This window comes from Micromonospora sp. NPDC049374, from assembly GCF_040677165.1.
In the GTDB taxonomy this organism is placed as follows: domain Bacteria; phylum Actinomycetota; class Actinomycetes; order Mycobacteriales; family Micromonosporaceae; genus Micromonospora.
In genome coordinates this window covers 1-115063 of sequence record NZ_JBFAQH010000002.1, presented here as the reverse complement: position 1 = coordinate 115063, position 115063 = coordinate 1, and the positions used below count along the sequence as shown (strand labels likewise).

The window sequence follows — 115063 nt, the reverse complement described above, 5'->3', positions numbered from 1 at the left end:
TCTCGACGAAGTCGGAACCGGAGATCGAGTAGAAGGGCACCCCGGCCTCGCCGGCCACCGCTCGGGCGAGCAGCGTCTTACCGGTGCCGGGCGGGCCGAAGAGCAGCACGCCCTTCGGGATCTTCGCACCGAGCGCCTGGTACTTCGCCGGGTTCTGCAGGAAGTCCTTGATCTCGTGCAGCTCCTCGACGGCCTCCTCGGAGCCCGCCACGTCGGCGAACGTCGTCTTCGGCGTGTCCTTGGTGATCATCTTCGCCTTGGACTTGCCGAAGTTGAGCACCCGGGAGCCGCCGCCCTGCATCTGCGACATGAAGAACAGCAGCAGTAGCACGAGCAGCACGATGGGAAGCAGGTTGACCAGCAGGCTGACCCAGATGCTGTCGGACGACACCTCGGTGTCGGCTGGCCCGGTGACCCGATTGTTGGCCTTGGCGTCGAGGACCTGGTTCCAGACCTCGTCGCCGACCTCGTAGGGGAACTGGGCCTCGATCAGCTTCGTGGTGGTGTCGCCGAACTCGGTCTCCTCGGCCAGCTCGAGCTGGATCGTCTGTTCCTTGTCCTGGAAGACGACCTTCTCGATGCCACCCTTGTTGAGCTGGTCGAGCGCGACGGACGTGTCCACCCGGTGGTAACTGGGTCCACCGGTGAACAACTGACTGAGCACGACGGCGCCGAGGATGACCAGGATGACCCAGAACACCGGTCGGCGGAAGAAACGCGTACGTTCCATGCTGTTGTCGAGCGCCGAGACGCCCGCATCCTCCTGATCGACGTCCTGACCGACTGTGGGTGTCGCCGCCTGGGCGGCTGCCGGAGCCGCCGTGCGGGCCGGCCTCGACCCCGGGGCGCGATTGCCGCGCCACGGTCATTCGACGGTACACCGTGCGAGACCGATATGAGCTGGCGAGCCCAGCACTTACGCGCACGGCGAACCGGATGTCAGCCGGCGTGGCCCGGAGTCGGATCTCCGGGTCACCGTGGCAAAGGTAGTCCGATCAGCTGAAAGTCGGCTGAACGTCGGGCGGACGCGCCCACGACCGCAGTCGGGCCGGCGGGGTGCGGACAAGGGCTGGCGGTCCGGGGGGCGCCGTGGCGTGGCGGGAACCCGCACGGTCAGGAGCGGGCGTAGACCTCCGGCTTGAGCACCCCCACGTACGGCAGTTCCCGGTAGCGCTCACCGAAGTCGAGGCCGTACCCGACCACGAACTCGGTCGGGATGTCAAAGCCCACGTACCTGACCGGCACCGTCACCTTGACCGCCTCCGGCTTGCGGAACAGCGCGACCACCTCGACGCTCGCCGCCGACCGCGACTCCAGGTAGCGCAGCAGCCAGGACAGGGTCAGCCCGGAGTCGACGATGTCCTCCACGACGACGACGTGCCGACCGGCGATGTCCCGGTCGAGGTCCTTGAGGATCCGGACCACGCCGGAGGAGGTGGTGCCCTGCCCGTACGAGGAGATGGCCATGAAGTCCAGCTCGGCCGGAGGGCCGTGCCGGCCCAGCGCCCGGGCGAAGTCGGCCATGAACATGACCGCGCCCTTGAGTACGCAGACGAGCAGCAGCCCGTCGGTGACGTGCGCGTAGTCCGCGGAGACCTGCTTGGCCAGCTCCGCGGTCTTCTCGCGGATCTGCGCCTCGGAAATGATCACGTGGTCGATGTCGGCGTCGTACCAGGAGCCGTCAGCCATGACCATAGCCTGCCGTACGCCCCGGGTTCGCCGTCGGCGGGGCCGCCCGTTTCGGGACAACCCCGCCTGGGGATTTTCCGGATGAAGGGAACATTCGGCTCAGCAGCGGCGCGACTGCCACCTGTGGCCCCCGTCGGAGGGCTTCCAGTCCGCGGAGTCACGGCTGTCGGCGGTCAGCCCCAGGGCGGACAGCAGGGCGAGGGACAGGAAGAACAGCAGGAAGAACAGGAAACCCATGGCGGCGCTCGCTTTCTGGCGTCTGCGGTTGTCGTGTCGCCGCCGGTGCGCACCGGACATCTGCCAGTCTGCGTACCCCGCCAACTCTCGGACAGTGGCAGGAATGCCAGTCCTGCTCGATTTACTGCCACTCGTGCGGTTACCCTCGTCACATGCTTCGTTCAGTGGCCGTACTCGTCCTGGACGGTGTCGCTCCGTTCGAACTCGGCGTGCTCGCTGAGGTGTTCGGCACCGACCGCACCGCCGACGGGCTGCCCGGCTACCGCTTCGACGTGTGTGGACCTCGACAGGTCCCGGTACGCACCTCCGCCGGCTTTCACCTGGTGCCGAACGCCGATCTGGATCCGCTGGAGCAGGCGGACCTGGTGGCCGTGCCCGCCCACGACCCGACCACCACCGCACCGGCCGAGGTCCACGAGGCGTTACGCCGGGCCGCCGATCGGGGCGCGTACCTGTTCAGCGTGTGTGCCGGCGCGTACCTGCTGGGCGAGGCAGGACTGCTCGACGGACGGGAGTGCACCACCCACTGGCGGCACGTCGACGAGTTGCAGCGCCGCCACCCGAGCGCCCGGGTGCGCTGCAACTCGCTCTACGTGCAGGACGGCCGCCTGCTCACCAGTGCCGGCACCGCCGCCGGCATCGACGCCTGCCTGCACCTGGTGCGCCAGGCGCACGGCTCGGCCACCGCCACCCGGCTCGCCCGACGGATGGTGGTGCCCCCACATCGCGACGGCGGGCAGGCCCAGTACATCGAGGCACCGATCCCGAAGGCACCGGAGGCGCCCACCCTGGAACCGGTACTGGAATGGCTGATGGGCCATCTGGACCGGCAGACCACCGTCGACGAGTTGGCCGCGCGGGCCGGGATGGCACCCCGGACGTTCGCTCGCCGGTTCCGCGCCGAGACGGGCACCACCCCGCACGACTGGCTGACCAACCAACGCGTACTGCTGGCCCGCCGGCTGTTGGAGGACACCGCAATGACCGTGGAAGCGGTCGCCGATCGGGCCGGCTTCGGCGACGCCGCCGTCCTGCGGCACCACTTCACCCGCCGGGTCGGTGCCACGCCACAGGCGTACCGCACCACGTTCCGCGATCGTGCTCCCACCGGCTGACCGGTCGCCCGGCCGGTCACGCAGGTCAGAAGCCTCCGGCGGCGCCGTCACCCCGGGGCTCCGAACCGACGACGTATCCCCCGTCGGCGCGTCGCCAGATCGCCTGCCCGTAGCCGAAGACGGTGGAATCGGGCGCGACGGCGACCTGGTGGCCCCGGTCCCGCAGGTCGGCGATGAGCGCGGCACCACCGGGCCCGGCGATCAGCTCCTCCTCGACCAGCAGCGAGCGTCCCGCGTGCCAGTACCAGCGCGGGGCACCCAGCGCCGCCTGCGGGTCGAGGTCAGCGTCCACGGTCGCCGAGACCAGTTGAACGTGGCCCTGGGGCTGCATGTGCCCACCCATCACCCCGAACGGCCCCACCGGCGCGCCCTGGCGGGTCAGGAAACCGGGAATGATTGTGTGATACGGCCGCTTGGCCGGGCCGACCACGTTCGGGTGGTCCGCCTCCAGCCGGAAGCCGAGACCACGATTCTGCAGCGCGAAGCCGTACCCGGGCAGCACCACGTGCGAGCCGAAGGCGAGGTAGGTGGACTGGATCAGGCTGACCATCATGCCGCTCTGGTCAGCCGTGCAGAGGTAGACCGTCCCACCGCGCTCCGGGGTGCCGGCCACCGGGTCGGCCGCCGCCTCGGTGACCGCCGCGCGGCGTCGCGCCAGGTGCTCCGGGGTGAGCAGCCCGGATGGGACCGGGGCATGGTCGGGATCGGCGACGTGGGCGTGCGCATCGGCGAAGCCGGCCTTGACCGCCTCGATCTGCCGGTGCAGCCACCGCGACCCGTCGGCCGGATCGAATCCGTCCAGGATGCCCAGGGCGAGCAGGGCGGCCAGTCCCTGCCCGTTCGGCGGCAGCTCCCAGACCTCGTGGTCCCGGTAGCGAACCGACACCGGATCGACCCAGACGCTGGCGTGGGTCTCCAGGTCCGCCGGGGTGAGCAGGCCGCCGGTACGGGCGGCGTGGTCGGTCAGGGCCGCCGCGATCCGCCCCCGGTAGAACTCCTCCGCCCGGCTGTCGGCGATCAGTCGGAGCGTCCGTGCCGCGTCCGGGTTGCGCCACCGCTCGCCCGCGCGGGGAGCCCGCCCGTCCGGTGCGAACACCCGCCCGAACTCCGCGTACTCGGGACCGGTCAGGCCGGCGTGCCCGGCGACCGCGCGGGACCAGGCCGCCGCTGTCGCGGTGGAGACGGGGTGTCCCTGCTCGGCGTAGCCGATGGCGTCGGCGAGCAGGTCCGCGAACGGCAGCGATCCGAACCGCTCGTGCAGGTCGCGCCAGCCCGCCGGCACGCCCGGTACGGTCACCGGCAACCAGCCCCGGGCCGGCATCGCCGGGCCGACCGCCTGAGCCCCACCCAGCGCGTCGGCGGGTTCGGCACCTCGACCGTCGGTCCTCGCGAGCACCAGATCCCGGGTCAGCCCGGCGGGCGACCGGCCGGAGGCGTTCAGGCCGTGCAGCCGCTCGCCGTCCCAGACGATGGCGAAAAGGTCACCGCCGATGTCGTTGGAGGGTGGTTGCACGACGGTGAGGGTGCTGGCGGTGGCCAGCGCGGCGTCCACGGCGTTGCCACCACGACGCAGCACGGCCAGGCCGGCGGCCACGGCCAGCGGCTGGCTGGTGGCCACGGCGCCACGCGGCGCGTACAGCGGTGGCCGGGGATGGGTCATCCTTCGACCACCGCCTCGTCGGGCGCTGCCCCCGCCGCCTGAGGCGCCGGTGCTCGGCCGGCCGGCGAGGCCGGTGGTGACTCCGACACCAGCCGGTCGTCGCGGCGGAGCACCCGCAGCCCGCCCGGCAGGTAGCTGGCTCCTTGGCCGCGCCACGCCGTGACCAACGCGTCGAGCGCGGCGACGTGGCGATGCGACAGTGCGGCCGGGGGCGTGCCCAATTCATGGGCCCAGGCGCGCAGCACCCGACCGCGTACGGCGGGCGCCAGGTCCGCCAGAGTCCGGGTGACCAAGCCACCGTCGGGATGCCGGGCCTGGCTCAGCGCCACCACGGCGAGTTCGTCGAGGACCGCGTTGTCCGCCGCCACCAGCGCGGCGGTACGGGCGAGGTTGTCCAGCACGCCCGGTCCGAGCGCCCGGATCAACACGGGCAGCACGTCGGCCCGGACCCGGGAGCGGGCGTACGCCGGGTCGCTGTTGTGCGGATCGTCCCACGGCACCAGACCGAGGGCCGCGCAGGCGGCACGGGTCTCCGCCCGCCCGATCTCCAACAGCGGTCGTACGAGTGGGGTGCCGGCCAGGTCCCGGCGGGCCGGCATGCCGGCGAGTCCGCGCGGGCCGGCGCCCCGGGCCAGCGCGAGCAGCACCGTCTCCGCCTGGTCGTCCCGGGTGTGGCCGGTGAGCAGCGCCGAAGCGCGGTGCCCGCCGGCAGCCTCGGCCAACGCCTGGTAACGGGCGTCCCGGGCCGCCGCCTCCGGGCCACCGGGCCGGCCGGCGACCTCGACCCGGACCATTTCCACCGGAGCCAGGCCGACCTCGACCGCCCAGCGCGCCACCGCCTCGGCCCGGCGCCGCGAACCGGCCTGCAACCCGTGATCGACGGTGACCAGCCCGGCGGCGCGGCCCGCCCGGGGTGCCACGAACGCGGTGGCCGCGGCCAGCGCCAGCGAATCGGCTCCGCCCGAGCAGGCGACCAGCACCGGACCGTCCGTCGGCAGGTCGGCCAAGGCGCGTCGGACCGCGATCCGGATCGCGGCCACCGGCGGGGCGAGCGCGGCCATCGATGCGGCGACGCGCTCAGCCGGCGGTCGGCACCGGACCGACCGGCCCGTGTACCCGCGCCACCCAGGCGTCCGGTTCGCTCAGCTCGGACAGCCGGGGCAGGGTCAACGGCGACTCGAAGACCCGGTTGAAGCCGGCCATACCGACCCGGTCCACCACGGCGTGCACGAACTTGCGGCCCTCGGCGTACTGCCGCATCTTGACGTCGATGCCGATCAGCCGCCGGATCGCCTTCTCCACCGGGTTGCCGGCCTCGCGCCGCCGGTTGAAGCCGGCCCGGATGCGCTCCACGCTCGGGATCACCTGCGGGCCGACGCCGTCCATCACGAACTCGGCGTGCCCCTCCAGCAGCGTCATCAGGGCAGTCAGCCGGTCCAGCACGGCCCGCTGCCCCGGCGTCTGCACGATGTCCAGCACGCTGGACCGGCTCTGCGGGTCGCGGACCGCGTCGGCGAGGGTGCTCACCCCCCGGCGCAGCCGCTCCAGCAGGTGCTCGCCACCCTGGGCGGCGTCGACGAACGCCTGCACCTCACCGAGGAAGTAGGCCCGCATCCAGGGCACGGAGGTGAACTGCGTCCGGTGGGTCACCTCGTGCAGACAGACCCAGAGCCGGAAGTCGCGCGGATCCGCGCCCAGCTTGCGCTCGACCTCGACGATGTTCGGCGCGACCAGCAGCAGCTGCCCCGGGTCGGCGGAGAAGACCTCGTACTGCCCGAGGACCCGGCCGGAAAGGTAGGCCAGCACGGTGCCGGCCTGCACCCCGGTCACCCGGGAACCGATCGCCTCGGTCAGCGCACCGGGCTGCTTGTCCTGCGCGAGCCGGCCGACCAGCGGGGTGATCACCTCGCGGAGCCCGGCGATGTTCGTCGCCGCCCAGTCACGCCGATCGACCACCCGCACCGGCGGATGGGTGACCTGCGAGGTCAGCCCGGTGTAGTCGGCGACGTGCCCGGCTGCCTCGTCGGTCAACCGGCGCAGCTCGGAAACCACCTCGGTGGCTTCGGCGTACGTCACCCGGGGGCCCGACTTGCCCAGAGCCCCCGCCGTCGCGGTGGCCAGATCCCAGTCCACGAACTGCGCCATGCAACCCACCGTACCCGCGCCGCGACACCCCACCCGGCGGGGCCGACGCAGTGCCGGTCCCGCCACAGGGCGGCGAGGGCCCGCCGCGGGACCAGTTGCAACCCGCTCCACCGGGGCGTGAGCAGCCTTCCGACCAGTGCCCGTCGATCCGCTCAGCGACAGCCGCAGCCGGCCAGGGCGGCGGCGATCCGGTCCAGCGCAGCCCGGGCCGGCTCCATCCCGTCCGGCGGGACGTCGTCGGTGAGCACCGCGAAGGTGAGCAGGCGTCCTTCGGTGGTGGTCACCACTCCCGCGATGGCGTGCACCCGGGTCAACGTGCCGGTCTTGGCCCGGACCACACCGGCACCGGCGGCCGTGCCGGGTGCCGCTTCGTACCGGTCGCGCAGGGTGCCGGACCAGCCCGCGACCGGCAGGCCGCCGAAGATGCCGGCGAGCTCGGGCCGGTCCGGGCTGGCCGCGAGCGCCAACAACTCGGTCAGCAGGACCGGGCTGATCAGATTCTTCCGGGACAGTCCGCTCCCGTCCGCCAGGTCGAGTCCAGTCACCGGCAGGGCCAGCTCGGACACCACCTCGGCCATCGCCGCCGCCGCACCGGCGAACGAGGCCGGCCGGTCGCGGGCCAGGGCGACCTGACGGGCCAGCGCCTCGGCGACGATGTTGTCGCTCTCGCTGATCATGATGTCGACCAGCCGGATCAGCGGCGGCGAGAGCACCACACCGAGTTCGACACCGGGTCCGCCGCCGACCGACTCCGTCGCCCCGGTCGACGCTGGCGGGGCGGTGCCCCGGCGTACGGTGTCGACCGGCGCCCCGAGCAGTTTGGCGAAGGCACGGCCGGCGACCAGGTCCGGTTCAGCGACCCGCTCGGCCCAGCCCTGACCGGCCTTCGGATTCTTGCGCGCTCCGTCCAGCATCAGCGCGGTGATCGCCCCGCCGAAACCGCCGGTGGGGATGTCGTCGTCCCAGCCGGGTTCGTACACCGGACCGGAGTAGCGCGAGGAGTCGACGACAACTCTGGTGGGTGCGACCCCGCCCAGCGCGTCACGGACCTGATCGGCGAGGTCGGTGAGGTTGGCCGCCCCCGGGTAGAAGCCCTTCGCGTCGGCTGCCAGCGTCGGATCCCCGCCACCGACCAGCACCACCTCGCCGGGCTGGGTACCGGCCACCGCCCGGGTCGGGATCCGATGGCCGGGACCTCGGGCGGTCAACACCGTCACGGCGGTCACCAGCTTGGTCACCGAGGCCGGCACGGTCCCCTCGCCGCCACCGCGATCGAAGAGCAGCTCCCCGGTGAGGGCGTCGGCCACCGCCACGTTGACCCGGCCACCCAGCGCGGTGTCGTCGATCAGCGGTTCGAGCGCGGTTCGGAGCCCGTCCGTGCTGGGCGACGGCGCGCCGATGTCGGCGGCGGCCAGCACCGCGACCGGCGCGGGCTCCACCGCCCCGGTGGCCGCCGGTGTCGCGGGCGCCTCGCCCAGCCAGCGGCCCACCGGCCCCGGCCGGACCACGACCAGACCCACCGCGACCAGCACGAGCACCAGCACGGTGGCGAGCACAAGCGGCAGCCGCCGGCGCGGTACCGGCCCGACCGGTGACGGCGCGGCACCGGCCGGCGGATGACCCGGCGCACCGGCCGCCGGCACGCCCGGCGCCGAGCTGACCGGCACGGATGCCGATCCGGTCGGTGGCCCGGCCGGACGCGTCGGGACGGCAGCACCGGACGCAGCGACCGGGCTGGTCGGGACGGCAGTACCGGCAGCCGGGCTCGTGGGGGCAGCGGCACCCGGCCCGGGGGCCGGGCTGGCAGCGCCGGGCGCGACGGCCCGTCCGGAGGCGGTACCCCGGGGCGGTGTGGCCGGCGGCGACGCGTGCGGGGGCGGATTCGCCCCGGATCGGTTCACGGATGTCGGTGTGACGGGCGGCGTCGGAGGTTGTGGCCGGAGGACCTGCGCGTCCGGCACCGGCACCCGCCCGGCGACCGGCTTGGCCGGCGGTCGGTTCGCACCGTCCTCGGCGTCACCGCCTGGACGGTAGTGTGAATCTTCCCTCCCCACGACCCCCTCCTCCCCCACCGGGAACCGGCCTGGGTGACACTACTTCGGTCCGAAGACTATGCGGCGGCCGGAGTCGGCGGGTTGGCAATCGCCTGCCCGGCTCTGCCGCCGGTTCCGTCAAGCCAGCGTGGGCCAACGAGGGAGCGTGCAGATGGATTTCGACGTCACGGTTGAGATCCCCAAGGGTCACCGCAACAAGTACGAGGTGGACCACGTGACCGGGCGGATCCGGCTGGACCGCACCCTCTTCACCTCCACGCAGTACCCGGCCGACTACGGCTTCATCGAGGGCACCCTGGGCGAGGACGGTGACCCGCTGGACGCCCTGGTGCTGGTGCCCGAGCCGACCTTCCCCGGCTGCCTGATCCGATGCCGCACGATCGGCATGTTCCGGATGACGGACGAGAAGGGTGGCGACGACAAGGTCCTCTGCGTCCCCTACGAGGACCCGCGGCAGGAACACCTGCGCGACATCCACCACCTCGGCGAGTTCGACCGGCTGGAGATCCAGCACTTCTTCGAGGTGTACAAGGATCTTGAGCCGGGCAAGTCGGTCGAGGGTGCGACCTGGGTGGGGCGCACCGAGGCCGAGGCCGAGATCCAGGCTTCGTACCGGCGCGCCAGGGAGGCCGAGGCGCGCGGCGAGTCCACCCACTGAGGTGTCCGACGGGTCCGGGGGTCGCTCAGCCGAGCAGTCCCCGGGCCCGCTCGTAGAGGCCGAGCACCGCGCAGGCGACCGGCACCACCGAGACCACCAGCAGAGTGTCGGCCAGGTCAGCGACCCGTCCGAGGTACGGGGAGACCGGCCGGCGGGCGTACGTCGTGCCGCCCGCCACCACCAGCAGCGCGACCAGCAGCCCGCCGGTGACCAGGATCAGCCGGACCGCCGCGTCGGCGGCCCCGGCCAGCACCCCGCCGAGGACCGCGTATCCGGCCAGGCCGGCGAGCACCGGCGCGACCCGGTGCCGGACCGTGGTGAAGAGCCGGGCGCGTAGCAGCAGCACCGTCGCGGTCACCCCGACCAGCAGCCGACCGGCGACGCCACCGGTGCTGACGAGGATCACCGCCGCGCCGACGGCCAGCACGGCCTGGCCGATCAGCAGGCCGGTGAGCATCTCCTCGGTGCGGGCCACGGCTGCGTACACCTGGCCACGGTCCGGCAGGTCACGGGCCTGGTCCGAGTCGGCTGGCCCGTCGGTGGGCAGGGTCGTCGGCGGCAACGGCACCTTGCCCAGCCGGATGGCCAGCAGCGGGACGGCACCGACGGCGAAGGTCAGCGCACCGAGCAGGACGGCGGCCGCGCCGGCCGGGCCGAGCAGCAGGCCGCCGAGGGCGGCTGATCCAGCACCTGCGCCCACCACCGTGCCGGCCACGAAGATCCGTAGTCGGGTGGCCACCCCGACCAGCCCCAGCACCGAAACCAGCAGCAGCGCCACCGACCCGGCGAGCAACTCCGGCGCGCCCACCCAGCGCAGCGGGCCGATCGGTCCGACCGGGTCGCCCGAACTGACGGCGAGGGCACCGGCCAGCGCCGCGTAGGGCAGCGCGTGTCCGCCGAGTACGGCGGCGGCAGTCCCGTCGCCCTGTGCGCGGGACAGCACGGTGCCGGCCAGCACCAGCAGGCCGGCCACCACGGTCGCGGCCGGCCAGCCGGCGGAGTCGCCGGGCCCACCGGCGGCCAGGGCCAGCAGGCCGACGGCGAGCGGAACACCGGCACCGGCCAGGGCCGCCGCCCGGGTGGCACCGGGTGACCAGGCCCCGCCCCGTCGGCGGGCGGCGTCGGCGATGGCCTCCACCACGTCGTCGTACTCGAACTCCGGCCACTCGGTGCGGGCCGGCACCAGGTGCAGCACCTCACCGTCGCGGACGCCCTGGGCACGCAGCGCCTGCCCGCCGGTCAGCACGGTGCCGTCGGCCCGCCGCAGCAGCCAACCGCCGTGCTGCTCCCCGTCGTCGGCGAGCCCGTCGCCGGCGTGACGCAGCACCTCGGGCAGCAACTCGGCCAGGGGCACCTGTTCCGGTAGCGCCACGTCGACCCGCCGTCGGGGCGTGCTGACGGTGAGTCGGGCAAGCCCGACTGTCATCGGCTCACCTCCCATCCCGAGCGGGCCTGCTGCTGCGCGAACGACAGGACTTTACCTACGATGAGCCAGGCTCGGGTTACCGTGCGCAGTCGGGAGGTCGAGTGTCCACTGTCGTCATCCGGCGGCCGGCGCGACGCCCGGCGCCCGAGATACCCGTCGGTGACCTGCCGGTACAGGCGCCCCCGGAGATTCCCGCCGACACCGGCACCCGCTGGCACCAGTTGCTGATGCTGCTGCCGATGCTCGGCGGTACGGTCGCAATGGCGATGATGTTCGGCCGGGGCGGCGGGGCGTACGCGTACGTGGTCGGCGGCATGTTCGGCCTCTCCTCCCTGGCGATGCTGGCGACCTCCTGGGGCAGCGCCTCCGGCAGCCCGAAGAAGTCCGGGATGATGACCGCCCGCCGGGATTACCTGCGGCACCTGGCCACTCTGCGCCGGCAGGTTCGGCAGACCGCGGAGCGGCAACGCGCCGGCCTCTGCTACCGGCACCCCGATCCGTCGCTGCTCTGGTCGACGGTGCACAGCCACCGGGTCTGGGAGCGGCGGCCCACGGACCCGGACTTCGCGGTGATCCGGGTCGCCGTCGGGCCGCAGACCCTGGCCACGCCGTTGGTGCCGCCGGTCACCCGTCCGTTGGAGGAACTGGAGCCGATGACGGCGGGGGCGCTGCGCCGCTTCCTGGACGCGTACTCGGTGGTGCCCGACCTGCCGGTGGCTCTCTCGCTGCGCAGCTTCGCCCGGGTCTTCGTCCGGGCCGCTCCGGTCGGCCCCACCGGGTCGTCGGCCGCGCAGGCGCTGGCCCGGGCCATGCTCACCCAGCTCGCGGTCTTCCACGCCCCGGACGAGCTGCTGGTCGCCATCTGCGCCGGGCCGGAACGACGCGGCCGTTGGGAGTGGGTCAAGTGGTTGCCCCACGCCCAGCACCCCACCCGCACCGACGCCCTCGGTCCGGTGCGGCTGGTGGCCAGTTCCGCGGTGGAGCTGGAACGACTGCTCGACCGGGTGTTGGCCAGCCGGTCGAGGTTCAGCCCGGTCGGACCGGCCACGGACGGACCGCACCTGGTGGTCGTCTTCGACGGCGGCGACCTCACCGGTGCCACCGAACTGGTCGGGGACGGTGGAATCGACGCGATGACCCTGATCGACCTGGACACCCCGCCGCCGCGTCTGCTCGACCGGTTCTCGCTGCTGCTGGAGCTGCGCGACGGCCGGCTGCACTCGCATTCCTCGGACGGGCCGGCCGAGGTGGGCACGGCCGACGCGCTGGAGGTCGCCGAGGCCGAGGCGGTGGCCCGTCGGCTGGCACCGCTGCGGCTGGCTGCCAACCCGGGCGCCGACGCCGCGCCCGGCGTCGAGCCGGGTCTACCGGAGCTGCTCGGCATCGGCGAGCCGGAGGGCTTCACCGTCGAGCAGGGTTGGGTTCCGCGGTCGCCGCGGGACCGGCTGCGGGTGCCGATCGGCGTCGGCGTGGACGGCGGCGCGGTCGAGTTGGACCTGAAGGAGTCGGCGCAGGACGGCATGGGCCCGCACGGGCTGCTGATCGGAGCGACCGGCTCCGGCAAGTCCGAGCTGCTTCGTACGCTGGTGCTCGGGCTGGCCGCCACCCATTCCGCCGAGCAGCTCAATTTCGTCCTCGTCGACTTCAAGGGTGGGGCCACCTTCGCGCCCTTCGACCGGCTGCCGCACACCGCCGCTGTGATCACCAACCTGGCCGACGCGTTACCGCTTGTCGATCGGATGGTCGATGCGATCAACGGGGAGTTGGTCCGCCGGCAGGAGCTGCTGCGCCGCGCCGGCAACTTCGCCAGCCTGCGCGACTACGAGCGGGCCCGGGCGGCCGGCAACCCGCTGCCCCCGCTGCCGTCGCTGCTGCTGATCTGTGACGAGTTCTCCGAACTGCTGTCGGCGAAGCCCGATTTCATCGACCTGTTCGTCCAGATCGGCCGGCTGGGCCGCTCCCTCGGGGTGCACCTGCTGCTGGCGAGCCAGCGGCTGGAGGAAGGACGACTGCGCGGGCTGGACACCCACCTGTCGTACCGGATCGGTCTGCGGACCTTCTCCTCGCTGGAGTCCCGTACCGTGCTCGGGGTGCCGGACGCGCATGAACTGCCCCCGTCGCCGGGGCACGGTTTGCTGCGCTTCGGCACCGAGCCGCTGCTGCGTTTCAAGACCGCGTACGTCTCCGGTCCGGTGCGTCGGCGCGCCCTGGCGACCGACCCGGCCGGACCCGAACGTCCCCGCCTGCTCGCCTTCTCCACCCACGTCACACCAGTGCCGCAGCCGCCCGTCCCACCGGCTGTCGAAGACGAGGCGGACGCCACGGAGACCCTGCTGCGTCTGCTCGTCGACCGGTTGGCCGGGCAGGGCGTGCCGGCCCACCAGGTCTGGCTGCCGCCGCTGGATGCCGCCCCGGCCCTGGACGAGTTGGTCGGTCCGCTCACGGTCGACCCGGTCCGTGGGCTGACCTTCGGCAATCCTGAACTGCACGGTGCCCTCCAGGTGCCGGTGGCCGTCGTCGACCGACCGTTCGAGCAGCGCCGCGGCCTGCTGTGGTTGGCGTTGGACGGCGCCGCCGGTCATGTCGCGGTGGTCGGTGGTACGCAGAGCGGCAAGTCCACCGCACTGCGCACGCTGATCTGTGCCTTGGCCCTCACCCACACGCCGGCCGAGGCTCAGGTCTACTGCCTCGACTTCGGTGGTGGTGGGCTGGCCTCGGTGCGTGACCTGCCGCACGTCGGTGGGGTCACCGGTCGGGCCGACCCCACCGGCGTACGCCGCACCGTCGGCGAGATGTCCACCCTGCTCACCGATCGGGAACGCCGCTTCGCCGAACTGGGCGTCGAGTCGATGACCGCCTGGCGACAGCGACGCGCCAGCAGCGGCGCGGGCGATACCGACGATCACGGCGACGTGTTCCTCGTCGTCGACGGCTGGACGACCCTGCGGACCGAGTACGAAGATCTGGAGCCGCTGATCACCGACCTGGCGACCCGGGGGCTCTCCTACGGCGTGCACGTGGTGGCCACCGCGGTGCGTTGGCTGGATTTCCGGCCGGCCATCCGGGACCTCTTCGGCTCCCGGCTGGAACTGCGCCTCGGTGATCCGTCCGACTCGCTGGTCGCCCGACGGGCAGCGGCGCACGTGCCGGAGCAGACCCCGGGGCGTGGCATCACCTCGGAGAGCCTGCACTTCCTCACCGCGCTGCCGCAGACGACCGGCACGGACACGGCGGGGCTGGTGAAGCAGGCCAACGACGCGTGGTCCGGCCCGGCCGCACCCCGGGTCCGGCTGCTCCCGGCCGTGCTGCCCTACGCCGACCTCGACCTCGACGCCACGACGGGGCTACGGATCCCGGTCGGTGTCGCCGAGGCGGACCTACGGCCGGTGGTTCTCGACTTCGCCACCGAGCCACATCTCGTGGTCTACGGCGACGCCGAGAGCGGCAAGTCGTCGTTCCTGCGCGCCCTGGCCACCTCGATCGTCACCCGGTTCACGCCGGAACAGGCACGGGTGATCCTGGTGGACTATCGCCGCAGCCTGCTCGGCGCCATCTCCACGGAACACCTGATCGGCTACGGCACCGCGGCGGCACCCACCGCCGACCTGATCGAGTCGGCCGCCGGTTACCTGGCGGGCCGCGCACCGGGCCCGCAGGTCAGCCCGACCCAGCTGCGGGAACGGTCGTGGTGGTCCGGGCCGGAGCTGTTCGTGCTGGTCGACGACTACGACCTGGTGGCCAGCGGGCCGGCGAACCCGCTGCGGGCGCTGGAGGAGCACCTGCCGCACGCCCGCGACGTCGGGCTGCACCTGGTGCTGGCGCGCCGCTCCGGCGGTGCCGCCCGCGCCCAGTACGAGCCGCTGGTGCAGCGGCTACGGGAGCTGTCCACCTCGGGCCTGGTGATGTCGGGCAGCCCGGAGGAGGGTGCGCTTGTCGGTCCGGTCCGTCCCGGTCCGTTGCCGCCCGGGCGCGGTCGGCTGTTCACCCGACGCGAGGGCGTACGGCTGGTCCAACTGGCTCACCTTCCGCCACAGTGACGTCGACTCCACGGAACGTCCCTCCAAGCGGGTCGAAACCGGTAATCTCCGATCGTCATGTGTCCCGCGACGAATGGCTGAGGATGTGACGAGGCTGCGGCACAGCGGCCCGGCGAGGGCCGGCCGGTTCGCCAACCGCGCGCTGCTCGCGGCGGTCGCCACCGCGCTGTCGGCCGCCGTCGCGGTCGTGCCCGCCGCCGCCGTGCCGGTCCACGCTCCCGCGTTCGGCACGCCGGTGGCCCACAACCCCGACTCGGCGCGACGCGCCGACCAGGTCCGCGACGAGCAGTGGCAGCTCGACAAGCTGGGCGCGCGGACGGCATGGCGTACCTCGACCGGGCGCGGCGTGGTCGTGGCTGTGATCGACTCCGGGGTGGACGGTTCCCACCCGGACCTGACCGGTCAGGTGCTGCCCGGGCTCGACCTGGTCGCGCCGAACGGGGCGACCGAGGCGGATCCGGTCGGGCACGGCACCACGGTGGCCGGCCTGATCGCGGGGCGCAACGACGACCGCCGTGGGGTGGTGGGGCTCGCGCCGGACGCCCGGATCCTGCCCGTGCGGGTTCTGGACGCGGAGAACCGCTACGACGACGCGCTGATCGTGGCCAAGGGTGTGCGATGGGCGGTCGACAACGGCGCGAAGGTGATCAACCTGTCGCTCGGCGGTAACGGCGACAGCGCGGCGCTGGCAGCGGCGATCGACTACGCCTTCGCCCGGGACGTGGTGGTGGTCGCCTGCACCGGAAATCTCGCCACCTCGCCCGAGGCGAAGGTGTGGTATCCGGCCCGCGAACCTGGCGTCATCGCGGTCTCCGGCCTGGAGCGCAACAGCGACAACCTGTGGAGCGGCGCGATCACCGGCCGCGCCACGGTCCTCACCGCACCCGCCAGCGGACTGGTCGGCGCACGTCCTCCGGGTGGCTACTGGCGGGTGCAGGGCACCAGCTTCGCGGCACCGCTGGTCGCCGCCACCGCCGCCCTGGTGCGGTCGCGCTACCCGCAGATGTCCGCCGGAGACGTGGTGAACCGGCTCCTGGTCACCGCCAGGGACATCGGGCCCACCGGGCGGGACGAGCGGTTCGGGTACGGTCTCGTCGACCCGGTCGCGGCGCTGACCGCGGAGGTGCCGCGGACGTACCAGAACCCGTTGGACGACAACGACCCGCCCGGGGTGACCGGCTTCGGTCCCGCGCCCGGCTCCGCGACCACGGCTGATCCGGATGCCGAGCAGCTCGGGCTGACCGGGTCCCGGCAGGAAACCCAGTGGCGGGCCCGGGCCGCCGGTTCGCAGGACGACGCCGGCTCGGAGCGGCTCTGGATCGGCTCGGCCATTTTCGTCGCGCTGCTCACCGGAGCGGCGCTGATGGTGCGCCGGTTCCGGCAGTCGCACCGCTGACCGACCCCCGGTCGACGTAAGGCGCGGCAAATTCCGCGCAACCTCGCGAGGCGGGCCCGGCCAGCGGGGTACAACCATCGCCGTGGACACCTTCGAACGAGTCGACCCGGCATCGCCCGCCGGCCCGGATGGTGTCGGACGGCGGGACGACCGGCCAGGTGTGCGGCCGGCCCACACCGTTTCCGGCATGTTGCTGGTCGTGCCGTTCGCGCTGCTCGCCACGCTGGTGCTGGGTGACTGGCCGCCGCTGCGTCGGCTCGACCTGGCGATCACCACTCACCTGCACGGGTACGCCCTGGACCACCCGGCCTGGGCCCGGGCGATGAGCTTCTGGACCGACGCTTTCGCGCCGATGCCCCTGCGGGCCGTGGCGCTGGTCCTGGTGATCTGGCTGGCCCGCGACGGTGCGCGGCGGCTCGCCGGCTGGGTCGCCAGCACCATGGTGCTCGGTGGCCTGCTCGGGCCGTTGCTCAAACTGCTCGTCGGCCGGCAGCGACCGGATCTGCCCGACCCGGTGGCGCAGGCGCCTGGTCTGGCCTTTCCGTCGGGCCACGCGCTTAACGCGACGCTCGCCGCCGGGATCCTGCTTGTGGTGTTCCTGCCCCGGACCAGGCACCGTTCGGCGACCCGCGCGGCGGTCTGGCTCGGTGCGCTGACGATCGCCCTGGTGACCGGGTTCAGCCGGGTGGCGCTCGGCGTCCACTGGAGCAGCGACGTGCTGGCCGGGTGGCTGCTCGGGGCGACGGTGGTCGTCGCCACCGCCACCGCGTTCGCCGTCTGGTCCCGACGCCGGTCAGGCTGACCCCTCGTCAGGTGCAGTCGCCGGTGTCGGTGCCCCGGGTGCGTTCGGCACCGGCCAGCGCCACCGGTCGGGCCTCGGCGGCGGTGACCGCGAACCCGGTGTTCGGGTCGTCGGCCGCCGCCGCGAAGATCACCCCGAGCACCAGGCCGTTCGAGGAGACCAGTGGACCGCCCGAGTTGCCGCTGCGGACCAGAGCCCGGATCGTGTAGATCTCCCGGTTCACGTTCCCCGACGAGTAGATGTCCGGCCCGGTGATCCGGTCCACGTCGCGGATCCGCGCCGACTGGGCGTTGTACGGCCCGTCCAGCGGGAAGCCGAGCACGATGGCGTCCGCGCCGGTGGAGGCGTTGCCGGCGGCGAACCGCATCGACGGGCCGGGCAACCCGGGCACGTAGAGCACGGCCAGGTCCCGGTCGGGGTCGTAGACGACCACCTCGCCCTCGTACCGGTCACCGCGCAGTTCCACCGCGACCGAGCGGGTGCCGGCGACCACGTGCGCGTTTGTCATCACCCGGTCGTCGGCGTACACGAAGCCGGACCCCTCGATCCGGCGCGAACAGCTCGGTGCCGACCCGAGCACCTTCACCACCGAGCGCTGACCGCTGCTCACCACCTCGGAGCCGGCGAGCGCCGGATCGGGCGGCTCGACCTGCCGGGCCTGGGTACGTCGCAGCCCGTCGAAGACATCGGGGAAGCCGTTGGTGTCGACGGTGTCGCGTAGTGCGGTGGAGAGCTGCTGGGCCTGGTCGGGCAGCACCCGGTCCACCACGTTGAGCAGCGCGCTGCTCTTCACGGAGGCGGCGAGCCAGGGCAGCGAGGAGGAGCCGAGCGGCACGGCGACCAGCCAGGCGACCAGCAGCACCGCGAAGAGCGAGACGAACGCGCCACCGACGTCGTCGGCCCGCCGTCCCACGTCACTGGCGATGGTGCGGCGCAGGTGCGATCCGAGCCAGCCGGCCAGTGCCTGACCCACCACGGCGAGGCCGAAGATGGCGACCAACGAAATCAGCACCCGGGTGCCGCTGTCCACGAACTGCTGAGCGAACATCGGGCCAACCTGCAGGCCGACCAGGGCACCCAGGAAGAAGCCGGAGAACGAGAGCACCCCGATTACGAACCCCTGTCGGTATCCGCTGATCGCGAACACGAGCATGAGCAACAGCAGGACGAGATCCACGGCCGACACGGCTCAAGCGTACGGGGCGAGGGCTCGCGCGAAGACGATCGCTTGCGGAAGGTGACGGTCAGATCAGCGCAGGGCGCTCTCGTCGACCTCGTCGGTGCCGGCCGACGGGGCGGGCGAGGCACCGACCGGCGGAAGATCGATAACTCGGCTGCGGGGCCACGGGCGGCTCCAGCCACCCATCTCCAGCAGTGCGGCCAGCACCCCGGCCGTGAACCCCCAGACCAGCATCCCGCGTACGGAGAAGGCGGGGCCGACCCAGCCACTCGAATGGCGTACCCGGACCCGGTTGTCCGGGTCGACCAGCTCGGCGATCGGCAGACGGGCCACGTGTGCCACCTCGGCCGGCTCCCGGGAGTCCACCGGATGCGGTGCGTGCCACCAGGCGAGCACCGGGGTCACCACGAAGTCGCTTACCGGTATCCACAGCCTCGGCAGTTGGGCCAGCACGGTGACGCTTGTCGGGTCGAGCCCGACCTCCTCGTTCGCCTCGCGCAGCGCGGTGGCGGCGGCGTCGGCGTCCTCCGGGTCGGCCGCGCCGCCGGGGAACGCCGGTTGGCCGGCGTGGTTGCGCAGCGTCGCGGCCCGCTGGAGGACCAGCACGTCCGGGCCGGTGACGGTGTCCTCGCCGAGCAGCACCAGCACCGCGCTCTCCCGGCCGCCCCGGTCCGGCGTACGCAGCTGGGTGAAGTCCTCCGTACGTGCGGTGCCGAGCCGACCCAGCAGCGGCCCCAGCCAGCCCGGCGGCTGACGATCCGCTGGTTCGTGCACGCTCACGCCGACACCGTGAGGCCGAGGTGCCGACGGACGAGTTCGCCGAGGCGGGCGTCGTCCAGCGCGCCGGAACTGTCGATGTGCCGGATGCGACCCTGAGCGTCCACGAAGACGGTGAGCGGGACGGCGTTGCGACGCAGTGCCCGCTGCACCGCCTCGCCCTGGTCGACAAGCATCGGGAACCGTACGCCGAAGTCCTCGCCGATCGACTGGGCGCCCTCGCGGCTGTCCCGGCTGTTCACCCCGATGACCCGCAGCTGCCCCTCGGTGCGTTCGTGCAGCCGTTGGAAGGCGGGGAGTTCCTTGCGGCAGGGCGGGCACCAGGAGGCCCAGATGTTGACCACGGCCGGTCCGCGGAGGTCCCGCAGGGCGACCGGGGCCCCACCGGTGAAGCAGGTAAGGGTCAACTCGGGCAGCGGGTCGCCAGTCGCCTCGCCGTCGCCCGACCCGGCCGGGCCGCCGGTGAGGGTGGCACAGTCCTCGAACGGGGACGGACGGGCGGCCGCCGTGCCCTGCCCGGCCGGTGCGGGGGCCTCGGAGTCGGTGGTGCAGGCGGTGGCGAGCAACAGCAGCAGGGGCAGGGTCAGCAGCGCGAGCCGGCGGTTCACGGTGCCTCCGCCTGAACCGCCTGCGCCGGCACCAGCGTGGGATCGACACCAGCGGCGGCCGCGAGGTCACCGGCGCGGGGGCCCTTGAGCAGTTTCGCGGCAGCGGCTGGTTCGGTCGGTCCGGTGCCGTACGAGGGGCAGAGCTTCGCCAGCGTGCACGCGCCGCAGGCGGGCTTGCGGGCGTGGCAGACCCGGCGGCCGTGGAAGATGATCCGGTGCGACAGCATGGTCCAGTCGCGCTTCGGGAACATCGCCCCGATCTCGTGCTCGATCTTGACCGGGTCGGTCTCGGTGGTCAGTCCCCAGCGCCGCACCAGCCGTTGAAAGTGGGTGTCGACCGTGATGCCGGGCACGTCGAAGGCGTTGCCGAGGATGACGTTGGCGGTCTTGCGACCGATCCCGGGCAGGGTGACCAGGTCGGCCAGCCGGCGGGGAACCCGGCCGTCGTAGCGCTCGACCAGGGCCTGGCCGAGTTGGATCAGCGAGTTGGTCTTGTTGCGGTAGAAGCCGGTCGGCTTGATCATCTCCTCCATCTCGCCGCGATCGGCCCCTGCGTAGTCCGCGGCGGTCGGGTAGCGGGCGAAGAGTTTCGGAGTGACCTCGTTGACCTTCTTGTCCGTGCACTGGGCCGACAGGATGGTGGCGACGGCCAACTCCAGCGGGCTGCGGTGGTCCAGCTCGCAGTGCGCGTCGGGATGCGTCTCGGTCAGCACGCGGCCGATCCGCCGCGCGCGACGGGTGCGTCCCAGGTCGGTCTCGGTGGCGCTTCTGGTCACGACGGCCAGCCTACGTCGCCGGTCCGACTGGCTCGGACGCCTGTGCCGCCGGAGATCAGTCCGCGTCGGGCGGGCTGATCTTTCCGGAGTCGGTGAACCGGGCTCCGGTCTCGGCGAAGTCGAGCTCGGTGAGGTCCCGGAGCAGCCCGAGACCACGGTCGTCGGGGTCGACGGTCGGCTTGCGGGCCCCGTCCATGTAGGTGGAGGTGAAGGAGCCGCCGGCCCAGGTACCGTCCGCTTCGAGTGACACCTTCAGCACGCCGCCCCAGCCGAGCCGACCGTTGTTGCTTAGCGAGTTGCCGCCGCCGGCGAAGTTGCCCAGGCTGTACGCGATCAGCCTGCCCTTGTAGAACTCCATGCCGCGCAGCACGTGCGGGCCGTGCCCGACGATCAGGTCGGCACCGGCGTCGATCATGGCGCGGGAGAACTTGATCGGGTCGCCCCGGTTCTCACCGAGGAACATCTCGGTGCCGGGCCGCACCCGCGTCATCTCCGACCCTTCGGCCCCCATGTGCACCTGCACCACCACGATGTCCGCCTGGTCGGCGGCCTTCTCGATCACCTTCTTCGCGGCGGGGATGTCGGTGAGACTGTTCGACCAGCGGTACGACGAGAAACCGGCGACGGCGACCTTGACGCCCTTCACCTCGACGACCGTGATCTGGTCGGGTGCGCCGGTGTGCTCCAGCCCGTGTTCCTCAAGCGCCTTCTGGGTGTTCTCGTAGCCCTTCGGCCCGAAGTCGTACCCGTGGTTGTTGGCCTGGTTGAGCAGGTCGAAACCGGCATCGGCGAGATGGGCGGCGTACTCCGGCGGAGCCCGGAACTGGAAGCAGCGGGTGGAGTTGGCACCGCACTTGCCGGTCCCGGTGTCCACCGTCAACGGCTCTTCCAGGTTGCCCATCACCAGGTCGGCGGCGAGCGCCTTCTTCACCGAGTTGAAGAAACCCTTGCCGTTGTTCGGGGGCAGCCGATCGGGTGCCATGGCCATCACGATGTCGCCCGTGGCGGAGAGCGAGATCTTCTTGACCTCGGGGGCGGCCGATTCGACAGGTGCGCCCTCGCCGCCGCCCGTACCGGGCTGCCAGAGCGGCCCTTCGTCGGTGCTGGCGCAGCCGGCGAGGAGGAGGGCGGCAAGCAGCGCCCCCAGTGCGGCCAGGGTGCGGCGGCGGGGTCGGGGCGCGAAGGGGGCGGCAGCGTACATCGTGCGCGACCCTACCGGGCGGGTATCGCGGAAACGACCGCCGATCGGGTGGGGAGATTCAGCCCTGGAGCCGATCCGACCATGGGACGACGGTGTCGCGGCCCACCGCCAGCACGGCGGCGTGCACCGCCCGCGCCAGCGGCGCCCCCCAGGTGGAGCGGGGTCCGCCGTAGGCGTTGACCGGACCGTCCGGTGGGCAGAGCACGGCGACCGCGTCCGTCGGCGTACCGGTGCCGGCCAGCCCCAGGTCCGCGATCGCCTGCGCCTTGGCCTCGGTTGCCGTGGCGACCGCGTTGACGAGTGCCGCGTCGCCGAGCCGCGCCGGAACGTACGCCACGATGTTCACCGTGCCGACCGACTGCGCCGGTGCCGCCACCGTGGGTGCCGCCGCCGGCACCGGAGTGCCCAGACCGACGGTGGCCCAGACCTGCACGCCGGTGTCGGTCCGCCGCACCACCTCGGCCACGTCGACCCCGGTCATCAGGCCCACGCCGGGCCCGTCCAGGCCGAACTCCCGGGCCAGCTCCGCCAGGTGGTCGGCGGGGTCGTCCCGGTCGTACGACATGGGCACCGTCGCGTTCAGCACCCACCGTCGTACGCCGATTCCACCGCCCAGCGGGGCGGAACTGACCGCCCGCAGCGGTCCCCCGGCACGCCAGATGAGCACCGGAATGTCACGTTCGTCCTCGCGCCGGGTGGTCAGCAGGGGCTCGGGCAGCACAGGGTGACCCTACGTCCGGGTGTCCGCCCCGCCGACCCCGGTCTGATCAGGCGCGGGATTCTAAAGGGTGATCACGACGGGCACGTTACGCCCAACGATCAAGATTCCAGGGGTGCACCTCTGATTACTGCTCACGTGCGCCTAGACTGGTCGGCGCGCGAGGGATCAGCGGACGGCGGACCCAGGCCGAGCAGACGGCACGCGCAACCGGAGGTGCGCGATGGACGAGGTACTGGCCCGCAGCGGGATCTTCCAGGGTGTCGACCCGGAGGCGGCCGAGGCGCTCGCCAAGGAGATGGAGACGATCGAGGTCCGCAAGGGCGAGGTCGTCTTCAACGAGGGCGAGCCCGGTGACAGTCTCTACATCCTGCTGTCCGGCAAGATCAAGGTTGGTCGTCGGGCAGCGGACGGACGGCAAAACCTGATCGCCGTGATGGGTCCTTCGGACATGGTCGGTGAGCTATCACTCTTCGACCCGGGTCCGCGTACGGCGACCGCGACCGCGGTCACCGACAGCCGGCTGGCCCGACTGCGCAAGCAGGCGCTGCGACCGTGGCTGAACAACCGCCCGGAGATCGCCGAGCAGTTGCTGCGGGTGCTCGCCCGCCGGCTGCGCCGGACCAACGACGCCCTCGCGGATCTGATCTTCACCGACGTGCCCGGCCGGGTGGCAAAGAACCTGCTCCAGATGGCGGGGCGCTTCGGCACCCGCGACGGCGGCGTGCTGCGGGTGACGCACGACCTGACCCAGGAGGAGATCGCCCAGCTCGTCGGCGCCTCCCGGGAGACGGTCAACAAGGCCCTGGCGGACTTCGCCTCGCGCGGCTGGCTTCGGCTGGACGGCAAGAGCATCATCATCCTCGACCCGGAGCGCCTGGCCCGCCGCGCCCGCGTCTGACCCTGAGTTCATTTCCTGCGCGGTGCCGACGGACCTCGTCGGCACCGCGCAGGCGTTTGCGGCAACCTAAAAAGTCAGTCTTGACTGTTTGTTTCTTGGGCGGCAGGCTGTCCGCATGCCCGTCGCATCGACCCGCGTCCCTCAACAGGAACGCAGCCGAGTCACCCGGGCCCGGTTGCTGGAGGCGACCCTCGACTGCCTGGTCGAGCACGGCTGGTCCGGCACCACCACCACGGTCGTGGCAGCCCGGGCCGGCGTCTCCCGGGGTGCCCAGTTGCACCACTACCCGACCCGCACCGCCCTGGTCACCGCCGCCGTCGGGCACCTCACCGAACGGCGAGCGGCCGAGTTGCGGGCCGAGGCCGATGCCCTGCCGGCCGGTGCCGACCGGCTGGACCGGGTGGTGGACCTGCTCGCCGCCGCCTTCACCGGGCCCCTCTTCGTCGCCGCCCTCGAACTCTGGGTGGCCGCCCGCACCGACGCCGAACTGCGGGCCGCCCTGCTGCCGCTCGAAGCCCGGATCGGCCGGGAGATGCACCGACTGACCGTCGAACTGCTCGGGGTGGACGAGCGGCGCCCCGGCGTACGCGAGGCGGTGCAGGCCACCCTGGACCTGCTGCGCGGACTCGGCGTGGCCAACCTGCTCAGCGACGACTCGACCCGCCGGGCCGCGCTGTTGCAGTCCTGGAAGACCCAGTTGACGGCGCTGCTCACCAGCGCGGAGACGGCATCCTGACCGGCCCAACCCGCCCGGAGGCACCATGGTCGACCTGACCGCCCTGCTCACGGATCTGGCCACCGAGTCCGCGCAGCTCGACACGCTCGTCGCGCCACTGCCGCCGCAGGAGTGGGAGCGACCCACCCCCGCGGCGGGCTGGACGATCGCCCACCAGATCGCCCACCTGGCGTGGACGGATCACGTGGCCCGGCTCGCTGCCACCGACGCCGACGCGTTCTACGCCTCGGTCACCTCCGCACCGGACCTGGCCCGGCTGGTCGACGACGGCGCGATCGCCTTCCTCGCCCCGCCCGACACGCTGCTGGCCCGCTGGCGGGAGGGCCGCTCCGCGCTCGCGGCAGCCCTCGCCGCCGCCCCCGCCGGGGAGAAGCTGCCCTGGTACGGCACCCGCATGTCGCCTGCCTCGATGGCGACGGCCCGGATCATGGAGACCTGGGCGCACGGCGAGGACGTGGCCGAGGCGCTCGGCGTCACCCGGCCCGCCACCGACCGGCTGCGGCACATCGCGTACCTCGGCTTCCGTACCGTCGGGCACAGCTTCGCCGCCCATGGCCGGCCGGTGCCCACGACACCGGTCCGGGTGGAGCTGGCGGCACCCGGCGGGAAAACCTGGGCCTTCGGCCCGGCGGACGCGGCCGACCGGGTGACCGGTCCGGCGCTCGACTTCTGCCTGCTGGTGACCCGGCGTCGGCACCGCTCCGACACCGCGCTGGTCGCCACCGGGCCGGTCGCCGACGGGTGGTTGGACGTGGCCCAGGCCTTCGCCGGCCCACCCGGCACCGGCCGCGCTCCACGAACGGCGATCCCGTGAGCACGCGGAACGCAGCACGGCGGGGCCCCGCAGCCGCGACCCGAAAGGGCTGTCGATGAGCGACGTGCTGCGGGTCGGCAACGCCTCCGGTTTCTACGGCGACCGGTTCTCCGCCTGGCGGGAGATGCTCGACGGCGGCGAACTGGACGTGGTGACCGGTGACTACCTGGCCGAGTTGACCATGCTCATCCTGGGCCGCGACCGGATGCGTGATCCTGATCTGGGCTACGCCAAGACGTTCCTCCGGCAACTGGAGGGCTGCCTCGGCGCCGCGCTCGACCGTCGGGTCACGCTGGTCACCAACGCCGGTGGGCTCAACCCGGCCGGGCTGGCCGCCGCGATCCGCGCCCTCGCCGACCGGCTCGGGCTGCCCGTCCGGATCGGGTACGTCGAGGGCGACGCCCTGGCCCGACCGGATGCGCTGACCGCGAACGCGTACCTCGGCGCGTTCGGCATCGCCGCCTGCCTCGACGCCGGGGCGGACGTGGTGGTGACCGGCCGGGTCACCGACGCCTCGCTGGTCGTGGGCCCGGCCATCGCCCGCTTCGGCTGGGGGCGCGGCGACCTCGACGCGCTGGCCGGGGCCACCGTCGCCGGGCACCTGATCGAATGCGGAGCGCAGGTCACCGGGGGCAACTTCAGCTTCTTCACCGAGCTGCCCGACGGCGGTCACCGGCCGGGATTTCCCGTGGCCGAGCTGCGTACGGACGGCTCGGCGGTGATCACGAAACATCCCGGCACCGGCGGCGCGGTCAGCATCGAGACGGTCACCGCCCAGTTGCTGTACGAGGTGGGCGGGCCGGCGTACCTGGGCCCCGACGTGGTGACCCGGCTCGACTCGGTCCGGCTGAGCCAGGACGGTCCGGACCGGGTGCTCGTCAGCGGTGCCCGCGGCACCCCGCCGCCGGACACGCTCAAGGTGGGCGTCAACAACCTCGGTGGTTTCCGCAACTCGATGACGTTCGTACTCTGCGGTCTCGACATCCGGGCCAAGGCCGCCCTGGTCCGAGAGCAGTTGACGGAGGCGGTCGGCCCGGACGGGCTGGAGTTCACGCTGGCCCGTACCGACCATCCGGACGCCACCGACACCGAGACAGCCAGTGCCCTGCTGCACGTGAACCTGCGCGACGGTGACCGGACGCGGGCCGGGCGGGCGTTCTCGGCGGCGGCGGTCGAGCTGGCCCTGGCCTCCTACCCGGGTTGCACCCTGACCACTCTGCCCGGCGACGCCACCCCGTACGGCGTGTTCACCGCCGACGCCGTGCGGCAGGACGCGGTCGTCCACGTCGCCGTGCTGCCCGACGGCACCCGGGTGCCGATCGACCCGCCGCCGGTGACCGAGGCCGTCGCCACCGAGCCGGCGGCCGAGGTGACCGGCCCGGCGGCGACAGGTCCGACCCGGCGCGGGCCACTGGGTGAGGTGGTGGGCGCGAGGTCCGGCGACAAGGGCGGCGACGCGAACCTGGGGGTCTGGGCGCGTACCGACGCCACCTGGGCCTGGTTGCGTGGCTGGCTCACCGTGGCGCGGCTGGCGGAGTTGCTGCCGGAGACCGCGCCGTTGACCGTCGAACGGTACGAGCTGCCGAACGTGCGTGCCGTCAACTTCGTGATCCGGGGGCTGCTCGGCGCCGGGGTCGCCGCCTCCACCCGGTTCGACCCGCAGGCCAAGGCCCTCGGCGAGCTGCTCCGATCCCGGATCGTCGACCTGCCCGCGGAGCTGCCGGCCGGACCCGCAGCCAGCACCGCGCCAGCGTCGACGACCCGACCGGTGCCGGGTGACGGCGAGGTGCGGTCATGACGATCGTGGACACTCCCGAGCGGCGGCAGTTGCGGGAGCTGACCCGCGCCTTCGTCACCCGGGAGGTGCTGCCGCACCTGGCCGACTGGGAGCGGGCCGGCGAGGTACCCCGCGAGCTGCACGCGACCGCCGCGAAGACCGGCCTGCTCGGCATCGGCTTTCCCGAGGCGGTCGGCGGCAGCGGCGGCGACCTGCTCGACTCGATCATCGTCACCGAGGAGATCATCCGCTCGGGTGGCTCGTCGGGGCTGGTCGCTGCCCTCTTCACGCACGGCATCGCGCTGCCACACATGGTGGCCGCGGCCGGGGCCCGGTCGGGCGGCAAGCTCCCCAGGCCACCCGGTGACACCGTCGAGAGCGTCGACCCGACCGGCAGGGAGTACGACCTGATCGATCGGTACGTCCGGCCGACGCTGGCCGGGTCCATGATCGGCGCACTGGCAATCACCGAACCGGACACCGGCTCGGACGTGGCGGGCATCCGCACCCACGCCCGCCTCGACGGTGACCATTACGTGGTCAACGGCGCGAAGACCTACATCACCAGCGGGGTCCGGGCGGACTTCGTGACGACGGCGGTCTGCACCGGCGTGCCGGGCAGTGGGGCGCTGAGCCTGCTGGTCATCGACAAGGGCACGCCCGGCTTCACCGTGGGGCGGCGGTTGGAGAAGCTCGGCTGGCACTGCTCGGACACCGCCGAACTCTCCTTCGTCGACGTACGCGTGCCGGTGGCGAACCGGATCGGCGAGGAGGACACCGGCTTCCTCGCGATCATGCAGCAGTTCGCGGCCGAACGCCTCTCCCTGGCCACCCAGGCGTACGCCATCGCGCAGCGCTGCGTCGAGCTGGCCACCACCTGGTGCCGCGACCGGTCCACCTTCGGCCGGCCCCTGGCGAGCCGGCAGTTGGTCCGGCATCGGCTGGCCGAGATGCACACCCGGGCCGAGGCCGCCCGGGCCTACGTGCACCAGGTGGCCGCCCGGGTGGCCGCCGGTGAGCCGGTGGTGACCGAGGTGGCGATGGCGAAGAACGTGGCGGTCGAGGCCGCCGACCGGGTCGTCGACCAGGCCCTGCAACTGCACGGCGGCTTCGGCTACCTGCGGGATGCCGAGGTGGAACGGCACTACCGGGACGCCCGGATCCTCGGCATCGGCGGCGGCACCACCGAGATCATGAACGAGATCATCGCGAAGGGCATCGGCCTGTGACCACACTCGACACCGCGATCGACCCGTCCGCGCCGGCCTTCCGCGCGAATCGGGACGCCCTGCTGGAACGCCTCGCCGAGCTGGACGCCGCGCTCGACACCGCGCGCGGCGGCGGTGGCGAGAAGTACGTGGCCCGGCACCACCAGCGCGGCAAGCTGCTCCCCCGCGAACGCATCGAACTGCTGCTGGACCAGGACAGTCCCTTCCTCGAACTGTCACCGGTCGCCGCGTTCGGCACGGACTTCCCGGTAGGGGCCAGCGTGGTGACCGGGATCGGTGTCGTCGAGGGTGTCGAATGCCTGGTCGTCGCCAACGATCCGACGGTACGCGGTGGTGCGGTGAACCCCTGGTCGCTGGCGAAGACCCGGCGGGCCGGCGAGATCGCCCTGGCCAACCGGCTGCCGATGGTGAACCTGGTCGAGTCGGCCGGCGCGGACCTGCCCACCCAGGCGGAGATCTTCATTCCGGGTGGCCGGGTGTTCCGCGACCTGACCCGGCTCTCGGCCGAGCGGATCCCCACGGTCAGCGTGGTCTTCGGCAACGCCACCGCCGGTGGCGCGTACGTGCCCGGAATGTCCGACTACACGATCATGATCCGGGAACGTTCGCAGGTCTACCTGGCCGGGCCACCGCTTGTGAAGATGGCCACCGGCGAGGACGCCGACGACGAGTCGTTGGGCGGCGCGGCCATGCACGCCACGAAATCCGGCCTGGCCGACTTCCTCGCCGCCGACGAGCGCGACGGCATCCGGCTGGCCCGACAGTGCGTACGCCGGCTCAATTGGCGCAAGCGGGGTCCGGCGCCGCGCAACCCGATGCCGCAACCGCCGAAGTACGACCCGGAGGAGCTGCTCGGCATCACCAGCGCCGACCTCAAGGTGCCGTTCGATCCGCGTGAGGTGCTCGCCCGGGTGCTCGACGGCAGCGAGTTCGACGAGTTCAAGCCGGCCTACGGCACCGCGCTGGTCACCGGCTGGGGTGAGCTGCACGGGTACCCGGTCGGCGTGCTGGCCAACGCGCGGGGCGTGCTGTTCAGCGAGGAGGCGCAGAAGGCGACGCAGTTCATCCAGCTCGCCAACGCCGCCGACACCCCGCTGATCTTCCTTCAGAACACCACCGGCTACATGGTCGGCACCGAGTACGAGCAGCGCGGCATCATCAAGCACGGCGCACTGATGATCAATGCGGTGTCGAACTCGACGGTGCCGCACCTGACGGTGAACCTGGGTGCCTCCTACGGCGCCGGCAACTACGGCATGTGTGGCCGGGCGTACGAGCCGAGATTCCTGTTCACCTGGCCGAACGCCAAGTCGGCGGTGATGGGCCCGGCGCAGCTGGCCGGGGTGCTGTCCATCGTGGCCCGGCAGGCCGCCGCCGCGCGGGGCCGCGAGTTCGACGAGGACTCCGACGCGGCGATGCGGATGATGGTCGAGCAGCAGATCGAGTCCCAGTCCGGCGCGCTGTTCCTGTCGGGTCGGCTCTACGACGACGGGGTGATCGACCCCCGGGACACCCCTACCGTCCTCGGCCTGTGTCTGTCGGCCGTCCACAGCGGGCCGGTGCAGGGCGCCGACGCCTTCGGCGTCTTCCGGATGTGAGCGCGAGGAACGCAGCGAAGCGGAGTCCCGCAGTCGCGAACGAAAGGCAGCCACCCGTGAGCGCGAGGAACGCAGCGAAGCGGAGTCCCGCAGTCACGAACGAAAGGGGGTACAGCAGATGATTCGCAAGCTGCTGGTCGCGAACCGGGGGGAGATCGCCCGCCGGGTCTTCGCCACCTGCCGGACGCTCGGCATCGAGACGGTCGCCGTGCACTCCGACGCGGACGCCGATGCGCCCTTCGTCGCCGAGGCCGACCAGGCCGTCCGGCTGCCCGGCAACACCCCTGCGGAGACGTACCTGCGGATCGACCTGATCCTGGATGCGGCCCGCCGCTGCGGTGTGGACGCCGTCCATCCCGGCTACGGTTTCCTCGCCGAGAACGCCGAGTTCGCCACGGCGGTGACCGACGCCGGGCTGACCTGGGTCGGCCCGGCGGCCAAGGCGATCGCCGCGATGGGCGACAAGCTGGCCGCCAAGGCGCTGCTCGCCGAGGCCGGCGTACCGATGCTGCCCACCTGGACCGACCCGGGACCGGTGCCGAGCTTCCCGGTGCTGGTGAAGGCGTCCGCCGGGGGCGGCGGGCGTGGCATGCGGGTGGTCCGGGACGCCGCCGGGCTCGCCGAGGCCGTCGCCGGTGCGCGCCGCGAGGCGGCCTCGGCGTTCGGCGACGACACGGTCTTCATCGAGCGGTACGTCGAACGTGGCCGGCACGTCGAGGTGCAGATCTTCGGCGACAGTTTCGGGACGGTGGTGGCGCTGGGCGTGCGGGACTGCTCGATCCAGCGCCGGCACCAGAAGATCGTCGAGGAGGCACCCGGCGTCCTTTCCGACGAGGTGCGGGAGCGGCTGCACGAGGCGGCGGTGGCTGCCGGACGGGCGGTCGACTATGTCGGGGCCGGCACGGTCGAGTTCCTGCTCGCGCCCGACGGGGAAATCCACTTCCTGGAGATGAACACCCGCCTCCAGGTGGAGCACCCGGTCACCGAGCTGACCACCGGGCTGGACCTGGTCCGACTGCAACTGCTGGTCGCCGAGGGCGCGCCGCTGCCGCTGGCCGCGACACCGCCGGCCACCGGACACGCGATCGAGGTACGCCTCTGCGCCGAGGACCCCGCGCACGGCTACCGGCCCGCCACCGGCACCCTGCACCGGTTCGCCCTGCCCGGCGTGGCGGCCGAGTTCGGGCCGCTGACCGCGCTCGGCCTGCGGCTGGACTCCGGTGTGGTCGACGGGTCGGCGGTGAGTGTCCACTACGACTCGATGCTCGCCAAGGTGATCGCCTGGGCACCCACCCGCGCGGAGGCGGCCCGCGCCCTGGCCGGTGCGCTGGCCAGGGCGGAGTTGCACGGCGTGGCCACCAATCGGGACCTGCTGGTCCGTGTCCTGCGTAGCCCGGAGTTCGCCGCCGTGGACATCGACACCGGTTTCCTGGACCGGCACCCGGGGGTCTTCGCTCCGCTGCTGCCGGCCGAGCAGTTCCCTCTGGTCGCGCTGGCCGCCGCCCTCGCGTCGGCGGCCGACCGCCGCGCCCGGGCTGGCGCGCTCGCCGGGCTGCCTTCGGGCTGGCGCAACGTGCCCGCGTTCCCGCAGGTCACCCGTTTCAGCAGCCCGGACGGCAGGGAGATCGAGGTCCGCTACCGCCTGGACCGCTCAGGTGGCCTCGTCGAGTGGTCGATGTCGCCGGTCCCTGGCGCCTCCGGCAGCGCGCCGACCGGTACGGGCGAGGCAGCCGACGCAGCGCCGATCCTCACCCCGGTCGAGGTGGCCCCGGAGCGGGTCGTGCTCGACGTTGACGGGGTGCGGTGGGTGTACCGCGTACACCGGGTGGGCTCGGAGGTCTTCGTGGACGGCCCGAACGGGGCGACGGGCCTGGCCGAGTTGCCGCGTTTCCCGCTGCCCACCGCCGCGCTGGCCTCCGGATCGCTGCTCGCGCCGCTGCCCGGCGCGGTGGCCCGGGTGCACGTCGAGGTCGGTCAGCGGGTCGCCGCCGGTGACCTGCTGCTGACCCTGGAAGCGATGAAGCTGGAACACCCCGTGCTCGCCCCCACCGATGGTCTGGTCACCGAGCTGCCGGTACCGGCCGGCGGTCAGGTGGACACCGACGCCGTGCTGGCCGTGGTCACCCCCGATGAGGAGTCGCCGTCATGAACTTCGACCTCACCCCCGAGCAGGACCAGCTCCGCGACGCCGTGCGGGCGCTGGGCAGGCGGTACGGCCACCGGTATTTCGTGGCGAAGGCGAAGGCCGGCGAGCACACCACCGAGCTGTGGCAGGAAGCCGGTCGGCTCGGCTACCTGGGCGTCAACATCCCCACCGAGTACGGCGGTGGGGGCGGCGGCATCACCGACCTGGCCATCGTCTGTGAGGAACTGGCCGCCACCGGCTGCCCGCTGTTGCTGCTCGTGGTCTCCCCCGCCATCGCAGCCACCGTCATCAACCGACACGGCACCGAGGAACAGCGCAAACGCCACCTGCCGGGCCTGGCCGACGGCTCTCAGAAGATCGTCTTCGCGATCACCGAGCCGGACGCCGGCTCGAACTTCCACCGCCTCGCCACGGTGGCCCGCCGCGACGGTGAGGACTGGCTGCTGTCCGGCCGCAAGTGCTACATCTCCGGCGTCGACGAGGCTCAGTTCGTCCTGGTGGTGGCCCGGACCGAGGATTCCTCGACGGGGAAGTTGAAGCCGGCGCTGTTCCTCGTGCCGACCGACGCGGCCGGGCTGACCTCGTCCAAGCTGGACATGGAGATCGTGTCCCCGGAGAACCAGTTCCTGCTCTACCTGGACGACGTGCGGCTGCCCGGTGACGCGCTGGTCGGCGGGTCGCTCGAAGCCGGGCTGCCGGCGCTCTTCGCCGGGCTCAACCCGGAGCGGATCACGGTCGCCGCGATGGGTGCCGGCACCGGCCGGTACGCCGTCGAACGCGCCTCCGAGTACACCGCGACCCGTTCGGTGTGGGGCGGCCGGACGATCGGCTCCCACCAGGGAGTCGCACATCCCCTCGCCCACGCGGCCGTACAGGTGGAACTGGCCCGGCTGATGATCCAGAAGGCGGCGGCACTCTACGACGCCGGCCGTGACCTGGAAGCAGCCGTCTCCGCAAACATGGCGAAGTACGCGGCCGGTGACGCCGCCGCACTCGCCGTCGACACGGCCGTGCAGGCACTCGGCGGTGCCGGCATGACCACGGAATACGGGGTGGCTACCCTGCTCGGCGCGGTACGGGCCGGCCGGATCGCCCCGGTCAGCCGGGAGATGATCCTCAACTTCGTCGCCCAACACGTCCTCAGCCAGGACAAGTCGTACTGAACCTGGTGGTCAGCATCGAAGCTGACGCAATGGCGCGGAGCACCTGGTGGGCCACCGACCTGCCGCACCGGCGGGGCGTCAGCGTTCCCGCCGATCGCGTCGATGCCGGTCGCGCATCGCGCGGACCGCCTCCCGATCGCCCAGGGTCTCCAGTGTGTCGGCATCGATGCCGGACGGCTCGATCCCCGGCACCACGGACGGCTGCCCGCGATCCGGTCGAGCATCCGCGTCGCGTTGCCGGGCAGCGGTTACGGCCACCCCCGCGACGGTGGCGAGCAGCACGCAGAGCAGCGCTCCCGCGACGCCGAGCAGATCCTGCCGGCGCCCCACCACCAGCACTGCGAGCAGCCAGAACGCCGCCAGGGCCGTGGCCACCGCCACGGTCCGCGCGTCGGATGCTGGGAACCGTCTCACCCGTCCAGAATGTCGGAGATTGTCGATCTGTCAACAGCAGGCAGCTTCACCACGCGGAACAGCTGACAAACAACAGCTTGCCGAATGGCGGGGGCCTGCGACAGTGCGCTGGCCGCCTGCGGGTGGCTGGCGAAGGGCAGCGCCGGCAGCGGGTCAGCCGGCACCGAGACGTCGGGTGCCGGGCAGGTGGGCGGTGCCCCAGGTGGCGATGCTGTCCAGCACCGGCGCGAGGTCCCGGCCGCGTTCGGTCAGTTGGTACTCGTACCGCCGGGGCCGCTCGCGGTAGGGGCGGCGCACCAGAATCCCGCACTCCTCCAGTCGGCGTAGCCGGTCGGTGAGCGTGTTGGTCGGCATTGCCTCGGTCGAGGCCGCCAGGTCCGCGAATCTGAGGTCGCCACGGAACAGCAGGTCACGCACGATGAGCAGGGACCATCTGTCGCCGATGAGATCCAACGTGCCCGCGATCGCACAGTCCGAGCGGGGAGCCGCCTTCCGGGCTGATGGCATCAGTACCTCCGAGTCACTTGCGTCATACAAGCTACCTTCATAGAGTCACTTGCAAAACACAAGTGACTGGAGGGGGCTGTGACCGTGCCCGCACGTACCCGGTCTTCCTGGTTCCTGACCCCACCCGCGCTCGCCGTCGGCTGGTTCTGCGCCGCGCTCGCGGCGAGCGCCCTGGGTGCCTTCCACACGACACCGGGTGACCCGCCGGTGGCTCTCGCGCTCGCCGCCGGTGTCCCGCCGCTCACGGTGCTCGTCCTCGCCGTGCGCTCGTCGCGATTCCGCGCCTGGGCCCGCCGACTCGATCTGCGGTTCCTCACCCTGTTGCAGACCTGGCGGGTCGCGGGGCTGGCATTCCTGGCGCTCGCCACCGTCGACGCGCTGCCGGCCGGGTTCGCGCTGCCGGCCGGCATCGGCGATGTGGCCATCGGGCTGAGCGCGCCGCTGGTGGCCGCCTTCGTGGTCGACCGCGCCAACCGACTCTTCGTCTTCTGGACAGCCCTGGGCATCGCCGATCTGATCCTCGCCGTCACCCTCGGCGTCCTCTACTCGGCCAGCCCGGCCGGTCTCCTGCTCACCGACATCGACACCGGACTCATGTCCACCCTGCCGATGAGCCTCGTCCCCGCCTTCGGCGTCCCCGTCACACTTGTCGCCCACCTGCTGTCGCTGATCAACCTCTCCGGCCGCTGAGCCCACGTCGGAACCGACAGCCGGATGGTGGCGCCTCGACACGGACGACTACTTTCAGTGCCACACGAAACTCGAAACGTAGCGAGGTGGCCATGGCTGCAAGCCTCTCCAGCTCCCGGTGGCGGGCGGCGGCGACCACTGCGGCGGTCGCCCTGACGCTGCTGCTCGGCGCGGCGGCCGGCTGCGACAGCCGGCAGGAGCCGGAACTGCCGTCCGTGCAGGCGAAGCTCCGCGAGTCGCACGTCTGGGGTCAGCCCGTCCTGCGGATCGGGGTGGCCGACGACGAACCGCTGATGGGCGAGATACGCGACGGGAACCACATCGGGTTCGACGTCGAGATCGCCCGGTACATCGCCGCCTCCCTCGGCTACGAGGGCGAGCACCGGCTGGAATTCGTGGCGGTGTCCACGGAGGACCGGATTCCGGCCCTTCAGGGCGGAGTGGTGGACCTGGTGGTCTCCAGCTTCTCGATCACGGAGGAACGCAAGAAGCTCGTCAGCTTCGCCGGGCCGTACTTCGTGACCACGCAGGAGGTGCTGGTTCCGACCCGCCACAAGGACACCATCCGCACCATCGAGGACCTGCGGAACCCGAAGTACCGGATCTGCACCAGCGGCGGCTCCACCACCGAGGCGGAATTGGAGAAGAACCAGGTCCGCACGCTGGTGGTCAAGGACGTGTGGGACTGCGTCAAGGGCATCCGCGCCGGCAAGTACGACGCGGTCAGCTCCGACGAGACGATCCTCGCCGGCTTCCTGGCCCGCTACCCGACCGAGTTCGAGATCGTCGACATGCCCTTCGGCACCAGCGAACTGCTCGGCGTCGGCGTGCCGATCGGTGACCCGGCGCTGCGCGACCTGGTCGCCTACTTCCTCGACAAGAGCTACCAGCAGGGGCGCAGCGGGGAGGCCAGCCCGTGGCTGACCGCGTACAACCGCACGTTGGGGCCGTGGCTGCGGGGCGAGAAGCGGCAGCCGCAACCGCTCGAGGTGCCGAGACTTGTCGACTTCGACGACAAGGCACCACAACGATGAGTGCGGCACCCGCCACCGCCTCCGACGAACCAGGGGCCGGCGGCCCACCGCCACCCGCACCGCGGGCTCCCGCGCCGCCGTCCGCCACGCCGCCTTCGGCACCGCCGACGATGTCGGCGAGCACGGCGGGTGGGGTCGAGCCGGCCGCCGCACCGACGGCGGCCGGCGGCTGGGATCCGGCCGAGCGCCGGGCGCGGGCCAGCCAGTCGTTCTGGACGGCGGTGGTCGGCGTACCGGCGATCTTCTCGGTGCTGCGGCTCGGCATCGAGGCCGGCGGCGAGTTGCAGACCACGTTGCTGCTGGTGGCCAATGTGGGACCGGTCAACCTGCTCGCCGGCTTCCTCACCACGGCGGCCCGGCTGCTCTCCACCGTGCTGGTCGCGGTGTTCGCGCTCGGCGGTGTCCTCGCCGCCAGCGGGCACCGGCTGACCCGCCGGCCGATCTTCGCCCGGTGGATGGAGATCACGCCGGGCTGGTTCGTCGCGGCGAGCTTCCTGATGGCCCTGGTGACCTGGCCGCTGCTGTACCTCCCGCTGCTGTTGCCCACCGTCGCGGCGGCCTTCCAGCTCCGGCCGGAACGCCTGCACGAGCGCCCCGCCGTCCGTGCCCTGATCGTCGTAGCGGCGTACGCCGGCTACCTCTGGCTGCTCGTGCCGACGCTGCGCGACGCCTGGCGGCAGGGCGAGCCGCTGCCGATCGTGCTACTGGTCGTACCGCCGCTGCTGGCTCTCTTCGTCGCCGGGCCGCTGCCCCGGGTGGTCATCCAGCCACTCGCCCCGGTGACCCAACTCGCCGTGCTGGTGGTGCTGGTCTGGGCGGCGCTGCCGGTGATCAGCACGCCGGTACTGCCGCTGACGGTGACCACGGTGGGCGAACCGGGCGCGACCTCTGCCGATGCCACCGAGGAGATCCGTGGGCACGTGGTGACCACCGACGACGTCAACATGGTGATACTTCAGGAACGCGGCGGGGTGCGCTACGTGCCGGTCGACCAGGTACGCGGTCAGGTGCTCTGCCCCTCGGAGGAGGAACTGCCCCGGTACCGGCTGCGCATCCACGACTTCCACGTCGAGGACTCGCTGCTGGAAGGGCTGGGCCGCCGCGTACGTCCGGTCCACCGAGTCGACGCCGCCTGCCGCTGAACCCGCCGCCGCTTGTGAATCTGCCGAGCTCAGTCCGGTCGTAGACCCTGCTCGCGCAGCCAGCCGCGGAGCGTCTCGGCCTGCTGGCGTGCCCTGCTGATCTCCTTGACGGTCGCCGGGTCGGTGACGTGCGCGGCGGTGCCGTCGAGGACGGCGAGCGGCTCGTCCCCGGTCAGCCAGCGCTGAAAGGTCGCTCGGCCGTCGTCGGGGATGGACGAGAAGACGCACCAGTCCAGGATGTCGGCCAGGTGGCGGGTAGCGGCGACCCCGCCGACCTCGGTGAACGCGGCAAGGTAGGGCGCGAGGTCCACGTCGCACTCGATGACGGCGTCAAGCAGATGCCAGGCGTCGTCGTCGCGGTCGAAGGTGTGCAGCATGCGTCGCCACCAGGCCGCCAACAGACCCGTCACCGCGTCCCGCTCCGCTGCGGACCAGTCGCGCCACTGGGAGGCGATCCGGCTCGTCACCGTGGCCGGTCTACTCCAACCGACCATCTCGTTCCTGGCGTACAGTTCCAACAGCCTGGGCAGCAGGTGCGGGAACTCCGTGTGGTCGCCGAAGGTGCCGGGGTTGAGCAGGTAGACACCGAGCTGATCCGGGGTGAGCTGGCGCAGCGGCGTACGCCGGAAGAGATCCAACTCCTCCGGGCTCACGCAGTGGTCGCAGGCATCCAGGTCGGCCGGCAGGTGGCGGTGGGCGAAGGCGACGTACCCGGTCTCTATCGCGTCGTCCAGAGCCTGACCGATGGCCACGGTGTTGTCCACGACGCGAGTATGCGCGCATGAGCCGATGAGGGCGATCGAGAAGCCGAGACGGCGCCCAGCCGGGCCGCTATCTGGCCGCCGGCCCTCCCGCGAAGGGTCAGCCGCTGGTGAGCGTGGGCGAGGCAAGGCCGTCAAGGCCCCGCCCGGCCAGGCAACGGTAGGTGAGGTTGGTGTCCGCGTCAGCCGGCGGTAGCACCTCAAGATTCCATCCCGCCGCCTGACGCAGCCCGCTGACCAGGCGGAACGTCTCGTCGTTGCAGACCTGGCGGACTCGGGGATCCGCGACGATCTCGTCGTGGCCGGCATCGGCGAGTGCAACCGGCAACTGCCCCTGGGCGTAGCTCTCCCAGGTGTGCCGGGCGTCGCAGGGCATTCGGCTGGCCTCGGCCCGCTGGCCACGCACCTGCACCGGCCCGAAACACTCCAACTCCGTCGCGCACTGCGCACCGGCGGGAAGCGCATCCTGGTGGGTGGCGCAGCCCGGGCGAAGCAGCCCGGTTGCCGCCGGACGGGCCGGAATGCTGGGCTGTGGCGACGGCCCACCACCGGCCGCCCAGGCACCTACCCCCGCCGAGGCGACGAGCGCGACCACCCCTGCGGCACCGAGGAACCAGCGTCGGCGACGACTGCGCTCGGTGGAACCGCCCCCGGTCGGCGGGACGGGACGGCCGGCATCGTGGACACTGGCGGCAGCCCCGCCGGTCGGTGCCGCCGGAGCGTTCGACCCGCCGCCCGCCACGGTCGAGCCGTCCAGCGTCAGGTTTGTGAGCATGTCGCGCAGTTCCGCGGCGGACGGCCGGTCGCCGGGATCGTTGGCCATGCCGGCACGCAGCACGTCGACCAGGTCCTCCGGGATGCCGGGCAGACCGGGAATCGGCTGGTGGAACATCTCCAGCACGGTGACCAGGCTCGGGTTGCGCTCGCTCTGCCAGCGCGGTGGCCGGCCGTGCATGACCGCGTAGAGGGTGGCGCAGAGCGCGTACACGTCGACGGCCGGCGAGGGCGGACTGTGACTGAACATCTCCGGCGGCGCGTACGCCGGGGTGAGCACCTCCAGCGCGACGGAGGCGTCCCGCATCTCGGCGACCACGGCGAGCCCGAAGTCGGCAAGCACCGCCGGGTTGAAGTGCGAGTGGAGGATGTTGGCCGGCTTGACGTCGCGGTGCAGCACGCCGGCGGCGTGTGAGTGGGCGATGGCATCCGCGATCTTGACGCCGAGATCGCGGGCCTCGACGGCACCCAGCGGCGAATTGCGCATCCGCTCGGCGTACGAACCGTCGCAGAGCTCCATGATCAGGTAGGGGTGCTGGTCGATGGTGACCCCGACGTCGAACAGGTCGACCACGTGCGGGTGGGACGACATCCGACCGGCGGCACGCGCCTCGCGCAGGAAACGGGCCTGGTCCCGGTCGCTGGCCAGGGTCCGGTTCTCCACCTTGACGGCGACCTCGCGACCCACCGAGATCTGCGTCGCCCGGTAGACCGTGGCGTAGCCACCCCGGGCAAATACCCGCAAGTCAGTCAGACCGGGCACAATGGGCGTCGGCAGGGCGCCGGGCGGGGTGTCGGTCACAACCTCGAAAATACCGAACTCTGCCGGCCCCTCAGTGAACCGCATCGGTGGCCGGCCCCACACCCGATGTTCCGGCACGGCGCCGGTCGTCGTCCTGCTCCGGTTCGTCGGGAGTCGATCCGCTCCCGCCCGCCGGGGCGGTCACCCCGGGCGGGCCAGTCGTGCCCGCGGACCGGCGCGCGTCCCACCAGAGGCCGACGGCGGTGGCCACCGCACCCAGGCCCTCCCAGGCCGCCACCCCGAAGAACCGGCCCGGTGCGATGCCGGCCAGCACCACGAGGGTGAAGACCGTGAACGTGACCAGCCGGAACACCACCGTGAAGCGGTAGAAGGCGCGCCACTCGGTGGCCGTGGCGAGCAGGTAGTAGACCCCCATGTTGAACGAGGCCATCGAGGAGGCCGTCACGAAGACACCCGTGTAGTCCCCGGGTGCTCGGCTCTGCGGGATCTCGAAGCCGAGCATCCGCAGCAGCGCCTCCGGCCAGAGCAGGCCGACCGCCCCCATCACCAGCGCCAGCACGCCGAACACCGCGATCGTCCACCCCGCGACCGAACGCGGCAGCCTCATCTTCGCCCCCCTCGACGGCACGACCGACGACATCGACGGTCGCATGCACCAGTCACGCTAGCGGCCGGCCCCGACCGGCCACATCCCCGAAACCGTCAGATCCGCACCGGTCACCGACCGACCGGACGAATCGGGCCGACGGCTCGGCCCGACCTGACGACGTGTCCGGACACCGGACCAGAGCGCGGGCACACCGGTGGTCCCGCCGGGCGGGGCCCGTGGAGGTCGCGGGCGGCTGCGGTCAGCCGGGGGTACGCAGCCGGTTCAGCAGCGCTTCCGCGGCGGCCCGCTCACTGCGCTGCTCGGTGGCGTACGCCAGCCGGACCGCCTCCTCGGCGCTGGCCTTCGCCTCCGCCGGCCGCCCGCACGCGGCCAGCGCCTCGGCCAGTACGCTCGCCGCGATCACCTGGCTGCGGACGTCCTCGGCCTGCACCCGCACCGCCCGGCGGGCCCAGTCCAACGCCTGCTCGCGCTGGCCGTGGGCGAGCAGGGCCGAGGCGTAACGCGCCATCGACTGCCGGCGGGAGAAGAGCAGGGACGGGGTGGTGGCCGCCATCGTGGCGACCGGGGCGAGCAGGCCGACGGCGGTACCGGAGTCACCGGCCGCCAACCGGGCGGTGGCCAACAGCACCCGGGGAGCGACCTGGGCCGGTGCCTGCGGATTGTGCGGTTCCACTGTGGTGAGCACCGCGCGGGCGTGTCGCTCGGCACCGGCCACGTCACCCATTTCGAGCGCGACGAAGCCACGCAGCGTGCCGGCCATCCCGGTGAGCAGTGGGTGAGCGGTCCGGTGGCCGTACGCGAGCGCGTCGGTGAGCAGGTCCGCGGCATGCTCCGGCTCGCCCAGCCCTCGGGCGACCACGCCCCGGACCACAAGCGCGAAGCCCTGCCCCCAGTCGTCGGAGGCCGCGGCGAAGTCCCGGTACGCCCGCCGGGCCTCCCGGTCGGCGTCGACCAGCTCACCCAGCTCGGCGTTGGCGTACGCGTCGACCGCCCGCAGGGTGCCCACCGCCCACGCCTCGCCGACCCGTTCACCGAACGGCAGGAAGACCCGGGCCAGCCGACGCGCCTCCCGCAACCGACCGGCGAGCAGCCGGGCGAAGGCGGTGGTGCCGCGCAACCACGCCCGTCCGTACGGATCCTTCAGTTCGGCGAAGAGCCGGGCGGCCCGGCCGAGCACCGCGTCCGTGCCGGCGAAGTCGCCCCGGGTGGTGGTCACCCAGGCGAGGTTCTGCAACGACCACGCCTGTCCCCGGCGGTCCCCCGCACTCAGGCTCACCTGGTACGCCGCCGCCAGTCGGCTGCTGGCCTGGCCCAGCCGGCCGACCAGGAAGTCGGTCATGCCCAGGCGGCGCATCGCCGACGCGCGCAGGGTGGGCAGGTCGGCGTCGCCGGCCACCTGAAGCGCCTCCCGCCAGCAGGACTCGGCCCGCCGTAGGTCACCCATCACCTGCTGGGCCTGCCCGGCGAGCAGCAGGGCGCTGGCCCGCGTCGCCGGATCCCCCGCGTTCGCGGCGATCTTCTCGGCGGAGGCCAGGGCGTCGGTGGCCCGACCCACCTGGAGCAGTGCCCGGGCGTGCGCCACCCGGTCGACCGCGGGAATTCCGTCGCGGGCCAGTTCGGCGGCGCGTTCGGCGTACTCGACGGCCAGCGCCGGCTCTCCCGCGTGCAGGGCCCGGCGGGTGGCCCGACCGAGCGCCGCCACGCCCAGCGGCGCGACCGCCCGGGCCGGCGCGTCCGGACGTAGCGTGACCGCGTCGGCCAGCGCGGTGGCCCGCTCGACGTGCTCGGCCACGAAGTCGTCCCGGGCCGCCTCCAGGAAACCACCCGGTCCGGTCCCGACGCCGCTCGGGCCGGCGGCCTCGGTCCCCGGAGCCGCCCAGCGAGCCAGCGCGGCGTGCCGTTCCGCCAGCTCCGCCTTGCTGATCCCGGAGTACACGGCCTCCCGCATCAGCGGGGTGGCGAAGGCGTACCCGCTGCGGGTGCGGTGCAGCATCCGGCGTTGCAGCAACTCCTCCACGGCCCGTTCCAGCTCGACGGCGGCGACGGCGGCCGGACGGCCGTCACCACCGGTGCGCTGCTCGCGCAGCGCCTCCAGCGCACCGTCGGGCACGGTGTCGCCGACCACCGCGGCGTCCCGCAGTACCGAGCGGGCCTCGGCGGGCAGGGCGTCGATCCGGGCGGCGAGCACCGCCGCGAGGTCCCGGGAGAGCAGTCGGCTGCCCAGCGAGCCCGGTGCCAGCCGCCAGGCGTTGCGGGCCCCGGCGGTGAGCGCGCCGCGCTCCATCAGCAGGGTCACCAGTTCCGCCAGGTAGAAGGGATTGCCCTGGGCGGTGGCGAGCAGCCGGTCGGCGTCGGCCTGGGGCAGCCGTCCACCGCCGAGGTAGCTGGTCAGCAGCCGGGCCGCGTCGGCACCGCGTAGCGGCGGCAGGGGTTGCACCTCGGCGTCGGACACCCGGGCCAGGGTGCCGGCGGTTCGGACCAGTTCGGGCCGGCCGAGCAACAGCACCAGCACCGGGCCGGTGAGCCGGGACAGCGTGACCTCCAACGCGCCGATGGTCTCCGCGGTGGCGTCGTGCAGGTCGTCCACGATCACCACCAGCGGCGCCTCCTCGGCGAGCGCGCTGAGCAGGTCGGCCACCGCGTTGGGCACCGCGTCGACGTCGGCCGGAGCCTGGGCGGTGCTCCACTCGCCCTGATCCGCCGGGCCACCGGCGGGTAGTTCCGCGTACCCGAGCAGCGCCAGCAGTTGGTCGGTGGCGACCGGGGCCGGCTCCGTCCGGGTACGGCTGAGCCGTTGCCCGAGCCGGCGCAGCCGCTCCTCCACCGCGGCCCGGGTGACCGCGGTCGCGGCGTCGTTCGGCAACCCGGTCGCGGCGCGCACCAGGTCCGCGAGGGGAGCCAGTCGGCGCCGCTCGCCGAACGCCGCGCAGCGCACCGAGAGAACCCGGGCACCGGTGTGCGCGGCGTACCGGCCGGCGCCGACGTCGTAGCCGGCGGCGAGGCGTTCCACCTCGGCGGCGAACCGGGACTTGCCGATGCCCGCCTCGGCCGTCATCAGCAGCACCCGGGGCTCGGTACGGTCGATCACCTCGGCGAGCCGGCCGGCCACCCGACCGATCTCCGTCTCCCGGCCCACGAACGGTGCCTCGTCGCCCAGACCGGAACGGGTGCCGGGCGCGTCCAGCAGGCCGAGCAGCTCGTACGCCTCGACCGGCTCGCGCTTGCCCTTGAGCCGCAGCGGCCGCAGCGCCCGCCAGCTCGCGACGTGCCGGGTCGCCGCGGCGGTACGCCCACCGGCGTAGACCGCGCCGACGGCGGCGGCGTCAGCCAGCCGGGCTGCGGTGTTCACCGTGTCGCCGATGACCGTGTACTCGATGGCGGCCTGGATGCCGGCGATCACGTCACCCGTGTTGAGCCCGACCCGCAGTCCCAGCGGCGCGCCGCCGCCCCGCTCGTCGTCGAGCACTCGGCGCACCGCCCGCTGCATGGACAACGCGGCGCGTACCGCCCGCTCGGCGTCGTCCTCGTGCGCCACGGGGGCACCGAAGACCGCCATGATCCCGTCACCGGTCAGTTTGTCGACGTGCCCACCGAAGGTCTTGACCGCCCCGGCCAGCGCGGCCAGCACCCGGTCGGTGACCGCGCCGACGCGTTCCGGGTCGAGATCCTCCGACCAGGAGGTGAAGTCGGACAGGTCGCCGAAGAGCACGGTCACCACCCGGCGCTCGGCGGCGGGCAGGGTCGCGGCGGCCGGCAGCGCGGCGCCGCAGTTGTGGCAGAACCGGGCGCCGGGCACGGCTACGGTTCCGCACACCGGGCAGGTCACGCTGGATCCAACCTCGCGTCGCCGCCGTCGGATTCCCGGCCCAGGTATTCGAGTTGGGCGCGCACCGACCATTCCGCCGCCCACCACAGCGACCGGTCGACGTCGGCGTAGACCGCGGCGACCACCTCGGCCGCGGTCCGCGCCCCCGCGTCCAGCGCCGTCCGGACCTGGTCCAGGCGGGCGCGGCGATGGGCGAGGTAGAAGTCGGCGGCGGCGCCGCAGTCGGCCAGCGCCGGGCCGTGCCCGGGCAACGCCGGGGTTCCCCGGTATGTCGAGAGCAGCTCCAGGCTGGCCAGGTAGTCGCCGAGGTGCCCGGCCGGGTGCGCCACGACGGTGGTGCCTCGGCCGAGGATCGTGTCACCGGTGAGGACCACCCGCTGGCCGGCCCGCTCGGCCAAAAAGCAGACCGAGTCGGCGGTGTGCCCGGGGGTGGCGAGCAGGCGGATCTCCAGGCCGAACCCGCTCAGGTCCTGCCCCGGCCCGGTCAGCGGCTCACCGCCGATGGTGTGCGCCGGGTCGGCGGCGAGGACGGCGGCTCCATCGAGCAGGTCGTGCAGGCGCGCCGAGCCCTCGGTGTGGTCCGGGTGGCCGTGGGTGATCAGCACCAGCCCGACCGGCCCCTGCGCGACGATCGCCGCGAGGTGCGCCTCGTCCGCCGGTCCCGGGTCGACCACCACGGCCGGCTCGCCGGGCCCGGCCCGCAGCAGCCAGGTGTTGGTGCCGTCCAACGTCATCGGCCCCGGATTGGGTGCCCGCAGCAGCGCCGCCCAGTCCGGCAGTTCGCTGGCGAGGGCGGTCACCGCCCCCGTCACATGCCCTCCCATGGCTGCGATCGTACGACTCCGCGAACGCACCCCCGCGATCTTGCAGTTCCGGTCCCCGATTCGTCCTCGTTAGAGGTCTTCGTCCGGGCAGGAACTGCAAGATCGCGACAAGTCAGGAGACCTCGACGATGACCTCGACCTCGACCGGGGCGTCCAGGGGGAGTTCCGCGACTCCGACGGCCGAGCGGGCGTGCCGGCCGGCCTCACCGAAGACGGTGCCGAAGAGGTCCGAGGCGCCGTTTATGACGCCGGGCTGCCCGGTGAAGCCGGATGCGCTGGCGACGAAGCCGGTCAGCTTCACGACCTTGACCACGTTCTCCAGACCGACAAGCGAGTCGATCGCGGCGAGCGCGTTCAGTGCGCAGCGTTGGGCCAACTGCTTGGCCTGCTCGGCGGAGACGCCGGCACCGACCTTGCCGGTGGCCAGGAGCTTGCCCTCGGCCATCGGCAGTTGCCCGGAGACGTACACGTGCTGCCCGGACTGCACCGCCGGCAGGTAGCTCGCCACCGGCGGCACCACCTCCGGCAGCTCCAAGCCGAGTTCCGCCAGCCTGGCGTGAGGTCCGTTGGCCACGACACTCATGCCTTCGGGCGCTTCAGGTAGGCGACCAGTTGCTCCGGATTCGGCCCGGGAACGACGGAGACGAGTTCCCAGCCGTCCTCACCCCAGTTGTCGAGGATCTGCTTGGTCGCGTGGACCAGCAGCGGGACGGTGGCGTATTCCCACTTCTGCATCGGTGGAGGGCTCCCTCGGTGGCGTGGACACTTCGGGACACAGCCTACGGTCCGCCGGCCGGCCGGGACGCGGGACGCTGTTCAGCATCGGGCCACTGCTCGGTACCGGTTCGTTGCTCGGGCGCGGGCGACAGTTCGCCGCAGGGGCCGGCATGGTCGTAGGGCTGGGGACAGCGCGTGCGATCCGGCAGCAGCAGGTCGCAGAAGACCCGGTGCCGGTTGTTCTGGTCGTCGGCGGTCGACACCTCGGTCTCACCGGCGTCGAGTTCGAGCAGGAAGTTCAGCGAGGTGGCCAGCCGACCGGCCAGCGCGGTGGCGGCGGCCAGATCGGTCACCCGGATGGGCAGGTGGATGACGTACCCGGGGCCGTCCTCTTCCCGCCCGCCGGCCGGCTCGGCACTCGTGACCGGGTCGCCGGGACGCCGGTACGACCGCTCGTTGACCGGCAGCCGGCCGGAGGAGTCTCCGCCAGCCGTCCGGCTACCCCGCCGCAGCCCGGCGGGGAACTGGGCTCGGGGGGTGTTGTCCGTGTCGCGCATGCACTGCCTCCGGGCGTCGTACCTGGTCACGGCACCGCCCACCGATCCGGGACCCATCCGTCCGGCCCGAGCCGGAGCGTGCCGGAGCGACCGTAGAACCGGGGCACCGGTCCCATCAACAGGACGCGCGCGCCCGATCGCGTTCGGTCACATTTGCGACACCGGACCAGCGGAAAGTTGATCGCGATCGCCGTACCGGACACACCGGGCCCTCCGCAGCGGGACCGCGGACCGCTACCCTTCCCGTCTGGACGGGCGCCCGGCCCGGCCACCCGATCCCACGCGCACCGCCTCGACGCGGTGCTGCGCCGCACCCGGGGGGACCGATGACCCAGCCACCCGCCGGCGGCCCGACCGGCCCGACCGACCTCCCGCCGGCCGGTTCACCGGCCCAGCCCTCGCCGCCGGCCATCGGCCATGGTGCGCCGCCCGCACCGCCGGAGGGCGGGTATCGGCCGCAGCACTCGCCGGCCGGACCGCCGCGCAAGCGGGGGCCGCTGCTGGCCTCGCTCACGCTGGTCGTGGTGCTGCTGCTCTGCGCCGGAGGCGGGGTGGCCGCCTTCCTCACCCTGCGCAACACCGAGTCGGGTGAGGGCGCACCGGACCCGTCGGTGGCGGTCGACGACTTCCTGACCGCGATCTACCAGGACCGGGACGTCGCCAAGGCGGCGGGTCTGGTCTGCACCGCCGCGCGTGACCAGGACAAGATCCGGGCCAAGGTCGCCGAGGTCGAGGAGTACGTCTCGACCTACCGGAACCCCCGGTTCCGCTGGGACACCCCGACCGTGGACAACGAGACCGGCGACCGGGCGACGGTCACCACCACGGTGACCGTCACCACCGCCGATGAGAAGATCGCCGATCAGGATCTGCGCTTCACGGTGGTCCGTAAGACCGGCTGGTGGGTCTGCGAGGTCGCCTGAGCACGCCGGATGGATAGGCTCGACGGGTGGGAGCAGCGCAGCGACCGACTGAGCGGGCCGGCATCGACTGGCCCGCCCGCCTGCACGTGGTGACCGGCAAGGGCGGTACGGGCAAGACCAGCGTGGCCGCCGCGCTGGCCCTGGGCCTGGCCGCCGGTGGTCGACGCACCCTGCTGGTGGAGGTGGAGGGGCGACAGGGCATCGCCCAACTCTTCGGCACCGATCCGCTGCCGTACGCCGAGCGACACCTGGCCGACGCCCCCGGTGGCGGCGAGGTGTCGGCGCTCGCGGTGGACGCCGAGGAGGCGTTGCTCGAATACCTCGACATGTTCTACAAGCTCGGCGCGGCCGGCCGGGCGCTGCGCAAGTTCGGTGCGATCGACTTCGCCACCACGATCGCTCCGGGTCTGCGCGACGTGCTGCTCACCGGCAAGGTCAAGGAGGCCACCACCCGCACCGTCGACCAGCGGCGGGTGTACGACGCGGTGGTGCTGGACGCGCCACCCACCGGCCGGATCGGGCGCTTCCTGAACGTCACCGCCGAGACCGCCCGGCTGGCCAAGATGGGGCCGATCAAGACGCAGAGCGAGGGAGTCTCCGCGCTGCTGCGCTCACCGATGACCGCCGTGCACGTGGTGACCCTGCTGGAGGAGATGCCGGTACAGGAGACGGTCGACGCGATCGCCGACCTGACCTCGCTCGGCTTCGGTGTGGGGCGGGTGATCGTCAACGGGACCCGGGCACCGCTGCCGACCGGGCGGTTGGTCACCGAGGCGGAGTTGACCCAGGGACTGCGCGCGGCGGGGCTGTCGGCCAGCGAGGGGATCGTCACCGGTCTGCACGACGAGGCGCGGGACCTGATGATCCGCCGGGAGTTGGAGGATTCGCTCCGCACCGATCTGGTGGACCTCGGCGTGCCCCTGGTCGAACTGCCGCTGCTGCCCGACGGGGTGAACCGCGCCGGCCTGGAGGTGCTCGCCGCCGCGCTCGTCCAAGGCGATTGACTCACACCTCAGCTCGGCCTGGCGCGCGGAGCCGGTCAGCCCGATACGCTCGATTGGTGCCTTCCGACAACGCCGCGCCGCCGCTTGACGTCGACCGGATCCTGGCTGATCCGGGAGTCCGGATCGTGGTCTGCTGCGGTGCGGGCGGGGTGGGCAAGACGACCACTGCCGCCGCGCTAGCGCTGCGCGCCGCCGAACAGCACGGCCGCCGCACGGTGGTGCTCACCATCGACCCGGCGCGGCGACTGGCCCAGTCCCTCGGCCTGACCGAGCTGGACAACACTCCCCGGCAGGTCAAGGGGATCGACGTCGAGGACAGCGGCGGCGAACTGCACGCCATGATGCTCGACATGAAGCGCACCTTCGACGACGTGGTGCTGGCGCACACCGATCCGGCGAAGGCCGCGGAGATCTTCGCCAACCCCTTCTACCAGGCCATGAGTTCCACCTTCGCCGGCACTCAGGAGTACATGGCGATGGAGAAGCTCGGCCAGTTGCACGCGCGGGGCGAGTGGGACCTGATCGTGGTGGACACTCCCCCGTCGCGCTCGGCACTGGACTTCCTCGACGCGCCGGCCCGGCTGTCGCGGTTTCTCGACGGGCGGATGCTGCGGCTGCTGCTCGCTCCGGCACGCACCGGCGGTCGCAGCATGTTCAGCCTGGTCACCGCCTCCTTCGGGATGTTCTCCCGGGTGGTGCAGAAGGTGATCGGCACCCAGTTGCTGACGGACCTGTCCGGCTTCGTCGCCGCGCTCGACTCGATGTTCGGCGGTTTCCGGCAGCGCGCCGAGCAGACGTACCGCATCCTGCAGGCGCGGGAGACGGCGTTCCTGCTGGTCGCGGCGCCGGAGCCGGACGCGGTCCGGGAGGCCGCCTACTTCGCCGGTCGGCTGCGCGCGGAGCAGATGCCGCTCGCCGGCCTGGTACTCAACCGGGTTCACCAGCCGACGGTGGCCGAGTTGGGCGCGGCGGAGAGCCGCGCCGCCGCTGACCGGCTGGCTGCGGCCGGTGGCCATGAGGGCACCGTCGAGGTGTTGCGGGCGCACGCCGCCCTGGCCGAGCAGGCGGTACGTGAGCAGCAGGTGGCGGCGCGGTTCACCGAGGCGTTTCCACAGGTGCCGGCCGTGTCGGTGACGGCGCAGCCCGCCGACGTGCATGACGTCGACGGGCTACGGACGATCGCGGCGGCGATCAGCCAACCCTGACCGACGGTTCGGTACGGCGGGGAGCCGCAGCCGACCGCGCCGGTTGTTCAGTTGCCGGCCGCAGCCAGGATCTTGTCCTTGCCGGCCTGGTCCTTGGCGTTCTTCTTCATCGCCGCCTCGAACATCTTGCGCCAGCTGGTGACCTGGGGGTGGCGACGCAGCAACGCGCGACGTTCCCGTTCGGTCATGCCACCCCACACGCCGAACTCGATCCGGTTGTCCAGCGCGTCGGCCAGGCACTCGTACCGCACTGGGCAGCTCCGGCAGATCCGCTTGGCCACGTTCTGTTCGGCGCCCTGTACGAACAACGCGTCCGGGTCCCCGTTCTGACACGCCGCCAACGACGGCCAGTCAGTGATCATGCCCATCTGTACACGTCCCCCCTTGCTGTACTACCGACGCCGTCGCGGGCCAGCCGGCAATCCCCCCGGGTCGTCCGGCGCGCCTTACCCCAAGGCGGCACAGACGACATGTGGCGCTGTCGCCGCCTACATCATGCTCTGTAGTCGCACGATTACGCAACGTTGTCGGCGAAATCCATCATTCCGGACACTCCCGGCTTCTCGGGCCTGGGACCGCCGCTTACCCCACCGAGGTCGGCGAAAACGCTGCGAGCCACCTCCATGAGGAGGAAACTCGGCTCGAATCCACGCAACCGGACACCCGGTGCCACGCGTCTAGCACAACGAGGACGGCGCGCGCAGGAAATGGGGAAAAGACGCCCCAGCGCCCCTCGTTACCTGTTCGCGTACCCTGTCGAGGTGACCTGGATGCGGAAACGTGACCACAACGTACTGACCAACGCCGCATCGCTGCTTATCTGTGGGCTACTGGCCGGCGTGGTGGTCGCCGCTGCGGCTTTCCCCGCGGTGGCGATGTCCGGCCTGGCCGCGAAGGCCGGCGCGGAGACCTTCGGTGCGCTACCGAAGGAACTCACCGTGGCCCGCGCACCACAGATCAGCTATCTGCTTGCCTCCGACGGCAAGACACCGCTGGCCACCATGTACGACGAGAACCGGCGGGACGTGAAGCTCGGCGACATCTCGGAGAACATGCGCAACGCGATCATCGCCGCCGAGGACCACGACTTCTACAAACACAACGGGGTCGACCTCAACGGCGTGGCCCGGGCCTTCGTCAACAACAGCCAGGCCGGCGCCGACCGGCAGGGCGCCTCGACGTTGACCATGCAGTACGTCCGGATGGGGATCGCGTACTCGGCCACCCACCCGGCCGACGTGATCGCCGCGACCGAGGACACCAGCGCCCGGAAGCTGCGCGAGATGCGGTACGCCCTCCAGCTCGACAAGGAGATGTCGAAGGACGAGATCCTGGAGCGCTACCTCAACCTCGCCGCCTTCGGCAACGGCGCGTACGGCGTCTACGCCGCCAGCCAGGTCTACTTCAACAAGCCACCGAAGGACCTGAAGATCGAAGAGGCGGCCATGCTGGCCGGCCTGGTGAAGGCCCCCACCTCGTTCGATCCGACCACCAAGGACGGTTACCCGCACGCGGTCGACCGGCGCAACTACGTGATCGACAACATGGTCAAGACCGGGGCGATCACCCAGCAGCAGGCCGACGAGGCCAAGGCCGTCAAGCTGGTGGTCAAGGGCAAGCGCGCCCCGAACGGCTGCGTCGCCACCAACAAGAACGCCTGGGGCTTCTTCTGCGACTACTTCTACCGCTGGTGGATGTCGCAGGAGACGTTCGGGTCGACCTCGTACGACCGGGAGCGGCGGCTCAAGAGCGGCGGCTACACCATCATCACGACGCTGGACAAGCAGGCCCAGACCGGTGCCGACAAGGCGGTGCGCAAGGCGAAGCCGGTGACCGCCAAGGAGGCCGCCATGGTCGCGGTGGTCGAGCCCGGCACCGGGCGGGTCCGGGCGCTGTCGGTGAACCGGAACTTCAAGCTCGACAACCCCGACAAGCCCAAGAACAAGCCGCACAGCGACCCGAAGCAGCGCGAGAAGGGCAAGCGGGGCAACTATCCGAACACGGTCAACCCGCTGCTCACTGGCGGTGACGGCATCACCGGCTACCAGGGCGGCTCGACCTTCAAGATCTTCACCATCGTGGCCGCGTTGGAGAAGGGCATCCCGCTCAGCTACACCATGAACGCGCCGCAGCAGTTCAAGTCCGAATACATCATCGACAGCAGCAGTCCCGCCGCCTGTCCCGGCACCAACCTCTACTGCCCGACCAACTCCGGCAAGAAGGCCGGCGGCGTACAGAACATGTGGAGCGCCTTCTCCGCCTCGATCAACACGTACTTCGTCCCGTTGCAGCAGCAGGTCGGCGCGGAGAACGTGGTGGACGCGGCCAAGCGCCTCGGCATCCAGTTCCGGCAGAGCAAGGACGCGGAGTTCGCCAACACCAAGGAGGCCGCGCACCAGTGGGGCGCGTTCACCCTGGGCGTCTCGCAGGTCACCCCGCTGGACCTGGCCAACGCGTACGCCACCCTGGCCGCCGACGGCAAGTACTGCGAGCCGATCCCGGTGCAGGAGATCCGGGACCTGGACGGCAACAAGCTGGACGTGGCCAACCCGCGCTGCGAAAAGCGGATCAGCACCGAGGTGGCCCGCGCGGCGGTGGACGCGGCCCGGTGCCCGGTCGGCGACAACTCCTCCACCAGCAAGTGTGGCGGCAGCCGGACCGCGGCCCAGACCAAGTACATCGTCGACGCCCCGGTGGCCGGCAAGTCCGGCACCACCGACTCCGAGAAGAGCGCCGCCCTGGTCGCGATGACCAAGCAGTACGCGGTGGCCGGCATCATGGCCGACCCGGACTGGCCGCAGACCAACGTCAAGATGAAGCACAACCGGCCGGACGGCATCAACCCGCCGGTGTGGGAGACGCTGCGCGACGCCATGAAGGGCAAGAAGCGGATCAACTTCGATGCGCCCGGTAAGAAGATCTCCCTCGGTGACCAGCGCACCATCCCGGGCGTCGGATGCCTGGACCTCGATCGGGCCAAGTCCCGCCTCTCCGGCGCCGGCTTCGAGCCGATCGTCTCCAGCAGCCGGATCGCCTCCGACTGCCCCGCCGGCACGGCCGCCGGTACCAGCCCCAGCGGACGCACCATCAAGGGCGGCATCGTGACGATCATGGTCAGTGCCGGTAAGCCCAGCAACGACAACGGCGGCGGTAACGGCCGGCCGGGCAACGACTCGCCCTCCAGCCCGCCCAGCAACCCCGGCCGTCCGCCGGACCGGCCCGGCGGCTGACCGGCCTCAGCAACGCTCGAACGGGCGGGCACCCCGAACCAGGGGTACCCGCCCGTTCGTGTTCCGGTCAACACCGCAGCAGGGCGTACGCGGCCGGTGCGCGGCAGGACGATTCAGAGGCCCAGTTGGCGGCGTACCTCGGCGGCCACCCGACCTCCCTCGGCCTGGCCGGCCACCGCGGCCTGAGCCGCCTTCATCGCCGGGCCCATCTGGGCCTTGCCGGTGAAGCCGCCCGCGGTGAGCGCCTGCGTGACCAGCTCGGTCAGCTCGGCGTCGGATAGCTGCTTCGGCAGGTAGCGGTCCAACACCTCACCCTCGGCGCTCTCCCGCGCGGCCTGCTCGGTGCGGCCCGCGTCGGCGAAGGCGGTGGCGGCCTCGCGGCGCTTCTTGGCCTCCTTGGTCAGCACGGCCACCACCTCGTCGTCGCTGAGCTCCCGCTTGGCCTTGCCGGAGACCTCGGCAGTGCCCACGGCGGCCAGGGCCATTCGCAGGGTGGAGGTGGTCAGCTCGTCGCGGGCCTTCAGGGCGGCGCGCATGTCGGCGGTGAGGCGGTCCTTCAGCGTGCTCATGGACGGTCAAACTACCCTGATCGGCATGCGAAAGCGCACACTATTCCGGCTCGCGACCGCAACCGTCGCGACGGGTGCCGCCGCCCTGGCGTACGCCTCCCTTGTCGAGCGCAACATGTTCACCCTCCGCCGCTTCGACGTGCCGGTGCTGCCGACCGGCACTGAGCCGCTGCGCGTGCTGCACCTGTCGGACCTGCACATGACCCCCAACCAGGTACGCAAGCAGCAGTGGGTAGCCTCGCTGGCCGCCCTCGACCCCGACCTGGTGGTGGTGACCGGAGACAACATGGCGCACCCGGGCGCGGTGCCGGGGGTGCTGCGGGCACTGCAACCCCTGCTCGACTACCCGGGTGCGTTCGTGTTCGGCTCGAACGACTACACCGGGCCGGTCTGGAAGACTCCGTTCACCTACTTCCTGCCCGACCGGGAGTACACCGAGGGCGTCGAGCTGCCCTCCGAGGAACTGCGTGACGTGCTCGTCGGGGCCGGCTGGGTCGACCTGAACAACCGGCGGAGCACGGTCAAGGCCGGCGGCCGGGCGATCGACATGGCCGGGGTGGACGACCCCCACGTCGAACGGGACGACTACCCCTCGGTCGCCGGGCCGGTCTCCCCCACCGCCGACCTCTCCATCGCGCTCACCCACTCCCCCGAGCCGGCGTTGCTCGACGACATGGCCGCCGACGGCTTCGGGCTGCTGCTCGCCGGGCACACCCACGGTGGCCAGGTGTGCGTACCGGGGGTAGGAGCGTTGGTGACCAACTGCGGACTGCCCCGGTCGATGGCGAAGGGCCTGCACCGCTGGCCCGGATCGGATTCCTGGCTGCACGTCTCCGCTGGGCTCGGCACCCACCCGACCGCCCCCGTCCGGTTCGCCTGCCCCCCGGAGGCCAGCCTGCTCACGCTGATCCCGCGCTGACCGCCCGCGCCCCGGGTACCGAGTTTGAGCCTCGGGACGGGTGGGCTACTATTTGTCGGCACGCCTCGGGGTGTGGCGCAGCTTGGTAGCGCGCTTCGTTCGGGACGAAGAGGTCGTCGGTTCGAATCCGGCCACCCCGACCAGGTGAGGGGCACATCCAGTCGCTGGATGTGCCCCTCTTTTCGTGCTGTGGCAACGCCTTCGCCGGCCAGCGCATCGGGCGCGGTGAGTTTCCCGGGGGCCAGGTTTGGCCGGTGGGTCGGCGGGGATGCCCGATCATGCGCATCGACGTGGACGAGCCGGACGCCCGCGAACGGTTCTGGGAGGGCATGCGGGAGGTTGCCAATGCCGCCGCACGCCACCAGGATCAAGCCCTCTACCAGGCGATCGTCAAGATCGGCAAAGCAGCTCTGGCGCAGGGCATCGAGGTGGTGCCGTCGGGCGGGCTCTTTCTTCAATGCCCGATCTGCGCCGCCCTGCCCGGTCAACGCTGCATCAACGTGGCCGGTCACCCGCTCGAAGATCGCGCCTGCCACCCGGAGCGGGTGGAGTTGGCCGCGAAGGCGCTCAGCGGAGAGGTGCCCTTTCCCCCTCCACTGCAGTGACGTCCTGGTTCGGCCTGCCGACGCCGAAGCTCGCCCGCCTCAGCCGACCCGGCGGCGATGCTCGCGGCGCAGCCGAGCCATCTGTACGGCGGCGATGCCGAGGAGGATCAGGAGCACCGGGCCACCGCCGAGAACGACGAGGCCGGCACCGATGTTCGCACCGATCGCTCCGGCGGTCACGATCCGCCAGGCGAGCCCGATCAACACACCGGCGACGATCAGCGGTACGAGCGCGAACCACAAGCGCGGATCGAGTTTGCGGGTGACTGTGGCGCGAATCAGCAGCGCCAGCGACACCAGCATGAGCGCGCTGGCCACGACCACCAGGACCCGGTCGCCGGTCGCGCCCAGGCTGACCGGCTCCACCGCGTAGTCGAGCGACTCGCCCTCGGCCGCGAGCCGCCGGGCCGCCTCACCGGTCAGGTCGCCGACGAGCCAGGCGGTCACCACCGGAGTGCTCAACAGCAGGGCCACCACCAGCACCGCAAGACCACGCCTCATCCCGACACCCCTCCGTCCCGCTGGGCCGTCGAGCCGGACGGCCCGGAGCAACCACCGGCAACCTCAGCGAACCACGATAGTGATCCACGTCGTTCTCCGCCCCGGTGCACAGTTCAGAAGCCGCAGGTCATGCCGGCGGTGTGGCTCACCTGGACGGTGTGCGTGACGCAGCCCGCCCCGGACACCACGTGCAACAGCAGGGCGGTGGGCTCGGCGACCCACCCGATCCGCTCATCGTCGCTCATGGTGAGCGTCGACTGCCGCCAGGTGCTCGGTGCGACCGACAGCACCGTGCCGGCGAAGGTGGCGGTCACCGGACGGTGCAGGTGGCCTGCGGCGACGCGCACCACATGGGGGTGTCGGCGCAGCACCTCGGCGAGCTCGGCACCGTCGGCGAGCCGGATCGAGTCGGCGATCGGGATGCCGACCTCGATCGGTGGGTGGTGCAGGCAGACCACGGCCGGCACGTCGGGGCGTGCGGCCAGCACCCCGTCCAGCCAGGCGAGTTGCTCCTCGCCGAGCCGCCCGCCGTCCGAGCCGGGGACCAGGGAGTCGAGCACGACCACGGTCGCCGCAGGGTGGTCGACCTGGTAGTGCGCGGAGAAGCCGCCGCCGAGCCAGGGCGTGCCGCCGAAGGCGTCGAGCAGCGACTCCCGGTCATCGTGGTTGCCGGTGACCAGGTGCACCGGCAGCGGGAACCGCCCGAGCACCTCGCGCAGCACGGCGTACTCGTCGGGACGGCCGTGGTCGGCCAGGTCGCCGGTGATGACCACGCAGTCGGGCCGGGGGTTCAGCGCCAGCACCCGGCCGAGCGCCCGGTGCAGGCCGGCAGCCGGCTCGGCACCGAGGACGCCGGTGGTCAGGTGCGGATCGCTGAGGTGGGCGATGAGCATCGGGCCTCCACTCGACCGGAGATCCCCACGCTATCGCCGCCGCGCCCTGCGCGTGGCCCCACCGGCCCTGTCCACATCCTGTGGATAGCACATGTGTACGACCACAACCGGCTCTCAGTCCCGCGTGAGTACGCTTGATCCGCGACCCGGCGCCACCGGGAACCGATCCGACCTGGAACGACGTGCGAGTGGATCACCAGCGAGTCATCCGTGACGTCACGGTCCGCCTGCCCATGGCGTCGACCGTCACCGAGGTCTGCGAAGCGGCCGTGGACGCTCTCGCCCGGCACACCCCTGCCACGATCGCCGTCCTGCTGCACGTGCACGGCCGGCTCCGCTGCGTCGCCGCCACCGGTTCCTGGCAGGTCTTCGCCACCGTCGCGCCGGACGCCGGCATCGTCGGGCGGGTCTACACCGGTGGGCGTTCCACAGTCGTCCCGGACGTCGCCGCCGACGCCGCGCACATCCCGGTACGCCCGGACGTCACCGCCGAGGTGTGCGTACCGGTCCTGAATCCGGCGGGCCGGACCATCGGCGTACTCGACCTGCAGTGGACCGGGCCGGCCGACCTCGCCTCCTGGCGGGTGGTCGCCGAACGGGTCGCGGGCCGCCTCGGCGCCCGAATCTCGGCACTCGGTGGGCCGGCGGAGAGCCGCAGCGAGAAGTTGCTCCGGCACGTCTCGGCGATGACCGCCGCCAGCACCGAGTGGGACCTCATGACGGCCGCGATCGCTGCGGCCCGGGACGTGTCGACCCTCGCCGCGGCCGTCCTGCTGCTCGGTGGCCGGGGCGGCCCGCGACTGGGTGCCCCGACCGTCGCCCCGGGCGAGTTGGAGACCCGGATGCGTACCGAACTGGCCGAGCTGGATGCCTCGGCGATCGGGCGCATCATCGACCGGGCCCACCGCTACGGGGCGGGCTACACCCTCGGTGAGGCCGGTCATCCACCCACCGACGAACATCAGCCGCTGGTCCGGGTCGGCGTCAGCACGTTGGTGGCGGTGCCGTTCGGGCCGCCGGAGCGGGGTGGGGTGCTGCTGGTCGCCGACGAGCGGCTGCTGCGGCCGGACCCGACCACCGTCAACCTGTTGGAGCTGCTGGCCGGGCAGGCGTGGAGCTGCCTGGACCGGCTACGCACCCTGGAACGGCTGCGCGAGCAGGCCAGTTCCGACCCGCTGACCGGGCTGCGGCACACCGGCCCGTTCGGGCAGCGGATCGCCACCGTGACGCCGGGTCGCACCGCCCTGCTGGCGATCGACGTGGACGGCTTCAAGGCCGTCAACGACACGTACGGCCACCAGGTGGGCGACCGGGTGCTGATCGGGCTCGCCCGGGCGTTGGAGGATGCGCTGCGCCAGGGCGATGAGTTGTACCGGATCGGCGGGGACGAGTTCGTCGCGGTGATCGAGGTGAGCCGCCCCGAGGAGGCGGTCCGCGTCGCCGAACGGCTCACCGAGGCGGCTCGCCGGGTGGGTCGCACGATCAGCATCGGAGTGGCGCTCCCCCGCCCCGGCGAGTCGCCCGAACTCGCCCTGCGCCGCGCCGACCAGGCCCTCTACGCGGTAAAACGACAGGGCCGCGACGGCGTCCACCTCTCCGCCGCCTAACCCCACCCCCTGCACCCCCTGCACCCCCTGCACCCCCTGCACCCCACCCCCGCCCACTCCCCACCTCGCCCCACCTGTTGATCATGAGGTTATTGCTCCGGAGAGCGCTCTCGGCCGACAACAACTTCATGGTCAACACAAGCGGGGTGGGGTGGGGCCGAGCGGGGAGGGGCTGGCGGGGTGGGGGGTGTCAGGGGTGGGTGAGGTCTTTGGCGAGGTGTTCGGCGATCTGGGCGGTGTTGAGGGCGGCACCCTTGCGGAGGTTGTCGCCGGTGACGAAGAAGTCCAGCGCCCTCGGGTCGTCGACGGCGCGGCGGATCCGACCGACCCAGGAGGGGTCGGTGCCCACCGCGTCGATCGGCATCGGGAACTCGCCGGCCGCCGGATCGTCGACCACGATCACGCCGGGCGCGTTGCGCAACACGCCGCGGGCACCCTCGGCGTCGATCTCGGTGGCGAAGACGGCGTGCACCGCGACCGAGTGGCCGGTCACCACGGGTACCCGTACGCAGGTGGCGGAGACCTTGAGGTCACGCAACCCGAGGATCTTGCGCGACTCGTTGCGCATCTTCATCTCCTCGGACGACCAGCCGCCATCGGCCAGCGAGCCGGCCCAGGGGACCACGTTGAGCGCCAGCGGTGCCGGGAACGGGCCGAGCTCGTCGCCGACCGCCTGCCGCACGTCGCCGGTACGCGAACCGAGCAGCCGGTCACCGGCCACCTTGGTCAACTGGTCGTGCAGTGCGTCCGCGCCGCCCTGACCGGCTCCGGAGACCGCCTGGTACGAGGCGAGCACCAGCTCCCGCAGGCCGTACTCGCGGTGCAGCGGGGCGACCGCGACGATCATCGCGAGGGTGGTGCAGTTCGCGTTGGCGACGATGCCCCGGGGCCGGTTACGCAACTGCTCCGGATTGATCTCGGGCACCACCAACGGAACGTCGGGATCCATCCGGAAGGCACCTGAGTTGTCCACCACGATGGCACCGCGACCGACCGCGATCGGTGCCCAGTGCGCGGCGACCTCGTCCGGTACGTCGAACATCGCCACGTCGACGCCGTCGAGCGCCTCCTCGGTGAGGACCTGGACGGTCAGTTCCTCGCCCCGACAGCGGACCTTCCGACCGGCGGACCGTTCGGAGGCCAGCAGCCGGATCTCGCCCCAGACGTTGCGCCGCCCGGTGAGCAGCTCACACATCACCGTGCCGACGGCCCCCGTCGCCCCGACCACGGCCAGGGTGGGCAGCCCGGCCACCCGCGCTACCGCCCCGTCCCCGCGTACACCACGGCTTCGGTGTCGCCGCCAAGGTCGAAGGCCTCATGGATGGCACGGACCGCCGCGTCGAGGTCGGTGTCCCGGCAGACCACCGAGACGCGGATCTCCGAAGTGGAGATCATCTCGATGTTCACTCCGGCCTGGCCCAGCGCGGCGAAGAAGCCGGCGGCCACCCCGGGGTGCGACCGCATCCCCGCACCGATCAGGGAGACCTTGCCGACGTGGTCGTCGTAGAGCAGGCCCTTGAAGTTCACCGTCTCCTGGATCTTGCTCAGGGCGGCCATCGCGGTCGGGCCGTCGGTCTTCGGCAGCGTGAAGGAGATGTCCGTACGGCCGGTGCCCTCGGTGGAGACGTTCTGCACGATCATGTCGATGTTGATCTCAGCGCCCGCGACGGTGTCGAAGATGCTCGCGGCGGCGCCGGGCTCGTCGGGCACCCCGACGATAGTGATCTTGGCTTCGCTACGGTCGTGGGCGACCCCGGTGATCAGTGCCTGCTCCACAGAGAGCTCCTCCATCGATCCGGTGACCATGGTGCCGGTGTTTGTCGAGTATGACGAACGGACATGGATCGGCAGCCCGGCCCGCCGGGCGTACTCCACGCTACGCAGGTGCAGCACCTTGGCACCGCAGGCGGCCAGCTCCAGCATCTCCTCGTAGGTGATCTGCCTGATGTGCCGGGCGTTGGGCACGATCCGCGGATCGGCGGTGAACACCCCGTCGACATCGGTGTAGATCTCGCAGACGTCCGCGCGCAGCGCCGCGGCCAGCGCCACGGCGGTGGTGTCGGAACCGCCCCGCCCGAGGGTGGTGACGTCCTTGGTGTCCTGCGACACGCCCTGGAATCCGGCGACGATGACCACTGCACCCTCGTCCAGTGCGCCCTTCAGGCGACCCGGGGTGACGTCGATGATCCGCGCCCGGCCGTGCACCGACGTGGTGATCACTCCGGCCTGGGAACCGGTGAACGAGCGGGCTTCATACCCCAGGTTGTGGATCGCCATGGCGAGCAGCGCCATGGAGATCCGTTCGCCGGCGGTGAGGAGCATGTCCAGCTCCCGGCCGGGCGGCAACGGGCTCACCTGGTTGGCCAGGTCGAGCAGCTCGTCGGTGGTGTCACCCATCGCGGAGACCACCACGACCACGTCGTCGCCGACCTTGCGGGCCGCGACGATACGCTCGGCCACCCGCTTGATCCGCTCGGCGTTGGCGACGGAGGACCCGCCGTACTTCTGCACCACGAGTGCCACGACGGTGCACTCCCTCCCGGTTGCCCTGAGCGTGCCGACGCCGCCGGCACCGGGGCCGGCGGCGCGGGTCGGACGACCTCAGGGTATCGGGCGTCTCTGACCGCCAGGTCAGGTGATCCCACCATCCGGCCCCGGGGCACGGCGGAAGTGGCCGGCGACACGCCGGAAACGCCAGCCTTTCCGGGGCTGTCCCGAGCCCTGCCCAACGCCCAGAATGACCGGGTGCCCGCCGCCCATCATCCGAACCGTCAGCTGACCGTCGCGCTCGCGCTCGCCGTGCCCGCACTCCTCGCCGCCTGCTCGCCCGACCCGCCCACCGACCCCGCACCGCCGCCGACCGCCGCGCCGCGTCCGGCCGGTCCGGATGCGGCGCGGGACGAGTTGGCCGCCCTGGCGGCGGCCGCGCAGGACCGGCACCTGGTCGCCCGGTACACCTTTCGGGCCGACGGGGCCGCCGACCGTCTGGTCGTCTTCACCAGCGCGAACGACGGCAGTTGGCGGGTGGACGTGCCGGGCGGGGCGCTCGGCGGCACCGCCGACATCACGCTGGCCGCGATCGCGGACGGGTTGTTCCAGTGTGGGCTGCCGTCGGCCGCCCGACCGGAGCCGGCGAGCTGCGTACGCCTCGGTGAGCGGGACGACACGCTGCCGCGCCGGCTGGATCCCCGCGTGCAGCACCCGTTCACCGACTGGCTCGACGTGCTGACCGACCGCCGCGCCCCGCTGGCGGTGTCGCCGGCCATGGCACCCGCCGACGCGACCGGCAGCTGCTACTCGGTGGAGACCACCGCGGCATCGATCAACCCGCCACTGGACGTCGGCATCTACTGTTTCGACGCCGACGGCACACCGACTGCGGTACGGGCGGCGTTCGGCACGCTGACGCTGGCCGCCCCACCCGAGCCGGCCCCGGGCACGGTGCAACTGCCCGGTCCGGTGGTCGAGGGCGAGCCGCTGGGCATGGCCGCGCCGGTGGACCCGGCCACGCCCCTCGGCACGGAACCGACCGCCACGGACCCGACCGGTACGGACGAGCACGCGGGAACGCCCTGACGACTCATCCCGTTACGGGTGTCATTGCCCACATTCGCACCCCCCTACCAGTGTGACCAAAACGCCCATACGGGACACTTTTCCCATGACCGACCTCACTCCACTGCTCGCCTTCCGCTGGAGTCCCCGCTCCTTCGACCCGATCGCGGAGTTGACGCCGGCCGAAGTGACGACCCTGCTGGAGGCGGCGCGGTGGGCGCCCTCGGTCGACAACCGGCAACCCTGGCGGTTCGCCGTCGGGCACCGCGAGGACGAGACCTTCAAGCGGATCCTGGTCAACCTGCCGGCGGGCGAACAGCGGTGGGCCGGGCGGGCCAGCGTGCTGCTGCTCGCCGCGTACCACTCCACCGGCAACCCGTTCGCGGCGTACGACCTGGGGCAGGCGGTGGCCCACCTGACCGTGCAGGCCACCGCGCTGGGGCTGCACGTTCGCCAGGTGACCGAGCTCGACCGGCCCGGTCTGGTCGCCGACCTCGATCTGCCCTCCGAGGTGCGACCGTACGTGGTGACGGCGGTCGGGCAACTCGGTGATCCGTTCAGCCTCCCGGCCGATCTGCTGGTCCGCGAGACGTCGCTACGCCACCGCCAGCCATTGGCCGAACTGCTCCTGAGCTGCTCGAACATCTCGCGTTGAGGATGCCTTTGCGAATCTCGTCCCAAATTCCGGACGAGCCTTCCCAGACCTGACGTCCATCACGTAGTGTCACTCTGTCATGTGGCAGGCGCACCTTCTCCTTGGTCGCCGCGACGAGGCCTGACGGCCGGCACCTCGTCGCGGAGTTGAACCGCGCCGCCAGCATTTCCCGGATCCTTCTCGGCCTCGCTGCCGACCTCCACCGCTGACGTCACATGACCACGGGAGAACTCCGCCATGGCTCACCCAGCCGGCACCACCGACATCGACTCCGATCCGATCGCGCGGCAGCGCCCGAGCCGGATGCCGTACACCCGTTACCAGCCGTACCGGGAGCAGTTCCGGATCGACCTGCCCGAGCGCACCTGGCCGACCCGGCACGTCGACGCCGCCCCGCGCTGGTGTGCGGTCGACCTGCGGGACGGCAACCAGGCCCTGATCGACCCGATGTCACCCGAGCGCAAGCGGCGGATGTTCCAGCTGCTGGTGCAGATGGGCTACAAGGAGATCGAGGTCGGCTTCCCCTCGGCCAGCCAGACCGACTACGACTTCGTCCGCCAGCTGATCGAGCAGGACCTGATCCCCGAGGACGTCACCATCCAGGTGCTGACCCAGTGCCGGGAGCACCTGATCGACCGCACCTTCGAGTCGCTGCGCGGGGCCCGCCGGGCGATCGTGCACTTCTACAACTCGACCTCGACCCTGCAACGTCGGGTGGTGTTCGGGCTGGACCGGGACGGCATCACCGACATCGCGACCAGCGGCGCCCGGCTCTGCCAGAAGTACGCGGAGATCCACACCCCGGACACCGAGATCTTCTACGAGTACTCGCCGGAGTCCTACACCGGCACCGAGCTGGAGTACGCGCTGGAGGTCTGCGCGAAGGTCATCGACGTGATCGACCCCACCCCGGACCGCAAACTGATCATCAACCTGCCGGCCACCGTCGAGATGGCCACGCCGAACGTGTACGCCGACTCGATCGAGTGGATGCACCGGCGCCTGCCCCGACGCGACAGCCTGGTACTCAGCCTGCACCCGCACAACGACCGGGGCACCGGGGTGGCCGCCGCCGAGCTGGGCCTGCTGGCCGGCGCCGACCGGATCGAGGGCTGCCTGTTCGGCAACGGCGAGCGCACCGGCAACGTCGACCTGGTGACGCTGGGGCTGAACCTGTTCTCCCAGGGCATCGATCCGATGATCGACTTCTCGGACATCGACGAGATCAAGCGGGCCGTCGAGTACTGCAACCAACTGCCCGTGCACGAGCGCCACCCGTACGCCGGCGACCTGGTCTACACCGCCTTCTCCGGCTCCCACCAGGACGCCATCAACAAGGGGTTCACCGCGCTGGAGGCCGACGCGGCGGCGGCCGGGGTACCGGTCGACGGGTTCACCTGGGCAGTGCCGTACCTGCCGATCGACCCGAAGGACCTGGGCCGCAGCTACGAGGCGGTGATCCGGGTCAACTCGCAGTCCGGCAAGGGCGGCGTCGCGTACGTCATGAAGACCGAGCACCAGCTCGATCTGCCCCGCCGGCTCCAGATCGAGTTCTCCGGCGTGGTGCAGCAGGTGACCGATCACGACGGCGGTGAGGTCGACCCGGCCACCATGTGGCAGATCTTCGCCGGGCAGTACCTGCTCGACCACCAGCGCGAGCCTGCGGTGGCGCTGTCCGAGTACGCGATCGGTACCGCCGACGGAAAGGTCGAGATCACCGCCCAGATCCACACCGGGGGACGGGACCGCTCCATCACCGCGATCGGCAACGGCCCGATCGACGCGTACGTCAACGCGCTGGGCTCGGCCGGTGTGAGCGTCCGCGTGCTCGACTACCACGAGCACGCGCTCTCCTCCGGTGGGGACGCGCAGGCCGCCGCGTACGTCGAGTGCGAGGTGCAGGGGAACACCGTCTGGGGTGTCGGGATGGACGCCAACATCGTCACCGCCTCCATCAAGGCGGTCACCAGCGCCGTCAACCGCGCCCGAGGCTGAGACGACACGCGGGGCCCCGCATTGAATGCGGGGCCCCGCGTCATCTCGGTGTGGAGACCGGCAACGAGTGGCAGGGCTGGGCTGGTGGCGGGCGACGGGCCGGCCGGTGCACCAGCAGGGCGGCGATGAGGGCACCGGCCAGCAGCAGGCCGGCACACCAGAGCAACGCGCCACGGTAGGCGGCGGTGAGTTCCGCGGGTTGTTCGTACCCGGTGCCGGTCAGCCCGACCAGCAACGGCAGGGCCGCCACCGCGAGCAGCCCACCGACCCGCGAGGCGGCGTTGTTGAAGCCGCTGGCCACTCCCGCGAAGCGGTCGTTCACGGCGGCCAGCACCGAGGCGGTCAGCGGCGCCACGACCAGGGTCAGCCCGACTCCGAAGATCGCCACCCCGGGCAGCACCTGCCGCCAGTACGACGCACCCGGCTCGATCTCGCGCAGCATCAGCAGCCCGACGGCGGCCAGCAGCGGCCCGACGGTCAGCGGCAACCGGGGTCCGATCCTCGTCGACAGCGCACCGGTGACCGGCGAGCCCACCAGCAGCAGCAGGGTCATCGGCAGCAACGCGAGGCCGGTGAGCAGGGCTGACCAGCCGATCACGTTCTGTAGGTACACGGCGATGAAGAAGGTGAACCCGCCGAGAGCGGCGTAGACCAGCACGGTGAAGAAGTTCAGCACCGAGAACAACCGGCTGCGGAACAGGCCGGTGGGCAGCATCGCGGTCTCCCCACGGCGCCGCTCCAGGACCACGAACGCCACCGCGGCGACCACCCCGGCCAGGGCTGCCACCACCACCGCCGGCGAGTCCAGACCCCGGTCGGGGGCGTCGACCAGGGCGTACGTGACACCCGCGAGGGCGAGTGCGCCGAGCAGAGCGCCGGCCACATCGAACTGGCGGGTGCCCCGCTTCCGGGACGCGTTCTCGTCCCGGCTCTCCGGAACCCAGCGGAGCGTCGCCAGCACGACGAGCACCGCCAACGGCACGTTCAGGAAGAAGATCCACCGCCAGGAGAGGGCGTCGATCAGCCAACCGCCGATGAACGGCCCGAGCGCGGTGGAGACACCGGAGAGCCCCGACCACGCTCCGATCGCCTTCGCCCGGTCGTCGGGATGGAAGCTGGCCTGAAGCAGCGCCAGCGAACCCGGGGTGAGCAGGGCACCCCCGGCACCCTGGAGGAACCGCGCGGCCACCAGCCAGTCGGTGCGCAGCGCGAACCCGCAGAGTATGGAGGCGACGGTGAACCAGACCACGCCGAGCAGGAACACCCGCCGACGCCCGAAGCGGTCGCCCAGCGCCCCACCGAGCAGGACGAACGCGGCGAGGGTCAGCAGGTAGCCGTTGATGGTCCACTGAAGACCTGCCACCGATGCGCCGAGATCGGCACCGAGGTGGGGCAGCGCCACGTTGACCACGGTGCTGTCCAGGAAGACCATGCCGGAGGCCAGCACGGCGGCGGCCAGGGTGCCCCGGCCGGCGCTGCTGCGCAGGCGGAGGGCGGACGAGGGTTCGGGCATGGTTACCAATCTGCCGTGCACCATCCGCCAGACACCACGAAACGCCGAAACCCTGGCCGGGTACTGTGCGGGATCGCCGGAAGCCCGCAAGCTGGAAAGGTGTCGTCTGTGCGTACCAGATCAGGACCCCGCGCCCCGGGGGCGCTCGCGCTCGTCGCGGCGCTGACCCTCGGCGCCGCCGGCTGCGTCCCGCTTGAGGAGGAGCCGGTCACGCCGCCGAGCGGCAGCGGCAACATCAACCAGATGCTCGCGGAACTGACCGTCGCCGAGGCGGGCTCGATGCGCGGCTACAGCCGCAACCGCTTCCCGCACTGGCGCAAGACCGGCCAGAACTGCGACGTCCGCGACACCGTGCTGGAGCGCGACGGCAAGGCCATCGAGCACTCCGGCTGCAACGTGGTCGGCGGGCGGTGGGAGAGCGTCTACGACGGACGCACCTTCACCGACCCCTCCGACGTGGACATCGACCACATGGTCCCGCTGGCCAACGCCTGGCGCTCCGGCGCCGACGAATGGGACGACTCGAAGCGCGGCGACTTCGCCAACGACCTCGACCGGCCGCAGCTCTTCGCGGTTTCCGCATCCTCCAACCGGGCAAAGGGTGACCAGGACCCGTCCCAGTGGAAGCCATCAAACCGGTCATACTGGTGTCAATATGCCGGGGACTGGGTGGCGGTGAAGCACCACTGGCAGCTGACGGTGACCAGTGCCGAGCAGGCCGAACTGGCCGACATGTTGGAGGGCTGCACATGGGAGAGCAAGCCGTAACCGGCGCCGACGGCGCACCGGCACCCGAGCGCATGCCGGATCCGGGCGGTGAGGACGCGGCGGCGGCCACCGGCAGCCCGCCACCCGGCCCGGCCACGGCCGGCATGACCGCCGACGGTGCCGCCGCGGGTGAGGTGGAGGTGCCGGGCGCCGGGATGACCGCCGACGCCGGCGGTGCCACCGGCCCGCAGAGCCGCAGCGCCGACATCGTGCCGGGACCGGGCGGCGTGATGACCGACGAGGTCGGCGTGGTGACCGGTGAGCTGACCCTGCGCACCGACTTCGCCGACGGGCGGGTCAGTCTGCACGTCCAGTACAAGGACGCCGACGAGTGGTACGCGGTCACCGGCGCCAGCACGCCGCTGGCCGACGTCGCCGGGCTGGACGCGGTACACAACATCGCCATCGGCCTGCTGCACCGCCCGGAAGGCTGATCGCCGCCGGGACGTCGGCAATATCCGGGCAAGGGCCCCTTCCGGCAGCTCAGGCGTCAGGAAGGGACCCGTTGCTCCGGAACTACACGAAGGAGCCCGGCTCGGTAGGAGCGGAGACGACCGAGGGCTCCTCGCCCTCACCCGCCGGCCGGGTGATCTCCACGCTGACCTTGTGCCGACGCAGTTCCCCGCTGGCGATCTGCTCTGCCCAGTGGCAGGCGACCCGACTGCCGCCGATCTCCCGCAGCCCCGGCCGCTCGTCGGCGCAGCGGGTCGGCTGCGCCCACGGGCACCGGGTGTGGAAGCGGCAGCCCGACGGCGGATTGGCCGGCGAGGGCAGATCACCGGCGATGAGGATGCGCTCCCGGCGATCCTCCACGTCCGGGTCGGGCACCGGCACCGCCGACATCAGTGCCCGGGTGTACGGGTGCAGCGGTTCGGTGTAGAGCCGGTCGCTCGGCGCCTCCTCGACAAGTGCACCCAAATACATCACGCCGACGGTGTCGGAGATGTGCCGGACCACCGCCAGGTCGTGCGCGATCACCAGGTAGGTCAGACCGAGATTGTCCTGAAGTTCGTCGAGGAGGTTGACCACCTGGGCCTGAATCGACACGTCGAGCGCGGACACCGGCTCGTCCGCGACGATGAGTTCCGGCCCCAGCACCAGCGCCCGGGCGATACCGATGCGCTGCCGCTGGCCGCCGGAGAACTCGTGCGGGTAGCGAGACAGCGCCCAACGCGGCAGCCCGACCTGGTCCAACGTCTCGGCGATGATCTTGCGACGACCGTCCCGGTCACCACCGATACCGTGCGCCTGTAGGCCCTCGGTGAGGATGGACTCGACGTTCTGCCGTGGATCGAGGCTGGACATCGGGTCCTGGAAGATCATCTGCATCCGGCGGCGCATCGTGCGCAGCTTGTTCGGTGCAAGCGTGGTCAGCTCGACCCCGTCGAAGCTGACCTCGCCCGAGGTCGGCGGGGTGAGCTGGAGCAACGCCCGCCCGAGCGTGGACTTTCCGCAGCCCGACTCGCCGACCAGGCCGTACGTCTGGCCGCGCGTGATGCGCAGGTCGACGCCGTCGACCGCCTTGACGTGGCCGACCGTACGGTCGAACAGCACCCCCCGCTTGATCGGGAAGTGCACCTTCAGGTCCCGTACCTCGACGAGGGTGTCCTCTCCGCTCATGACGGCACTCCGCTTCGCTGCGTGCCGTTATGAGGCACCACCACACTGAGCCGATTGATTCGCTCGCTGCGCTCGCTCACGGCGTCTCCTCCTCGCTGGGGGCGGCGGCCAGGCCCGGCACGGCCGGCGGGTCGTCCGGCACCGCCTGCGCGGGCACCGAGCCCGGCGTGGCCTGTCCCGGTTGCGCCTCCCGGACCTCCTCGCCGCGGGTCAGGCCCGGCACCGGCGCCGGGTTGACGCACCGGTAGCTGCGACCGTCGTGGGTCAGCACCAGGTCCGGCGGCTCGCCGACGCAGGCGTCCACCCGTCGGTCGCAGCGCGGGGCGAAGGCGCAGCCGTCCGGCCAGGGCAGCAGGTCACGCACCGAGCCCGGAATCGGGTTCAGCCGCTCACCGCGTCCCGCGTCCAGTCGCGGCACCGAGCCGAGCAACCCCACGGTGTACGGATGCCGGGGCTGGCGGAACAGCGGACGCCGCCGTGCGGTCTCCACCACCCGACCGCCATAGAGCACGTTGATGGTGTCGCACATGCCGGCCACCACGCCCAGGTCGTGCGTGATCATCACCAACGCGGTGCCGGAGTCCCGGACCAGATCCTTCAACAGTTCCAGGATCTGCGCCTGAATGGTGACGTCCAGCGCGGTCGTCGGCTCATCGGCGATGAGCAGCCGGGGTTGGCAGGCCACCGCCATGGCGATCAGGGCACGCTGGCGCATCCCACCAGAGAGCTGGTGGGGGTACTCCTTGAGCCGCCGCCTCGGGTCGGGAATGCCGACCCGGTCCAGCAACTGCGCAGCCTCCTTCGCCGCCGCCTCCCCCCGCATCCCACGGTGCCGGGTCAGCACCTCGGTCACCTGGAGCCCGATCGGCACGACCGGGTTCAGCGACGACAGCGGATCCTGGAAGATCATCGCGACGTCCCGACCCCGGATGTCCCGCCGCGACCGGTCGTCGAGCTGAAGCAGATCGGTGCCGTCGAAGACGGCCTTGCCGGCCACCTGAAGGCCGGGCTGCTTGGGCAGCAGGCCCATGATCGCCAGTGAGGTCACCGACTTGCCGCAGCCGGACTCGCCGACCAGGCCGACGACCTCGCCGGCCTCCACGGAGAAGGAAACTCCGTCCACGGCCCGCACGGTCCGCTGACCGCGCCGGGCAAAGGTCACCGAAAGATCTTCGACATCAAGCAGTGCCATGTCGCACCGCCCTTTCGTTCACAGCCACGGAAGTCAAATGCGCGCTTCTCATGCTCGGCATGCCTACTTCCGCAGCTTCGGGTCGAGGGCCTCACGCATCGACTCACCGAGCAGGGTGAAACCCAGCGCGGTGATGATGATGGCGACCGCCGGGTAGATGGCCAGCTCGGGCCGGATGCCCAGGTACTGCTGCGCGTCGGCGAGCATGACGCCCCACTCGGGGGTTGCCGAGTCGGGGTTGCCGAGCCCGAGGAAGGACAGTGCTGCCGCTTCGATGATCGCTGTGGCCAGGGTCAGCGTCGCCTGGACAATGACCGGGGCGAGCGAGTTGGGCAGCACGTGGGCCAGGGCGATCTTCGACTTGCGTACACCGAGCGAGGTGGCGGCCAAAACGTAGTCGCTGTTGGACTGGGCGATCATCGAGCCACGCAGCAGCCGGGCGAAGACCGGCACCGAGACCATCCCGACCGCAATCATGACCGTGGTCAGGCTCGGTCCGAGCAGCGCGGCGATGCTGACCGCCAGCAGCAGGCTCGGCAGCGCCAGCAGCATGTCGATGAACCGCATCAGGGTGCTGTCGACCCATCGGCCCCAGCGCCCGCCGAGGCCGGCGGCGGCACCCGCGACACCGCCGATCAACACGCCGACGGCGAGACCGATCAGGGTCGCCACCACGCCGACCAGCAGGGTCTGCCGGGCCCCGACGATCATGCGGCTGAAGACGTCCCGACCCTGGTGGTCGTAACCGAACCAGTGCTCGCTGGAAGATCCGGGGATGAGCCCCGGTTTGATGACGCCCTCCCGGATGCCCATCGTGTCCGTCGGCCCGTACGGCACCAGGAACGGGCCGATCAGCGCGACCAGGACGAAGACGGTGAGGATGACCGCGCCGATGATGGCGGCCGGGTTGCGCCGCAGCCGACGGAAGGCGTCCTGCCAGAGGCTCACCCCCCGCTCCTCGTCGCGGGCGGCCAGTTCGGCGAGTCGGTCGATCTTCTCTCGCTTCTTGCCACCGATGGTCGTCATCGGACCCTCACCCTCGGGTCGATCAGGCTGTAGGAGAGGTCCACTATCAGGTTCACCAGCACGTAGACCACGGCGATGATCATGATGAAGCCCATCAGCACCGGATAATCGCGCTGGTTGATGGAGTCGGCGAGAAAGGCGCCGATCCCGCTGAAGGCGAAGACCGTCTCGGTCAGCACCGCGCCGGAGAGCAGGCCACCGGTGAGCAGACCGATCGAGGTCACCACCGGGAGCATGGCGTTGCGCAGCACGTGCCGGCGGCGCACGACGTTCTCGGTCAGGCCCTTGGCCTCGGCGGTACGCACGAAGTCCTCGTTGAGCACCTCGAGCACACTGGCCCGGGTGATCCGGACGATGATCGCCAAGGGGATGCTGGCCAAGGCGAGCGCCGGCAGCACGAGATGCATGAGCGCGTCGGCTGCGGCGTCCCACTCCCGGGTCATCAGTCCGTCGAGGACGAAGAAGTTGGTGATCCGGGTGGCGCCGATGGTCGGGTCCTGCCGGCCGCTGGAGGGGAACCAGCCGAGGTTCTCCGAGAAGATCGCCTTGAGGATGTACGCGAGGAAGAAGACCGGGATGCAGATGCCGATCAGCGACCCGCCGACGGAGGCGTGATCGAGGAAGCGGCCACGACGACGGGCGGCCAGGTAGCCCAGCGGAATGCCGATGCCGACCGCGATCACCATCGCGGTGATGGTCAGCTCGACGGTGCCGGGGAATCGTTGCAGGAACTCCGTCGTCACCTCGCGCTTCGTCGAGATGGACGTACCCAGGTCGAGGCGGATCATCCGACGGACGAACCGGCCGTACTGGATCAGGATCGGCTCGTCGAGACCGAGATTGCGGCGGATCGCGGCACGCATCTCGGGTGTGCCCCGCTCGCCGAGAATGGCGGTCTCGGGGCCTCCGGGCAGTCGCCGGAGCCAGATGAACAACAGGATGGAGAGCCCGAACAGCGTGGGTATCAACTGAAGCAGGCGTCTGACGATGAACCGGAACACGGCGGCCTCGGAAGGGGGCAAGGGATCACGGGCGGGCGCTGTGGGTCACAGCGCCCGCCCGTGGTCGGTGCGTCAGATCAGGACTTGAACTCCGCGGTGGCGAACCGCTCGTCGGTGAGCGGGCTCGCCTTGACCCCGGTCACGTCCTTGCCGAACACGATGGCCGGCGGCGAGTGCGAGATCGGCACACCGGGCAGGAAGTTCATGATGTCGGCGTTCAACTCCTTGTAGAGCGCCACCTTGGCCGCCTGGTCCGCAGTGGTGTCGGCCTGCCGGAACTTGTCGAACAGGGCCTTGTTGTTGAAGCCCCACTCGTCCTTCTGCCGGTCGAAGAACGTGCCGATGAAGTTGTAGCCGTCACCGTAATCGCCGGTCCACCCGAGGAAGTGCAGGTCGTGCGCGGTGCCCGAGGTGGTGGCGTTGAGGTAGTCCGGGCTCCACTTCAGCGGGATCGGCTCGATCTTGATGCCGGCCGCCTGGAGGTCCGCCGAGACCAGCTCGAACAGGTCCTTCGGGTTCGGCATGTAGGGCCGGGTGACCTCGGTCGGGTAGTGGAACCGCAGGGTCAGGTCCGACGCGCCGGCCTCGGCCAGCAGCGACTTCGCCTTCTCCACGTCGTACTCGTACTTGGTGACGTCGCCGTTCCAGCCCTCGACCGTGTCGGGGAAGAAGTTCACCGCGACCTGAGCACCCGGGGGCAGCTTCGAGTCGACAAGGGCCTGCCGGTTGACGGCGTGGGCGAGCGCCTGCCGGACCTTCAGGTCCGCCAGCTTCGGGTTCCCCTTCTGGTTGATGGCCAGGTAGAGGATGTTGAAGGCCGGGCGGGTCAGGAGGTTGAAGCCCTCGTCCTTGAGCGGCTGGACGTCGGCCGGGCCGACCAGGTCGTAGCCCTGGATGTCGCCGGAGCGCAGCGCCTGCTTACGGGCGTTCTCGTCCGAGATGGTCTTGAAGATCAGGCTCTTGAGCTTGGCCTTGTCGCCCCAGTAGTCCTCGTTCCGCTCCAGGGTCAGCGTCTTGTTCGCGATGTCCCAGGTCTTGAACTTGAACGGGCCGGTACCGGTGGGGTGCTCGGTGGCGTAGGCCGGGTACTTGATGTCGTCCGCGCTGCCCGAGACGTTGCTGGCGTCGTACTCCTGGAGCGCCTTCGGGCTGTGCATGGAGAAGGACGGCAGCATCAGGGCGGCCGGGATCTTGCTGGAGACCCGGCTGAAGGTCAGGGCGACCGTGGTGGGGTCGGTGGCGGAGCAGGACTTGAAGAGGCTCTCGCCGAGGGTGTCGTCCTCGTTGGCGGCGAAGCCACCCATGACGTCCTGCCAGTACGCGGTCACGTCCGGGCTCTGCATCAGGCCCTTGGCGTTGTACCAGCGGTCGAAGTTGACGCAGACGGCCTCGGCGTTGAAGTCGGTGCCGTCGTGGAACTTCACGCCGGAGCGCAGCTTGAACGTCCACGTGGTGCCCGCGGCGTCCGGCTCCCAGGACTCGGCGAGGCCGGGGCTGACCTTGGTGCCACCCTCCTCCGGGCGGACCAGCGTCTCGAACACCTGGCGGGCCACGCGCAGCGACTCACCGTCGCTGGCGAAGCTGGGGTCGAGCACCTTCGGGTCTCCGGCGACGCCGAAGACCAGGGTGTCCTTGCTACTACCGCCGGAACCTTCACGGTCGCTCTCGGCACAGCCTGCAACCGCGAGGGCCGCGGCCGCCACGGCCGCGATAGCGACCTTCGGCCTGGATGCACGCATGGTGCTTCACCTCGTCCTTAGGGGTACGGACAACGTGGTGACAGGGTCACCGATGGCCGTGACCTTAGCTCCCGTTCGGACCGGCGGGAAATGGCTGTCGAAGCGGTTGGTACCGGATCGTGTCTTAATCGCTGGGACGGCAGCGAAAGGCCAGCACAGACGACCGACAAAGAGACTTTTTGTCCGGTTTGGGTGATGCGGATTTGTTACATCGACTGTCGACCAGCCGGCCCACATGTTAGAAACCACAGTGGACGCGGAACCCCGTCCTCAGACGGCGCGGCGACCCTCGAAGGCCCGACCCAGGGTGATCTCGTCGGCGTACTCCAGGTCGCCGCCGACCGGCAGCCCGCTGGCCAGCCGGGTCACCGCGATCCCCATCGGCTTCACCATCAGCGCGAGGTAGGTCGCGGTCGCCTCGCCCTCGGTGTTCGGGTCGGTGGCCAGGATCAGTTCGCGGATCGCACCACCGCCGAGACGGGTCATCAACTCGCGGATGCGCAGATTGTCCGGCCCGATGCCCTCCAGCGGATTGATCGCCCCGCCGAGCACGTGGTACCGACCCCGGAACTCACCGGTCCGCTCGATCGCCACCACGTCCTTCGGCTCCTCGACCACGCAGATCACCTCGTCGGTGCGGCGCGGGTCGCGGCAGATCCGGCACTGGTCGGACTCGGCGACGTTGTAGCAACTGGTGCAGAACCGCACCAGCTCCTTGACCTTGCGCAGTGCGCCGGCCAGCCGGTTGACATCGGCCGGGTCGGCGGACAGCACGTGGAAGGCGATCCGCTGGGCACTCTTGGGCCCCACGCCCGGCAGCCGCCCCAGCTCGTCGATCAGATCCTGGATGGCGCCCTCGTACATCTGCGGCTCAGAACCCGGGCAGGCCGAGGCCGCCCATCCCGCCCGCGACCGGGCCCATCTTCTGCTCGGTCAGCTCGCGGGCCGCCTCGGTGGCGTTGTGCAGCGCGGCGACGACGAGATCCTCCAGGGTCTCCACGTCGTCCGGGTCGACAGCCTTCGGGTCGATCTTGATGCTCTTGACCTCGCCGGAACCGGCGACGACAGCGGTCACCAGCCCACCGCCGGCAGTGCCGGTCACCTCGGCCTCGGCCAACTCGGCCTGCGCCTTGGCGATCTGCTGCTGCATCTTCTGCGCCTGCTTCAGCATCTGCTGCATGTTCGGCTGTCCACCAGGCCGCACGATGACTCCCTCAACTCGCCTTTGCTGCCGCCGCCCACCCTAACGCCCCCCACCGAACCACCCCCGCACGCCGCACCCCACCCCACCCCCTCCCCACCCATGCCTCCCCCCTCGGCGTCGATCTTGCACTTCCGGTCGCCCAAATGTCAGGTTCGATGACATTTGGGCGGGCAAGAAGTGCAAGATCGACGCCGAGGTTGGGTGGGAGGGGGGTGGGGTGGGGTGGGGTGGGGCTTAGTCGCTTAGTTTTTCTACGCTGCCGAAGGTCTCGCGGAGCAGGCGTACGGCCTGTTCCTCGCTCGACTCGCGGGCGGTCTTCTCGTCGATGATCTCGTCGAGTGGCTCGTCGCCCGGGTCGAAGCCCTCGTAGGTGGGAGTGGCGGCCGGTCGAGCACCGCCGGGACGTTCCGCGCCACCGCGCAGCGGGCCGTCGAAATCCGGGTCGTACGGCGGCTCGCCGGCGAACTCCGCGTCCGCGGTCTGCCGGGTCGCCTTGGCGGTACGCGCGCCCCGCCCGGCCGCTGCCGCCCGAGCCGCCGCGATCGCGCTGCTCACCGGGGCACCACCGGAGCCGCCGTTGCCGTTGGGTGCCGCTGCCTGGCGCGGCGCGGCACTTGACACACGACCGCCCGAGCCGACATTCGTCCGAGCCCCGCCCGACCCGGCAGTTGTCGTCGCTCCGCCCGAGCCGACGGGCATCCGCGCCCCGTCCTGTCCGACGGCCGTTCCGCTTCCACCCGGCCCGCCGCTCGATCCGCTTCCACCCGGTCCGCTTCCACCCGGCCCGGCGCTCGCCCCGCTCGCATCCGGCCCGCTCGCACCCGGCTCGCCACTCGCCCCGCTCGCACTCGGCCTGACGCTCGCCGCCACCCGGCCCGACGCCGCATGCGTCCCCGCGCCGTCGGTACCGGCGACCGGTGAGCCATCACCCGCGCCACGGCTCGACGGGCCCGGCACAATCGGGTCCGCCGAGGTGTGCGAGGCAGCCGCTCGAAGGTCGTCCGACGGGTCCGCCGTCGCATCGGCGGACCCGCTCCCGGGGCGGGCCGCCTCCGGCCAGTCGTCGGCGGCCGAGGCGCTGCCACCTGGGCGGGCTGGCTCGGGCCAGTCGTCGTCGCTGTTCTCAGCCGTGGTGGCGGCCGGGTCACCCGACCGATGAGCGCCGGAGGCACCGCCGGAGCGGCCTCGATCGGCCCGCCCTGCGGGCACTTGCGAACTGGCGGCGACCGGAGCAGGGGCCGGGCCGGGAGCGGCTGGGCTGCGGTGCGGACCAGGCGACGCCCCGCCCCGTTCGCCGGCCACCTCGCAGCGAATCTGCCAGCGTCCGCCCAACTCCTCGTAGAGCGCGTCGGTGAGCACCTGCGCGTGGTCGGACATCATCCGGGCCAGCACCGCCGACTTCACGGTCAGCACGAGAGTGTCCCCGTCGAGGTCACGGACGACCGCGTCGCGCATCAGCGCGGCGATCCGCTTGTTGCTCCGGTTGACCTTGCCGACCACCTCCGGCCAGACCCGGCGCACCGCGACCGCGTCCAGCGCGCCGGGGGTCGTCGCACCGGGGCGAGGAGGCTCCGGGGTCGCCGGATCAGGCATGATCGCCGACGCCGGCACGGGTCGCCGGGACGTGGCGGCACCGTTGGCCGCATCGCTCTGGGTGCCATCCGGTCGCCCCGAACCGCCCCCACCGGGTCCGCCGGCCGGACCAGTGCCGGCCCCGGTCATGCCGGCCCCGTTCCCGGCGGCGCCATGACCCGCGTCGGCCCGACCATCCGCTGCGGTACCGCCCGTCCCCGGACCGGCGGTCGAGGTCGCTCCCGCACGACCGGCGTTCTCGGCACCGCCGTCAGGACCGCCCGGGATCGCGCCGCCACGGCCGGCCTGCTGAGTCGTGCCGTCCGGACCGGCCGACGACACCCCGTCACGACCGGCGGCCTGGGTCGCGCTGTCCGGACCAGCCGACGACCCGTCGCCACGAGCGGAGTACGAACGGCCGCTGCCGCGCTCGGCCGACGAGGTTGCGCTGTCGCGGCCGATCACCGAGGTGGCGCTGTCCCGGCCGGTCGGGGAGGTGGCGGTAGCCGGCGCGGCAGCGTCGGTCCCGGCCCTATTCGCGGCGGCAGCCGCGGGCGCGGCGGGAGGCTGGGTGCGTACCGCCGGGGGGTTGGTGGCGGGCGCGGAGCCGGCGGTGGCCGGCGGCGCGTCGGTGCCGGCGAGGGTGAGCCGGCGCTCCATGCGTTCGAGGCGCTGGAGCAGACCGCCGGTGGCGTCGTCGACGCCCGGCAGCAGCATCCGGGCGCAGATCAGTTCGAGCAGCAGCCGGGGCGCGGTGGTGCCGCGCATCTCGACCAGGCCGTCGTGCACGATGTCGGCGCAGCGGGACAGGGTGCCCGGGCCGAGTTGCTGGGCCTGGGCGGCCATCCGCTCGAGCTGGTCGTCCGGTCCGTCGATGAGGCCCTTGGCCGCCGCGTCGGGTACCTGCTGGAGCACGATCAGGTCGCGGAGACGTTCCAGCAGGTCGGAGGCGAACCGGCGGGGGTCGTGCCCGGCCTCGGCGACCCGGTCGACGGTGGCGTACGCGGCGGCGCCGTCCCCGGCGGCGAGGGCGTCGCACATCTCGTCGATCAGCGCCGCGTCGGTCACCCCGAGCAGCGCGGCGGCCCGGGCGTAGCTGACCCCTTCGGGGCCGGCACCGGCGATGAGCTGGTCGAGTACGGAAAGGCTGTCCCGGGCGCTGCCGCCACCGGCGCGCACCACCAGGGGGAACACCGCCGGTTCGACAGGTACCCCCTCGGCCTGGGTGAGCTGCTCAAGATAGGGCCGGAGCACCTTCGGCGGGATCAGCCGGAACGGGTAGTGGTGGGTCCGCGACTTGATGGTGCCGAGGACCTTCTCCGGCTCGGTGGTGGCGAAGATGAACTTGACGTACTCCGGTGGCTCCTCGACCAGCTTGAGCAGGGCGTTGAAGCCGGCCGACGAGACCATGTGCGCCTCGTCGATGACGTAGATCTTGAAGCGGCTGTTGGCCGGCGCGAAGAACGCCTTCTCCCGCAGCTCGCGGGCGTCGTCCACACCACCGTGGCTGGCCGCGTCGATCTCGATGACGTCGATCGAGCCGGCCCCGTCACCGGCCAGCGAGCGACAGGAGTCGCAGGTGCCGCAGGGCTCCGGGGTCGGGCCGTGCTCGCAGTTGAGCGAGCGGGCCAGGATGCGGGCGCTGGAGGTCTTGCCGCAGCCGCGCGGGCCGGAGAAGAGGTACGCGTGGTTGAGCCGCCCGCTACGCAGCGCCTGCGACAACGGCTCGGTGACGTGCTCCTGCCCGATGACCTCGGCGAAGGTACGCGGCCGGTACTTGCGGTAGAGCGCCAGTGCCACGGCGTCCCGCCTCCTCTCGACCGAGCCATTCTGCGCCGACCTCGTCCGCCTGACCACCCACCCCGCCGGGCCGCCCTGGGTGGCCCGCCCGGGTTGCGGGATGTCGCGCCGCGGCAGGTCGTGGTGCCGGGATGATCCACTCCGGTTGCGGCATCTTGCGGTCTCCACCGGCCGGGAAACCCCCAGATGCCGCAACTGAAGAGCCCAGCGAGCGCCGGAGCACGCAGGGGAGCGCCGGAGACAGAAAGGCCCCCCGTGCACCCGGCAGAGCTCGCTTATCCTTGCTGCCTTCCGGCCCTGGGGAGGTTCACGAGATACCGCCGCACGGGAGGTGCCCCCAGCCTACCCGACCGACGGTGGATCTTCAGGGGGTGGTGGGGTGGGAAGCCCGGCGCGGACCTGTATCCTGGCTCGCGGAGGATTCGCCTAGAGGCCTAGGGCGCACGCTTGGAAAGCGTGTTGGGTTAACACCCTCACGAGTTCGAATCTCGTATCCTCCGCTCATTTGAGCAGGACGAAGGGTCGGCCCCGTCGGGCCGGCCCTTCGTCGTCTCCACACCCCGACCGAGCTCAACCCGGGACGCACCTGTCGATCGATCATGAAGTTGTTGTCGCGCCACGCCGGCACCGACGACAACAAGTTCATGATCGACGCGGCGGTCGGTGGACGGCCGGAGCGGGAGCGCGAGGCGGCCCGCATGAACGGTTGACGGTATATATCGTCAGACGTACTATCGCCTTCATGCAGGAACCCACATTTCTGATCCTCACCGCGCTGGCGGCGCAGCCGTTGCACGGCTACGGCGTCATCCGGGCGGTCGACGAGCTGTCGGCGGGCGAGGTCAAGCTGCGGCCGGGCACCCTCTACGGTGCGCTGGACCGGCTGGCCGAGCAGGGCCTGGTCACCGTCGACCGGGAGGAGGCCGTCGAGGGCCGGCTGCGCCGCTACTACCGGCTCAGCGACGCCGGTGCCGCCGCGTTGCAGGCACAGGTCGAGCGGCTGCGCCGGCACGCCACCGCCGCCGAGATCCAGTTGGGCAGGCGCCTGGGCGATGCGCTGACCTTGGGCGCGGCCAATGCTCGCACCTTCGGCACGGTGACCGGATGACCGCGGCCTGGCCGATCGCCGATGACCGGCTGGAGCGTGGCTACCGCAGGCTGCTGCTCGCCTACCCGCGTCGACACCGGCGGCGGCACGGTACCGAGGTGGTGACCACTCTGCTGGAGATGGCTGAACCGGGCCAGCGCCGCCCCCGGGCCAGTGAGGCTCTCCACCTGATCGTCAGCGGCCTGCGGCTGCGGTTCCGGCTGCCCGCCGGTCGTCCGTTCATGGCGATCGCGGCGCTGCTCACCGCTCTGAACATGGGTGGTTTCGGTGCCGCCGCCGGCTCGTGGCTCGGTGCCCAGACCTTCGCCGACCTGCCCGACGAGGCCGGCATGGTCAGACTCACCCAGCAGGCCGGCGCAGGGGGTGCAGAAAACCGCTTCTACTCGACCTCACCGTGGACCGCCGCGAGGGCCTTCGCGAGCGGACCGGTGGATGGCATCTGGGACGCCGAGCAGATCCGGCAGCGGTTCGTCGCCGATGGCTGGTCGGTTTCCGGCCTTTCCCCGAGCAGCGGCGGGCAGGGCATTTTCCACGATGACGGATCGATCACTTATGTTCCTTTACACGGCGCACGGTTCACCGCCAAGTCGAACGGACTGGTCCTCCATATCGACGGCTCAACCCCCACGGACCCCGATTTCGTCGCGACAAGCCTCGGCCACGTCGACGTCAATGTGCGGCCGGAGCGCACTGCGGCGTTCCTGCCGCTTGTCGTCGTCGGCACCGCCGCCGGGCTGCTCGCCGGTTGGCTGGTCGCGGCGGCCTTCGCGTACCGGATGGCGGCAGCGCCGCCCGGACGCCGCCACGCCGCCGCGCTCTGGGGCGCGGCCCTGGTGGCGCTGGCCCTGCCGGCTGTCGCTCTCTACGGCAACGTCATGCGGGTGTTTCGGGACAGCAGCGTCCACGAGGGATCTCCGCTGACCGTTCACAGTGCCTTCACGCCCGGCGAGTACTACCCGTTCGGGCCGCAGTGGCTGGTGCTCGGGCTCACCGTCGCCGGGCTCGTGGTCGTCGTCGCCGCGATCCTCACCGCCCGTCCGGGCGACCAACCACCACAGCCCAGCGTCGTACCGGGCTGACGCGCGACAACGGGGGCAGGGGCCGCTCCGACCGGGAGCGGCCCCTGGGCATGCGCCGGGCCCGTCCCGATCCGGCACCCGCGACGGTACGCGGACAGCCTCCTAACCTCGCACACGCGCCCAGGACACGAAGCGGTCGAACAGCCCGACCGTCGACGTCGGGTCACCGAGTTCCGCGCTGGCCTGCGCGTACAGCGTCGCGAGGTGCACAAGCAACGCGGCCCGGTCCTCCCGGTACTCGCCGAGCAGCCGGAGCTTTGCCGCGCTGCACGGCCACCTGACGCCGCAGTTCCGGCAACGCCACGTCGGGCGCGACGGCGCGTGTTCCGGGCGACGGCGACTCATCGGCGGACCGCGCCAGCGGAGCGGCCTGACCAGGCGCGAGACGCCGAAGGAGCGCTGGCCGACGCCGGATGCGGCAAGTTGGGCCGCTCGCCCGGCCGGATCAGGCCGGCCGGCATCAGGAACAGCTCGCGGCGCTCGGCAGCGTCGCCTCGGGCGTCGAGCTGGTAGCACTCGATCCAGGTCCACCCGTCGTAGGTGACCCGGTCGGTGCGGTGCCGGATGACCCGGACCGTGATCGGGCGAACGAACTGCGGGGACGCCGCGCTGCTCAGCAGAAAGAGTTCGCCCGGAGTGATCGAGCCAGCGCATACGCATGGGCCGGGTCGGCGGCACGGATGCGGCCCGACGGCATCCCGACCGACCACGCCCCGACCGACGGCATCCCGACCGAGGACGTCGCGGCCGGGGAGGTGCCCAACCCGACGACCATGCGATCGCGGGCTTGCGGTGTGGTGCGGCACTGGTCACCTCGCTCCGTCCGGCGGTCGAGCGGGCCGGCACAGGCCGCCCGGTCCCGCGTCCGCCAGCGGGCTTGAATCGTCTGTGCGCTCAGCTCGACAGCGCGTCGAGTAGTGGATGGGGGCCGCCGTGGTTGCTCGCCCGGCGGCGGCCCCCGATGTCACGACCGCCGGGTCAAGGGGGATGAACCTCCACCGGCCGCGCCATCGATACCCCAACTTGCCGCAGGTAGCGGGACAACTACATGGCGTGTGGGTATGGTCGGCGGATATTCGAGACGTCCGATGGGAGGCGGCCATGAACGACGCGCTGCGGGTGGCGCTGCGGGATACCGGGCACACGATCGAGTCGCTCGCGGAACGCGTCGGCGTCGACCCGAAGACGGTGAGCCGGTGGTTGCTCGAAGATCGGATCCCGCATGCCCGGCACCGGCTCACGGCGGCAGATGCGCTCCAGAAGAATGTCTCGGACATTTGGCCGGACATTTCGAGACGTCGTGCGCTTATCTGGTTCCGCCCCTGGCAGGAGATCGAGCGCGAGGCGACCACGCTGCGCTGGTTCGAGCCAAACGTCCTACCCGGCCTGCTCCAGACCGAGGCGTACGCCCGCGCGGTGCTCACTGGCGGTGGCCTGATCCCCCGCAGCGAGGTGGCGCGGCTTGTCGACCACCGGATGTCCCGCCAGTTGATTCTGCACCGGGAGGAGCCGCCGCTGCTCACCGCCGTGCTGGACGAGGCGGTGCTGCGCCGGCCGGTCGGAGGCCCGACCGTCATGCGCGAGCAGCTGCTGGCGCTCGCCGAGGCGTCCACCCGGCCGCACATCCGGATACATGTGGTGCCGTCCACAGTGGGCGAATACGCTGGACTGAACGGCCCGTTCATCATCGCCACCGCGTCCGATCACCGCCTCGCCGGCTACCTCGACAACCAGTTGCAGGGGCAGGTGGTGAGCGAGCAGGCCGAGATCGCGGCGATACTTGCCGCGTGGGAGAACGTGCGCGGCGAGACACTCTCGCACTGGCAGTCGGTTGACCTGATCAGGGAGGTGGCGCAGTCATGGCAGTGAACGACATCCCGGCACTGGCCGGCGCCCGGTGGCACAAGAGCAGCCGCAGCAGCGGCAACGGCGGCGCCTGCGTCGAGGTCGCCCGGAACCTGCCCGACGTGGTGGGCGTACGCGACTCGAAGGACCCGACCGGCCCGGCGCTGATGTTCAGCCCGGCCGCCTGGCGTGCCTTTGTCGTCACCGTCGACAAGACCTGACCACCGTCGTACACATGTTCTATCCACAGGTTGTGGACGCCGGGTGAGTTACCAGCTCAGTGCGGTCGTCGCGGACGCCGAGCTGCTGCGCGAGGAGACTCGCGAGCTGGATCATGCCGTGCTCGGCGGGCTGCGGCAGGACTTCGCGTTGCTGCCGGTCACCCCGCAGCTCGTGGTGGAGCTGACCGGTGCCCCGCCCGACTACCTCGCCGACGACCCCGACCGGGAGCGCCCGTTCACACTGATCCTCTCCCCCGCGCTGATCGAGGTCCTGGCCCGTTGGTCGCTGCGCGGCCCGCTGGCGTACGTCGAGGCGGAGTTCGCCGGTGGGGCCGGGCACCAGGCCGCGGCGGTCTGGCTCGACGGCGCCCTCGCCTGGGGGCCGCGCTTCGACGCGGCGCTCGACGGGCCGCGCCCGGACTGGCCGATCAACGCGGCGCTGATCGAGCTGGGCGTGGAGCCGGGCCGGTGGATCGACCCCTTCGCTGAGCTGGGGTTACACGTCGAACGGAGCACCGAAGGGTGGCTCGCACACGGGCGGCGAGGGCTCAGCGCCGACTACTGGGACGAATTGGCCGACGAATGGGAAGCTCGGCAATAACCTCGTCGCCCCCGTCACGTTGGGGACTGGGGGATTCTGATGAAATTGCGACAATTCGGCTTCATCGCCGCACTGCTTCTGGCTGCCTCGGCATCGGGCAGCGGAGTCATGCCACCGGACACCATCGCCGTCCGCGAGCCCGTCGCGTCGGTAAGCGTCGTCGATCTCGACGGAGTGGCCGATGTGGACTTCGGCGACTCGGAGAGCGAGCTGACCCGGCGCGGCATTCTGCGTACCGACGTCGACGCCTGCGGCCCGACGCTGGCCGGACACGACGAGATCAGCCCGATCTTCATCGACGATCGGCTGGTGCTGCTCTGGGCCGGCGACCCGGTCCGCACCCCGGAAGGGATCGCGGCCGGCTCACCCGTCGCCGAGGTCCGGGCGAGCTATCCGACGGTACGCGAACTGCAAGCTCCACAGGGGACGTACCGCTTCGACGGCCTGCTCGCCCGCGACGGCGACCGCGCATACCTGTTCCTGCATGACGGCCGGACGGTACAAAAGATCATCGCCGGGTACGCCGACTGGGCCCACCGCCTCTTCGTCGAGGGCCACGCCCCCTGCTGAGCCACGTCCCCTGCGCCACGTCACCACCTGACCGGCAGCTCCGCGGGGCCGAGGATGGCGTGCCCCTGCTTCCACCGCACCTCGTCCGGTGCCACGGCCAGCCGCAGCGTCGGCAGTTCCCGCAGCAGCAGTGCCAACGCGACCCGGACCTCCAGCGCGCCCAGGTGCGCGCCGATGCAGTAGTGCGGGCCGTAACCGAAGGAGAGGTGCGGGTACGGGTCCCGCCCGAAGTCCATCCGCTCCGGGTCAGCGAAAACCCGCGGATCCCGATTCGCGGCGTCATGTGACGGGATCACGATGTCGCCCTCAACCAGCCGCGCACCGCTGGGCAGCGTCACATCCGCCATCACCCGCCGGGGCATCTCGTCTCCGTTGGAGGTCGAGTGCAGCCGCTCCAACTCGGTGACCGCCCCGTCGACCTGCTCCGGATGCTCCAGCAGGTAGTCCCACGCGAAGTCGTGCCCGGCGTACGGGCGGGTGCGCAACAGGTACACGAACGTCGAGAGGGAACTGGCCGTGGTCTCCCATCCGCCGACGATCAACGAGAGGGGAAGTTTGACCTGGACGTCCACCGGCTGGTCCGCCGCCGCCGTGGCGATCCGGGTCATCAGGTCATCGCGTGGACAGCCCCGCCGCCCGTCCAACTGCTGCCACAGATAGCCACCCATCTCCTCGGCGGACCGGGCGGCCTCGGCCCGGGTGAGGTCGGCGGTACCCATGAACATGTCGCCCCAGCGGCGGAACTGCGCCCGGTCCGGCTCGGGCAGGCCGAGCAGATCGGAGATCACGTTCAGGGCGAACGGTACGGCGAAGTCACCCACCAGATCCGCCGAGCCGCCCTTGGCGGCCAGCACCGCGAGCTGAGCCTCGGCAGCCGCGCGCACCGTCTCGCGTAGCCCGGACACGGCGGGCTTGGTGAAGCTGTCCTTCACCGTTCCCCGGACCGCGGCGTGCTCCGCCCCGTCCATGCCGAGCATCGTCCCGGACACATCGACCTGGTCAGCGTGGGCGGCGGCAGCCCGGGAGAACAGATCCTGGCGGCGGAGCACCTCCCGGACGTCGTCGTACCGGCAGATCAGCAGCGCCGGCAGCCACTCCCCGCCAACCTGCCGGACCACCGGCAGGACACCGGATTCCGAGGCGGCGAGCTGCGCGTAGTAGGGGTGCTTGTCCGGGCCGCGCGTCCGGTCGATGCCATCCGCGTCGACGTTCAACGGGTGCCGTACCGAACCATCCTCGACCGCCACCATGCAATTACCATGGCACGACTTCCCAACGAAGGCAATCGATCACTTTGAGTAACCCACGCCCCAGGTATCCCCTCGAGGTCAGAGGCCACCGCGCTGAGCTGCGGCGAGCTCGCGGCCGTACCACTTGGGCCAGACGAAGTCGGTACGCAGCTCAGGCCGCGGTAAGCGGGTGGCGGCGGCGATGCTGGGCCTTCGCGGCATGGTGTTCTGAGGAGGGCTGATGTCGCTGGACGGCTGGCTGGCGTGCACCGAGTGCCGGATGTGCCTCGCCCTGGGCAAGCCGATCCGGCCCGATGGCGACAACATCCGCTACTTCCAGGTGGGATACATGGCGAACTCCGCCCAGTCCGACCTGACCCGAGCGCTCTGGAAATTCCTCGCCGACCACGCCGGCCACCCACTCCGGGTGCTCGTCACAGGCCAGCCTGGCTACGACGACCTTGAACACTTCATCGAGATCGGCGGTGACGCCGCGCCGGACATCCCGTTCGAGGAGTACCTGCAGGATTTTCCGGGCTGACTCCGGGCGGGCCGCAGACCGCCTCCTGAGCACCGGCTGAGACCGATTGCGCAGCGCCCGGCCGGTCCTCGCGGACCTGCCGGGCGTTCTCACGAGCGGCGGCGGCGGAACTTGAACCCTCAGAGGGCGTAGACCCTCACACGTTTGGGGTGCTCGCGGGCCCATCGGGTGTGCAGGCGATGGTTTTCGGCGCCGTGGACTGTCTCGTCACTCCCCGAGATCGATCCGCAGCCGTTGGGCGAGCTCGCGGTGGGCGTATGCGATCGCGTCGATGAACAGGGCCAGCGCCTCGTCCGCCCGGATCGGTTCGGCTAGCCGGATCTCGTAGCACTCCCGATCCGGGTGCTGCGCCCAGACGACGCTGGGTCGGGCTTCGAGTGCGGTGACCATTAGATCCTCGTCGACCACGTCCGGCCCGGTGTCGATGACTGGCTTGATTTCGTCGTCGATGCCCAGTTCCCAGGTCAACCCGTCACCGGTCGAGATCCCCATGTACTCCAGCAACTGCTCCTGCGTCAGCGCCAGCTCCGGACTCCCGGGCTCATGAACGAGGTCGGCGAACCGCTGCGGCGCCCGGGCCAGCGCGGCGGCCACGACGGGCCGACCGGTGAGGGTCGATGGGCGGTAGCCGTCCCAGCTTCCCCCCGAACCGCTCGGCGGAACGCCGGGCACGGAGTATCGCCAACGTCGCCACCATGACACCGCCCTACTGTCGGGAATCCGGACCGCAAGAGCAAGCCTGTCAAGCCCGCGTTCGGGTCTGCTGCACCGATAGGCAGCAGTCGACCAGCCGGTCGAGGTGACGCGCGAGGAGTGAGCAAGGCTCGCACGATCTTTCCTCGGGTAGACGCTCCGGAGCGGCAACCGAGACCACAACTGAGACCACAAGCGGAACGCCCGGCTGATCCTCACGGATCTGCCGGGCGTTCGCGCTGCTCACGAGCGGTGGCGGAGGGATTTGAACCCTCGGAGGGCGTAAACCCTCACACGCTTTCGAGGCGTGCTCCTTAGGCCGCTCGGACACGCCACCGCCGACGAGGGTACAGGACCACAGGTTCCGACGCCGAACCGGTCCCGGCCAGGCCGGCCTGGCAGGATCAACGCCATGAGTACGCACATCGGCGCGAAGCCGGGCGAGATCGCCGAGCGGGTCCTGATGCCGGGCGACCCCCTGCGGGCCAAGTGGATCGCGGAGACCTACCTCGAGGGCGCGAACTGCTACTCGACGGTCCGGGGCATGCTGGGCTTCACCGGCCGCTGGAACGGCGTAGCGGTTTCCGTGCAGGGCTCCGGCATGGGCATGCCCTCGGCTTCGATCTATGCCCACGAGCTGGTCAACGAGTACGGCGTGAAGTCGCTGATCCGGGTCGGCTCGTGCGGCGCGCTCACCGAGGACCTTCAGCTGCGCGACGTGATCGCGGCGATCGGGTCGTCCACCGACTCGAACATGAACCGGATGCGTTTCGACGGGCTGATCGACTACGCCCCGGTCGCCGACTTCGGGCTGCTGCGTACCTCGGTGGAGGTGGCCGAGCGGCGCGGCATCGCGATGCGGGTCGGGCCGATCCTGGCTGCGGACGCCTTCTACACCGACCGGCCGGACCTCTACGACAGTCTCGCGGAGTACGGCGTGCTGGCGGTGGAGATGGAGTCGGCGGCGCTGTACACGATCGCGGCCCGGTTCAAGGCCCGTGCCCTGACCCTGCTGACGGTGAGCGACCACATCAAAACCGGCGAGAAGACCACCTCCCAGGAGCGGGAGCAGACCTTCAGCCAGATGGTCGAGATCGCCCTGGACACCATCACCGCCTGAGCCGAGCGAGCCGACGTCCCGCCACCCCCCGTGCGGTGGCGGGACGCGCCGTTTCGGCTCCGGTGTGACGGCCTCCACTCCATAAATGTATACGACCGGTCGTTCTTATTTAGTAGTCTCGCCGCATGAACGTCGACGGTCGGCTCGCCCGGGGGCAGCGCACCCGCACCGCCGTGCTGGACGCCGCCGTCAGCCTGGCCTCCGCCAACGGTCTCGACGGACTCTCCCTCGGGCATCTCGCCGAGTCGCTCGGGGTCAGCAAATCCGGCCTCTTCGCGCACTGGCGCTCGAAGGAAGAGTTGCAGCTGTCCACCATCGACCGGGCCGTCGCCCAGTGGCAGGAACAGATCATCGGTCCGGCGCTGCGCACCCCCCGGGGCGTACGCCGGATCCACGCGCTGCACGAGGCCCGGATCGACTTCTACGCCGGTCGGGTGCTGCCCGGCGGCTGCTTCTTCGCCACCACGGAATTCGAGTTCAATGCCCGGCCCGGTGCCGTCCGCGACCGCCTCGCCGAGGTCTTCGCCGCCTGGACGAGTTTCCTGGAACGGCTCGTCACCGAGGCGGTCGAGCTGGGCGAGTTGCCCGCCGGCACGGATGTCGCGCTGCTGGCGTACGAGATCGACGCGTACGGCATCGCCGCCGCCATGCGCTCCCGCCTGCTCGACCCGGAGGTCACCTACCGGCACGCCCGCCTGGGCGTGCTGGGGCGCCTGCGGGCGCTCTGCCCCGATCCCGCTCTGCTACCGGAAGGCCCGTCATGAGTCACGCAGTCGCCGAACAGCCCGCCGTCGAGTACGGCCACGTCGAGCACACAATGGTTCACTTCGACGATCTCGACGCCCTCGGCATCCTGCACAACGCCCGGTACGCGCTGCTGCTGGAACGGGCGCTCACCGCGTACTGGTCCGACCGTGGCGTCGCCTACCAGGCCGGACGGGCCAGCACGCCCGACGTGTTCCACGCCGTACGCGAGTTCACCATCAGCTACGTAGCGCCCGTCACCGGCACCGGCCCGATCGCCGTGCACTTCTGGCTGGAGCAACTCGGCACCAGCAGCGCCCGGTACGCCTTCCGCTTCCACTCGCTGGACGGCACCACGACGTACGCGGAAGGACACCGCGCGGTCGTCCGGCTCGACCCGGCGACCCTGCGGCCGGCCCCCTGGACCGACACCGCCCGGGCGGTCGCCACCACCCTGCTGCGCTCCTGACCCCTCGACGTCAGCGGAAGAAGGCGCGCAGAACGGCGGCGTTCTCGGCTTCCAGGATGCCGCCGTACACCTCGGGTCGGTGGTTGAGCCGGCGGTCGCGCAGCACATCCCAGAGCGAACCGGCGGCGCCCGTCTTGGGTTCCCAGGCACCGAAGACCACTGTCGAGACCCGGGCCAGCACCAGCGCCCCGGCGCACATCGTGCAGGGTTCGAGGGTCACCACCAGGGTGCAGCCGTCCAGCCGCCAGCGGCCCAGCCGCTGGGCCGCTCGGCGTAGCGCGAGCACCTCGGCGTGCGCGGTCGGGTCGCCGGTCAGCTCGCGTTCGTTGCGACCGATCGCCAGCTCACTGCCGTCCGGCCCGTAGAGCACCGCGCCCACCGGCACGTCGCCGGACTGGCCGGGCTCACCCCTGACGGCGTCACCGCCCGCCGAGCCGGCCACACCACCGCCCGGGCCGGAACCGGCCACACCGCCGCCCGGGGCCGAACCGGCACCGCCTTCCGGGGACGCAACACCCCCGGTCACCGCGACTTCGAGGGCGCGGCGCATCCAGAGTTCGTGCCGCTGTCGCCGGCCGGCGCCGGTCGGGTCGGCCAAGCCCTCGTCCGCCCCCGGCCCGCGCCGGTCGACCGAACCGGGCGTGGGTTGCCCCGGCCGGACCGTCTCCAGCGCCGGATCGGTCACGTCGTAGGGCTCAGACCTCACGCAGTTCCTCGACGTCGTCGACGCAGCCGAGCACCTGGCAGATCTCGGCGGTGACGTCGGCCGGCATCATCCCCTCGTGGGCGCAGAGGGCGAGCAGCCGTTGCGCGGGGATGCCCAGGTCGGTCAGGAGATCCGCCTCGCCCACCGGGTCCGCCTCCGGATCGACGGCCGGCTGGTCGCCGTCTTCGCCGTCGCCGGTCGTGGTCGGACGCGCCTCCTCGGTGTCGTCGAGCCCGGTGACCGACGTCTTCAGGTCACCGACCAGCAGGGCACCCAGCCGGGACTCCTCCGCGTACGCCGAGTCGGAGCCGAAGACCCGCAGGTCCTCGCCCTCGTCGAGGCGCAGGATGACCAGGTAGGTGTCGTCCGCCTCAACGAACAGCAGCGACAGGTCCGCGTCCGGGCCGACATCGCGGAGCCGCTCGGCGACCTCGTCGACGTCGGCGGCACCCCGCAGACTCAGCTCGGCGGCTGTCCAGCCGCCCTTCTCGCGCACGACGGCCGCAGCGAAGTACGACACGTTTCCCCCAAGTTGCCTCGGCACAGCACTCGCCGATCCGTTACGCGTGCACGTTAGCCGGTCGGGTCGGCAGGCGACCGGTCAACGCCCCGAAGGGCCGGTCATTCCTGAGGAAGGATCTCTCTCAGCCGGCGAGGCGTCGGCGAGTGGCGATCAGCTGGCGGAGCTGTGCGGTGCGGGCGCGCTGTGGCCGTTCGCGTTCCCGTACCGCGCGCGCGTCCGCCAACTGCGCCAGAAGCTGAAGGCGTCGGCGACTGCGATCGGGGTCCAGCCGCGGAGTGGTCCAGGCCATACCGGGAGAGTGCCGAGTTACGGCCATCCAGTCAAGACGGGTTTCGGTGTCTGCCCGACGACGCACCGCAGTCGCCGCCGACGTGGCTCACCAGAGCGGCCAGTCACCGCTGGTCGTCCAGCGGGTGAGGACCGCAGCAGTGGCGATGCTCCACCCTCCGGCGGTGACGATCGCGATGCCGGCCGCCACTCCCCGGTCGCCGTACCTGACCAACGTCAGGGCCGCGAGCCAGGCCAGCGCACCGGCGAGCAGCGTCCACCAGACGTACCCGACGAGGCTGCCACCGAGCAGGCCGAAGATGACCAGCCAGGCGAGGGTTCCGACCGCCCCCGCCGCGACACCGGCACCGCCGACCGGGTTCGGCTCACGGTAGGTGGGGCGCGGTGGCCGCCCGGAGGGAAAGAGGCCCGACGGGTTGTACGGCAACACCGGTACCCACTCCTCCACACGCACGGACGCTGTGCTCACCACCGTATCGAGTCTGCCAGGATGGCCGGATGGTTCCGCTGACGATCGGACGCCGGCGCGCGTACGCCCTGTTGTTGCTCGTGCCGGTGCTCGCGGCGAGCGGCTGCGGTACGCCCGGCGCGCCGACGGACGCCGGCCCGACCGCCGTGACCAGCCCGACGGCCGCGGACAACCCGACGGCCGTGACCAGCCCGACGGCCGCGGACAACCCGACCGCTGCGGCCACCACCGGCGAACCCACCGCGACCAGCGCGGCGCCCGATCTCACGGACCAGCCGGCGGCGACACCGCGCAAGGGCCTGCCGCACGTCTTTCCGGTACGCGCCAGGAAGGTGTCGTACCACCCGACCCACTCGGCGTACCCGGGGACGGACATCTTCGCCGACTGCGGTGAGCCGGTCGTCGCGGTCACCGACGGCACGATCGGTGAGGTCAGCCGACGTGACCGGTACAGGAAGAGTGGTCCGCAGGGGCCGTACAACGGCGGCCTGTCCGTGTCGGTCATCGGTGACGACGGGGTGCGCTACTACGGCTCGCACCTGACCGAGATCGCCGAGGACATCGAGGCGGGGGTGCGGGTACACGCCGGTCAACGGCTCGGCACCGTGGGCCGGACGGGCAACGCGAACAACGTCTGCCATCTGCACTTCGGCATCTCTCCGCCGTGCCTGGGTGAGGACGGCTGGTGGATCCGCCGGGGTGTGGTCTGGCCCGCTCCGTACCTCGACTCGTGGCGCAAGGGCGGCAACCGGGAGCCGGCGGCCAAGGTGGCCGCGTGGCATCGCGAGCACGGCTGCCCGAGGAAACCGCCCGCGCGCTGATAGGTGTCATCCGCGTTTCATCAGTCCGAAACATTGACGCAGGTCTCGCCGGTGAACTACCGTCCGGCATAGCAAGAGAGCGCTCTCTCAGGTAACTAAATTCACAATACCGACGAAGCGTGCGCCGACCGGCGCGGCCGGGCCGGCACGCGTTGGAGGAAAGATGAGACCTCCCGTCCCACGCCGCTCCCACCACCGGATCCTGGCCGCCACCGCCGCCGCGACCCTCGTCCTCGGCGGGCTGGCCGTCATCGCCGGCTCCGCAGCACAGGCCGCGCCGGTCGGCGCCGGCAGCTACACCACTACTCCCGTCGGCCCGCTCCCCGGCGGCTGCGGAAACCTGACCACCAACCCCCGGCAGTTCGCCACCAACGCCGCCCCACCGGGGCCGGTACCCACGAACGACTGGTGGTCGTCGCTGCTGTGGAAGCGCCTGAACTGCGCCTTCAGTGAGCCGTTGCACGCGCATCCGGTGTCCTACCAACCCGTCACCGACGGGCTCGGCCTCTCCGCCACCTCGACCCCCGCCATCTCCGGCACCGCCACCGGGGTGGGCGAGTTCAAGTACCCCTACGTCGAGGACATCCGGGTCGGTGTGGCCGGGCTGTCCGCCCCCAACGTGCTGGTGGACGACTGGACGGACTGGACGGTCACCCCGTACTGGAGCGACGGTGCGCGGACGATGCGCGCCACCGTCGGCCACGGGCTGCCGCTGGCGTACTTCCGCACCAGCGGCGGCGACGCGGTGATCAACGCGACCGGCGGTAGCCCCACGGTCTGGTCCAACAACGGAAGCAGCATCGGCTTCACCGTCCGTGGCCACGACTACGTGGCGTACGCGCCGAGCGGCGCGACCTGGACCGTCAGCGGCAGCCGGATCAGCTCCAGTCTCGCCGGACGGGGCTACTTCAGCGTGGCGCTGCTCCCGGCCACCGGCGGCGGCACCGCCCGCACCCAGCTCGCCGGCACCTACGGTCAGTACGCGCACGCCCACGTCACCGGCACCCGGGTCAGCTACACCTACAACGCGTCGACCAGCCGGGTGGAGACCCAGTACACCTTCACCACCACGCCCCGCGAGGGCACCGAAACCCGGACCGTGGTCAGCCTCTACCCGCACCAGTGGCGAGCGCTGTCCGGTGCCACCCCGATCACGCCGACCTACCCGTCCGCACGGGGACGGATGAAGGTGGTCACCGGCGTCGGCGAGTTCCGAACCTCGATGCGGTTCAACGGCGTACTGCCGGAGCTGCCCGCCGTCGCCACCGGGGCCGGCGTCGACCTGACCACACTGCGGCAGCACCTGGCCGCGGTGCGGAGCAACCCGATGGACCAGCGCGGTGGCGACACCTACTGGACCGGCAAGGGGCTCGGCCGGGCGGCCCGCATCGCCGAGATGGCCGACCTGGTCGGCGACACCGAGACCCGCACCTCGGCACTGAACGCCATCCGCTCCACCCTCAACGACTGGCTCACCGCCTCGTCCGGGGAGACCGAGCGCCTGTTCTACTACGACCAGCGGTGGGGCACGCTTATCGGCTACCCGGCGTCGTACGGCTCCGACCAGGAACTCAACGACCACCACTTCCACTACGGCTACTACATCGCCGCCGCCGCGACGCTTGCCAAGTTCGACCCGGCCTGGGCCCGGGACGACCAGTACGGCGGCATGATCGACCTGCTCATCCGGGACGCCAACAACTACGACCGGTCGGACACCCGCTTCCCGTACCTACGCGACTTCGACATCTACGCCGGACACGACTGGGCCTCCGGGCACGGCGCGTTCGCCAGCGGCAACAACCAGGAGTCGTCGTCGGAGGGGATGAACTTCGCCAACGCCCTCATCCAGTGGGGGCAGGCCACCGGTGACACCGCGGTACGCGACGCCGGCATCTACCTGTACACCACCCAGGCCGCCGCGATCCACGAGTACTGGTTCGACGTCACCGGCGAGAACTTCCCCACCGAGTTCGGGCACTCCAACGTGGGCATGGTCTGGGGCGACGGCGGCGCGTACGCCACCTGGTTCAGCGCGGAGCCCGAGATGATCCAGGGCATCAACCTGCTGCCGATCACCGGTGGGCACCTCTACCTGGGCCAGCACCCGGACTACAACTCGGTGAAGTACGCCGAACTGGTCCGCAACAACGGCGGCGAGCCGACCGTGTGGCAGGACATCCACTGGCAGTTCCTCGCCCTCGGTGACGCCGACGCGGCCCTGGCCAAGCTGCGGGCCAATCCGGGCTACACCCCGGAGGAGGGCGAGAGCCGGGCGCACACCTTCCACTGGGTCCGTAACCTGGCCGCCCTCGGCCGGGTCGACACCGGGATCACCGCCGACCACCCGCTGGCCGCGGTGTTCAACCGCAACGGCGCCCGGACGTACGTGGCCAGCAACATCTCCGGCTCACCGCTTACCGTACGGTTCTCCGACGGCACGCAGCTGACCGTGGCGGCCGGACGCACCACCACCAGTGGGGCGCACACCTGGAGCGGGGGCAGCGCCGGTGGGGGTACGCCCCCGAGCCCGACGCCGACGCCAACGCCGACGTCCACGCCGACGCCCACTCCCACGCCGACGCCGACCGACCCGCCGTCCAGCTCACCTGTGCGCTACCTGCTGTCCGGGGGCGGTCTGGGTGCCTCCGGCACCGCCGGCACCACCACCGTGACCAGCGCCGGTGGCGCGAACCACGACGGCACGCCGCGTAACCCGGTGGTCTTCACCGCGACCGGGCTCAACCTCAACCACAACGGCGGGCAGACCGCGTTCGACCTCTTCCTGGACGCCGGCACGGCGGTCGGCAACGGGGTGCAGGCCCGGGTTTCGTACGACCTGACCGGTGACGGCAGCTGGGAGCGGGTGGAGACGTACCGCTACTTCGCCACCGACCCGGTGCCGGGCTGGGAGCACTACACCCAGGCCGCCGGGCTGCACTCCAGCAGCGGCTCCCTCGGCAACCTGCGTGGCGGCACCGTCCGGGTGGAGGTGTGGTCCGCCATCGGCAACAACCCCTCCACGATCGGTGTCGGTGACCGCTCCCTAGTGCGACTGCCGTACGCCTGATCCGGCAACCCTGATCCGCCCCGCGCCGCCGGTCGTACCCCGACCGGCGGCGCGGACGCGTACGTTTGCCATCATGCGGGACCCCATCGCTGATCTACGTCGGATCGCCTTCCTGCTGGAGCGGGCGAACGAGGCCACCTATCGGGTACGCGCCTTCCGTTCGGCGGCCAAGGCGTTGGCCGCGCTGCCCGTCGAGGAGGTGGCCGAGCGGGCCCGCGCCGGCAAGCTCACCGAGCTGGCCGGGGTCGGCGACGTCACCGCCCGCTGCGTGGCCGAGTCGCTGGCCGGGGAGGAGCCGGTCTACCTGCGCCGGCTGGTCGCCACCGAGGGCACCGACCTGGACGCCGAGGCCACCGCCCTGCGTACCGCCCTGCGCGGCGACTGCCACACCCACTCGGACTGGTCCGACGGTGGGTCACCGATCGAGGAGATGGCGCTGGCCGCCGTCGAGCTGGGCCACGAGTACCTGGTGCTCACCGACCACTCGCCCCGACTGAAGGTGGCCCGGGGACTGACCGCCGACCGGTTGCGTAGCCAGCTCGACCACGTGGCCCGGCTCAACGAGGCGCTACCGGAGGGGTTCCGCATCCTCACCGGCATCGAGGTGGACATCCTCGCCGACGGTTCGCTCGACCAGGACGAGGAGTTGCTGGCCCGGCTGGACGTGGTGGTCGGGTCGGTGCATAGCGGCCTGAACGACGACCGGGCGAAGATGACCCGCCGGATGCTGGCCGCCGTCGCGAACCCGCACCTGGACATCCTCGGCCACTGCACGGGTCGGATGGTTTCGTCGCGGCCGGCGGGGGTGACCGGGCCGGGCGACCGGGGGCACCGCGCCCGGACCCGGGCCGAGAGTGACTTCGACGCCGACGCCGTCTTCGCCGCCTGCGTGGCACACGACACCGCCGTGGAGATCAATTCACGCCCGGAGCGGCAGGACCCGCCGAAGCGGTTGATCCGGCGGGCGCTGGAGGCCGGTTGCCGGTTCGCCATCAGCACCGACGCGCACGCCCCGGGCCAGTTGGACTGGCAGCGCTTCGGCTGCGAGCGGGCCGCCCTGTGCGGAGTCCCCGCCGATCGCGTGATCAACACGTGGACGGCTGACGAACTGGTGGCCTGGGCACGCAACTAGCGCGTGCCCAACCGCCCGGCCCCGCCCGCCTTCGGTCAGCGGGTGGCGGGCTCGACGACGGGTGCCGCCGGAGTGCCCACGCCCGGTGCCACCCGGCGACGCCGTCGGCCGAGCAGACCCTGGGACACGGCGACACCGAGCAGCACGATCAACGCGCCGACCGGCTGGTGCCAGGTGAGTCGCTCGCCGAGCACCACGGCACCGATCAGCACCGCGAACACCGGAATCAGGTACGTCACGGTGGAGGCGGTGGTCGCGCCGACGATCCGGATGTTCCGAAGGTGGATCACGAAGGCGAGCCCGGTGCCGAGCGCACCCAACGCCAGCACGGCCGCGAGCACCCGCGGCGACAGCGCGGTCGGCAGCGGCGGCGCGCCGGCCACCACCGGCGCCACGATCGCGAGCTGGACCGTCGCGACGATCAGCTGCGCCGCCGACAGCGACAGCCCGGACAGGGTGCTGCCGGCGATGAACTTCTTCTGGTAGGGGATGGCCAGGCCGTAGCAGGCGGCGGCACCGAAGCACATCAACTGGCCGACGAAGTGCGCACCGCCGACGCCCTGCCAGACGCCGAGCACCACCATCACCCCGGTGAAACCGAGCGCCAGCCCGACCGCACCGCGTGCGGTCAGCCGTTCGGTGCGGAACACAAGCACCGCCAGCGGCAGCACGACAAGCGGAGTGGTCGCGTTCCAGATGCCGGCGAGCATCGACTCGACCCGCTGCTCGCCGTAGCCGAACAGGGTGAACGGCAGCGCCACCCCGAACGCGGCGATCACCGTCAGGTGACCCCAGACCCGCGGGTCGCGGGGCAACCGGTCACGCAGCACGGCGAGCACCACGAGCAGGGTCAGCGCGCCGGAGCCGACCCGGTAGAGGGTGAGGTGCAGCGGGTGCAGCTCGGCCACCCCGACCTTGATGAAGAGAAAGCTGGAGCCCCAGATCGCGGCGAGGGCGATGAAGCCGGGCAGCCAGCTCCGCAGCGCCGGCCGGTCAGGGGTGAAGTCGCCTGTCACCCCTGACACTCTGCCCCCGGGGTCCGACATTGTCCTGCGGTTTTCGGCCGTCGTGTCGCGCGCCACAGAAACCACATACATTTGTAGAGCGTTGACCGACCGAGGAGGTGTAACACCATGGCGATGCCGATCCGCTTCGACCCGCTCGTCGATCTCGACGGCATGTGGACGACCCAGTTCGCCGACCGCTACCTCCCGTTGCCTGAGCTACCCGATGCGCGGTACGAGTGCATCGACGGAAGGTTGGTCAGAACGCCCGCTGAGGTCGGCACTAACAGCTACGGCGAGATCGAACTCGCCCATCTACTGAAAGCCGCCGCCAGAGCTCACGGCTTCTACGTCTTCGGTCAGGTGAACCTGACCTTCTCCGCGCAGCGGTGGATCCAGCCGGACATCACAGTGCTGCACGCGTTGCCGAAGACGGACGAGGAGGATCGCTGGATCCCCGCCCACCTCTGCACCATGGCCGTGGAGTTCGTCTCCCCCGGCAGCCGCCGGCAGGACTTCGTCGACAAGCCGAGGCGCTGCGCCGAGGGGCGGGTGCCCTACTTCATGCGGGTGGAGATCTCGCGCCGGCTACGGCACGTCGCGGTGGAGCTGTTCGCCCTCGGCAAGCTCGGCGGGTACGACACGCTCGCCAAGGCGGTCAGCGGTGACCGGCTCCGCGCCGACGAGCCGTTCCCGATCGACTTCGACCCGGCCGACCTGCTGCCCTGACCGGTTTGGCGACACCCTCTCGGCGTGCGCCTCGCGTAGGGTGCGCAGCGTGGGAAGAATCGACGATCTCGCGGACCGCTACGTCGCCGACTGGGCCGCGCTGAGCCCGACCGGCGCCACCTACGTCGGCATCGCCGGCTACGACGACAAGTTCGACGACCTGTCCCCGGACGGGTACGCGGCACGCGCCGAACTGACCCGACGCACCCTGGCCGAGCTCGACACCATCGAGCCGGCGACGGAATCCGAGCGCACCGCGCGGGAGGCGATGCAGGAACGCCTGGGCCTCGAACTGGACCGGTACGACGCCGGGGAGACCGCCAGCGAGGTGAGCGTCATCACCAGCGGGCTGCACGAGATCCGGATGGTCTTCGACCTGATGCCCACCGACGGGGAGCAGGCCCGAGCCAACCTGGCCGCCCGGCTGAACCTCTTCGCGAGCACGTTGGAGGAGTACAAGACCACGTTGCGCGAGGCGGCGGCCGCCGGACGGGTCAGCTCGCGCGCACAGCTGATCGAAGTGGCCAAGCAGTGCGACACATGGGTCGATCCGGACGGTGACAACGTCTTCCACGGGCTGGTCGAGCGGCTGGGCGAGGAGAGCGCCCTCGGCTCCGAGTTGCGTCGGGGTGCGGCGGCGGCCACGGCGGCGACCGCCGAGTTCGGGCAGTTCCTGCGTACCGAGCTGGCCCCACACGGGCGGGACAAGCAGGCTGCCGGCCGCGAGCGCTACGAGCTGGCCTCCCAGTACTTCCTCGGGGCCCGGATCGACCTCGACGAGACGTACGCCTGGGGGTTCACGGAGTTGGCCCGGCTGGAGGCCGACATGCGGACGGTGGCCGCCCAGATAGCCGGTCCGAGCGCCACCATCGACGAGGCCGTGGCGGCGTTGGACGCCGACCCGGCCCGCACCATCCGGGGCCGGGACGCGTTCCGCGACTGGATGCAGGAGTTGGCCGACCAGGCGATCAGCGACCTCAACGGCACCCACTTCGACATCCCCGAGCAGGTCCGCCGCATCGAGTGCATGATCGCGCCGACAAGTGACGGCTCCATCTACTACACCGGCCCGAGCGAGGACTTCGCCCGACCGGGTCGGATGTGGTGGGCGGTACCGCAGGGCCTCACGGACTTCTCCACCTGGCGGGAGGTGACCACCGTCTACCACGAGGGGGTCCCCGGGCATCACCTCCAGATCGGCCAGACCGCCGTCCGGGCCGAGTTGCTCAACCGCTGGCAGCGGCTGCTCTGCTGGGTCTCCGGGCACGGCGAGGGCTGGGCGTTGTACGCAGAGCGGCTGATGGAGGAGTTGGGTTACCTGGACGACCCGGGAAACCGGCTCGGGATGCTGGACGGCCAGGCGCTGCGGGCGGCCCGCGTGATCGTGGACATCGGCATGCATCTGGAGCTGGAGATTCCCAAGGACAACCCGTTCGACTTCCACCCGGGTGAGCGCTGGACCCCGGAGCTGGGCTGGGAGTTCCTGCGGGCGCACTGCCGGGTGCCGGACGAGATGCTGCGCTTCGAGCTCAACCGCTACCTGGGCTGGCCGGGGCAGGCGCCGTCGTACAAGGTGGGCGAGCGGATCTGGCTTCAGGCGCGGGAGGACGCGAAGGCCCGCAAGGGCGCCGACTTCGACCTGCGGGAGTTCCACCGCCAGGCGCTCGACCTCGGCGGGCTCGGTCTCGACCCGCTCCGCCGGGCGCTGGCCCGGCTCTGACACCCTGATCGGCTGATTCGCGGTTCGCGGCTGACGTTTGCGGGGGCGGGCCGACGGCCCGCCCCCGCAACGTCACATCTGGTGCTACTGCTTCTCCGACTCGCCCTGCGCCGACCGCTGGCTCGGCACCGTGGACTCCTCGGACTTCCAGTTGGTGGAGGCCGGCGGGATCTCGTCGGTCAACGGCCCGCCCTCCCGCGCGTCGTCCCGTACCGGCGGCTGGTCGACCCGGGTCGGCGCCGGGTCCGCGGCGGCGTGCCGGGCCACGGTGGCCGGGGTACGGCTGCGGGAGACCAGCAGCCCGACGAGGATCAGCACCAGGCCCAGTACGGCGAGCCCGAGCGGTGCGAACACTCCGAGGATGTTGAGCTGGTTCCGGCTCTCCTTGGCCCGGTCCACCGAGGACGCCACGGTCTCCTCGTTGTAGGCGAAGTCGGCGTCCAGCAGTGTCACCGGGGTGCCCGTGTTCGGCACGAGCACCTTCTTCTGCTGCTCCCGGACCTTCAGGTAGGAGCCGGTGACCGGGTCCACCCAGACCGTACGGGTGTTGCTGTAGACGACGTCACCCGACGTCGAGCCGGGGGCGAGCGCACCGAGCAGCAGTGCCACCCGGTCGGTGGCCAGCGGCAGCTTCTCGTCGGTGATGACCTGCTCGTACCGGTACGCCTCGATGCCGTTGATGTCCTCGGTGCCCTTGAACTCGGCCATCCGGGTCTGCCGCAGATCCCGGTCGAAGACCTCGTAGTTGCCCTTCGCCGAGTTGAACGGGAACTTGTAGACCTGGCCGGCGAAGGTGACCTTCTCCGGCGTGCCGCTCTCGTCGAGGAACTGCTCGTTCCAGTCGACGGCCGCCGCGGAGACCCGGTCCAGGGCCAGCTCGGCACCGTACGCGCTGACCAGTTCCTTGGAGTCGGTCCGCTCGACGGTCTGGCCGACCCGCCAGACCACCGCGTCACCGGCGAGGTCGCCGCTGAGCGCCGCGGTCTTGGCACGCTCCGGGGTGACCTGGACGGTCGACCTCAGGTCCGTCTGATCGACGATGTCGACCGCGCCGTTGGTGATCTGCAGGAACGTCGCCGCCCTGGCCTCGGCCACCGACGTCGACGACTCCAGGTCGTAGGGCAGTTTGGTCATCGCGGGCTTGACGACGAACACCAACCCGGCGGCCAGCGCCAGGAGCAGGACGCCGCCGCCGAACAGCACGGCACCCACGGCGCGGTGCTTCATGTTTCCTCCCTGAGGAGCTCAATATCGTCGATGTCAATCAGTGGGATGGCCGCGAGGTTACTACCAAGTCACATAGCCACGCGACCCCCGGTCAGCTCTGATTTCTCCACCGCACCGGGCTGCCGTTCGCCGGCCCTGCGCAGTACGAGCACGAAGTTCCACGCGGCCACCTCCCGAACGCCGGGCACCCGGATCACCCACCGCGCCCACCAGGGGTGATAGCGCGGCAACGCGTCCAGCACCTCGACGTCACCGTTGCCCCGCGCCCAACGCAGCGTGTCCGCGATCGAGACCGGGAACAGCGTCTCCCGGTAGCGGTTCTTGGGCGGCCGTCCCATCCGCCGTTCGTAGCGACGGCGGGCCCGGTTGCCGCCGAGGTAGTGCCAGGGCGCGGTCTCGTGGCCGCCCCACGGCGACAGCCAGGGGGTGTACGACACGAAGATGAGCCCGCCGGGCCGGGTCACCCGTACCATCTCGTCGAGCATCCGGGGCGGCTCGGCGACGTGTTCGACGACGTTGGACGAGAACGCCACGTCCACGCTGCCGCTGCGGATCGGCAACGCCGTCCCGCTGCCCCGCAACATCCCCGCCACCGACTCACCGGCCGCGGAGAAATCCCCGACGTCCGGATCCAGCCCGAGGTAGCGGGCGCCGGCCGCGCGGAAGGCGGCCGCGAAGTAACCCGGGCCGCCGCCCACGTCGAGCAGCGTCCGGCCGGCCAGCTCGGTGTAGCCGGACACCTGACGCACCGAGTCGGCGGCCAGCAGGCCGTAGAAGTGGTCGGGGTCGGTCTGCTCCACGAGGAACGCCCGGAACAGGGCCACCGACCGGCGCAGCGAGGCGAAGCGGCGCCGCTCCGCCCGCCGCGTACGGTCGTCCGCTGCCGTCACCGCGCCACCGTCCCGTCCTCGTCCTCACCCCGGCCGGCGGCCACGTCCGGCGGCCCACCGGACGTGCCCGGCGTCACATCATGCGGGATGGTCGGACCGGGGCGTACACCGGGGACCGGAACGACCGCGGCGACCACCGCGCCGATCGCGACAAGCATCGCCGCCTGCACCCACGACCGGTACGCCCAGTCCTGCCCGTGGCCCTGCAACCGACCGGCCACGGCGGTCACGGTGGCCACGGTCAGCCCGCCGAGCACCACCACCGGCAGGGCACGTACCGCCAACTGCCGCAACAGCATCGCGGCCAGCACGATGGCCACCGGAAGCACCCCGCCCAACACGGCGAGCAGCATCACCAGCAGCACACCGATCGCCCAGGCCGGCGCCTCGGCGGCAATGGCGTCCGCGGCGTCCCCACCGGTCACCACCCGGCGGCGCACCGGCCAGGCGGCCAGCACCAGCACGCCGACCACCGCCACCGCGCCGGCCGCCAGACCGCCCCGGTACGCCCGGTCGGGGGCGAAGACGAGCCGGACCTCGCCGCCGGAGCCGGCCGGCAGCACCCATGCCTGCTGCCACCCGTCCACCCGGGAACTCGCCAGCGTCTCTCCGTCGAGAGTGGCCGTCCAGCCGGCGTTGGCGTTCTCCGGCACCACGAGCAACGCCTGCTCACCGGCGGCAACCCGGACGGTACGGTCGGTCGCCGCCCAGTCGAGCACGGTCACCTCCCGATGCCGGGGCCCGGGGCGCGCGTCGTCCTCGGGCCGCAGGGTCGCGTCCTGGACGACGAACCCCGTCGACGGCGAGGTGGCCAGGCGGTGCCCGCCCGCCGGCAGGTCCAGCACCGCGCCGTCCTCCCCGCAGATGCGGACCGGCACCGGCCGTCCGGCCAGCACGTCAGCCAGGCTGGCGGAGACCGAGGTGTCGTATCGGAAGCCGCCCAGTTCGACGGTTGGTCCGGTCCCGCAGCGCTCCACCACCCGGATGTCGGTGTCGACGGGGCCGAGCAGGCTCGCCAGTGCCGGGATCTCCACCTCCGCGATGCCGGCCGTGGCGGGCCAGCCGTTCCCCCGCAGATCCGCCAACCGGTGCTCGGTCTCCCGCACCACGATGTCGAGCCGGTCGGTACGCACCGCCGGGAAGCTGACCGTCCCGTCGGCCTCGACCGGCACCTGCACCTCGCGACCGGGCGTGTGGATTTCCACCTGCTGTGGAAGCGATCCGATCGGCAACTGGCTGCCCCGCAGCCGCAACCGGTCGATGCGACGCGCACCGGACCAGCTCAGCTTCAGGGTGGGACGTAGGTCCCCGGTGCCGGCCAGCCAGGCCGTTGCCGGGTCACCGTCGATTGCCGCGTACGCGGCGACCGCCGGGTCACCGCTCAGTCGGGACGACGAAGCCGCCCGCACCTTCGTACCGGAGAGCGTCAGCTCACCACCCGGACGCGGCACCGCCGACAGCTCCATCCGATACGTGCCGGCGGCCGGGTTGCGGAACAACCGGTCCAGGCCCAGTGGCTCTTCACCGACCCGGGCCAGGAAGCGGTCGCACCGGATCACCGTGCCGTCCGGCCGGGTGGACGCCCCGCCGGAGCCGCCAGCGGGCACCGGCTCCGGGCCGGTCTGCTGCGCCGGATAGCACGCCGGCCGGTCCGCCGGTCCACGGCTGAACGCCCAGCTGGCCGGCGTCGACAGACTGTCCGGCAGATCTGCCGGAGCCCGCAGCGCCCGGCGCGGTTCGGTGTCCGGGATGGTCAGCTCCTGGATGCCGACGGCACCGTCGAGGCGGCCACCGGCCACCGCCAGCACCGTCACCCGGATCCGGCTGGTGGGGCCGGGCAACGTGTAGTACGAGTGACCGCCCAGCGTGGGCGCCACCTCGTGATCGACCGAACCCCGATCCGTGGTGAGCCGGAACCGCTCCACCGGCCAGCCCACCGCCAGATCGCTGACGAAGGCGAGTCGCACGCTGTCGACCTGGCGAGGGGTGTCCAGATCCACCTGAAGCCACTGTTCGACCGGTCCGACGAGCGGCGCCGAGTGCCAGGCCGTGTCGGGCACCCCGTCGATGGCGGCGAACGGCAGGTGCGAGGTGTCGGCCGGGCCGAAGCTGTCCACGAAGCTCGCGGCCGAGGACGCCGTCACCTCGCGGATGCCCTGGTAGGTCGCGGTCGTCTGGTGCTGCTCGCCGGGGAAGGGAAGCACGTCGAGGGCGACCCGGCGTTGCCGCCCCGCTTCGTTCGCGGTCAACGTCTGGGAGAGGTTGTCCCGGACCCGGCCGATGTCGCGCTCCCGGCGACGCAGGCCGTCCGTGACGATCCACCGGTCGCCGACGGCGTCGTCCGGGGACGCGTCCCGGTCACCGGCGAGCACCACCGGCCGGTCCCGTTCCACCACCCCCTGTTCCAGCAGGGGCAGCAGCGACTCCGGACCACCGGTGACCGTCGGCACGTCGGCGGTCAGCACCGCCGAGGCGGTCGGCACCGTCCGCTGCACCTCGTACACCTCGATCGCGGGTGGGGAACCGGCACCGTCGTCCACCGGGCTGCCGAGTGTCCGGGACAGTGCCTCGGTGGTGCCGAAGGTGGCCACCCGGGCGATGCCGGGCGAGTCGGCCAGCGCCCGGCGCAGCACCGTCACCGGCGGCGCGTCCACCTGGGTCCGGTCGATGTCGTTGCGCAGCAGCAGGTGCCGGAAGCCGGAGCGGGCGAGCAGGTCGGCCAGGCCGGCCGAGCCCCGGCCGCTGGCCAGTACCTCCTCGACGGTGTCCATCATCCGGGTGTTGCCCGCCGAACCCAGCGGGATCTGGCTGCGGACCGCCCACGGCGCCTCGGCCAGCGCCTGCAACGGCTCGTCGACCGTGCGTCCCCAGTCGTACTGCCCGAAGCCGGAGCCGGGTATCACAAGCGTGCGGGCCAGCGCGTCGCGGTCGGCCAGCCAGGTCGCCGCCGATCGCCAGTGCGGCGGCAGGTCGGACCAGCCCGGACCGGGGCGCAACAGGCCCAGCCACGCCGGTGCGGCGGCACCCAGCACGAGCAGCAGCACCGGTACGAAGACCAGCGGACGCAGCCGGATCCCGGGCCTACGGCGGGCCAGCGCGTGATGCATCCGGGTGGCCACCGCGTCGACGCCGTGCGCGAACCCGAGCATCAACGGCAGCCGCAGCACCGGGTCGAGCTTGTGCACGTTGCGGAACGGCGCCAACGGGCCGTCCAGCAGATCGCGGACCAGCTCGGAGACCGGGCTGTCCACCGCCCCGACGTAGCCGATGGTGAGCAGGGTCAGCCCGGTGAGGAACCCGGTCACCAGGAAACGCCGCTGGGGCAGCAGGTTGCCGGCCAGCCCGGCCAGCCCGATCAGCGCCACCACCGCGGTCAGCGCCATCAGCACCGGGTGGTCGATCAGCAGCCAGCCCGCCGGCCACCACGGCTCGCCCTGCACGATGTACGCGACCCATTGGTTGGTGCCGCGTACCGCCTGGAACAGGGAGGCCACCGCAGTGGTCGTGGTGGACGACTCGATGTAGTCGAGGAAGGGGAGGCTGTACTGACCGAGCAGCAGCAGCGGCACGATCCACCACAGGCAGACCGCGACGACGCTGGCGCACCACCAGGCGACCAGACGTACGTGCTGCGCGTCCCACCGTCGGGTGAGCAGCCAGACGCCGGGCAGCAGCAGCGCCATCAGCACCACCGCCGCGTTGATCCCGCCCATGCCGAGCACCGCCAGGGCGGAGAGCGCGGCGGCCCGGCGCGGCGAACCGATTCGGCGTACGGTCACCAGCGGCAGCAGCACCCAGGGCAGCATCGAGGCGGCAAGCGTCTCCGAGGAGAGCGCACCGACCTCGGTGAGGATCCGCGGGGCCAGCGCGTAGCCGAGCGCCGCCGCGTACCGGGTCGGTTCGGTGCCGATGTGCAGCGCCCGGGCCAGCCGCAGCAGCCCGTAGAAGGCGGCGGCCAGCAGCAGTGCCGTCCACAGCCGCTGCGTGATCCACGGCGGTACCGCCAGCCACTGCCCGGCGGCGAAGAACGGTCCCATCGGGAACAGGTAGCCGTACGCCTGGTTCTGCAACTCCCCCGAGGTGGCTTCCGGGTTCCACAGGTGCAGCGCCCGGGCCATGAAGTGGATCGGGTTCGCGGCCAGGTCGAGTTTGGTGTCGAAGGTGACCTGACCGGGCCGCTGGCCGAAGGCGATCGCGGTGAGCAGCAACAGCGACAGCAGCGTGCCGGGCGAGCGGCGCAGCCGCGCCGGCATTCCCCTCATCGTCGGCACTCCGGTGGCAGGCAGCTCAGGTCGGCCAACGCCGAGAAGAAGATGCGCCGCATCCCGCCCGGCTGCTCGGTGACGAAGACCCGCCCGCCGGTGACCTTCGTGATGGCCTTCAGCTCCTCCGGGTCGATGTCCGCGCCGAGACCGATGAAGATGATCGGCAGGGGGCGGCGTGGTTCCTGCAACCGCTTGAGTTCGGCCAGGAAGGCGGCCCGCCCGACGGTGTCGTCGTCCTCGTTGCGCCCGTCGGTCATCACGAGCACCAGGTTGATCCGGCCCGGTGTCCAGTTGCGGCGCGCGTCGCGGTACGCCGCCAGCGTGCTGTCGTACAGCCCGGTGCCACCCTGCGGCTTGACCCGGATCTCAGCCAACGCCTCGGTCAACCGTTTGCGCTGGCCACCCAGCGGGCGCACCGGCAGGACCTCGCGGTAGTCCCGCTCGCCGTCGACCTTGGTGGAGAAGGCCCAGATGCCGAGTTCACTGTTGTCCAGCAGCAGCGCCGCCCCCTCCCGAGCGGCCCGCACCGTGGCGTCGAGTCGGGTGCCACCGGCCGGTACCGGCGCGGCCATCGAACCGGAGATGTCCAGCAGGGTGAGGATCCGGGCGCTGCGCTGTACGCCGCTCCAACCGGTCAACACGTCGCTGACCGTCTCCTCGGCGGGTAGCGGCACCGGACGGCGTTCCTCGGCCCGCAGGCGGTCGTCCTCCGGCATGGCCGGCGGAAAACCGGCTGCGGTCCGGAAACCGTAACCGGCGAACACTTCCCGGGCCTCGCCGGTCAGCAGCGTGTCGAGGAACGCGCCGGCGGCGTCGCGGGCCCGGCCCTGCGCGGCCGGCAGCACCACGTACGGCAGGTCCAGCCACGGCACGTCGACCTCCGGGTACGCCGCGACCAGCTTGCCGGTGGCCGCCAGCGCGTTGTGTTCCAGCACCGCCTGTTCGCTGGCGGCGACGACGCTCACCCGGCCGGGCAGGTCCTGATTCGGGGTCAACGAGCTGGCTTCCTCGGCCGGGCTGAAGGTCCGCTCGGCGAGACGACGCAACGTGGCCGCCACGGTCGCGGCCGAGTCCCGGTTGTCGTCGGCCAGTGCACGGGCGCCGAGCAGGGCGCCGACCCCGGCCGGGTCGGCTGCCGGATCGGGCAGCCCCACCTGGACCGTTCTCGCCCGGGTACCCAGGAGCGACGCCCAGTTCAGCGGCTTGTCGGGCCAACCGGATCGACGCGCGACCCGCTCGGTGACGGCCAGCACCACCGGGGTGCTCGCCACCGGCGTGCCCTGCCCGGGCACCTCGAAAGCACCGGCGGCACGGGCCCGGCGCAGCCAGAACGTCGACTCCGGCAGCCACGCGTCGGCGACGTCGCCGTCGTTGGCGAGTTCCCGGGCGACGGCCGCCGACGGACGGGCCTGCACCTCGACGGAGACGCACGGTTGATTTCCGGCGTTGGCTCGGGCCACCCGGTCGACTGCCGGGGCGATCACCGGCGCGGCCACCACTCGGAGTCGAACCTGTTCGACGCAGGTCGGGGTGCCCCGATCGGCCCGGATGTACGCCACCGCCGCCCAGCCGGCAAGCAGCAGCACCAGGGCGGCACTGAGCAGCACCACCGGTGAACGGTGGGACAGGACGCGCGCCGGCGCGGGACGGTCGGCAACCACCGCCGCCTCACCTCCTCGTCACGCCTGCGGACGATGTCCCACCGCAGGTCACAACACCTGCCGCAGCGAGATCGGCCACCAGACACCGGGCATCGCACGCGGTTGCGCTGCACACCCTGCCAAGGTTTCCGCCCGTCGGCAAACCCCCCGTCCACGACCCGTTACCGGATCGTCGCCCGCCGGATCTGCCCATTGCGCAGCCGGGCCGGACCGCCCTAGGGTGGCGCGATCGTGCTCACTTACTCACCAGTAGGAGCAGCGTGGACAACACCGACACCCCCTCCCGCCACGTCCTGTTCCTCAACTGGCGAGACACCACCAACCCCGAGGGCGGCGGCTCGGAGGTCTACATCGAGCGGATCGCCGCCGAGCTGGTCACCTTCGGTCACCGAGTGACTCTGCTCTGTGCCGCCCACGAAAACGCCGGACCGACCGGAACCACCGAATCCGGCGTACGCGTGCTGCGTCGCGGCTCCCGGATGACCGTGTACCTCCGGGCGGCGCTGATCTGCCTCGCCGGCCGGTTCGGGTTGGGCGCGCTGAGCCGGCGCGGTCTCGGCCGTCCGGACCTGATCGTCGACGTCTGCAACGGTGTGCCGTTCTTCGCCCCGCTCTACGCCGGGCGGCCGGTCATCGCGCTTGTCCACCACGTGCACCGGGAGCAGTGGCCGGTGGTGTTCGGGCCGTGGATGTGCCGGCTCGGCTGGTGGATCGAATCCTGGCTCGCGGTACGCATCTACCGACGGTGCCGCTACGTCACGGTCTCCGAAGCGACTCGCGCCGAGCTGGCGGCCCTCGGCGTCGACGCCGAACGCATCGACGTGGTGCCCAACGGGACCCCTCCGGTGACCGGCCCGCCGCTGCCCCGCACCCCCAACCCGTCACTGCTGGTACTCGGCCGCCTGGTTCCGCACAAACGGGTCGAGATCGCCCTGCGTACCGTCGCCGAGCTGGCCCCGGAGCTGCCCGAGTTGGAGCTGGTGGTGGCCGGGCAGGGGTGGTGGGATGAGCCGCTGCGCGAGCGGTGCGCCGCCCTCGGGATCACCGACCGGGTACGGTTCACCGGCTTTGTCAGCGAGGAGAAGAAGCACGCCCTGCTCTGCTCCGCCTGGCTCGCGCTCACCCCGTCGCTCAAGGAGGGCTGGGGTCTGACCATCGTGGAGGCCGCCGCACGCAGCACCCCGACCGTGGCCTTCAGGTATGCGGGCGGGGTCGCCGAGGCGATGGTCGACACGGAGACCGGCCTGCTGGTCGACGACGAGCAGGAGTTCACGGCGGCCGTTCGGGAACTGCTCGCCGACGATGTCCGGCGCAAGGCGATGGGCGAGGCGGCCCTGTCCCACGCGGCCCGTTACACCTGGACTGCGACCGGTGCGCGTTTCGCACAGCTGGTCGCGGCGGCAACCGCCCGCACCGGCTGACCGGCCGACCAAGCCGGCTGATCAGACCCGCTGATCCGGCCGGCTTGATCGGCCGCGCTCAAGCCGTCGACCCCGGACACGACGAAAGGCGCCCGCATACCGCGGGCGCCTTTTCGCCGTTCGAGGTCAGCGCGTGCCGTACAGCGGGGCCTCGGTCTGCTCACTCACCTTGGTGTTGGCGGCCTCATTGGCGGACGGGCTGAGCACGTTCGCCAGACCGACGCTGCCGAGCATGCCGAGCACGACACCGAGTACCCCGACGGCGACGAACGCGGGCAGGTTCCTCATCCACCTTCTCCTTCCGCGGGACTCGCGTGCCGGGACGCTACCACGCGGTAGCACCATCGCGCAGTGCCCGAAAAAACGAGTGCCAGCACCACCGTTCCGGCCAACAGATGCGCCAGGCCCACCGGGCCGGGGTGGCTCGGCCGCGCTGCCGGCCGCCACGCCGGATTCTCGTACAACGTCAGCTCGTTACCGCCGTACACCTGTCGCAGTCCGGCCAACGTCGCCGGGTCCGGGGTCGGGCCGGCGGCGCGCTGCACCAGCACCCAGCGTGGACCCGCCGCCGCCACCGGCTCGCCGGCCGCGAGCAGCTCACGCAGCCGGGCGGCGCGAGGGTCCTCCCCGGCGACCGCCGTGCCGTCCACCCGCAGCGTGTCGTCGATCAGGACCGGCACGCCGAGGTAACGAGGCGCCGGGTCGATCACCACCCGGCCACCGTTCCACGCGTAGCTCTGATACTCCTGGAACGGCAGCGACACCACCTCGCCCGGCCGCTCGTCGACGAGCCGCGCCACCGTCTCCCAATCCGCCGGCCACGCCACCGGCCACAGCCGTCCCGCCGCGCCGACGGCAAGATCGGGCAGCACCGCCAGCGGCAGCAACGCCGCACCGGCCACCAGCACCCGGCCGGTGGCCAGGTCGAACCGGGCCGCGAGGCGTCCGGCCAGTCGCTCCGCTCCGAGCGCCCCGACTACCGCCAGCAGCAGCACGTACGGCACCAGCAGTTTCTGCCCGTCGCGGAGCAACCCGGCACCGGGCACGGCGGTGACCAACCAGCCCAGCAGACCGGCCCCGCCGGGCAGCGCCCCGAGCGCAGCGCCCAGCCACGCAGCGACCGCCAACAACCCGAGCCGACCGGCGACCGGCCGCGACCAGCGGCGCCACAGCACCGGCACGCCGTACCCGGCGACCGCCAGCACCAGCAGCGTCGCCAGGGGTATCAGCCATCCGCTGCGGGAGGCCGGGGTGGCCTGCCCGTTCCAGATACCGCCGGTGCCGGCCAATGCCACAAGCGGCCCCGCCCAGTTCTCCGATCGGGCGGCGAAGACCGCCACTCCGGCCGGATCGGACCGGCCGGTCCCCGCGCTGACGAACCCGGCCACCAGCCACGGCGCGTTCAACAGCACCGTCGTACCCACCCCGGTCAGCGCCGTCCGGGCCGCCCCCGGGTACCGCCCGACCAGCAGCACGGTGACCACGACCAGGGCGAGCAGCCCGCCGGTCGGGGTGATCGCGGACGCCGCCGCCGCCAGCAACAGCCGGCGCAGGGCACCCCGCTCGCCATCACGCACCCCGATCGCGGCCCGCACCAGCCAGGGCAACGCGGCGTACGCGACCAGCAGCCCCCACTGCCCGATCAGCAACCGCTCGGCCAGGTACGGCGTCCACGCGTACCCGAGTGCGGCCACCACCCGCACCCCGACCCGCTCGGTCGGCACCAGCCGCGCGGCACCCAGCGCGGCCAGGTAGACAATCGCCACCAGCACCAGTCGTTGCAGCAACCATCCTGGGAACAACTGCGAGGCCAGCGCCACCACGGCGTCCTGCGGGACGGCCCGGGGCAGGGCCGTGGCCGGGGCGATCACCTCCCAGCTCAACGCCGGCCGGGGCACGAAGACCATGTCGTAGCGCAGCACGTACCCGGGCAGGGCCAGCGGTGCGAGCACCACCGTCGTCACGGCGGTGGCCACCGCGTGCGGCACCAGCCGTTCCCGCATCCGTCGACCTCACCAATGCCGGTGCGCGGCGATCGGCCACGCTGGTGGCGGCCACTGTACGCGGCCGTCATCGGCCCGATGACCATCGAACCATCCGTTGACCTGATGCAAGGCGCGACGGTCGGTGTGGCAGTGTTCCCGCCATGGCATCGAACCCTTCTCCACCTCCCCTTACGGTCGACCGGGCCGCTGGGCCGGACGCGCCGCGTCCGGGCCGGGTTGGTGAGGGTTCGTCGATGGCCGCGGACGGTACGTCCGTGGCGGACCGCACCGGCGGTTGGCTGGGTACGGACCGGATCCGAACGGTGGCGCTCGCCATCGTCGCGCTAAGCGTGTTGTGGCGTGCCCAGGTGGCCTCGCGAGGCTTCCTGGCGGCCGACGACTACGTGATGATCACCCAGGCGGCGGAGTCCGACCTGACCGTCGAGCACCTGCTCACCCTCTACAACAACCACCTCATGCCGGCTGGCCGGCTGCTCACCTGGCTGATCACCGAACACGTCGGGATGGTGTACTGGCCGTACGTGCTGCTGATGGCGCTCGGCCAGGCGATCCTCGGCATCACCTTCTTCCGGTTGCTGCGTCGGCTGCTGCGACCGTCCTGGCTGCTACTCCTCCCGCTCGGCGCCCTGATGTTCAGCCCGCTGACCCTGGAGGCCACGTCGTGGTGGGCCGTCGGGGTCAACATGCTGCCGATGCAGATCGCCATGGTGCTCGCGGTGAGCGCGCAGGTCGGTTATGTGCAGACCGGGCGCAAACGGCATCTGGTGACGCTGGCCCTGTCCGTGCTACTCGGCCTCCTCTTCTTCGAGAAGGCGATCCTGGTCGTGGCGCTGGTCTTCCTGCTCACCGCCGCCCTCTACGCCGACGGCGGCTTCTTCCGCACCATCTGGACCACGATCCGCCGCTGGTGGCCGTCCTGGTTGCTGCTGACCGCGCTGTCGCTCGGTTTCCTCGCCGCCTACCTGAGCAACTCGGAGTCCTCACTGCGGCGGCCGACGTCGGTCGACGAGGTGTTCACGTTCCTCACCCAGATGCTCGGGTCCACCGTGATGCCCGGCCTGGTCGGCGGGCCGTGGCGCTGGTTGGGGGCCGGCGATGGCGCACCGGTCGCGGCACCGCCGGAACTCGGCAGATGGGTGGCCTGGACGCTGGTCGTGGCCCTGATCGTGGCGACCGTACGCCGTCGTCGTCGCGCCGGCCGCGCCTGGCTGCTGCTCGGGTCGTACCTGGTGCTGGTGGCGGGCATGCTGGCCGCGACCCGGCTCGGCTCGACCTTCAGCGGGGTCGCCGGCGGCGTTCCCCGCTACGTCAGTGACGTCGTCGTGGTGGCCGCCATCTGTCTCGGCGTCGCCGTGGTCGGGCTGGCCCGGCCGTCCCGGGTCTCCGGCGGGACCGAACCGGCCAACCCCGACACACCACCAGCGAGATCGGGGGCCCACCCGGAACCAGCGGAGGTGACGCCTCCGGAGCACGCCGGCCCCCGGCCCGTGGCCGCACCGGACGCCGGCTCGGCCGCACCGGACGCCGGCTCGGCCGCACCGGACGCCGGCTCGGCCACACCGGTGCTCGCCGAGTCGGTCCGGACCGGAGCGCCGAAGCAGGTGGTGGCCAGGCTCGGCGTCATCCACGCCGAGGCGCCCGTCGATCCCGAGCCGGAGCCAGCAGCAGCAGCAGCAGCCGAGCCTGCCGAGAATGTGCCGTCTCCACGGGCCGCCGACCCGGTGCCGGACGACGAAACCGGACGGGTCGCCCCCCCGAGTCCGGTCGCCAGCCAGCACCCGGCCGGTGGGCCGGATCCGGACGGCGCCACGGCTCCAACGCCGTCCCCGCGCCGGGCCGTCGAGCAACCGGCCGAGCCGGAACGGCGACCGCCGGCCGCCGACTCGCCTCCTCCTCCCGGGCCGCTCGGTCCGCTGCCCGAGCGTTACCGGGAGGCGGTGCACGTGGTGCTGGCCCTGGTGCTCGTCGCCGTCTGCGTGGGCACCGTGTGGACCACATCCCGGTACAGCGACGAGTGGGCGGCCAAGTCCGGCAGGTCGTACGTCGACACCGTCCGGATCGAGATGGCCAGCGCACCGCCTGGCACGGTGTTCTTCGACGGCCCGGTTCCAAACGAGATCGTTCCCGACCTGTCCTGGCCGTACAACCTGCAGTCCCGGTTCTTCCGCGCCTTCGGCACCCGTCCAACGTTCGTGGACGAGGCCGACAACCTGTCGGTGCTGGACTCCCTCGGTCGGATCCAGGTGGCCACGGTCGTCGGTAGCACCGCCCAGCCGGGGCCGCAGGAAGGCTGCGGCTACCTGGTCTCCGGCGGGCAGAGCGTACGAATGCCGCTGAACGAACCCCGCCAGGACTGGCACTGGGTGGTCCGGATCGGCTATCTCAGCTCGGCTTCCGGCACGGCGACGCTGCGGCTCGGCACCGGCACCGCCGAGTTCCCGGTCAAGAAGGGCCTCAACCAGCGATTCTTCCGCATCGTCGGCGGCGGGGACTCGGTCGAGTTGACCGTACACGGGACCGACATCTCGTTCTGCACCAACGAGATCGCGATCGGCAACCCGGCGCCGAAGCCCGAGTAGGTCCGAGTCGGCATGGCCCAGACCACGAGCAGGGAGGTCGCACGGTTGCGACTTGGCGCAGCCGGTGCCGCGGTCACCGTCGCGACCGTGGTGACCAACGCGCTGGCGTACGTCGTCCCGATGCTCGGTGCGCGCCGGCTCAGCGCCGCCGATCTGGGCGCGTTGGCTACGGTGCTCGCGCTGGCCGCGATCGCGGCGGTACCCGGTTTCGGTCTGCAGATCGCGGTGGCCGCCCACCGGGCCCGTAGCGGCACCGGCGACACCGCCCGTCTCGGGTTGCGAACCGCGGCCCTCGCGGCTGGGGTGACAGTCGCCGCGGCACCGGCGTTGACCGTCGCCCTGCGGCTGCCGTTGGCACTCACGTTGCTGCTCGCGACCACCACGTTCGCCACCGTGCTCAGCGGCCGGTGGCTCGGAGAACTCCAGGGCGACCAGCGTTTCCTGCGGCTCGCCGCGGCGATGGTCGCGGTGGCCGTCGGCCGCTACGGCGGGCTGGTAGCCGGGCTGCTGCTCGGCCGGGGACCGGAAATGTGCCTGTTCCTGGCGACCCTGACCGGTCTGCTCGCGCTGCCACTCCTGGCCCGTCTCGCCAGTTCACCCGAGTACCCGCGACCGCCTGAACCGGCCGCGTCCGGACGGCCTGACGTCGACGCGACCGGGACGTCCGCTGCCCCGAGCACCGCTGCGCAGCGGCTGGGGGCGCGGCAGGTGATGACGGCGTGCGGAGCGACGCTGGCGATGCTCACCATCTCGTACGCGGATCTGATCCTGGCCCGCCAACTCCTACCGGTGGCCGCCTCCGGTGCGTACGCCGTCGGCGCGGTACTCACCAAGGGTGCGCTCTGGGCTCCTCAGGTGGTCACGCTGCTGGTGCTGCCCCGGTTGGCCCAGGGCGATCGGCGGGCCCGACTGGTGGCGCTGGCGCTGATCCTGGCGTGCGGCGCGGTCCTGGTGGTCAGCTCAGCGGTCGCCGGTGAGCTGGCCTTCCGGCTCGTCGGCGGCACCGATTACCTGCACCTGGCCGGAACGGCTCCGATGTTCGCGGCCGTCGGGGCGCTCTACGCGGTGGTGTTCATGCTGGTGAACGATCGGGTGGCGACCGCCGCCCGATGGCCCGCCGCACCGCTGTGGCTGGCGACGGCCGGGTTGGCGGCGGGAGCCGCATTGATCGCGCCACGCACGGTGACGGGGGTGTTGACCTGCTCACTGACAGTCGCCGCCCTGGCTGCCCTGGTGATGGCCTGGCTGGTGTTCGGCCGCAGGCGACGCTGACGCGCGGGACATCCGACCGTCACCAGGAGTGAAAATTCGGGACGCACGCCACGCCGAACGGGCGCGACTGGCGATCCATGTCGACTCGGGCTGCCGGGCGGTGGTCTGGTTGGCTACCGTAGTTCTCTTCCGGAGTAGGATCCCCGGCTCCGCATGCGGTATGTCGCTAAGAGGTAGTTGTGACGCTGTACGGCGAAGAACGTCCCCCGCCGGCCGATGACCGGCCCACGGTGCAGGTGACTGCGGTCAACTGGCCGATCGAGGAGCCGGCACGCCCGGCACCCGTCCCGCCGGGCGGTGACCGGCCCCGGTCTCGCCGGTTCCGGCTGCTGCTCGCCTCCGGCGTGGCCACCGCCGTGCTCGGCTCGGTGGGTGCGGTGGCCGTCTGGGCGTACGCGGGCGACGTGCCACGTGGCACCAGCGTGCTCGGCACCGAACTCGGTGGGCGCAGCCGGACGGACGCGGCGCGGGAGCTGCGGGCGCAACTTGACCGCCGGGCGGCCGAACTCCAGGCCCCCATCCAGGTACGCGTCGGCGAGCGGACAGCTGAGATCAACCCCGCCGAGGTGGGGCTCACTGTCGACGTGGACGCCACCGTGGCCGCCGCCGCCGCGACGAACGCCCACGCCGTGGACCGCCTGGTCGGGTCGCGGGAGGTCGAGCCGGTTGTCTCGGTCGACGTGCCGAAGCTGGAGACCGCCCTGACGAAGCTCGTGGGCGACCAGGGCCGGAAGATGACCATGCCGGCGATCACGTTCTCCGGCACCAAGCCGAAGGTGCGCTACCCGAAGCCCGCCCTCACCATCGACCCGGAGCACTCCGCCGAGGCCGTAAAGGAAGGCTGGTTGAGCGGGCAGCCGGTGATCGTCCCGCTGGTCGAGAACCATCCGGCCACCACCGCGGAGGAGGTCGACCGGCTGGTCGCCGAGCTGGCCAAACCGGCGGTGGCGGCACCGGTCAAGCTGACCACCGATCGTGGTTCGGTCACCATCCCGCCGGAGGTCATCGCGAAGGGCCTCCGTTTCAAGGCTGACAAGACCGGCAAGCTCACGCCCAGCGTGGACGTCAAGAAACTGCGGGCCGCGCTCGGAGACAAGCTCGGCACCGTCGAGGTGGCCCCGAAGGATGCCACGATGACCATCTCCGGCGGAAAGCCGAAGGTGGTCGACGGGCGGGCGGGCAAGCAGGTCGACACCGGCAATCTCGGCCCCGACCTGCTCGCCGTGCTACCCCGCGACGAGGGTCGTACGGTCTCCGTCGAGCTCAAGCCGGCCGAGCCGAAGCTCACCGCGGCGAAGCTCCGTGGCCTGGGGATCAAGGAGAAGGTTTCGTCCTTCACCACCAACTTCACCGGCGGGCTCTCTTCGCCGCGCAGCCAGAACATCGTGACGATCGCCAACGATGTGAAGGGCACGGTGGTGCTGCCCGGCGAGACGTTCTCGCTGAACGGTCACACCGGCGAACGCGGCTACGCACAGGGCTACCGTGACGCGCCGGTGATCCTCGACGGCAAGCTGGTTCCGGGGGTCGGCGGGGGCACCTCGCAGTTCACGACGACCCTCTTCAACGCCACGTACTACGCCGGCCTGGAGGACGTCGAGCACAAGCCGCATTCGTACTACTTCAGCCGCTACCCGGCGGTCATCGAGTCGACCATCTTCTGGCCCAACCTCGATTTCAAGTTCCGCAACAACACCGACTACGGCGTTCTGATCGACACCTCCTACACCGGCAGTTCGGTGACGGTGTCGATCTGGAGCACGAAGATCTGGGACAGCGTGAAGACCCAGTACGGCCCCCGGCGGAACATCACCTCGCCGAAGACCGTCTACCTCGAACCAGGACCGAGCTGCATTCCCGCCAACGGCAGCCAGGGCTTCACGCAGGACGCGTTCCGGGTCATCAAGAAGGACGGCAAGGTCGTCAAGCGGGAGAAGTTCAGCTGGACCTACAGCGCGGAACCGCGCTTCATCTGCGCCAAGGAACCTGCCTGACGCCCGCCGGGCACCAGCTTCGTCACGGCCCCGCCAGCTTCGCGCCGGCGGGGCCGTTCCCTGCGGTAAGCCCCAAGGCTGACGCCGCCGCCGACTTCGGTGTCGTCTCCGGAGGATCCGCGCCTCCACGCTCCTACCCTGCGGTGTCGCGGAGAGGCAGGTTTCCGGCTGCCGGACCAAGGCCCGGGCGTGCCACATACCCGGCCGGCGTGTTCGTCGAGATGCGCCTTGCCGTCATCGTAAGGGCGATTGTGCGGTGCCCGCGTATGCGGCTGGCCCGCTTTCCCGGTCCCACCGGCCCCGAGGGCGCTCGCCACACCGCGGCGTGTCGTAACGCGGAGATCGCGGGCCGGGGACCCGGTGCCCTGGAACGCGTTTAGGGCCACCCTGTGGGTGGCCCTAAACGGGAAGAATGTCCGGCGGTGTCCTACTCTCCCACACCCTCCCGGGTGCAGTACCATCGGCGCTGGAGGGCTTAGCTTCCGGGTTCGGAATGAGACCGGGCGTT

Annotated in this window: 99 protein-coding genes, 3 tRNA genes, 1 rRNA gene, 1 other RNA gene and 1 pseudogene (1 of these 105 cut by a window edge); 49 read left to right on the top strand and 56 right to left on the bottom strand. The window is 71.5% G+C overall.

The annotated features are described in order from the left end of the window. The 3 genes from ftsH to AB0J93_RS03885 form a co-directional block, all read right to left on the bottom strand. Positions 1 to 730: the 5' portion of an ATP-dependent zinc metalloprotease FtsH gene (ftsH, locus tag AB0J93_RS03895; protein ID WP_093409891.1), read on the bottom strand. It extends 1289 nt beyond the left edge of the window; 730 of the gene's 2019 nt are visible here — the first part of the coding sequence; the start codon lies at positions 728 to 730; its stop codon lies beyond the left edge, outside the window. 383 nt (positions 731 to 1113) lie between these two features. Then, positions 1114 to 1689, bottom strand: a complete 576-nt coding sequence (hpt, locus tag AB0J93_RS03890; RefSeq protein ID WP_363917904.1) for a hypoxanthine phosphoribosyltransferase — start codon at positions 1687 to 1689, stop codon at positions 1114 to 1116. 99 nt (positions 1690 to 1788) lie between these two features. Continuing rightward, the gene (locus tag AB0J93_RS03885; RefSeq protein ID WP_363918586.1) at positions 1789 to 2010 is read right to left on the bottom strand and encodes a hypothetical protein; all 222 of its coding nucleotides are present in this window, start codon (positions 2008 to 2010) and stop codon (positions 1789 to 1791) included. A gap of 68 nt (positions 2011 to 2078) precedes the next feature. Here AB0J93_RS03885 and AB0J93_RS03880 point away from each other — a divergent pair, with 68 nt between their 5' ends. After that, the gene (locus AB0J93_RS03880) at positions 2079 to 3041 is read left to right on the top strand and encodes a helix-turn-helix domain-containing protein (protein ID WP_363917902.1); all 963 of its coding nucleotides are present in this window, start codon (positions 2079 to 2081) and stop codon (positions 3039 to 3041) included. 25 nt (positions 3042 to 3066) lie between these two features. Here the strand turns inward: AB0J93_RS03880 and AB0J93_RS03875 are convergent, their stop codons facing one another. The 4 genes and pseudogenes from AB0J93_RS03875 to dacB form a co-directional block, all read right to left on the bottom strand. Beyond that, positions 3067 to 4701 (bottom strand): gamma-glutamyltransferase family protein, encoded by a 1635-nt coding sequence (locus AB0J93_RS03875; protein ID WP_363917900.1) that lies wholly within the window; start codon positions 4699 to 4701, stop codon positions 3067 to 3069. Between the two features lie 86 nt (positions 4702 to 4787). Next, positions 4788 to 5762 (bottom strand): annotated as a pseudogene (gene tilS / locus AB0J93_RS03870) (tRNA lysidine(34) synthetase TilS); the annotation flags it as partial. 16 nt (positions 5763 to 5778) lie between these two features. Then, positions 5779 to 6846 (bottom strand): zinc-dependent metalloprotease, encoded by a 1068-nt coding sequence (locus AB0J93_RS03865; RefSeq protein WP_363917898.1) that lies wholly within the window; start codon positions 6844 to 6846, stop codon positions 5779 to 5781. A 152-nt stretch (positions 6847 to 6998) separates the two neighbouring features. Further along, positions 6999 to 8411: a D-alanyl-D-alanine carboxypeptidase/D-alanyl-D-alanine-endopeptidase gene (dacB, locus tag AB0J93_RS03860; protein WP_363918528.1), complete on the bottom strand. Its 1413-nt coding sequence runs from the start codon at positions 8409 to 8411 to the stop codon at positions 6999 to 7001. A 640-nt stretch (positions 8412 to 9051) separates the two neighbouring features. Between dacB and AB0J93_RS03855 the strand changes: the two genes are divergently transcribed. Next, positions 9052 to 9558 carry an inorganic diphosphatase gene (locus tag AB0J93_RS03855; RefSeq protein WP_281582445.1) on the top strand — a complete coding sequence of 169 codons (507 nt, stop codon included), beginning with the start codon at positions 9052 to 9054 and terminating at the stop codon, positions 9556 to 9558. A gap of 25 nt (positions 9559 to 9583) precedes the next feature. Here AB0J93_RS03855 and eccD read toward each other — a convergent pair whose 3' ends face one another. Continuing rightward, complete coding sequence (gene eccD / locus AB0J93_RS03850; RefSeq protein WP_363917896.1) at positions 9584 to 10984, bottom strand: type VII secretion integral membrane protein EccD; 1401 nt, start codon at positions 10982 to 10984, stop codon at positions 9584 to 9586. 101 nt (positions 10985 to 11085) lie between these two features. Between eccD and eccCa the strand changes: the two genes are divergently transcribed. From eccCa to AB0J93_RS03835, 3 genes are all read left to right on the top strand, one after another. Further along, complete coding sequence (gene eccCa / locus AB0J93_RS03845) at positions 11086 to 15021, top strand: type VII secretion protein EccCa (protein WP_363917894.1); 3936 nt, start codon at positions 11086 to 11088, stop codon at positions 15019 to 15021. Positions 15022 to 15094: 73 nt separating this feature from the next. Further along, a complete protein-coding gene (gene mycP / locus AB0J93_RS03840; protein WP_363917892.1) occupies positions 15095 to 16417 on the top strand; it encodes a type VII secretion-associated serine protease mycosin in 1323 nt (440 codons plus the stop codon). Positions 16418 to 16604: 187 nt separating this feature from the next. Beyond that, complete coding sequence (locus AB0J93_RS03835; RefSeq protein WP_363917890.1) at positions 16605 to 17219, top strand: phosphatase PAP2 family protein; 615 nt, start codon at positions 16605 to 16607, stop codon at positions 17217 to 17219. A 7-nt stretch (positions 17220 to 17226) separates the two neighbouring features. Here AB0J93_RS03835 and AB0J93_RS03830 read toward each other — a convergent pair whose 3' ends face one another. From AB0J93_RS03830 to AB0J93_RS03805, 6 genes are all read right to left on the bottom strand, one after another. Beyond that, positions 17227 to 18405, bottom strand: coding sequence for a MarP family serine protease (locus AB0J93_RS03830; protein WP_363917888.1), 1179 nt, complete (start codon positions 18403 to 18405; stop codon positions 17227 to 17229). Positions 18406 to 18468: 63 nt separating this feature from the next. After that, positions 18469 to 19173, bottom strand: coding sequence for a CoA pyrophosphatase (locus AB0J93_RS03825; protein ID WP_363918526.1), 705 nt, complete (start codon positions 19171 to 19173; stop codon positions 18469 to 18471). A 2-nt stretch (positions 19174 to 19175) separates the two neighbouring features. Then, positions 19176 to 19784, bottom strand: a complete 609-nt coding sequence (locus AB0J93_RS03820; protein ID WP_363917886.1) for a TlpA disulfide reductase family protein — start codon at positions 19782 to 19784, stop codon at positions 19176 to 19178. Continuing rightward, complete coding sequence (gene nth, locus AB0J93_RS03815) at positions 19781 to 20560, bottom strand: endonuclease III (RefSeq protein ID WP_363917884.1); 780 nt, start codon at positions 20558 to 20560, stop codon at positions 19781 to 19783. The genes AB0J93_RS03820 and nth overlap by 4 nt, the downstream gene beginning before the upstream one ends. A gap of 55 nt (positions 20561 to 20615) precedes the next feature. Further along, positions 20616 to 21761 (bottom strand): CapA family protein, encoded by a 1146-nt coding sequence (locus tag AB0J93_RS03810; RefSeq protein WP_363917882.1) that lies wholly within the window; start codon positions 21759 to 21761, stop codon positions 20616 to 20618. A gap of 58 nt (positions 21762 to 21819) precedes the next feature. Beyond that, the gene (locus AB0J93_RS03805) at positions 21820 to 22482 is read right to left on the bottom strand and encodes an adenosylcobinamide amidohydrolase (RefSeq protein ID WP_363917880.1); all 663 of its coding nucleotides are present in this window, start codon (positions 22480 to 22482) and stop codon (positions 21820 to 21822) included. A 220-nt stretch (positions 22483 to 22702) separates the two neighbouring features. Between AB0J93_RS03805 and AB0J93_RS03800 the strand changes: the two genes are divergently transcribed. The 8 genes from AB0J93_RS03800 (at position 22703) to AB0J93_RS03765 (ending at position 32843) form a co-directional block, all read left to right on the top strand. Further along, complete coding sequence (locus AB0J93_RS03800; protein WP_013736306.1) at positions 22703 to 23380, top strand: Crp/Fnr family transcriptional regulator; 678 nt, start codon at positions 22703 to 22705, stop codon at positions 23378 to 23380. Positions 23381 to 23495: 115 nt separating this feature from the next. Next, entirely contained in the window at positions 23496 to 24116 is a 621-nt protein-coding gene (locus AB0J93_RS03795) for a TetR/AcrR family transcriptional regulator (RefSeq protein WP_363917878.1), read from the top strand. A gap of 25 nt (positions 24117 to 24141) precedes the next feature. Next, the gene (locus AB0J93_RS03790) at positions 24142 to 24930 is read left to right on the top strand and encodes a TIGR03084 family metal-binding protein (RefSeq protein WP_363917876.1); all 789 of its coding nucleotides are present in this window, start codon (positions 24142 to 24144) and stop codon (positions 24928 to 24930) included. Positions 24931 to 24985: 55 nt separating this feature from the next. Beyond that, on the top strand, positions 24986 to 26728 hold the full coding sequence (locus AB0J93_RS03785; RefSeq protein ID WP_363917874.1) for an acyclic terpene utilization AtuA family protein: 1743 nt from the start codon (positions 24986 to 24988) through the stop codon (positions 26726 to 26728). After that, positions 26725 to 27936, top strand: a complete 1212-nt coding sequence (locus tag AB0J93_RS03780; RefSeq protein WP_363917872.1) for an acyl-CoA dehydrogenase family protein — start codon at positions 26725 to 26727, stop codon at positions 27934 to 27936. The genes AB0J93_RS03785 and AB0J93_RS03780 overlap by 4 nt, the downstream gene beginning before the upstream one ends. Continuing rightward, positions 27933 to 29534: a carboxyl transferase domain-containing protein gene (locus AB0J93_RS03775; protein WP_363917870.1), complete on the top strand. Its 1602-nt coding sequence runs from the start codon at positions 27933 to 27935 to the stop codon at positions 29532 to 29534. Before AB0J93_RS03780 ends, AB0J93_RS03775 begins: the two co-directional genes overlap by 4 nt. A gap of 118 nt (positions 29535 to 29652) precedes the next feature. Then, positions 29653 to 31683, top strand: a complete 2031-nt coding sequence (locus tag AB0J93_RS03770) for a biotin carboxylase N-terminal domain-containing protein (RefSeq protein WP_363917868.1) — start codon at positions 29653 to 29655, stop codon at positions 31681 to 31683. Next, positions 31680 to 32843, top strand: a complete 1164-nt coding sequence (locus tag AB0J93_RS03765; RefSeq protein ID WP_363917866.1) for an acyl-CoA dehydrogenase — start codon at positions 31680 to 31682, stop codon at positions 32841 to 32843. Before AB0J93_RS03770 ends, AB0J93_RS03765 begins: the two co-directional genes overlap by 4 nt. 78 nt (positions 32844 to 32921) lie before the next feature. On the opposite strand, the gene AB0J93_RS03760 is transcribed toward AB0J93_RS03765, so the two are convergent. Both AB0J93_RS03760 and AB0J93_RS03755 read right to left on the bottom strand, forming a co-directional pair. Next, positions 32922 to 33257, bottom strand: coding sequence for a hypothetical protein (locus AB0J93_RS03760; RefSeq protein ID WP_363917864.1), 336 nt, complete (start codon positions 33255 to 33257; stop codon positions 32922 to 32924). Positions 33258 to 33410: 153 nt separating this feature from the next. Continuing rightward, complete coding sequence (locus AB0J93_RS03755; RefSeq protein WP_363917862.1) at positions 33411 to 33764, bottom strand: helix-turn-helix domain-containing protein; 354 nt, start codon at positions 33762 to 33764, stop codon at positions 33411 to 33413. 78 nt (positions 33765 to 33842) lie between these two features. Between AB0J93_RS03755 and AB0J93_RS03750 the strand changes: the two genes are divergently transcribed. The 3 genes from AB0J93_RS03750 (at position 33843) to AB0J93_RS03740 (ending at position 36630) form a co-directional block, all read left to right on the top strand. Continuing rightward, positions 33843 to 34454 (top strand): hypothetical protein, encoded by a 612-nt coding sequence (locus tag AB0J93_RS03750; RefSeq protein ID WP_363917860.1) that lies wholly within the window; start codon positions 33843 to 33845, stop codon positions 34452 to 34454. 92 nt (positions 34455 to 34546) lie between these two features. After that, entirely contained in the window at positions 34547 to 35488 is a 942-nt protein-coding gene (locus tag AB0J93_RS03745; protein WP_363917858.1) for a transporter substrate-binding domain-containing protein, read from the top strand. Continuing rightward, entirely contained in the window at positions 35485 to 36630 is a 1146-nt protein-coding gene (locus AB0J93_RS03740; protein WP_363917856.1) for a hypothetical protein, read from the top strand. Before AB0J93_RS03745 ends, AB0J93_RS03740 begins: the two co-directional genes overlap by 4 nt. Positions 36631 to 36659: 29 nt before the next feature. Here the strand turns inward: AB0J93_RS03740 and AB0J93_RS03735 are convergent, their stop codons facing one another. The 8 genes from AB0J93_RS03735 to AB0J93_RS03700 form a co-directional block, all read right to left on the bottom strand. Then, the gene (locus tag AB0J93_RS03735) at positions 36660 to 37394 is read right to left on the bottom strand and encodes a hypothetical protein (RefSeq protein WP_363917854.1); all 735 of its coding nucleotides are present in this window, start codon (positions 37392 to 37394) and stop codon (positions 36660 to 36662) included. A 97-nt stretch (positions 37395 to 37491) separates the two neighbouring features. Continuing rightward, positions 37492 to 38967: a serine/threonine-protein kinase gene (locus AB0J93_RS03730; RefSeq protein WP_363917852.1), complete on the bottom strand. Its 1476-nt coding sequence runs from the start codon at positions 38965 to 38967 to the stop codon at positions 37492 to 37494. A gap of 31 nt (positions 38968 to 38998) precedes the next feature. Then, positions 38999 to 39535 (bottom strand): hypothetical protein, encoded by a 537-nt coding sequence (locus AB0J93_RS03725; protein ID WP_363917850.1) that lies wholly within the window; start codon positions 39533 to 39535, stop codon positions 38999 to 39001. A gap of 241 nt (positions 39536 to 39776) precedes the next feature. Further along, a complete protein-coding gene (locus tag AB0J93_RS03720) occupies positions 39777 to 43364 on the bottom strand; it encodes an adenylate/guanylate cyclase domain-containing protein (RefSeq protein ID WP_363917848.1) in 3588 nt (1195 codons plus the stop codon). After that, positions 43361 to 44188 carry an MBL fold metallo-hydrolase gene (locus tag AB0J93_RS03715; RefSeq protein ID WP_363917846.1) on the bottom strand — a complete coding sequence of 276 codons (828 nt, stop codon included), beginning with the start codon at positions 44186 to 44188 and terminating at the stop codon, positions 43361 to 43363. The genes AB0J93_RS03720 and AB0J93_RS03715 overlap by 4 nt, the downstream gene beginning before the upstream one ends. A 112-nt stretch (positions 44189 to 44300) precedes the next feature. Next, complete coding sequence (locus tag AB0J93_RS03710; RefSeq protein WP_363917844.1) at positions 44301 to 44771, bottom strand: RidA family protein; 471 nt, start codon at positions 44769 to 44771, stop codon at positions 44301 to 44303. After that, on the bottom strand, positions 44768 to 44923 hold the full coding sequence (locus tag AB0J93_RS03705) for a DUF4177 domain-containing protein (RefSeq protein WP_013736319.1): 156 nt from the start codon (positions 44921 to 44923) through the stop codon (positions 44768 to 44770). The genes AB0J93_RS03710 and AB0J93_RS03705 overlap by 4 nt, the downstream gene beginning before the upstream one ends. A gap of 44 nt (positions 44924 to 44967) precedes the next feature. Next, positions 44968 to 45462 (bottom strand): hypothetical protein, encoded by a 495-nt coding sequence (locus tag AB0J93_RS03700; RefSeq protein ID WP_363917842.1) that lies wholly within the window; start codon positions 45460 to 45462, stop codon positions 44968 to 44970. Positions 45463 to 45788: 326 nt separating this feature from the next. Here AB0J93_RS03700 and AB0J93_RS03695 point away from each other — a divergent pair, with 326 nt between their 5' ends. From AB0J93_RS03695 to AB0J93_RS03685, 3 genes are read left to right on the top strand one after another with little or no spacing between them, the layout of a single operon-like run. Beyond that, complete coding sequence (locus tag AB0J93_RS03695; RefSeq protein ID WP_363917840.1) at positions 45789 to 46385, top strand: hypothetical protein; 597 nt, start codon at positions 45789 to 45791, stop codon at positions 46383 to 46385. Between the two features lie 26 nt (positions 46386 to 46411). Then, the gene (locus tag AB0J93_RS03690; protein ID WP_363917838.1) at positions 46412 to 47389 is read left to right on the top strand and encodes an ArsA-related P-loop ATPase; all 978 of its coding nucleotides are present in this window, start codon (positions 46412 to 46414) and stop codon (positions 47387 to 47389) included. A 53-nt stretch (positions 47390 to 47442) separates the two neighbouring features. Continuing rightward, the gene (locus AB0J93_RS03685) at positions 47443 to 48594 is read left to right on the top strand and encodes an ArsA-related P-loop ATPase (protein WP_363917836.1); all 1152 of its coding nucleotides are present in this window, start codon (positions 47443 to 47445) and stop codon (positions 48592 to 48594) included. 47 nt (positions 48595 to 48641) lie between these two features. Here the strand turns inward: AB0J93_RS03685 and AB0J93_RS03680 are convergent, their stop codons facing one another. Beyond that, the gene (locus tag AB0J93_RS03680) at positions 48642 to 48962 is read right to left on the bottom strand and encodes a WhiB family transcriptional regulator (protein WP_363917834.1); all 321 of its coding nucleotides are present in this window, start codon (positions 48960 to 48962) and stop codon (positions 48642 to 48644) included. Positions 48963 to 49364: 402 nt separating this feature from the next. Here AB0J93_RS03680 and AB0J93_RS03675 point away from each other — a divergent pair, with 402 nt between their 5' ends. Beyond that, on the top strand, positions 49365 to 51824 hold the full coding sequence (locus AB0J93_RS03675; RefSeq protein ID WP_363917832.1) for a transglycosylase domain-containing protein: 2460 nt from the start codon (positions 49365 to 49367) through the stop codon (positions 51822 to 51824). 113 nt (positions 51825 to 51937) lie between these two features. Here AB0J93_RS03675 and AB0J93_RS03670 read toward each other — a convergent pair whose 3' ends face one another. Further along, positions 51938 to 52393, bottom strand: a complete 456-nt coding sequence (locus tag AB0J93_RS03670; protein WP_363917830.1) for a GatB/YqeY domain-containing protein — start codon at positions 52391 to 52393, stop codon at positions 51938 to 51940. A gap of 25 nt (positions 52394 to 52418) precedes the next feature. Between AB0J93_RS03670 and AB0J93_RS03665 the strand changes: the two genes are divergently transcribed. The 3 genes from AB0J93_RS03665 (at position 52419) to AB0J93_RS03655 (ending at position 53917) form a co-directional block, all read left to right on the top strand. After that, positions 52419 to 53312, top strand: coding sequence for a metallophosphoesterase (locus tag AB0J93_RS03665; RefSeq protein WP_363917828.1), 894 nt, complete (start codon positions 52419 to 52421; stop codon positions 53310 to 53312). 66 nt (positions 53313 to 53378) lie between these two features. Next, positions 53379 to 53455, top strand: a tRNA-Pro gene (locus tag AB0J93_RS03660). Positions 53456 to 53590: 135 nt separating this feature from the next. Further along, on the top strand, positions 53591 to 53917 hold the full coding sequence (locus AB0J93_RS03655) for a hypothetical protein (protein ID WP_363917826.1): 327 nt from the start codon (positions 53591 to 53593) through the stop codon (positions 53915 to 53917). 39 nt (positions 53918 to 53956) lie between these two features. Here AB0J93_RS03655 and AB0J93_RS03650 read toward each other — a convergent pair whose 3' ends face one another. Then, positions 53957 to 54418: a hypothetical protein gene (locus AB0J93_RS03650; protein WP_363917824.1), complete on the bottom strand. Its 462-nt coding sequence runs from the start codon at positions 54416 to 54418 to the stop codon at positions 53957 to 53959. A gap of 113 nt (positions 54419 to 54531) precedes the next feature. Further along, complete coding sequence (locus AB0J93_RS03645) at positions 54532 to 55311, bottom strand: phosphodiesterase (RefSeq protein ID WP_363917822.1); 780 nt, start codon at positions 55309 to 55311, stop codon at positions 54532 to 54534. 188 nt (positions 55312 to 55499) lie between these two features. On the opposite strand from AB0J93_RS03645, the gene AB0J93_RS03640 reads away from it, so the two are divergent. Then, positions 55500 to 56918 (top strand): sensor domain-containing diguanylate cyclase, encoded by a 1419-nt coding sequence (locus AB0J93_RS03640; protein ID WP_363917820.1) that lies wholly within the window; start codon positions 55500 to 55502, stop codon positions 56916 to 56918. A gap of 190 nt (positions 56919 to 57108) precedes the next feature. Here AB0J93_RS03640 and AB0J93_RS03635 read toward each other — a convergent pair whose 3' ends face one another. Together AB0J93_RS03635 and AB0J93_RS03630 are read right to left on the bottom strand one after the other, a co-directional pair. After that, positions 57109 to 58170, bottom strand: a complete 1062-nt coding sequence (locus AB0J93_RS03635) for an aspartate-semialdehyde dehydrogenase (RefSeq protein ID WP_363917818.1) — start codon at positions 58168 to 58170, stop codon at positions 57109 to 57111. A 5-nt stretch (positions 58171 to 58175) separates the two neighbouring features. Further along, a complete protein-coding gene (locus tag AB0J93_RS03630) occupies positions 58176 to 59441 on the bottom strand; it encodes an aspartate kinase (RefSeq protein WP_363917816.1) in 1266 nt (421 codons plus the stop codon). A 222-nt stretch (positions 59442 to 59663) separates the two neighbouring features. Here AB0J93_RS03630 and AB0J93_RS03625 point away from each other — a divergent pair, with 222 nt between their 5' ends. From AB0J93_RS03625 to leuA, 3 genes are all read left to right on the top strand, one after another. Continuing rightward, a complete protein-coding gene (locus AB0J93_RS03625; protein WP_363917814.1) occupies positions 59664 to 60494 on the top strand; it encodes a hypothetical protein in 831 nt (276 codons plus the stop codon). An 85-nt stretch (positions 60495 to 60579) separates the two neighbouring features. Beyond that, positions 60580 to 61128 (top strand): nitroreductase family protein, encoded by a 549-nt coding sequence (locus AB0J93_RS03620; RefSeq protein ID WP_363917812.1) that lies wholly within the window; start codon positions 60580 to 60582, stop codon positions 61126 to 61128. Between the two features lie 237 nt (positions 61129 to 61365). Then, positions 61366 to 63123, top strand: a complete 1758-nt coding sequence (leuA, locus tag AB0J93_RS03615; protein ID WP_363917810.1) for a 2-isopropylmalate synthase — start codon at positions 61366 to 61368, stop codon at positions 63121 to 63123. A gap of 40 nt (positions 63124 to 63163) precedes the next feature. On the opposite strand, the gene AB0J93_RS03610 is transcribed toward leuA, so the two are convergent. Beyond that, positions 63164 to 64636, bottom strand: a complete 1473-nt coding sequence (locus AB0J93_RS03610) for an MFS transporter (RefSeq protein WP_363917808.1) — start codon at positions 64634 to 64636, stop codon at positions 63164 to 63166. Between the two features lie 108 nt (positions 64637 to 64744). Between AB0J93_RS03610 and AB0J93_RS03605 the strand changes: the two genes are divergently transcribed. Together AB0J93_RS03605 and AB0J93_RS03600 are read left to right on the top strand one after the other, a co-directional pair. Continuing rightward, positions 64745 to 65404 carry an HNH endonuclease family protein gene (locus tag AB0J93_RS03605; RefSeq protein WP_363917806.1) on the top strand — a complete coding sequence of 220 codons (660 nt, stop codon included), beginning with the start codon at positions 64745 to 64747 and terminating at the stop codon, positions 65402 to 65404. Beyond that, positions 65386 to 65838: a hypothetical protein gene (locus tag AB0J93_RS03600; RefSeq protein ID WP_363917804.1), complete on the top strand. Its 453-nt coding sequence runs from the start codon at positions 65386 to 65388 to the stop codon at positions 65836 to 65838. Before AB0J93_RS03605 ends, AB0J93_RS03600 begins: the two co-directional genes overlap by 19 nt. 82 nt (positions 65839 to 65920) lie before the next feature. On the opposite strand, the gene AB0J93_RS03595 is transcribed toward AB0J93_RS03600, so the two are convergent. The 9 genes from AB0J93_RS03595 to ffs form a co-directional block, all read right to left on the bottom strand. Further along, positions 65921 to 67024 carry an oligopeptide/dipeptide ABC transporter ATP-binding protein gene (locus tag AB0J93_RS03595; RefSeq protein WP_363917802.1) on the bottom strand — a complete coding sequence of 368 codons (1104 nt, stop codon included), beginning with the start codon at positions 67022 to 67024 and terminating at the stop codon, positions 65921 to 65923. 76 nt (positions 67025 to 67100) lie between these two features. Further along, on the bottom strand, positions 67101 to 68216 hold the full coding sequence (locus tag AB0J93_RS03590) for an ABC transporter ATP-binding protein (protein ID WP_363917800.1): 1116 nt from the start codon (positions 68214 to 68216) through the stop codon (positions 67101 to 67103). A gap of 63 nt (positions 68217 to 68279) precedes the next feature. Further along, complete coding sequence (locus AB0J93_RS03585) at positions 68280 to 69242, bottom strand: ABC transporter permease (RefSeq protein ID WP_164450034.1); 963 nt, start codon at positions 69240 to 69242, stop codon at positions 68280 to 68282. Continuing rightward, the gene (locus AB0J93_RS03580) at positions 69239 to 70243 is read right to left on the bottom strand and encodes an ABC transporter permease (protein ID WP_093410022.1); all 1005 of its coding nucleotides are present in this window, start codon (positions 70241 to 70243) and stop codon (positions 69239 to 69241) included. Before AB0J93_RS03580 ends, AB0J93_RS03585 begins: the two co-directional genes overlap by 4 nt. Before the next feature lie 77 nt (positions 70244 to 70320). Further along, positions 70321 to 71982 (bottom strand): ABC transporter substrate-binding protein, encoded by a 1662-nt coding sequence (locus AB0J93_RS03575; protein ID WP_363917798.1) that lies wholly within the window; start codon positions 71980 to 71982, stop codon positions 70321 to 70323. Between the two features lie 270 nt (positions 71983 to 72252). Then, positions 72253 to 72846 (bottom strand): recombination mediator RecR, encoded by a 594-nt coding sequence (gene recR / locus AB0J93_RS03570; RefSeq protein WP_363917796.1) that lies wholly within the window; start codon positions 72844 to 72846, stop codon positions 72253 to 72255. A gap of 7 nt (positions 72847 to 72853) precedes the next feature. After that, positions 72854 to 73162 carry a YbaB/EbfC family nucleoid-associated protein gene (locus AB0J93_RS03565; RefSeq protein WP_239093270.1) on the bottom strand — a complete coding sequence of 103 codons (309 nt, stop codon included), beginning with the start codon at positions 73160 to 73162 and terminating at the stop codon, positions 72854 to 72856. A 258-nt stretch (positions 73163 to 73420) separates the two neighbouring features. Further along, positions 73421 to 76558 (bottom strand): DNA polymerase III subunit gamma and tau, encoded by a 3138-nt coding sequence (locus AB0J93_RS03560; RefSeq protein ID WP_363917794.1) that lies wholly within the window; start codon positions 76556 to 76558, stop codon positions 73421 to 73423. Between the two features lie 244 nt (positions 76559 to 76802). Next, positions 76803 to 76892, bottom strand: an RNA gene (gene ffs, locus AB0J93_RS03555) — signal recognition particle sRNA small type. An 81-nt stretch (positions 76893 to 76973) separates the two neighbouring features. Here ffs and AB0J93_RS03550 point away from each other — a divergent pair. From AB0J93_RS03550 to AB0J93_RS03540, 3 genes are all read left to right on the top strand, one after another. Continuing rightward, positions 76974 to 77058 (top strand) — tRNA-Ser (locus AB0J93_RS03550). A gap of 242 nt (positions 77059 to 77300) precedes the next feature. Beyond that, positions 77301 to 77666: a PadR family transcriptional regulator gene (locus AB0J93_RS03545; RefSeq protein ID WP_363917792.1), complete on the top strand. Its 366-nt coding sequence runs from the start codon at positions 77301 to 77303 to the stop codon at positions 77664 to 77666. Continuing rightward, entirely contained in the window at positions 77663 to 78745 is a 1083-nt protein-coding gene (locus tag AB0J93_RS03540) for a hypothetical protein (RefSeq protein WP_363917790.1), read from the top strand. The genes AB0J93_RS03545 and AB0J93_RS03540 overlap by 4 nt, the downstream gene beginning before the upstream one ends. Positions 78746 to 78847: 102 nt before the next feature. Here AB0J93_RS03540 and AB0J93_RS03535 read toward each other — a convergent pair whose 3' ends face one another. Beyond that, positions 78848 to 79090 carry a flavin reductase gene (locus AB0J93_RS03535; RefSeq protein WP_363917788.1) on the bottom strand — a complete coding sequence of 81 codons (243 nt, stop codon included), beginning with the start codon at positions 79088 to 79090 and terminating at the stop codon, positions 78848 to 78850. Between the two features lie 756 nt (positions 79091 to 79846). On the opposite strand from AB0J93_RS03535, the gene AB0J93_RS03530 reads away from it, so the two are divergent. Genes AB0J93_RS03530 through AB0J93_RS03515 form a run of 4 tightly spaced genes read left to right on the top strand, consistent with a single transcriptional unit; the run spans position 79847 to position 81982 of the window. After that, positions 79847 to 80614 (top strand): helix-turn-helix transcriptional regulator, encoded by a 768-nt coding sequence (locus AB0J93_RS03530; protein WP_363917786.1) that lies wholly within the window; start codon positions 79847 to 79849, stop codon positions 80612 to 80614. Then, positions 80605 to 80811: a DUF397 domain-containing protein gene (locus AB0J93_RS03525; RefSeq protein WP_363917784.1), complete on the top strand. Its 207-nt coding sequence runs from the start codon at positions 80605 to 80607 to the stop codon at positions 80809 to 80811. Before AB0J93_RS03530 ends, AB0J93_RS03525 begins: the two co-directional genes overlap by 10 nt. Before the next feature lie 43 nt (positions 80812 to 80854). Continuing rightward, on the top strand, positions 80855 to 81412 hold the full coding sequence (locus AB0J93_RS03520) for a hypothetical protein (protein ID WP_363917782.1): 558 nt from the start codon (positions 80855 to 80857) through the stop codon (positions 81410 to 81412). Between the two features lie 39 nt (positions 81413 to 81451). After that, a complete protein-coding gene (locus AB0J93_RS03515; RefSeq protein WP_363917780.1) occupies positions 81452 to 81982 on the top strand; it encodes a hypothetical protein in 531 nt (176 codons plus the stop codon). Between the two features lie 20 nt (positions 81983 to 82002). Here the strand turns inward: AB0J93_RS03515 and AB0J93_RS03510 are convergent, their stop codons facing one another. Next, positions 82003 to 83232, bottom strand: a complete 1230-nt coding sequence (locus tag AB0J93_RS03510; protein WP_363917778.1) for a cytochrome P450 — start codon at positions 83230 to 83232, stop codon at positions 82003 to 82005. Between the two features lie 220 nt (positions 83233 to 83452). Here AB0J93_RS03510 and AB0J93_RS03505 point away from each other — a divergent pair, with 220 nt between their 5' ends. Next, positions 83453 to 83752 carry a hypothetical protein gene (locus tag AB0J93_RS03505; RefSeq protein WP_281565115.1) on the top strand — a complete coding sequence of 100 codons (300 nt, stop codon included), beginning with the start codon at positions 83453 to 83455 and terminating at the stop codon, positions 83750 to 83752. Between the two features lie 207 nt (positions 83753 to 83959). Here AB0J93_RS03505 and AB0J93_RS03500 read toward each other — a convergent pair whose 3' ends face one another. Next, positions 83960 to 84424: a hypothetical protein gene (locus AB0J93_RS03500; protein WP_363917776.1), complete on the bottom strand. Its 465-nt coding sequence runs from the start codon at positions 84422 to 84424 to the stop codon at positions 83960 to 83962. 271 nt (positions 84425 to 84695) lie between these two features. Next, a tRNA-Ser gene (locus AB0J93_RS03495) sits at positions 84696 to 84782 on the bottom strand. 75 nt (positions 84783 to 84857) lie between these two features. Between AB0J93_RS03495 and deoD the strand changes: the two genes are divergently transcribed. The 3 genes from deoD (at position 84858) to AB0J93_RS03480 (ending at position 86778) form a co-directional block, all read left to right on the top strand. After that, positions 84858 to 85565: a purine-nucleoside phosphorylase gene (gene deoD / locus AB0J93_RS03490; protein ID WP_363917774.1), complete on the top strand. Its 708-nt coding sequence runs from the start codon at positions 84858 to 84860 to the stop codon at positions 85563 to 85565. A 125-nt stretch (positions 85566 to 85690) separates the two neighbouring features. Then, complete coding sequence (locus AB0J93_RS03485; RefSeq protein WP_363917772.1) at positions 85691 to 86329, top strand: TetR/AcrR family transcriptional regulator; 639 nt, start codon at positions 85691 to 85693, stop codon at positions 86327 to 86329. After that, a complete protein-coding gene (locus AB0J93_RS03480; protein ID WP_363917770.1) occupies positions 86326 to 86778 on the top strand; it encodes a thioesterase family protein in 453 nt (150 codons plus the stop codon). The genes AB0J93_RS03485 and AB0J93_RS03480 overlap by 4 nt, the downstream gene beginning before the upstream one ends. Before the next feature lie 10 nt (positions 86779 to 86788). Here the strand turns inward: AB0J93_RS03480 and AB0J93_RS03475 are convergent, their stop codons facing one another. The 4 genes from AB0J93_RS03475 to AB0J93_RS03460 form a co-directional block, all read right to left on the bottom strand. Then, positions 86789 to 87328 (bottom strand): nucleoside deaminase, encoded by a 540-nt coding sequence (locus AB0J93_RS03475; RefSeq protein ID WP_363918523.1) that lies wholly within the window; start codon positions 87326 to 87328, stop codon positions 86789 to 86791. A gap of 145 nt (positions 87329 to 87473) precedes the next feature. After that, positions 87474 to 88004: a tRNA adenosine deaminase-associated protein gene (locus AB0J93_RS03470; protein WP_363917768.1), complete on the bottom strand. Its 531-nt coding sequence runs from the start codon at positions 88002 to 88004 to the stop codon at positions 87474 to 87476. Between the two features lie 124 nt (positions 88005 to 88128). Beyond that, positions 88129 to 88296, bottom strand: a complete 168-nt coding sequence (locus AB0J93_RS03465) for a hypothetical protein (protein ID WP_170863604.1) — start codon at positions 88294 to 88296, stop codon at positions 88129 to 88131. 87 nt (positions 88297 to 88383) lie between these two features. After that, positions 88384 to 88764 (bottom strand): hypothetical protein, encoded by a 381-nt coding sequence (locus AB0J93_RS03460; protein WP_363917766.1) that lies wholly within the window; start codon positions 88762 to 88764, stop codon positions 88384 to 88386. A gap of 29 nt (positions 88765 to 88793) precedes the next feature. On the opposite strand from AB0J93_RS03460, the gene AB0J93_RS03455 reads away from it, so the two are divergent. The 3 genes from AB0J93_RS03455 to AB0J93_RS03445 all read left to right on the top strand — a co-directional run bounded on the left by AB0J93_RS03455 (position 88794) and on the right by AB0J93_RS03445 (position 93787). Then, positions 88794 to 89585: a peptidoglycan DD-metalloendopeptidase family protein gene (locus AB0J93_RS03455; protein ID WP_363917764.1), complete on the top strand. Its 792-nt coding sequence runs from the start codon at positions 88794 to 88796 to the stop codon at positions 89583 to 89585. 163 nt (positions 89586 to 89748) lie between these two features. Beyond that, positions 89749 to 92655, top strand: a complete 2907-nt coding sequence (locus AB0J93_RS03450) for a glycosyl hydrolase (RefSeq protein WP_363917762.1) — start codon at positions 89749 to 89751, stop codon at positions 92653 to 92655. 73 nt (positions 92656 to 92728) lie between these two features. Continuing rightward, the gene (locus AB0J93_RS03445) at positions 92729 to 93787 is read left to right on the top strand and encodes a PHP domain-containing protein (RefSeq protein ID WP_363917760.1); all 1059 of its coding nucleotides are present in this window, start codon (positions 92729 to 92731) and stop codon (positions 93785 to 93787) included. A 35-nt stretch (positions 93788 to 93822) separates the two neighbouring features. Here AB0J93_RS03445 and AB0J93_RS03440 read toward each other — a convergent pair whose 3' ends face one another. Beyond that, on the bottom strand, positions 93823 to 94803 hold the full coding sequence (locus tag AB0J93_RS03440; protein ID WP_363917758.1) for a DMT family transporter: 981 nt from the start codon (positions 94801 to 94803) through the stop codon (positions 93823 to 93825). Positions 94804 to 94920: 117 nt separating this feature from the next. On the opposite strand from AB0J93_RS03440, the gene AB0J93_RS03435 reads away from it, so the two are divergent. Next, complete coding sequence (locus AB0J93_RS03435; RefSeq protein WP_363917756.1) at positions 94921 to 95520, top strand: Uma2 family endonuclease; 600 nt, start codon at positions 94921 to 94923, stop codon at positions 95518 to 95520. 49 nt (positions 95521 to 95569) lie between these two features. Beyond that, on the top strand, positions 95570 to 97240 hold the full coding sequence (locus AB0J93_RS03430; protein ID WP_363917754.1) for a DUF885 domain-containing protein: 1671 nt from the start codon (positions 95570 to 95572) through the stop codon (positions 97238 to 97240). A gap of 84 nt (positions 97241 to 97324) precedes the next feature. Here the strand turns inward: AB0J93_RS03430 and AB0J93_RS03425 are convergent, their stop codons facing one another. The 4 genes from AB0J93_RS03425 to AB0J93_RS03410 all read right to left on the bottom strand — a co-directional run bounded on the left by AB0J93_RS03425 (position 97325) and on the right by AB0J93_RS03410 (position 105232). Then, the gene (locus tag AB0J93_RS03425) at positions 97325 to 98467 is read right to left on the bottom strand and encodes a DUF3068 domain-containing protein (RefSeq protein ID WP_363917752.1); all 1143 of its coding nucleotides are present in this window, start codon (positions 98465 to 98467) and stop codon (positions 97325 to 97327) included. Positions 98468 to 98535: 68 nt separating this feature from the next. Then, a complete protein-coding gene (locus tag AB0J93_RS03420; RefSeq protein ID WP_363917750.1) occupies positions 98536 to 99357 on the bottom strand; it encodes a class I SAM-dependent methyltransferase in 822 nt (273 codons plus the stop codon). Continuing rightward, the gene (locus AB0J93_RS03415) at positions 99354 to 103619 is read right to left on the bottom strand and encodes an alpha-(1->3)-arabinofuranosyltransferase (protein ID WP_363917748.1); all 4266 of its coding nucleotides are present in this window, start codon (positions 103617 to 103619) and stop codon (positions 99354 to 99356) included. Before AB0J93_RS03415 ends, AB0J93_RS03420 begins: the two co-directional genes overlap by 4 nt. Continuing rightward, positions 103616 to 105232 carry a substrate-binding domain-containing protein gene (locus AB0J93_RS03410; RefSeq protein ID WP_363917746.1) on the bottom strand — a complete coding sequence of 539 codons (1617 nt, stop codon included), beginning with the start codon at positions 105230 to 105232 and terminating at the stop codon, positions 103616 to 103618. The genes AB0J93_RS03415 and AB0J93_RS03410 overlap by 4 nt, the downstream gene beginning before the upstream one ends. Before the next feature lie 311 nt (positions 105233 to 105543). On the opposite strand from AB0J93_RS03410, the gene AB0J93_RS03405 reads away from it, so the two are divergent. Beyond that, complete coding sequence (locus AB0J93_RS03405; RefSeq protein WP_363917744.1) at positions 105544 to 106704, top strand: glycosyltransferase family 4 protein; 1161 nt, start codon at positions 105544 to 105546, stop codon at positions 106702 to 106704. Positions 106705 to 106830: 126 nt separating this feature from the next. Here the strand turns inward: AB0J93_RS03405 and AB0J93_RS03400 are convergent, their stop codons facing one another. Further along, the gene (locus AB0J93_RS03400; RefSeq protein ID WP_363917742.1) at positions 106831 to 106992 is read right to left on the bottom strand and encodes a hypothetical protein; all 162 of its coding nucleotides are present in this window, start codon (positions 106990 to 106992) and stop codon (positions 106831 to 106833) included. Continuing rightward, positions 106989 to 108707, bottom strand: a complete 1719-nt coding sequence (locus AB0J93_RS03395; protein ID WP_363917740.1) for a hypothetical protein — start codon at positions 108705 to 108707, stop codon at positions 106989 to 106991. The genes AB0J93_RS03400 and AB0J93_RS03395 overlap by 4 nt, the downstream gene beginning before the upstream one ends. 257 nt (positions 108708 to 108964) lie before the next feature. Here AB0J93_RS03395 and AB0J93_RS03390 point away from each other — a divergent pair, with 257 nt between their 5' ends. From AB0J93_RS03390 to AB0J93_RS03380, 3 genes are all read left to right on the top strand, one after another. Further along, positions 108965 to 111289 (top strand): hypothetical protein, encoded by a 2325-nt coding sequence (locus AB0J93_RS03390; RefSeq protein WP_363917738.1) that lies wholly within the window; start codon positions 108965 to 108967, stop codon positions 111287 to 111289. A gap of 45 nt (positions 111290 to 111334) precedes the next feature. Beyond that, positions 111335 to 112561, top strand: a complete 1227-nt coding sequence (locus AB0J93_RS03385; RefSeq protein WP_363917736.1) for a polysaccharide biosynthesis protein — start codon at positions 111335 to 111337, stop codon at positions 112559 to 112561. Between the two features lie 179 nt (positions 112562 to 112740). Next, a complete protein-coding gene (locus tag AB0J93_RS03380) occupies positions 112741 to 114555 on the top strand; it encodes a VanW family protein (RefSeq protein ID WP_363917734.1) in 1815 nt (604 codons plus the stop codon). Between the two features lie 414 nt (positions 114556 to 114969). On the opposite strand, the gene rrf is transcribed toward AB0J93_RS03380, so the two are convergent. Continuing rightward, positions 114970 to 115063 (bottom strand): 5S ribosomal RNA (rrf, locus tag AB0J93_RS03375); the annotation flags it as partial.

Excerpts from the sequence above, each read along its gene's own strand:
- AB0J93_RS03505 (WP_281565115.1), top strand. The coding sequence starts at position 83,453 with ATGTCGCTGGACGGCTGGCTGGCGTGCACCGAGTGCCGGATGTGCCTC.
- AB0J93_RS03680 (WP_363917834.1), bottom strand. The coding sequence starts at position 48,962 with ATGGGCATGATCACTGACTGGCCGTCGTTGGCGGCGTGTCAGAACGGG.
- AB0J93_RS03540 (WP_363917790.1), top strand. The coding sequence starts at position 77,663 with ATGACCGCGGCCTGGCCGATCGCCGATGACCGGCTGGAGCGTGGCTAC.
- mycP (WP_363917892.1), top strand. The coding sequence starts at position 15,095 with ATGGCTGAGGATGTGACGAGGCTGCGGCACAGCGGCCCGGCGAGGGCC.
- AB0J93_RS03665 (WP_363917828.1), top strand. The coding sequence starts at position 52,419 with ATGCGAAAGCGCACACTATTCCGGCTCGCGACCGCAACCGTCGCGACG.
- AB0J93_RS03650 (WP_363917824.1), bottom strand. The coding sequence starts at position 54,418 with ATGAGGCGTGGTCTTGCGGTGCTGGTGGTGGCCCTGCTGTTGAGCACT.
- deoD (WP_363917774.1), top strand. The coding sequence starts at position 84,858 with ATGAGTACGCACATCGGCGCGAAGCCGGGCGAGATCGCCGAGCGGGTC.
- AB0J93_RS03610 (WP_363917808.1), bottom strand. The coding sequence starts at position 64,636 with ATGCCCGAACCCTCGTCCGCCCTCCGCCTGCGCAGCAGCGCCGGCCGG.
- AB0J93_RS03530 (WP_363917786.1), top strand. The coding sequence starts at position 79,847 with ATGAACGACGCGCTGCGGGTGGCGCTGCGGGATACCGGGCACACGATC.
- AB0J93_RS03595 (WP_363917802.1), bottom strand. The coding sequence starts at position 67,024 with ATGAGCGGAGAGGACACCCTCGTCGAGGTACGGGACCTGAAGGTGCAC.
- AB0J93_RS03710 (WP_363917844.1), bottom strand. The coding sequence starts at position 44,771 with ATGAGTGTCGTGGCCAACGGACCTCACGCCAGGCTGGCGGAACTCGGC.
- AB0J93_RS03645 (WP_363917822.1), bottom strand. The coding sequence starts at position 55,311 with ATGCTCATCGCCCACCTCAGCGATCCGCACCTGACCACCGGCGTCCTC.
- AB0J93_RS03785 (WP_363917874.1), top strand. The coding sequence starts at position 24,986 with ATGAGCGACGTGCTGCGGGTCGGCAACGCCTCCGGTTTCTACGGCGAC.
- AB0J93_RS03585 (WP_164450034.1), bottom strand. The coding sequence starts at position 69,242 with ATGACGACCATCGGTGGCAAGAAGCGAGAGAAGATCGACCGACTCGCC.
- AB0J93_RS03395 (WP_363917740.1), bottom strand. The coding sequence starts at position 108,707 with ATGCGGGAACGGCTGGTGCCGCACGCGGTGGCCACCGCCGTGACGACG.
- AB0J93_RS03475 (WP_363918523.1), bottom strand. The coding sequence starts at position 87,328 with ATGCGCCGCGCCCTCGAAGTCGCGGTGACCGGGGGTGTTGCGTCCCCG.
- AB0J93_RS03695 (WP_363917840.1), top strand. The coding sequence starts at position 45,789 with ATGACCCAGCCACCCGCCGGCGGCCCGACCGGCCCGACCGACCTCCCG.
- AB0J93_RS03795 (WP_363917878.1), top strand. The coding sequence starts at position 23,496 with ATGCCCGTCGCATCGACCCGCGTCCCTCAACAGGAACGCAGCCGAGTC.
- AB0J93_RS03415 (WP_363917748.1), bottom strand. The coding sequence starts at position 103,619 with ATGAGGGGAATGCCGGCGCGGCTGCGCCGCTCGCCCGGCACGCTGCTG.
- AB0J93_RS03600 (WP_363917804.1), top strand. The coding sequence starts at position 65,386 with ATGGGAGAGCAAGCCGTAACCGGCGCCGACGGCGCACCGGCACCCGAG.
- AB0J93_RS03655 (WP_363917826.1), top strand. The coding sequence starts at position 53,591 with ATGCGCATCGACGTGGACGAGCCGGACGCCCGCGAACGGTTCTGGGAG.
- AB0J93_RS03855 (WP_281582445.1), top strand. The coding sequence starts at position 9,052 with ATGGATTTCGACGTCACGGTTGAGATCCCCAAGGGTCACCGCAACAAG.
- AB0J93_RS03865 (WP_363917898.1), bottom strand. The coding sequence starts at position 6,846 with ATGGCGCAGTTCGTGGACTGGGATCTGGCCACCGCGACGGCGGGGGCT.
- AB0J93_RS03515 (WP_363917780.1), top strand. The coding sequence starts at position 81,452 with ATGAAATTGCGACAATTCGGCTTCATCGCCGCACTGCTTCTGGCTGCC.
- AB0J93_RS03425 (WP_363917752.1), bottom strand. The coding sequence starts at position 98,467 with ATGAAGCACCGCGCCGTGGGTGCCGTGCTGTTCGGCGGCGGCGTCCTG.
- AB0J93_RS03590 (WP_363917800.1), bottom strand. The coding sequence starts at position 68,216 with ATGGCACTGCTTGATGTCGAAGATCTTTCGGTGACCTTTGCCCGGCGC.
- AB0J93_RS03525 (WP_363917784.1), top strand. The coding sequence starts at position 80,605 with ATGGCAGTGAACGACATCCCGGCACTGGCCGGCGCCCGGTGGCACAAG.
- AB0J93_RS03620 (WP_363917812.1), top strand. The coding sequence starts at position 60,580 with ATGACCGACCTCACTCCACTGCTCGCCTTCCGCTGGAGTCCCCGCTCC.
- AB0J93_RS03575 (WP_363917798.1), bottom strand. The coding sequence starts at position 71,982 with ATGCGTGCATCCAGGCCGAAGGTCGCTATCGCGGCCGTGGCGGCCGCG.
- AB0J93_RS03400 (WP_363917742.1), bottom strand. The coding sequence starts at position 106,992 with ATGAGGAACCTGCCCGCGTTCGTCGCCGTCGGGGTACTCGGTGTCGTG.
- eccD (WP_363917896.1), bottom strand. The coding sequence starts at position 10,984 with ATGACAGTCGGGCTTGCCCGACTCACCGTCAGCACGCCCCGACGGCGG.
- AB0J93_RS03835 (WP_363917890.1), top strand. The coding sequence starts at position 16,605 with ATGTTGCTGGTCGTGCCGTTCGCGCTGCTCGCCACGCTGGTGCTGGGT.
- AB0J93_RS03755 (WP_363917862.1), bottom strand. The coding sequence starts at position 33,764 with ATGCCATCAGCCCGGAAGGCGGCTCCCCGCTCGGACTGTGCGATCGCG.
- AB0J93_RS03450 (WP_363917762.1), top strand. The coding sequence starts at position 89,749 with ATGAGACCTCCCGTCCCACGCCGCTCCCACCACCGGATCCTGGCCGCC.
- recR (WP_363917796.1), bottom strand. The coding sequence starts at position 72,846 with ATGTACGAGGGCGCCATCCAGGATCTGATCGACGAGCTGGGGCGGCTG.
- AB0J93_RS03565 (WP_239093270.1), bottom strand. The coding sequence starts at position 73,162 with ATGCAGCAGATGCTGAAGCAGGCGCAGAAGATGCAGCAGCAGATCGCC.
- AB0J93_RS03715 (WP_363917846.1), bottom strand. The coding sequence starts at position 44,188 with ATGGGAGGGCATGTGACGGGGGCGGTGACCGCCCTCGCCAGCGAACTG.
- AB0J93_RS03485 (WP_363917772.1), top strand. The coding sequence starts at position 85,691 with ATGAACGTCGACGGTCGGCTCGCCCGGGGGCAGCGCACCCGCACCGCC.
- AB0J93_RS03790 (WP_363917876.1), top strand. The coding sequence starts at position 24,142 with ATGGTCGACCTGACCGCCCTGCTCACGGATCTGGCCACCGAGTCCGCG.
- AB0J93_RS03745 (WP_363917858.1), top strand. The coding sequence starts at position 34,547 with ATGGCTGCAAGCCTCTCCAGCTCCCGGTGGCGGGCGGCGGCGACCACT.
- AB0J93_RS03700 (WP_363917842.1), bottom strand. The coding sequence starts at position 45,462 with ATGCGCGACACGGACAACACCCCCCGAGCCCAGTTCCCCGCCGGGCTG.
- AB0J93_RS03875 (WP_363917900.1), bottom strand. The coding sequence starts at position 4,701 with ATGACCCATCCCCGGCCACCGCTGTACGCGCCGCGTGGCGCCGTGGCC.
- AB0J93_RS03545 (WP_363917792.1), top strand. The coding sequence starts at position 77,301 with ATGCAGGAACCCACATTTCTGATCCTCACCGCGCTGGCGGCGCAGCCG.
- AB0J93_RS03455 (WP_363917764.1), top strand. The coding sequence starts at position 88,794 with ATGGTTCCGCTGACGATCGGACGCCGGCGCGCGTACGCCCTGTTGTTG.
- AB0J93_RS03510 (WP_363917778.1), bottom strand. The coding sequence starts at position 83,232 with ATGGTGGCGGTCGAGGATGGTTCGGTACGGCACCCGTTGAACGTCGAC.
- AB0J93_RS03465 (WP_170863604.1), bottom strand. The coding sequence starts at position 88,296 with ATGGCCTGGACCACTCCGCGGCTGGACCCCGATCGCAGTCGCCGACGC.
- AB0J93_RS03535 (WP_363917788.1), bottom strand. The coding sequence starts at position 79,090 with ATGAGTCGCCGTCGCCCGGAACACGCGCCGTCGCGCCCGACGTGGCGT.
- hpt (WP_363917904.1), bottom strand. The coding sequence starts at position 1,689 with ATGGCTGACGGCTCCTGGTACGACGCCGACATCGACCACGTGATCATT.
- AB0J93_RS03740 (WP_363917856.1), top strand. The coding sequence starts at position 35,485 with ATGAGTGCGGCACCCGCCACCGCCTCCGACGAACCAGGGGCCGGCGGC.
- AB0J93_RS03880 (WP_363917902.1), top strand. The coding sequence starts at position 2,079 with ATGCTTCGTTCAGTGGCCGTACTCGTCCTGGACGGTGTCGCTCCGTTC.
- AB0J93_RS03435 (WP_363917756.1), top strand. The coding sequence starts at position 94,921 with ATGGCGATGCCGATCCGCTTCGACCCGCTCGTCGATCTCGACGGCATG.
- AB0J93_RS03445 (WP_363917760.1), top strand. The coding sequence starts at position 92,729 with ATGCGGGACCCCATCGCTGATCTACGTCGGATCGCCTTCCTGCTGGAG.
- AB0J93_RS03725 (WP_363917850.1), bottom strand. The coding sequence starts at position 39,535 with ATGAGGCTGCCGCGTTCGGTCGCGGGGTGGACGATCGCGGTGTTCGGC.
- AB0J93_RS03780 (WP_363917872.1), top strand. The coding sequence starts at position 26,725 with ATGACGATCGTGGACACTCCCGAGCGGCGGCAGTTGCGGGAGCTGACC.
- AB0J93_RS03770 (WP_363917868.1), top strand. The coding sequence starts at position 29,653 with ATGATTCGCAAGCTGCTGGTCGCGAACCGGGGGGAGATCGCCCGCCGG.
- leuA (WP_363917810.1), top strand. The coding sequence starts at position 61,366 with ATGGCTCACCCAGCCGGCACCACCGACATCGACTCCGATCCGATCGCG.
- AB0J93_RS03675 (WP_363917832.1), top strand. The coding sequence starts at position 49,365 with ATGCGGAAACGTGACCACAACGTACTGACCAACGCCGCATCGCTGCTT.
- AB0J93_RS03480 (WP_363917770.1), top strand. The coding sequence starts at position 86,326 with ATGAGTCACGCAGTCGCCGAACAGCCCGCCGTCGAGTACGGCCACGTC.
- AB0J93_RS03810 (WP_363917882.1), bottom strand. The coding sequence starts at position 21,761 with ATGTACGCTGCCGCCCCCTTCGCGCCCCGACCCCGCCGCCGCACCCTG.
- AB0J93_RS03800 (WP_013736306.1), top strand. The coding sequence starts at position 22,703 with ATGGACGAGGTACTGGCCCGCAGCGGGATCTTCCAGGGTGTCGACCCG.
- AB0J93_RS03705 (WP_013736319.1), bottom strand. The coding sequence starts at position 44,923 with ATGCAGAAGTGGGAATACGCCACCGTCCCGCTGCTGGTCCACGCGACC.
- AB0J93_RS03670 (WP_363917830.1), bottom strand. The coding sequence starts at position 52,393 with ATGAGCACGCTGAAGGACCGCCTCACCGCCGACATGCGCGCCGCCCTG.
- AB0J93_RS03765 (WP_363917866.1), top strand. The coding sequence starts at position 31,680 with ATGAACTTCGACCTCACCCCCGAGCAGGACCAGCTCCGCGACGCCGTG.